Source organism: Microcoleus sp. MON1_C5, assembly GCF_036701875.1.
Classification (GTDB): Bacteria; Cyanobacteriota; Cyanobacteriia; order Cyanobacteriales; family Microcoleaceae; genus Microcoleus.
Genome location: NZ_JAUBRN010000012.1, coordinates 1 through 115,343 on the forward strand (window position 1 = coordinate 1; position 115,343 = coordinate 115,343).

The window sequence follows — 115,343 nt, forward strand, 5'->3', positions numbered from 1 at the left end:
AAGTCTCTCTTGATGTTGACCATATCAATTCGATTAGTCATTTATTACTTAAAGCATAAAACTGTGCCTATTACTAGCTGAAATATGTTTGTTCCTTGCAGGCGTGCTATCGATAGCATACCACAACTGTGCAATGCCAAAATTTTCCCAGCCGTTGATTGAAGGTTCTCCGAGACGATCGACTCATTTGACATCTAAATTATCAGCGATCGTCTGAAAACAGGATGATCGGCAGCAACTGAGCTAAAACATCTAGCGCTAAACTGCTAGAGAACTGACAAGCTTACCCCGCACGAGTTCAAGTGGATTTGATTGTGGTCAACCGTCTTGCTCAATCCCAAAGCCTTTACCTGCGAAAACACGCCGAAAATCCGATCGACTGGTGGGCCTGGTGCGACGAAGCCTGATAAAGGGCTCGGAGGGAAAATAAAGCGATTTTTCTGTCAATTACTCTAGCTGCGACTGGTGTAGGGTGATGGAAGGTGAAGCATTTTGCGATCGGGCGATCGCAAGCTGTAAAATACCTTGAGCATCCTCTGAACCGTAAACTTGACTGATTTGAGCTTCATGAGTTGCCATAACGAGTTTCCGATAATTTCCGAAATTATTTCTCTCATACATATAACCGCAGTTAAACCGCAGGTAGGAATAGGTCGCGGATTTCAACACCCTTTTAAGAACAGGCAAGATGCCTGTTCCACAACAGAGTCTACTTATTGTGGAACAGGCATCTTGCCTGTTCCCGATAGAGGTACAAAATACCAATAACTAACCCAAAGTATACATCCAGCCATCCCTCGCGCAAATCCTCACAATTCCGTCCCAAACTACAGGCGTCGCCTCAAATGACAAACCCGGCTTAAATCTCCCCGATTCTATTACTTTCAAACGGTAAAACTCGCCTTTAGCATTTCTCAAAGCATTCTCATCCCCAGACTTCGCTCGTTCCCAATTCAAATTGAACAAATAAACACCGTTGTATCCGGCACTTATCAGCTTATTGCCATCGGTAAAAATCGGAGTCGAAATTGAAGAGCCAATTGCTTTTTTAAATACTATTACCGGAGTATCGTAAGACTGGTTTCGCCAAGGCACAGAAGTTTTTTTACCTGTAATCATATCTTGGGAACCGATGTACAAATTGCCGTCGATCGCGTTGGTGGCAAACAGCGCCGGAAACTCCCCTGAATTGTACTCGTCATTCAAAGCCACCGAGCCAATTATCCCCCCTTCCCAGCTAGAAAGGCGGCGATTTCCCGTCGGCAAAAACCATTCGACACTGGCATTCGGTTCTTTGTTGGGATTTAGCTTCAGCACGCCGCCGTTGCCCTGAATGTATTGTTTTTCAATGGCACAAAACACTTTTTCCGATTTAGAAATTACAGCACTTCCGTCCAAATCTGAACCTGTATAGAAATCCCAGACTATCTTTTTAGTTTCAATGCTAATACCGTAAATATGACCGGAACCAGCAGCTATAAATATTCGATCTTTGAGCCTTGATGGTGATGATTCCGCGACCAGGTTTCCCCTGTGCTTGCTGATATCTCCTGCTGCATAAAGCTGTACTTCCGACAAGATATTTGGCTGCTTGATTCCTTGTTTAATTTTGGCTTGGCTTGTGGAACTATCGAGAAAATAGCCGATCGCATTTTCCCCCGCATTGAACAAAACGCCACCGCCGAGGTCCAAAGCGCTACTGTCATTATCCCGGCTGTAGCTGGGCGTTTTCCTGATGTCCAATTTCCAAAGTTCCTTGCCAGTTCTAAAAGATATTGCCCTAAAACTCGGCACTACTTTTTTGCCACCCCCGCCACTGCGGCTGCCTTGCAAAATCACAATTCTGTTTTCAGCGCTCGCTTTTTCATCGATATAAATCGTTGATGAACCTTTGATTATATCATCAAATTTATAGCGCCAAACTTCTTTATTAGTAGCAATATCTATTTTCCGCAAATTGTGGTCATAAGCACCTATAATTAAATAAGTTTTTCCCCCGTCTCTGGTAATTGTCGGCTGTCCAGTCCAACCGGCACCGCTCCAAACTACAGACCGCCTTCCCAGAAAAGTCCGTCCGCTACCGAGTTGAAATTTGTCGATTAATTTCAAGCTTTTCGGAACACCTCGACCGTAGAAGCGGCGCTTGTCGTTACCTAAAAAGGTCGGGACTAATAATTCTATTTCTGGGTCTGCTTTCGCCAGAAAATTGTTAAGATTCGTTTCTAATAAAGCTTGGTCCGAATATTCAGTTTGGTACAGTTGGGAAACAGTAGGAGGAACTGCCGCGCTCAGCAAAAATTGTCCGAGCCGTTGATTGAAGGTTCTCCGAGATGATAAACTCATGTTAGATCGAGATACTCAGCCATAATATTAAAACATGATTATCGGCAACAACTCAACTAAAACATCTCACGCTACACTACGAGAGAAATAACAAGCTTACTGAGTACGAGTTAAAGTATATTTGATTATGGTCAACCGTCTTGCTCAATCCCAAAGCCTTTACCTGCGGAAACACGCCGAAAATCCGATCGACTGGTGGCCCTGGTGCGACGAAGCCTTAGAAGCGGCCCGGAGCGAAAATAAACCGATTTTCCTGTCAATTGGCTACTCTAGCTGCCACTGGTGTACGGTGATGGAAGGAGAAGCATTTTCCGATCGCGCGATCGCCGAATACATGAATTCGCACTTTATACCCGTAAAAGTCGATCGCGAAGAACGCCCGGATATCGACAGCATTTATATGCAAACCTTGCAAATGATGACCGGTCAAGGCGGTTGGCCGCTCAACGTTTTTCTCACTCCCGACGAGCGAGTTCCCTTCTACGGAGGCACTTATTTCCCTGTAGAACCGCGCTACGGGCGGCCGGGGTTTTTAGAAGTTTTGCAAGCAATTCGCCGCTTTTACGACACAGAAAAAGGCAAAGTAGAATCCTTCAAAGCAGAGATTTTAGGCAACCTCCAACAAACGGCAGCGCTGTCAGGAGTAACGGCCGAATTAAATCGCGAAATCTTTCAAAAAGGCTTAGAAATCAACACCGGAATTGTTGCCGGCCACAACCCAGGCCCCAGTTTTCCGATGATACCTTATGCTGAGCTAGCACTGCGGGGAACCCGATTTAATTTTGAATCAAAATACGACAGCAAACAAGTCTGCACTCAGCGCGGATTAGACTTAGCATTGGGCGGCATTTACGACCACGTAGCAGGCGGATTTCACCGCTACACGGTTGATGCGACTTGGACTGTGCCACACTTTGAAAAAATGCTTTACGACAACGGTCAAATTGTTGAGTATTTAGCGAATTTGTGGAGTGCGGGAATACAAGAGCCTGCTTTTGAAACTGCGATCGCGGGGACAGTAGAATGGTTGAAGCGGGAAATGACCGCGCCAACAGGCTATTTTTATGCCGCACAGGATGCTGACAGCTTTAACACTTCTGAAGAACTTGAACCGGAAGAGGGAGCATTTTATGTCTGGACTTATGCCGAACTGGAAGAACTGTTAACTGCTGAGGAATTAACGGAAATTAAAGCACAGTTTACTGTTAGTCGCAACGGCAATTTTGAAGGTCAAAATGTATTGCAGCGCCGCCATCCGGGAAAACTGAGCGACACGGTAGAAACGGCTTTGGCTAAACTATTTGCTGTTCGCTACGGTGGCAATCCCGAGACTGTAAAAACCTTTCCGCCAGCCCGCAACAATCAAGAAGCTAAAAACGACACTTGGCCGGGTAGAATTCCCGCAGTTACGGACACGAAAATGATTGCTGCTTGGAATAGCTTAATGATTTCGGGTTTAGCCCGCGCTGCGGCTGTTTTTGGAAATTTGGAATATTTGGAATTAGCTGTGAAAGCTGCTAATTTTATTTTAGAAAATCAGTGGACGGATGGCCGATTTCAACGGTTGAATTATGACGGACACTCTGCTGTAACCGCGCAGTCGGAAGATTATGCTTTGTTTGTGAAAGCTTTGTTGGATTTGCATCAAGCGAGTTTGACTTTAGGAAACGGCGAAGAAGCAAAACAGTTGCCGAACTCTCAGTTTTGGTTGGAGAAAGCTGTGCAGGTGCAAGAAGAGTTTGATGAGTTTTTGTGGAGCGTGGAATTGGGAGGGTATTACAATACTGCTAAGGATGCTAGCGGAGATTTGTTGGTGCGGGAACGCAGCTATATAGACAATGCAACTCCGGCGGCGAATGGAATTGCGATCGCCTCTTTGGTTCGTCTCGCACTGCTGGGCCCGAATTTAGAATATCTCGATCGCGCCCAACAAGGTTTGCAAGCTTTCAGCAGTATTGTACAAGATGCTCCGCAAGCTTGTCCGAGTCTACTTTCGGCGATCGACTGGTATCAGCATTCTACGCTGATTCGCACGTCACCAGACCAGATTTCCGGGTTGATTTCGCAGTATTATCCGACTGCTGTCTGTCAGATTGAGGCTGATTTGCCTGAAGGTGTTATCGGGTTAGTCTGCGAGTGTTTAACTTGCAAAGAACCGGCGAAAACTCAAGAGCGGCTGTCGGAGGAAATTTTGCAAAGTCAAACGCGAGTTTAGCACCAATACTGTCTATATTATTGAACCGCGAAGACACCAAGGACGCGAAGGAAGAAGGAGGAAGCAGAAGGAAGAAGTAGATTATCTTTTACCGGGAAGGAATCGCATCTTCAGTCTGCCCCTTAATCTTCCAAAATCTCAACCAAATCTTCCATCGTCACGTCGAAGGCGCGGGCGATTTTGTAGACAGCAGAAATATCGGCCGTGTTCAAAGCATCGCGCTGAACGTAGCTTCTAACAGTGTTGTAATTCACTCCCGATAGATCGACCACTTCTTTAAACGTCCAACCCTTTTGCTCAGCTAGTTCTCGAATCCGCAGTCTAACGTAGCCCATTAGTGCGATCGCCCCTACTATTCCAAAAACTCGACCAAATCTTCAATCATTACGTCAAAAGCAAGGGCGATCTTCTGAACGGCGCTAAGGTCAACCGTATTCATGCCGTCATCCCGTCTAGCATAACCCTTAACCGTGTTGTAATTAACCCCAGAGCGATCGGCGACATCTTGCAGCGTCCAGCCCTTTTCTTCTGCCAATTCTCGAATCTTTAGTCTAACTCGCCCCATTTTGCCCTTGACAACAGGTTAGTATTAACCTTAAATATCAGAATAACTCAAAACGATCGCCCTCCTAGCCTGGAAAACTTAAGGGCGATCGCCTTTTCTACCACACCCCACGAACGTGGGGAAGGATTACCCTATGATACCAACATCAAAGCCCAAATTAAACACTCATCCCTGGTGTATCGTGCGGCAATTGCCAAATATGCAGCGATTGGTTGTGGCTAGGTTGCACCGCCGGGGCGATGCTGAGGGATATATGCAAATTTTACGGCGGTTGTTGCCGGCGGCCAAACACGCGATCGTATTTGATACGACTGGGGCGGAGAAATTGCCAGAAGTTCGATCGGCTAATTGCGAGCGAATGCTGTAATCGATGGGAGCGAGATCCTTTTTTGTTTTAACTGGAAAACCGATAAATAGAAAAGAGCGATCGCTCTTTCCTGACAAAAAGTAAGTAGGTCGCTCTCATTAAAAGTAAAACGTTCTTCTGTCAGATACCCCACTTCTTTAAGAAGTCGGGTATCTAAGTATTTTATTTTTTTAGGTTGCCTTTTTTAGCTTTAAATTATTAAGAATCTCCATGCAGCTAACACTTAGCGATTAGCAAATTACAATATAAGCAGTTTTTATATTGACTCTGTAATATTTATTAACTATAATTACCAGATCAGAAATAATAAAATTGTTACGCCTAACAGTTTTCCCCAAATAACAGCTAAACTATTCTAACGTTTGCGCGTCCCCAGCGTCGCAGGCTCAACCTATAGCTGTTAAGGATTCGTCCTGATTCACAGGAGCAAGATTTTAAAATATGCATCTCAGCGAACTGACTCACCCAAACCAATTACACGGCCTCTCGATTCATCAACTCGAACAAATTGCCCGACAAATTCGAGAAAAGCATTTAGAAACTGTAGCCGCTAGCGGCGGCCACCTCGGCCCAGGATTGGGTGTAGTCGAACTGACCTTAGCACTCTACCAAACACTCGACCTCGATCGCGACAAAGTTACCTGGGATGTCGGCCACCAAGCTTATCCTCACAAATTAATCACCGGCCGCTACAACCAATTCCACACCCTGCGCCAAAAAGACGGCGTTGCAGGCTATCTCAAGCGCTGCGAGAGCAAATTCGATCATTTTGGTGCCGGTCACGCTTCTACAAGCATTTCCGCAGCATTAGGAATGGCGATGGCGCGCGACCTCAAGGGCGAAAACTTTAAAACTGTAGCAGTCATCGGCGACGGCGCATTGACTGGCGGCATGGCACTCGAAGCGATCAACCACGCGGGGCATATGCCGAAAACCAATTTGTTAGTTGTGCTCAACGACAACGAGATGTCAATCTCGCCCAACGTCGGCGCAATTACCCGCTATTTGAACAAGATGCGACTCTCGCCGCCGGTGCAGTTTCTCAAAGATAACTTAGAGGAACAATTCAAACACATTCCTTTTGTCGGCGAAACTTTTACTCCTGAAATGGAACGCCTCAAAGAAGGGATGAAACGCTTGGCAGTCTCGAAAGTTGGAGCAGTAATTGAAGAATTAGGCTTTACTTACATGGGCCCGGTAGATGGACACAATTTGGAAGAGTTAATTGCCACTTTCAAACAAGCTCATACCATTCAAGGGCCGGTGTTGGTTCACGTGGTGACGGTGAAGGGCAAAGGATATGCGATCGCCGAAAAAGACCAAGTAGGATATCACGCCCAAAATCCCTTTAACTTAGCCACCGGCAAAGGCATTCCCTCCACTAAACCCAAGCCTCCAGCTTACTCGAAAGTCTTTGCCCACGCCCTGGTAAAGCTAGCAGAAGATAATCCCAAAATTGTCGGCATTACCGCTGCAATGGCAACCGGAACAGGTCTGGATAAACTGCATGAAAAACTGCCGAAACAGTACATTGATGTCGGGATTGCCGAACAGCACGCCGTGACTTTATCCGCTGGTTTAGCCTGCGAAGGAATGCGCCCGGTTGTGGCAATTTACTCGACCTTTGTGCAGCGGGGATATGACCAAATAATTCACGATGTTTGCATCCAAAACTTGCCAGTTTTCTTCTGTTTGGATCGCGCCGGCATTGTCGGTGCTGACGGCCCCACTCACCAAGGAATGTACGACATTTCTTTCTTGCGGTGTCTGCCAAATATGACAATTATGGCGCCAAAAGATGAGGCAGAATTGCAGCGGATGATAGTCACCGGAATCAACCACACCAGCGGCCCGATCACCATGCGTTACCCGCGCGGCAACGGTTACGGCGTGCCTCTGATGGAAGAAGGTTGGGAAGAGTTGCCGATCGGCAAAGCCGAAATTCTCCGCAACGGCGACGATTTGCTGATATTGGGTTACGGTTCAATGGTTTATCCGGCAATGCAAACCGCCGAGATTCTGAGCGAGCACGGCATTGAAGCAACTGTGATCAATGCGCGTTTTGTCAAGCCTTTGGACACCGAATTAATCTTGCCTTTAGCACAGCGAATCGGCAAAGTTGTCACAATGGAAGAAGGCTGTTTGATGGGAGGCTTTGGTTCAGCAGTAGCCGAAGCTTTGTTGGACAATAATGTTGTTGTTCCAGTGATGCGGTTGGGTGTACCCGATACATTGGTAGATCATGCAACGCCTGAACAATCATTTGCCAGTTTGGGATTAAATCCGTCGCAAATGTGCGATCGCATCTTAGCAACCTTCAGCCGCAAACAGTCTCCTGTTAGCGTGTAAATAGCTAGAAGGGTAGGGTGCGCTAGGCGCACCTTACCATTCGAGACTAATCCTAAGAAATACCCGATCTATGACAGTGTAATAAAACGATCCCGCAAGTCCGATGGTGTCACATTCAGAACTCTACCTAAAATTTGACCGCTTGAAGCTATTTGAATCGTAGTAGCGTCATAACTACCATTTCGATCTAGATCATAGTCGGCTACAGAAATTTTGCCTTCTTGAGGAAATCTCCCCGAAACAAAGCTAATATTTCGCAATGGCATTGAATAGGTGGTTAGTCTGAGACTGGCCTCAGTTATACCGTTAGTCAGACCAATTTTATCAAGAGACTTTTCAAAGTCTAGAATGGTATCCCACGCCTGTACACTACTGTTAGGGTTACGTTTTGGATCTCCTAAAACAATATCCGTTCTTAGGACGAACACATCACTACCCGTTCCCCCTTTATAAAGAGTGTAACCCAAGTCGCCGCTCAGAGTATCGCTACCTGCACCTCCATCTAATAAATCATCACCTCGACCGCCATTCAAAATGTCGTCTCCGTCACCACCCACGATATAATCATCACCAAGACCGCCAATGAGAGAATCTCGACCAACTTCGCCGTATAAATCGTCTTCGTCTCTACCGCCTTGCAAGTTGTCATTGCCATCACTACCGAATAAAATATCTTTACCAGCATTTCCGTTGATGATTTCACTCTCAAACGAGCCTCTGATTGTATCATTGCCATCTAAGGCCAGAACACCTCCAGGGAACTGAACCATCAAACCAGGAAGGACTGTAAAATTATCAGGATTAGGAGTCAAGTTGAAAGTATTTGCCATAATTGATTTCAGAAAGATTCAATTAAACCAATAAATATAGTACCATCTGACACAAGGGAGAAAAAACAATGACTAACGTGAAACCGAATCACACTGTGCGGCGGGGAAGATTGTTCCCAGAAATTCAGTGGTCCGAAGAAAAAAAAGCCCAGTGGCGGGCTGAAAGAGCGGCATTTCGCAAGCGTTGCAAAGTAATTTTCGATCGCCTTAAACCAGAATTTATTGACACTCACTACAACTGGTACATGGCGGTTGAACCCGATAGCGGGGAATATTTTATCGACAAGGATGATATGGCGGCTACCAAAATGTGTCGCCAGAAACACCCAAACGCTATCCCCTACCTTTTCCGCATCAACAATACAGGGGCGTGCGGCTCAATATGATTGAAGGAAGATTTGGTGATGAGGAGGAGCTATTTTTTGAAGTTGAATTGATTGCTAATAACGGCTTAGAATTACCTGTTGATGCTCTGCTAGATACAGGTTTTTCTGGCTGGTTAGCAATGGACGATCAAGATTTCGAGGGACTTGATTGGATTTATATTAGGCGACAAGAAATGCGGACAGCAAAGGGAGAATTTGATTTCGATCTTTATGCAGGAAAAGTACGCATAGATGAGCAAGAGTTTGACATTCCCGTTCATGTTGGTGACGGAGTACCGGAAATTTTAATCGGCCGCCAGTGGCTGAAAACTCGGCGGTTAGTAGTTGATATGTCTGCGGGTATTTTGACATTGGAAGCGAGTTAAAAGCAAAATGAATTTAAAAAGTTTTGACATAGTAATAGTAGGAGCCGGCCCAGCAGGCGGTCACTGCGCGACAATCCTAGCCAAATCCGGCCACAAAGTCTTGCTGGCGGAGCAAAACGACAATTTTAATAAAAATGACTTTTCTAGCGCCGCCACGCCTCTAGAAACCCTCTCTAAATTCAATTTACCCGAATCGGTTATCGGCAGTTTTTGGCATAAACTTACTATTGAAACTAGCAAAGTCAGTCAAAGTTGGGAGTCTCCCGAAAGCTTGGGAGTTGTTCTCAACTTTGCTAAATTTAGAGCATTTTTGGCCAGCGAAGTTGAGGAATTTGGCGGTGAAGTTTGGCTGGGTTATCGCTACACCGGACATTCACAAACCAAGGGGGAAACTACAGTAGAATTTAAACAGTTATCCAGCGGTCAAATTATCACAGTTAGCACGAAAGTATTGGTGGATGCTACTGGCTTTGCTAGGGCGGTTATGTACGAAAAAGAGAAGGATAAGCCAGCTTTTTTGTCGGGAACCGGAATCGAATATTTAATTGAAGTAGAGCCAGAAGTTTACAATAAATACAGCGGTGATTTAATCTTCTTTTTGGGCGATAAATGGATGCCAAAGGGTTATTCCTGGATATTCCCAATGGAACAGAACAGGCTGAAAGTTGGTGCGGGGCGCATTTTTTTAGATCCGAAAACGGTGAGGCATTTGTCACCGCTGAAAAAATATATTGATTTACTGATTGATGAATATCTGAAGTCTAAAAATTATAAAATTATTGACAAACACGGTTCCACGCTGAAGTACAGCCCTGGTTTGAAGGATATTTATTGCAAGGAAAATAATATAATTGCGATCGGCGATAGTGTCTCGACAGTAAATTTTTTGGGTGGCGAAGGAATTAGACACGGGATGGATGGTGCGGAAATCGCCGGGAAATATATTCAAAGGTATTTGGAGGGGAAAATCTCAGATTTTCGGGATTATGAGACGGAAATGCACCGCAAGTTTGATCGGAAATGGAATATTTCGGAAAGGTTGGCGGTGAGAAAGTATATCGATGATGTTAATGATAAACTGACAGATAAAATGATTTCTTATTTAAAGTATATGAAAACAGAAGATGTTATGGAGATTTTATTTGATTATAAATTTGAGAAAATTTCCCGAGGGTTAGGCGGTTATTTGCAGCGAAAAATCAAGGAATTGATTAATAAATTTCACTTGTAAGGTGGAGCCGTTGATAGATTGTTAATTGAGAAAAAAATCTCGCTGATTGACGCACCTTACTAAGCTAAATTAAGCTAATTTTAAGGCATTTTCGGCGGTGACTTGAATGCGCGGCAGCGACAATAAAGAATCGTCAAAACTGCTAAAATTTAATTGATATGATACACCAAAAGTATATCCACTCGCTCCAATTAAATGCGCTACAATGGGATCGAAATCCCCGTAAGGATAGGCAAAGCATTTAACAGATTTCTCTAATCCCCGTTCCAAGATAGCACGGGATTTGACCGCCTCCCGCACAATTTCTGTCGGCGACAATGCAGTAAGAGGTTGATGAGTAGCAGACATAGAACCGAATTCAATCCCTGCATCCCGCAGTTGCAAAATTTCCGGCCATCCCATTAACGGCACTTCTTCAAATTCGGCTTTTTCCCAACTATTTGTCTTGCCTATTGACTCCGCTACAAGAAAAACAGTTCCTGTAAAATCAAAGCGTTTTAGCACAGGCCAAGCATATTGGAAAAAGTCGAGATAGCCACCATCAAAAGTCATCAATACAGCTTTACCGGGTAAAGGAGTTTTAGCCAGTTTCGCGCTTCGCCAATTTTCCCAACTCGCACTGTAATAACCATGATCTTTGAGATTGTGTAACTGTTGTTCAAAAATCTGGGGCGTAACTGCGTCTAAACCGTCAGGAGAAATGCGGCGGTACGAGAGAATCGGGAGTTTTTGTGTAAGGCTATGATTGTCAAAAACTTGAGGTTTCACCGAGTGAGAAACTTCCCGATAAGAAGATTTTGAGCCAATGATTTCCGGTGCGTAAAATACTTGCTTTGGAAACTCGTTTTCTGGGGGAATTTGCCTTGTCGGTTCCCCAACGTAAAATACTTGCTTTGGAAACTCGTTTTCTGGGGGAATTTGCCTTGTCGGTTCCCCAGCGATTGCTGCGGCTGACTCGATTTCCTGCAGCGCCGCCGCCGGGAGTGAGGCGCGACGGCTGACACTCGTCCCGATCGCACCCGATCGCCTGCCGAATATCACCGCATTTTGGGGATAAATGCCCCCAGCACCCGGTGCATTCAACCAGTCGGGCAAATTAGACCTTTGTTGAGCACAAGAGGCTAAGCGCGATCGTAGCCATTGCTTGCCGTTGAGTCGTTTTCCCAGCAAAGCTTCTCGCACGGCGGCGACGCACAACTCAAAACCCATATTTCGAGTAATTGTCGATCGCAATTTTTGAGCTGAAACAAAATTATTTTCCACCGCAACAGTTACAATACCGACACCCACGCCGCCTACTTTCACCAGCACGTCTATTTCAGAAAGCTCAACTTTTATATTAGCAAATCCCTCGCTAATTTCTAAGACTATCAATTTTTTTCCGAGGGTAATTGTTGAGACTTCCTCAGCTATTTCAGGCTTGTAGAAATCCTCCAAATGCCAATGCGGACGCCCCCATAATTCTTGCAGAAATAGCGTCCAGTCATGTTTAGGGTGCAATGGTTCCAGCAAAGTTTCCCACAATTTATTGCCTTTTTCACAGCGATTGCGTTGAAAGAAGCGATCGAGAATTTGCCAAGCAAACTGGGCTGCGATCGCATCCGCCAAAACCGCAGCCGCAACCATGCAGTCGCAAATCGGCAATTCAATAATACCGAGTTTAATTCCTTCTAGTTGGATCGTACAGCACAGGCGATCGCATATTTGCCAAGCGTAAATATCCGAAATTGGTTCGGTCACTTCCACCGTAACTTTCCAGGCCATTTCCTCCTTGACTCGCTGAATTTTATCTAAAATATATCTGATTTCATTGCGAGTGAAAATTTTATGATATTTGTGAACGTTACTACTTTTGACATCTCTCTCAATTCCTTTGTGCCAAGGTAGATTTAAACTGAGCTTCGCGGCTTTTTCTTGATAGTTAACGAGCATTGTACTGTCATATTCAATGCCCATGAAATTACAAATTTCTCCTAAAATTTGTGTTTTGTTATCTACAAGATCCTCATACTTAACTAATATATGATGGGATTTATTAATATATTTGTGGCTAGTTAACATCGCGTGTTCCCACCGATCGATACAGTGGTTTAAATCCCAACCAACGCCCCACAATTCGTTAAAACTCCTAGTAGCCTCATACATAGAAGCTATTGTATCCATACCGTTTCGCAAAATATGTATGAATTTCGCATCCGGCAAAAAGCGCTGTATGTCATCAATAAAATATATGTGTTCCGGCGTTTTTTCCAACCAAATGCTTTTTTTTTGTTCAGCAGCCAAACCATCCAAAACTCTCACAAACCAACTAGCTTTAGCTTCCACAGTTTGGCTGTCATCAAAATCTTTCAAAAGTTCAGGACGTTTAATCTCATCCTTAAAAAAAGCTTCCATTCTACCTGGCAACTTTCCCGCAAACTGATCGTACAGCAAATAGTGAAAAAACTTAGATTCCGGAAAAGAAATAACTTCTGGATGAGCCGCTAACAAGCTTTGAAGAATTGTTGTGCCACTGCGAGGCGAGCCTACGAGAAATATGCGTTTCATAACATTTTGCCATTAATTATAATTAACCGTAGATTTTGAGGTGGGTTGGGTTTCGTTCTCAGAACCCAACCTGCCAATTCTAACTCCAAGTAAAATCCTGTTTTAACAAATCAGAAAGTTCCTGATTGTAAGGTTGGAAATAATCTGTCAATTGTTGTTCGATTGCTGCTGGTATTTTGCTGTATTCCTCGATCGTATTCATCTCATATTCTTTACTGGCGATCGCACTAATATCCAAGAAATCTAATACTTCCGAAAAAACTTTGTCTGCATTTGCTTCAAAATCTTCGCTCTTGAGAATTAGCAACTGTTCCCTCGGAAAATAATCTAACCAATTCCTGATTTGTTCAACATAAACTCCTCGCGACAAATAAGAATAATGTTGGTGGTTGAAACTGTAATAACTTTGATCGGCTTTGATCTTTTCAATTTCACCTTTTAGGCGATCGGGTTCGGAAGCGATCGCCTTTTGAAAATCCAGCTTTTCGCACCCGATCGCCACTTCTAAATGATAGTGCAGCCAAGCTCGCTTGACCGGGTTTCGCAGCATTACAATCAGCTTAACATCTGGGAAACACTTGTAAACCCGCTCGGCCACCAACGGATGATAAATATAGTAAGGAGTCATTTCCCACAGCAACACCTTCTCATCCGCCACACTGCGCGTCAACTGCTTGCTGTACCAATCAACGCCACGCTCAAAATTCAAATCAAAAAAGTGAATGTTGCGGGAACCCTCTTTGATAATTTGCAAGTGGTTTGCGAGATAGCCGGATAGAGGTTCCGTGCCGCACTTTTGAGCGCCAATAATTAAAAAGTCTGGTTCCTGCTTATTTTTTAACTGAGTCGAAATCTGGGCATAGGCGGGATTCTCCTTATTTAATGCGTGAACTTTATAGGCTGGTTCTGGTAAATCCGCAACCTGCATTGTGCCATCAAATTCCCAGCGGTAGGGCGGACAAAGAATCGTTTTTTGGTTGACAGTCGATCGCACGTACAGCGGATAAGTGTGCCAATGATAATCGTAGGCGTAAGCCAAACTCTTCTCGTAAACCCCAGGATTCACGTAATACTGACCGTTTCCTAAATCCAGCCTGTCTACGTGCAGGCGGATTGTGCCTTTACCTTCCGCCAGCGGCAGCAATCTGCCCATTTGATTAGTATTAGTCTCAAAACAACTTTGACCGTCTTCCCGGCTGATTGTCACGCCAAAAATAGCAGCCGAAATTGGCTTCGGTACAGAATAATGAATTTCCACAGTAATAGGATCGCCACTGTTTATCTCATCATCCGGCAACACTTTAACATCCGTAATTTCTACTTCCAAAGAACCGAAGCGATTGTCATTGATTCGCAGTTGCGAACCTGTACTCGTCACTTCAGGGGGAAGCATGGGAGTGCGTTTTTCGGTTGGTGGGCGCATTTCCGACAAATACTGACCGACTACCACTTCTGGTTCCCCGTAAGCCACGATTTCACCTGATTTCAGCCACAAAGCCCGATCGCACAGTTTATGAATTTGCGTCGCGTTGTGAGAAATCAAAACAATCGCACATCCTTGAGCCTTAAACTCCGAGATTCTGTTCAAACATTTAGTTTGAAAAGCCACATCACCAACCGACAAATGTTCATCAACTAACAGCACTTCTGGATCAGTGTGCACCGCCACCGAAAAAGCCAGCCGCATTTGCATCCCGGTACTGTAAGTCCGCATCGGACTATCAATAAACTGTTGCAATTCCGCAAATTCAACAATATCATCAAACCGGCGCGCCGCTTCCCGACGAGTCAAACCGGCCACCACCGCACCCACAAACACATTTTCTCTGCCCGTTAAATCAGAGTGAAAACCCGCACCCAAATCCAACAAACCGCCAATTCTGCCATTAACTTCAATAGTTCCTTCTTGAGCGTGGCCGATACCGCCGATAATTTGCAGCAGCGTCGATTTTCCTGCGCCATTCTTGCCGAGAATTCCCAGCATTTCCCCGGGAGAAACCGTGAAATTGATATCCCGCAGCGCCCAAAAACGCGCCTGCGGTTTCATCTGCCGAAAACCCGCCAAAGCTGCCTGCATAATCGTATAAGGTCGATCGGCAGAGTAGCGGTTGAAACGTTTCCCCAAACCCTTGACCACAATAGCTTGACGCATTTACAATTCCTCCACAAAAGTATTGCTTTGCCGTCTAAAAATTCCCAGTCCGATCGGCAAAAGAGCAGCCACAACCAAGCTAACAATTAACAGTGCCAGCCAATCCGGCTGCGTACCCTTGAGCAGTATGGTGCGGTAGGCTTCAAGCAGTGGCACCATGGGATTTAACTGATAAAAAGGCTGAAATTCTTTCGGGACGCTGTTGAGGTCGTAGAAAATCGGAGTCAGGTAAAACAGCATCTGCAAAACTACGCCCAAAGTGTGCTGAGTATCGCGAAAAGTGACATTCAAAGCGGCGAGGGGATAAGCCAAACTGACTGTCAAAATAAACTGAATAACCATCAGCAGCGGCAACACAAACAGCACTGAACTCGGCTGAACGCCATCAATTGCCAGAAAGATAATTAACACCGGCAAAGCTAACAGAAAGTGAATTAGCCCCGTCATAGTCGTAACTACCGGCAAAATTGCCGTGGGAAAATTAGGCTGTCTGATTAGCGCTTTATTGTTGGTAATTAATCCCGTTGCTTGAAATAATGCGGTTTGAGACCAACTCCAGATTAACAAACCGCTGAAAGCAAAGGAAGAAAATTGCGGAATGTTAATCGGTATAACAGAGCGAAACACAAAGGAAAATACAGCTAACTGCAACAGCGGATTGATTAAAGTCCAAGCAATCCCCAAAGCCGATCGCTTGTAAAGTAATTTCATATCGCGATCGACCAACACCCGCAGCAAATCGAAAAAATGAGCGATTTTGCGCCTGTCAATCAGCTTTGGAACACTTCTCATCGCACACCTCCGGCAACTTCCTGCGGTTCAGACTCTAGCTGCTCTTCCGGCTCTATCTCAGCTAACTGCTGCGCCTGCAACTGCGCTTTTCTGTAAGCAAAAGGACTGTCGAGAGCTCCTAGCAACTCGCTGACTACCAACTTGCGCGGCAGCAAACCCGGATCCCCCAAGCGGCGCACCAGCCACCAACCCAACCAATTAAACATAGCAAATTTCAAAATTTCCCAGCGCGGCACAGTGCGGTTGCGATCGCACGTCAGTAAATAAGCCCCAAAACCGCGCCCGTTATCCTGCAACTGCCGGCTCAAAGCCTCGGCGCTGCGCCGGTGCAGGTGCCACACAAAAGCTCTCGGCTCATAAAAAGTCGAGTATCCCTTCGCCAAAATCCGATGAAACATCTCGATATCCCCACCCCCCCGAGTCGGAGTCCCCACATCCAAAGCAGGGTCAAAATTACCAACTTCCGCGAACACTTGCCGCCGGAAAGCCATATTCGCCCCCACACCGTAGTCGCTCGCCCACAGCAACTGCTGCACAGAAATCTCGCTACCGTTGGTTTTGCGGCGGTCCAGGTGTTGCAGCATTCCGCCGTATATCAGTTCAAATTGCTGTTGCGCCAAAGTTTCCAGTTCGGCGGCCGCCACTAAACCGCTCACGGCCATAATTTCTGGGTCAGCAAAAGCCGAAGCGATCGCCCGCAGCCAACCGCGATCGGGCCGCGCGTCGTCGTCAGTAAAAGCAATAATCTCGTGTCGCGCTTCAGCGATCCCGCGATTGCGCGCCCAGTCTAATCCTGGCCGTTCTTCTTTGACGTAGCGTACCGGCAATCGCGCGACGAATTCAGCGGTGCTGCTGTTTGTAGGAGCGTTGTCTATAACGATTATTTCGCGGTGGGGATAGTCGAGTGCGAGGAGAGCTTCCAGAGCGCCTTTGAGCAAATCTGTGCGATCGCGCGTGCAGATGACAACGCTAATTGACGGCAGGTGGCGATCCGCCACTGCTTCAGAAACAGCGCCGAACTGCTCTCGTAAAGTCGATCGCACTAACTCTTTGCCAAACTGCTCCACAATTGTTTGTCGCACTCGAGCGGCCGAAATTGTTTGTTCCCAGGGATTGTTACTAACATAAGCCCAGCCCAGAGGCCGTCCCCGGTAGCGAACTAAAATGCGAACTCCTTCGTATTGTTCGAGTTGCCGAATCGGATTAATCTGTTCGGCAAACTCAATTTCCATCACTTTTATTGCCATAACTTGCTCCTGAAAATTTTGCAGCGGGCACTCGATAGAAAAGTTTTGAGTTTTGACTTTTAAGTTGGGGGTTGCAATTTCCCAATTTTCCAACTTTTGAGGTTTGAGTTTTTGGTTGAAATTCCCCGAATTAAGTAGATAGGCACGAAAAAACAATATCTTTTAGGGGCGGACTTAGCTAAGGATCGTGAGATATAAGCGAGAAGATGAATGCACTCACCCGTCTGACCCATGTAATGTTTATTTACACCTACCTACTTAGTTATTAATTGCTAACTCGTAACTTTCAAAAGGAACTAAAGGCTTTTCTTCGATCGTTTCAGCAGTGCGGGGCATACCGTTAACCCCGATCGCCCGAGCCAGGGGTTCGGCCAAGTGAAGCGCCAGAATCGAGCGCAAGTGAGCGCCCCGTAGTGGTTCCGCGCCCGCTTGCGGAAAAATGTGGCCGACTGTCAGTTGGTCGTAATACAGGTAAACCCCAGCCGGTCGTTCCGCGTCCAGCAGGCTTTCTGCTGCTTCCCAACCTTGCTGCAAATCGATGTTAATTTCATGTCCCCCCAAATCAGCACGGGCCGGGCCTCCTTGCATAAAACTAGAAATTGCCGATCGACTTTTTAGCTCATCAATCACACCCCGCAAATACCAATAACCGCGCAATTTTGCCCGCAACCACCGCCAAGTTCCCCGCATCCCCAAACTTTCGAGCAAATCCAGAGATTTCCTGACTCCCAGGGCCAGCCAATCCATAACCGCCGGCCACAAAAACGCGATCGCCACCAAAATCTTGTCTACCACAGAATAAGGAGTTTCGTAGTCTTTTATGTGCAGCGTCGGTCTGAGTTCCGGGTGTCGCTGACCAATCAAAACATCCGATCGCCCTTCCTGACGAGATCGGCGGAAAGAGCGATCGAGATTGTTAGTTTCGTGTTCGTAATGATAGCCCACAGCATCCTTTGCTAAAGCAAAAGGTACACCAGCTTTCAGCAAACGCAGCCCAAACTCGTAATCTTCCCCGCCGCAGTTCCCGAAAGCCGAATCAAAGCCATCGAGACGAGCAAACAGTTCTGCATCCAAAGAAAGGTTGCCGCTGAGCAAATCTTGATAAGTAAATCGGTGACCCGGCTGGCTCATCTGATAAAACTTCTCTTCCCACCACGAGCGCACTTCCACGTCAAAAAATCTAGTTCCTCCGTGCAACTTAGGCGGATAGGGGCCCATGACAGCCGATCCCGGACGCTCTCGGTGTACCCGCGCGTGGCTTTCCACCAAAGGCGGCAGCGCTTCGATATCGTCGTCGAGAAACAGCAGCAATTTCCCCGTAGCCGAAGCCGCTCCCGTATTGCGGGCGATCGAAGCACTTCGGCAATTTACCTCAAGCGCCTGCAGTTTAAACGGAGCTTTGTAGTCTTGTAGCATTGCCAAAGTATCGTCAATGCAGCTATCGGCCACTACAATAACCTCGATCAGGTCGATCGGATAAGTCTGCGAGTGCAAAGCATCAAGAGCGCGCCGCAGCGAAGAACTTCGATTGTGGCTGGGAATAATTACGCTAACAGTTGGATTTTCCCTGTTCATATTAGATTAGTATTTGGTATTTGGTAATTGGTATTTGGTATTTGGTATTTGGGAATTTATAAGTGGTGATTAATATTTAAAATCCTCTTACTTCTTCCCTGTCCCCTCAATATCCATTAAATCCCTTACATCCCTTACATAATTCGTTGCCGAACTTCCCTCTTTCTTCTGACTACTGACTAATGACTGCTGACTAATCAAAAAAAGTTCTACCTTAGTTTAATTTTCCCGATTCATCTGTCGAGTCCATCTCAAATCTCAAATCTCAAATTGATTGACTTCCCCTTTAACTTCCTGCAACCGCTTGCGAGAAGAAAAATAAGCCATCGGCCCGCTGATGCACCCCCGCAGTTGAGCCAGAAGTAAATCACTAGGAATACAGCCCGGTTGCTTTCGCAAAGAAGCCAATAATTCAGGAATTTGCTTGTAAAGCAGCCATTCCCAAGCTAATAGAGGCACACTAAATTCTCTGTTGACCACAAATATCCGCGTCCAGAAAGCATAAACTCCGAGTCCGTAGCCTTGGAGCAAGTTGCGCAGTTCTTCCCAAGTGCGCCGATGGCGGTGCCAACTCAAGGCCCTCGGTTCGTAGACGATGCGGTAGCCCGAGCGCAAAATGCGGGCAAACAGTTCGCAGTCTGAACCGCACTTAGCGGGCGTGCCCACGCCCAAAGCTTCGTCAAACAAGCCGATACAGTCGATCAAAGTTTTCCGCAAAGCCATGCTCGCCGAAACCCCCACAGGAGCTACAATCAGCGGATTGCAGTGCGCCCCGTCAAAAACTCGGCGCTCGAAGCCCTGGCCGTATGGGCTGTAGCGCTCGAACCATTCTTGCGCTTCCGTTTCCAGTTCCAAGGGCATCACCAGCCCCGTAACGCACATAACTCGCGAATCTCTGAAATTTCGCAACAGCGAGCGCAGCCAGTTCCGATCCGGGGCCGCATCGTCATCTGTAAAGGCTACGAATTCGTGTTTAGCTTCGCGTAAAGCTCGGTTGCGGGCGGCGCTCTCGCCCGCTACATCTTCGCGCACATAGCGGACTTTTGGGTAATTTTTGACCAATTCACTGCTGGCGTCGGTAGCCGGACAATTGTCAATTACCAGGTATTCCTGACCGTCATCTGGCAGCAGCATCAGCGCGTCGAGACAGCGCCGCAAATCTTCCGGTCGATCGCGGGTGCAAACTGCTACTGTGGCGAGTGGCATAGCCTCCATCGGCCCCCGCTCATCCCATTCTAGAGTGTCGTAGAGCCAGTTTTTCCACAAGTTGTCACCAGCAGCATTCATCAGTGTTTCCCGTAATTCGTCACCGCCCATGCGACCTCCGACTACGGGCAAAAGAGCTTGACCGATCGGTTTTCCGCCCAGTCGAATTAAAATCAAGGCTTTGCGGTAACGCTCCTCAACCGTTATTTCTGGCGGGAGTTTGGATATTTCCAGGTCAAGAATAGCTGTTGCCATTTGAGATTTTAGATTTTAGATTTTAGATTTGAGATTGCGAAAAAATCCTAGATACTCCCTATATTACCGGATGTATTTTAGCCGAAATTGTTTTAGGGGATAGCAACTTCTCAATGTCATACTTGCCGAGCGCCGAGCGCGAATCAAATATCAAGCCTCATTTTTGTTATTGGTTTTATTTATTTTTACTTTCAATGACCCGCTGATGTCAAGTTTTTTCCCAACTGAATTTTTACCCCTGACAACGAGCTATCGTCGAGGCTTGTGTCAATTGCAGGTGTTATTGGCATTAATGGCGCTCTCCCAAGTCTCGCCATTAATGCCACATCTAAAAACCCGATTTTTTCATTAAACCCGGTTTGTGCGATCGCTCCTCATTCCAGCTTTAATTGCGATCGGGTACTATTTTTGACAACATACCAAATAATTAAACACTCTCCCAATTCAAACTTTCGCCAGTAGTAGTTCTCTATCAATCCCAAGCCACTTCTGAGAATATAAAGGCATCTCATAAAATACTCTTTTTTGATAATCAAGCCAAATGCTAAGTAGAACGGCACAAAAAACAATAATATCTTGTCGGGTCTGGTAGGGCGGGTTTAGCTAACCATCACTTCTATACAAGCCACTTTATGAGCGATCTCACCCGCCCTCCCCACATTTTCGCGCCCCAATCAGCACGGGCCGGGCCTCCTTGCATAAAACTAGAAATTGCCGATTGACTTTTTAGCTCATCCACACCCCGCCAATACCCATAACCGCGCAATTTTGCCCGCAACAACCGCCAAGTTTCCTGCATCCCCAAGCTTTCGAGCAAATCCAGAGATTTCCTGACTCCCAGGGCCAGCCAATCCACAACCGCTAAGTCTGCGAGTGCAAAGCATCAAGAGCGCGCCGCAGCGAATAACTTCGATTGTGGCTGGGTATAATTACGCTAACAGTTGGATTTTCCCTGTTCATATTAGATTGGGAATTGGTAATTGGGATGTGGTATTTGGGAATTTATAAGTGGTGATTAATATTTAAAACCCTCTTACTTCTTCCCTGTCCCCTCAATATCCATTAAATCCCTTACATCCCTTACACAATCCGTTGCCTAAGTTCGCTCTTCCTCCTGATTACTAACTAATGACTAATCAAAAAAACTTAGACCTTAGTTTAATTTCCCCGATTCATCTGTCGAGTCCATCTCAAATCTCAAATCTCAAATCGATTGACTTCTCCTTTAACTTCCTGCAACCACTTGCGAGAAGAAAAATAAGCCATCGGCCCGCTAATGCACCCCCGCAGTTGAGCCAAAAGTAAATCACTAGGAATACAGCCTGGTTGCTTTCGCCAAGAAGCCAATAATTCAGGAATTTGCTTATACCGCAGCCATCCCCAAGCTAATAGAGGCACACTGAATTCTCTGTTGACCACAAACAGCCGCGTCCAGAAAGCATAGACTCCGATTCCGTAGCCTTGGAGCGTTTTTCGCAATTCTTCCCAAGTGCGGCGATGGCGGTGCCAGCTCAATGCTCTCGGCTCGTAGACAATGCAGTAGCCCGCGCGCAAAATGCGGGCAAACAGTTCGCAGTCTTCGCCACCGACAGTGGGCGTTCCCGCCCCCAAAGCCTCGTCAAACAAGCCGATACAGTCGAGCGAACTTTTGCGCAAAGCCATGCTCGCCGAAACCCCCACAGGAGAGACTATCAGCGGGTTGCAGTGCGCCCCGTCAAAAACTCGGCGCTCGAAGCCCCGCCCGTGGGGGCTGTAGCACTCGAACCATTCTTGCGCTTCCGTTTCCAGTTCCAAGGGCATCACCAGCCCCGTAACGCACATAACTCGCGGATCTCTGAAATTTTGCAACAGCGAGCGCAGCCAGTTCTGATCCGGGGCCGCATCGTCATCTGTAAAGGCTACGAATTCGTGTTTAGCTTCGCGTAAAGCTCGGTTGCGGGCAGCGCTCGATCCCGGTACGTCTTCGCGCACATAGCGGACTTTTGGGTAATTTTTGATTAGTTCCTTGGTAGCGTCCGTGGCGGGACAATTGTCAATTACTAAGTATTCCTGACCGTCGTCGGGCAGCCGCATAAACCCTTCTAGACAGCGCCGCAAATCTTCCGGTCGATCGCGCGTACAAACCGCTACTGTGGCGAGTGGCATAGCCTCCACCGGCCCCCGCTCATCCCATTCTAGAGTGTCGTAGAGCCAGTTTTTCCACAAGTTGTCACCAGCAGCATTCCTCAGTGTTTCCCGTAATTCGTCACCGCCCATGCGACCTCCGGCTACCGAAAGTAGAGCTTGGCCGATCGGTTTTCCGTGCAGTCTAATTAAAACCAAGGCTTTGCTGTAACGCTCCTCAACCGTAATTTCTGGCGGGAGTTTGGACATTTCCAGGTCAAGAATAGCTGTTGCCATTTTAGGTTTTAGATTTTAGATTTTTGAGTGCAAAAAATTCATAAATACTCCGTGTTTTACCGGATGTATTTTAGCCGCCATTGTTTTAAGCGATAGCCACTTATTAATTTTATACTTGCCTAGCCTCGATCGCGAATCAAACATAAAGCCTTATTTTTGTTATGGCTATTATTTATTTTTACTTTCGATGACCCGCTGATGTCAAGTTTTTTTCTTACACAATATTTGTCGTCGAACACCTTCGCTCGTCGTGGCTTGTGTCAATTGCAGGTGTTATTGGCATTAATGGCGCTCTCCCCAGTCTCGCCATAAATGCCACATCTAAAAACCCGCTTTTTTGATAAAACCGGGTTTGTGCGATCGCGCCTCATTCCAGCTTTAATTGCGATCGGGTACTATTCTCTAAAACATACCAAACAATTAAACCCTCTCGCGATTAAAACTTTCGCAAGTAGTGTAATTATTCTCTAACAATCCCAACCCCCTTGTTAGAATATAGAGGCAGCCCCTTAACAAATATTAAAAAAAACTAAAACACTAGGTAAAACTGCGCCAAAACCAATACTTTCTACGTCTTCTAGGGGTCGTTTGAGCTAAAAAATCATCCTATAAAAAACTCTTTCTGATTTCAACAGTCGACCTACATTAGCTATATTTTTACGTACTTATTTAACCGACCTACATGAGTTAATAGAGGTCAATCCATACCACGTGAATTTAAGCAAAATTAACTTAAAATCTTTACTAAAGGCTATAAGTCCCGAGATTCAGCAGGTTAAATAAGTCAGTTCCGGCTTCATTGGTTAATAAACTCAACTGTATAAACTACTCGTATCTCTAGGTTAAAATTGGCAGAACGACGAGGCTCAGTCAGTTATCTAGAATCTGTGCAAAGCGCAGCAGTCATTTGCTGACGGCAGTCAAAAAACTGGAATCTAGCACAACTCCAACGATACTATTCGAGAACTACGATGTGAGGTTTGACTTAAAACCAAGCTATTACACTCTATTTAAGCCGCCACGGGTTAGCTGACAAACAACTCAAAAACCCCACTCCAAAGAATATCTAAATGATAAAAAACCGAATGTTACAGACTGGTTGGAGACTCATAGACCTGAGATTCTTCCTGGCAAGTTAGTGGGATTTGTACAGGATAAATATCCTCCATTGTCGGGGGATTGAGCTGGCTATGTTTGGGGTAAAACAAAAAAACACATCGTTTTGTCCCCTAGTCAAAGAGCGGAGTAAACAAACCTATTATGGGGCAGTCAGCCGATTTTAGATTTGAGTTTTGAGACTTCGGCGAGACGTTGGGCGAGCCGTCGAGTCCCGCTCAGTCGAGTCGCGCTCAGTCGAACGATTTGAGATTTACTTCACAGATGAATCTGGAGCTTGAACAGGAGTCTAAAACTTTGGGCTGCTGGCGATTCCTGTCGGAAACTTATATCCGTTTTTGGGCAGGGTCAAAAAGCCATTTAAACTCTCTCCTGTATAGCCACAAGGTTTGCTTAGAAGAATGTATCAAACTTTTACAAAGAAACCGAGCAAACTCATAAAGCCTCTGTCTGCCCGGACAAAAGCAGTTAGCTAGCCCCATGCTGGTTCTCCGTTTTTCAGATTGGACAATACACGGCCCTCAACCTCCTAAAAATGAAGAATTGTAAAGTTTTATCAAGATCTTTGGACATCTGAATTAAAATCTTCTCATAAAAAAGACTAGCTTTTAGCAGGCGCAAATTGTGGAAAAAAGTTTAAAACTCAGAATATGAGATCGAGTTCGCTACTCTTACATGGTGCAATAAAATGTAACTTTTGATGCCAGAACCAGTAGCATGAACTTTGTGGAAGGCCGAATGCCCGTCAGGCAAATGCCTTCGGAAAATCGCCTTCTTGGCGCTGCATCAAATCTTAAGTGCAATTACTTCCCTTTGACGGGAAGCGGAGCCTTCGAGCAAACATTTAGCCCCAGGGCTTACGCACCAGAACTTTGATAAACCGGGTTTTTTAACCGGGAGCGAGGGCGGCAACAAAGTGTTTTCGTTCATCAAACCCGATTTCAGCGTCCCAGACTGAACTTGATCGAATGAATGCAGTCGCAACCAATCTTTAAATGTCGCGATACTGCAAGTTGCGTGCAAAGCAGGGAGCTAACCGCAGTGATGGATCTCGATTGTTTACCTTACGGCGCAGGCCACGCCCAAGAAGGTGTCTGTCTCCTAGTGCGAATGGGGCCGCACCGCATTTTACTCGACTGCGGTGTAGAGGATATTGCACCGCTGTCAGCGACACTAAATCGATCGCTGCCAGCCGATTTTGTGGTGTGTACCCACGCCCACTCTGACCATGCCAGAGGTTTGCTAGCACTCCATCAATCTTTCCCCCACTTGCCAATTTACGCCAGCGAAGTGACAGCGCGACTGCTACCGCTCAACTGGCCAGAACTGGCTCAGCAGCCAGAGTCCAGGTTCTGTCAGGGACTGCCCTGGCAGTCGCCGCTCGAAGTGCGCCCCGGACTGAGCGTGCAGTTGTTCCCGTCGGGTCATTTGCCCGGAGCGGCGACTGTGCTGCTGACTTATGCCGCACCGCACCGCACCTACACCGTGGTTTACACCGGCGACTTTTTCCTCTCCAATTCTCGTTTGGTGGAAGGTTTGCCCCTGGGAGAACTCAGGGGCATGAAGCCGGATGTGTTAATTTTGGAAGGCAGTTACGGCACGGCGCGCCACCCTCACCGCCGACAACTGGAAAATCAGTTAGCCGATCGCATCCACCGCGCCATCGCCGACGGGTACTCGGTACTGCTGCCCGCGCCGGCCCTTGGTTTGGGTCAAGAAATGCTGATGCTGCTCCGCAGTCACCACTACTTTACTGGCCGCGACTTGGATATTTGGGTGGACGGCACTGTCGCCGACGGGTGCGACGCTTATCTGGAACTGCTACACCAATTTCCCACCGCCGTCCAAAATTTTGCTCTGCACCAACCTTTGTTTTGGGACGAAAGGGTGAAACCCCGCGTCCGTCGGCTGTCTCCCGAACAACGCCCCGGATTGGGAGCCACGCCCTGTATTGTGATTACTGACCAAATAGCTGATTTGCCTTTGTATGTTGCCGATGGCAAAAATCCTTGGATTTTGCTCGCGCCTCAAAAACCAGGATATCCCGTCAGCAACTGGCTACCCAACAGGCCCGAATCTGGTGGAATCAGAAGTGTCGAAACTTATCTCCTAGCCGAACACTGCGACGGACCGGGGACGACCCAACTCATCCACAATTTGCGTCCCCAGCACGTAATTTTACTCCACGGTTCCCCTGCATATTTGGCTGACTTGGCTAACTTGGACGAGCTGCGAAACCGCTACCAGTTGCACACTCCGGCGGCCGGAACACTGGTCGAATTGCCGATCGGGGAAATGTTTTTGCAGCCCGCTATCCCAGAAACTAACTATGAGGGAGAACTCAGCGAATTGGGGACAGAGGTAGCAATTAGCTTGCCGAGTCCGATTACAGCCGACCCTCGGTGGGCCAATTTTGCCGACACCGGCTTGGTAGAAGCGCGCTGGCAAGGCGAAGAGCTGGTACTGCGCGGCATCTCCCAGCGGGAACTCCTTTTTCAAGGCAGCGCCGTTCAGGCCAACCTCGAATGCTGCGGCAATTGCCAGCACTACCGCAGCCAGCGCTGTTGGAACCAGTCCAGTGCTTTGTTTGGCTTTAAAGTTACTCCCGACGGTTTCTGTCCCGTCTTTAAAGCGATACCGGAGTCCGAACTTTTCCTAGAAGATGGCGAAACAGACGGCGAATAAGCTGTCGGGCACATTGAAACCAGTCCCCAGGCAAAGAAAACAAAAGAACAGTCCTGGACGCACCCCGACAAAAAACCCGGTTTAAGCAGGGGTAAGCTGTCGCGTATTGAATTTTTAAACTACTGTGTACTTACGCTCTTGTGAGGTGAACGGGAGATTCCGCCATCAAGCTTAAATTTAAAGGCAAAATAGCTTATGCGGTCACAACCCAGAATATGTTTGGCCTAAACCGGGTTTTTTCCATAATTTCTCCACAAAAAAGGGAGAAAAGTCGTTTTCTTTTCCCCCAAGTTTTCCTTGTGCCTCAAGCGCGAGCTCAAAACTATTCCAAATTCGAGTCCGGGTAGTGATTGCGAATTTGTTCGGCTTCGGGACAATCGTCAGAAACTAGGGGTTCGCAGTTAGTTCGGGATACCGAAGCCAACTTCTGGGACACAGAGCCAATACTTTCGAGACGCACCATTTCTTCCCAGGAGCTGATTTCGTCTTCTTCGTCGGTTTCGTAGCGCAGCGTGACTAGATCCCCTTCAATATCTAGGATACGAGCGCGCTCTATCCAACGTTGCTGATCTCGAAGAAAAATAGAAACCTCACGACCATCACAACAGAGTTGATAGATTTTGCGCTGTAGCATTTGTCAGTTCTCCTGCGCAGTGTAACTTGCTTAAAATATGGTCTGTTTACCGTAACGTACTTTGGGTTTTACATCGGAAGGCACAGCCGTATGGACTGGCCAGTTTCACGTTTTCCGCAACTTTTGTACCGATGGGAGTTACCAAATTTGATTTTACCACCAAATCTATCTAGTACGCCATTTATCCAATTACAGGTTGTGCAGCCAGTGGCATCCCTCGTTAGAGGCATTTGCCAGCATAGATCGCAGCATTAGGACTTGACGACGGCACGCGATTAACAGCGACAATAACAACAGACTCTGCCTCAAAAATCTCGCTCTCTTTTGCCTCAAGTCCCCCAGAAAGCTATTGTTTCGACGTTTGTGCGATCGCCCGCTAACGCCTCTTGGCTCAATCTCAAATCTCAAATCTCAAAGCGAAAGCTTTAAAGCGACACTCAAACAGCGACAATAAAAACAGACTCTACCTCATAAATCTCGCTCTTTTCTACCTCAACTCCCCCAGAAACCTTTTGTTTCAACTTTTGTTCTGGCCCCGAGTACCCTCTGTGAACTCAATCTAAAATCTAAAATCTAAAATCTAAAATCGATTGACCGAAGTGTGATAAAAATCACTGACAGCAGGCAGCCCCTAAATGTAGAAAATGGTGGCGGCCAACAACAAGCTTCAAAACGGGCAGCGGAACCTGTGGCGGTTAAGCTAAAAGAATTGCGGTTCCGTTCAAAACAAATTGGAGTCATCGCTCGTGCGTATTAAGGAGGCTAATTGATGGTGTACGCAGAAAATTGGTCGCAGCCGTCTATTTTGGAGCTAGCGCGATCGGGCAACTTTCAAGCCCTAAATTATTGGATTGACAGCTTGCTGCGACCCGAAGGGATTTATGCCCGCGTCGAACAGGCTCAGGCAGGCTGCGTCCAAATCCTCGTAGAATTCCAGCGCGAATTGGCGCCAGATACTACATTACTCGGGAGCACTCTCCGGGAAGGCTTAGTCAAATTTATTTGCCACCAACTCTGGAGACTCAACTCGCCAGCAGTAGAAGGAGTGCGAATTCACGCGCGCTTGGCTGGGGATGCAGACATTCTCTGGAAACAGTCAGTGCGAATTGTAACTCCCGCCAACCGCCAGCGGCGGCGTTACCGTTCCCTACCGGCCGTCGATTGGGTTAAATTTAAAACGTATCGTTCTCTGCTGCTAGTGGGATCGGCACTTGCCTCATTTATTTTAGGGTGTTGGGTCAGCTACCACGAAGCTCTGACCCTGCGGTTAGTATCCCCAGTATCCGGCTACCAGCAAACAGGGGTAATGTCGGGGCCGCCTCCAAAACGTGCGGATACGGTGCAAGCGGCCTTAGAAGTGGTACCAGTAGTACAGCAAAAGCAAGTTGCTAATCCTTACGACCCAACAGTAACGCTGATGTTCGGAGGAAATGTGAATCTATCGGATGCACTCGGAGCATCTGCTGCCAACGATCACCAATGGGCTTTCGCCAATATGGACGAGTACCGGCAAGCAGATGTGGCGATGGTTAACTTAGAAAACTCCCTGACTCGCTCTACATTGGGGTCTGGCAAAAAACAATTAAATTTTAAAGCTGCTCCAGAATCGGTGAAAGTATTAACAGCCGGAGGAGTGGATATTGTCAATCTGGCAAATAGCCGCGCTATGGATTACGAGGAACCGGGGCTGGTGGAGACGATGAATACTCTAGATAATAGTGGGATTCAACACCTGGGAGCCGGCAGAGATATTAAAGAAGCGAGGCGTCCAGATATTATTGAAGTTAAGGGTCAGCGGATTGCCTACCTCGGTTATTACGATGCCGAGCTTCACGTCGCCGACCAAGGGAAAGCGGGCACTAACCCCCGCCGCAACAATCGCGTGGCCGAGGATATTCGAGCTCTTAGGGGTCAGGTAGACTGGATTATTGTTAATTACCACTGGGGAGTCGAATTGGCCGATTATCCGGGGGACTGGCAGATTGATTTGGCTCGGTTTACGATCGACCAAGGAGCTGATTTGGTAGTTGGACACCATCCCCAGGTATTGCAAGGTGCAGAACTTTACAAGGGCCGCCCGATAGTTTACTCGCTGGGTAATTTTATATTCGGCGGGAATGCTCGCAGGGATTACGATACCGCAGTCCTGAAAGTATCGCTCAAAGACCGGAATATGAAGGTAGAGTTTCTGCCTGTGGAGGTGAAAAAGTTTCAGCCGAAGGTGGTGAAGGGAGCTGCTGCCGATCGCATCCTCAAACGCGTCGAGCAAATTTCTAGTATTTTCGATCGACCGATGGGATCTTCTGTAGTTCTCGATGCCCTAGTCCAGCCAGGAGCCACACTAAAAACTCCAAATTCTCCATTGCCAGGATCGGCAAAGAGCGGTACATACCAGCCAGGGCGAAGTTCCGGGGGAACATCGGGTGAAAGCAATCTGCAAAGCCCCGGACAACCCAAACCTACTTTGATTTTGCCGACTTTGCCGGCTGCGCCCCAACAGCCCGACAACTCCTCATTTTTCCCGAACGGGACAGGGCCTGCAATTGAGTCAAACCCGCCTCCGAATCAAAATTTGCCGCCGCGCATCTACCCCACTCAACCTCAAAATCCCAGCCGGGAACCAGAGCCATTTACAAAAGAGCCATTCATCAAAGAACCGTTTATTTCGCCCGCATCTCCCAGTCAAGAAGCAGTGCCGAGTCCCCAAAGCTATCTTCCCCCCAGGGCTGTATCTTTTGAAGTCGCACTCAAACAGCAGCCCACCTCAGCGATGGTTCCAGGTACCAGCAGCAAACGCTCCAAGCACCGGATCGCCCTGCCTCCTATAGCTGGGAGCATTGGTTAGTCGATGGGGGTCGGAACAACGAGGAGCCCGGGGGAGGATAGGGGCGGTAATGGGTGAACATCAAGATACTAGCGACCAATTATTAACGACCGATTTACTGACAACCAATGATCAATGACCTACTACCGATGACAAATGTGTTTGCGATCGCGCTCAAGCAAAAGCAGTACAAAACCTATATCCTCTCCGACGAAACCGCTAACTCTACTCTAGAAGTTGTGCCGGAACGGGGCGGTATTGCCACTAGCTGGCTGGTTGAAGGCAAAGAAATCTTGTACTTGGACGCGGAACGGTTCGCCAATCCCGATCTGACTGTACGTGGCGGGATTCCTATCCTGTTTCCAATCTGCAGCAATCTCCCCGACAGTACTTACACGCACAAGGGAGTGCAGCGTCAGCTCAAACAGCACGGCTTTGCTCGAGACTTGCCTTGGACAGTAGGCGAACAAGTTACGGAGGGTTGCGCCGCTCTTACGCTAATTCTCGATAGCTGCGACAAGACGCTGGCTGTTTATCCCTTTGATTTCCAACTAGCCTTCACTTATCAGATTAAAGGCAATTCTTTGGAAATTTTTCAGCGATACACCAATCTGTCTGCCGAACCCATGCCGTTTTCTAGTGGTTTGCACCCCTACTTTTTGGCGACGGACAAATCAAAGCTCCGCTTTGAGATTCCGGGGATGCAGTACAGAGATCAGAACACCAATCAAAAGGGTTACTTCACTGGGGTTTTTGACCCGACGTTGGATGAAATTGATGTTTCCTTTGACGAACTCACTGGTCTTGCTGCTACTGTCACTGACGCGGCCCAAGGCTTGCGGCTCACCCTCAGTTACAACTCCAGCTATGGGAAGTTGGTTTTCTGGACGGTGAAGGGCAAGGATTTTTACTGTTTGGAACCTTGGACTGCTCCTCGAAATGCCCTCAACACTGGCGAACACATGATTTATTTGCAGCCGGGAGCGACTTGCCAGATGCTGGTTCGCATGACTGCAAATTTTATTTAAAAAAGACTTGCTATTTCAAATGAGGGGTGCTACTATTAGAAATTGTGTGCGGTAACAATGTTTTCGCGGGTCGCTAGCTCAGCGGTAGAGCATTCGGCTTTTAACCGACCGGTCTCGGGTTCAAATCCCGGGCGACCCATAAAAAATTTGTAAGTTGAGAATTTTGAGTTTTGAGTTGAATGCTCGGAACTCAAAATTTTGTTTTTTGAACTTTTAAGTAAATATGGAAAGATAGTGCGCGATCGGTGGCAAATTGTCTTAATATTATCGTAAGAATTGAGCTTGTCCAAAATTCACTGCCCAAAAATCACAAATAATTAGGAGGAATATCTATGGCGCTTGTACCTATGCGATTGCTGCTCGACCACGCGGCTGAAAATGGTTACGGCCTACCGGCTTACAACGTCAACAACATGGAGCAAATCCAAGCGATCATGCGCGCTGCTGACGAAACCAACAGCCCCGTGATTCTGCAAGCTTCTCGCGGCGCTCGCTCCTACGCTGGCGAAAATTTCCTGCGCCACTTGATTTTGGCAGCAGTTGAAACCTATCCTCACATTCCCATTTCCATGCACCAAGACCACGGCAATGCCCCCGGCACTTGCTATTCTGCCATGCGCCAAGGTTTCACCAGCGTGATGATGGACGGTTCTCTGGAAGCAGATGCTAAGACTCCCGCCAGCTACGAGTACAACGTTCAAGTTACTCGCGATGTGGTGAATGTTGCTCATTCGATCGGCGTTAGCGTTGAAGGCGAACTGGGTTGCTTGGGTTCTCTGGAAACAGGAATGGGCGAAGCAGAAGACGGCCACGGCTTTGAAGGTGCGCTTTCTCACGATCAGTTGCTGACAGATCCTGAACAAGCTGTGGATTTCGTCGAGCAAACCGGCGTTGATGCTCTAGCAGTTGCGATCGGCACTTCTCACGGCGCTTACAAGTTCACTCGCAAGCCGACTGGCGAAATTTTGGCAATCAGCCGCATTGAAGAAATTCACCGCCGCTTGCCGAATACTCACTTGGTGATGCACGGTTCTTCTTCTGTTCCCCAAGAATTGCTGGAAATTATCAACAGCAACGGCGGCAAAATCCGCGAAACCTACGGCGTACCTGTGGAAGAAATCCAAAAGGGCATCAAGTGCGGCGTTCGCAAGATCAATATCGATACTGACAACCGTTTGGCGATTACCGCTGCGGTGCGCGAAGCTTTGTTTGCCAAGCCGGATGAGTTTGACCCCCGCCACTTCTTGAAGCCGTCGATCAAGTATATGCAGAAGGTTTGTAGCGATCGTTATAACTCTTTCGGTTGCGCTGGTCACGGTACAAAGATTAAGCAAGTGTCTTTGGACGATTTTGCAGCTAAGTATGCTAAGGGCGAATTGAGCTCTTCTGCTAAGAAGACTGTCGCTGTTTAAGAATTTTAGGTTTTAGATTTTAGATTTGTCTGAAGTCTAAAGTTAGGATTGCCGGGTAACTGTGGAGTTGCCCGGTTTTTGTTTCTGGACACAAACCAATAGAAGTGATATTGAAAACTGCGAGCGCTATAGCAGTTTCCCTACTTTTGCTTACAATGAAACTAATTTTAGTGTGAAAAACCGTTTGAATCAAAGGTGAACAAATGGCAAAGGTTATTGCAGTTACAGAAGCTATTAAAAGCCTTGCTGAGGCTGAATCAAGGTTGAATTTGAGCCGAACTGAGGATGAGGCTTTTTTTACAGAGTGGCAAGCCCAATTGCCAAGTCCCAGCGATTCTGAACAGACTGCTTTGGATACGCTACGACGTAGATTGCTGTATCATAGAGCCGATGGAGAGTTGTTAGAAGGGGCAGTGACATTGCTGGTGGCATCACCTTTGTTAGAATTGGCGGGATTCTACGATCCACCGTTTAGGATGAAGGCTGAAGCTGCTATCGAAATTACGATCGATGATGGGGAAGAAACCCTGCGGGGACGAATTGATATCTTGATTTTGCAGAATCAGCTTTGGGTAATGGTTTTGGAGTGTAAGAAGACTACGATATCGACGCGATCGGCATTACCCCAAGCATTAGCATACATGATGGCAAATCCTGATTTGGATAAACCCAGATTTGGTATGTTGACGAATGGCGATGATGTGTTGTTTGTGAAACTCAGGGCTCAACCTACACCCGAATACGGGTTATCGCGGGCATTTTCGATTTATACTGTGCGAAGTGAATTGCGATCGGCTTTTCAAGTCTTGAAGCATTTAGGCCAAGGCATCACGGCCGTCTAAGTTACGGTCAAGGGCGCACAACACGAATCAGTTTACCTTCTAAAGGTTCTTCTGCTGTTATAGCCGCGTTGATTCGGTTAGCAAAAGCTAAAACATCCGGGTCAGGAATTTTCTGATTCGCTCTGGTTGCTTCTTGGACAGTCAAAACATCGTGTCCTAAAGCTCTCAGTAATTCTACAACAGGATAAGGGTATTGCTCATCGGCATAAAGACGTGCCATCGGCTACAAATTCTCGTCCATCACTTCATCGTTTTCCCGAATTTCTGTTTCAATTTCATCGGAGAAAGCTTCAGCATAGGCCCAAGTGTTAGCAATATCAGTAGCAGAGAGTAATCGATAGCTTGTGAGTAAGTCTGCTTCGCTATAACCCATACGACGAGCTTCTACAAGTCCCCAAACGGTGATGCGAGTTCCAGCAATGCAAGCACTCCCGCCACAGACATCAGGCGTTTTTTCAATACCGCGCCAAGGAGTGATATTGCCTTGAGTGAGAAGTTGAACGACTTGAGCTTTTTCGTCGTCAGAGAGTGCCAGGAGTTGAGGCTCTAATTCTTTCAGCGTCATGACAAACAATGGAATTGCGACTACCGATCATTCTATCGAACCGATCGCCCTATTTATCCGATCGCCCATTGCCACTTCTAGTAATTGGGGTGAAGCGCGACAATGTAAGCAATGGTTGTATAAATTACACTGTATGGGCGATCGCATATTGCCTCAGTACAGGTGAAATGGTGTAAAAATTTGCTTGTTGTTCTATCAAGCAGCGCCGCGATAGAGATTGCAGCGCATTTAGCAAATCTGAAGCCGGAATTCGGTCATTTTCTAGCAATTTTGCCCGGTTGATTGGCTGGCTTTCTTTCGCTAACAAGGAGATGACTTGTTTTTCCAGTTCCGATAGGCGATCGAACTGCTGCTGTAAAACATCTTTCAAATCTTCCGGCAACAATAGCGTATCATTTGGTAATAGCTCTGTCAAGCCTCCTCCCAAGTCTTGAATCAGAGTCGCCACGCTTTTTAACCATAGGGGGTTGCCTTGGTAGCGATGAATGAGTGCTTCACTGTTGTCGCTTTCTTCTAACCCATAATCTCTGAGTATTTCCCGTGCGGCGGCGATGTCTAAACCTTTGATTTGTAAGGTACGAAGGGCAGTATTTTGGCTTTTAACTTGAGTAACTTCTCTGGGTTGTTCCCAACCGATTAACATCAAGCAGCTTTGATGGGATAATTTTTCTATTTGTTTGAATAAAGAGCGATAGTCTTCGTATTCTGGTTTATATTTTCCTGCCAGTTCGCCGCTACAGAAAAGGTTGTGAACGTCATCTAAGATTATTAAACAGCGATGGTTTTGTAAATACTTAATCAGCGGTAAGCGTTTCTGGTTGGTTGGGGATGAATCTTGTTTTTCTGAATTTGAAAAAAGCTGTATTAGGTTAGATTGAAATTTTTCTATGGTGGGGAATTCGTCTAGTGTGTACCAAACTGCGTACTCAAACTCGTCTTTGATTTGTTGTACGAGTTGTACTGCTAGGGTGGTTTTGCCGATACCGCTAATGCCGGTGAGGGTATGGAGTTCGGGAGTGCGCGAGTAGAAATCGCCTAACTCCGGCATTTCGTTTAAATCTTGATATAGAGTTTTAGTTGGTTTTGAGTTAGATGTTTCTTGATTGGGTGGGTGTGAGTTTGGTCTATTTAGCGGGTGTCTAGCTTCTCCACAGATGTTGAAATTACCGATGGCTACAACATCTTGTGCAAAGTTTAAAGAATGAGAGACTTGGAACCTCTCCATTGTGGAGCGAAAATTTGTTTTACTGACATCTTCCCCTAACTCCTCTGAAAGTATCTGCCATAATTCCGAGCTGATTTCCCTGATGTGGCTTTCAGAACAGTCAAAGTCTGTCGCTATTTCTTTGTATGTCTCGCGTTGTAGAGTTCCCCGCAGTACCACTGCTTGTAAATCGTCAAGGTGCTGACCTGTTTTCTCGAAAACTATGCGCTCGGCCGGGGAGGGTTAACACTTCTTTAAGATTCCTCTGGCTAGCAAGATGTGAGAATTTTGTATATTCAAGCACTTTTTAACAAAATTGTACAACACTGTACAAAATAAATTTAAACCGAGTAAAAATTTTGCAAATTGTGAAGAAAATTGAACTTTTTTTTATAAAAACTATCCTGATTTCTAAGAACCATACGAGAAACATTAAAAAGTAAATTGAGGGATTAAACGCTTGTCGTTTACGTTTAACCCCTGTAATAGTGTATTAAGTCGCATATTGAGTATTAGGGCATGGTGTAAAGATATGAACGGGCTGATTAAGTTCTTAGATCATAATGGGATGCGTCCTATTATTGCTTTGGTTGTGATTATTGGTGCTCTTGCGATAACTCTCAAGAGTGATAAAATTTGTGTAGTGCAAGTAGAATACCCCCCAGCTACTTCAAGACCTGCTGGAACTCAACCCCAAATCATTTTTAGAGACAATCCTGTTTGCTCAAAGTATTTTGAAATAGCAGCATTGGTACTGGGTGGACTTCTGGGATTAACCGCATCAGGTAAATCGAGCATATATCAACCGGAAGATGAGGCAGCAAGAGAACAGCAAACAACATTGCCGAAGAACAAATCACCGAGGCAGGATTGATTTATGAGCTGGTAGGTTGGGTTGATGCAATGAAACCCAACCTCTTTTTCCACTCAGAATCTTACCCATTTCTACCATTCCAATGCGATGATTGCCCTAATAGCGATCGCCCCATCACCCATAAAGAGCGATCGCCCCTCACACCCAATACCAAACAATCCGATGATTGTACGGATAGCGAGGCCTGAGTAAAAAAAGAGCGATCGCCCCTCGCACCCAATACCACATACGGCGATGATTCTACGGAGTGCGATCGCACATAATCATCATCCCTAATTTGCGATCGACCTCCCGCATCAATTCTCCACAAAGCATCCGGCTGAAATTCGTTATCTGCGTCCAAGCGCACAGTAGCATTCTCGCCCAATTCCACCCAGCCAACCTCTAATTTGATTGTGTGGTTCGCCGTGACTTCGGAATCTTACCGATAATGCCACATAAAATATTTTTCAATCTATTCAGTTAGCGATAAAAATTTAAGCAAACATAGCATCGCGGGGGCGAGTTTTGCCGCACTAAACTCGCTCCTAATATAAATATTTAACTCAATCCTTCCCTTAAACCTTCTGCTTCTTCCTTCGCGTCCTTCGCGTCTTCGCGGTTCGTTTCTAACGCAAATATTCAATCCAAGTCGGCAAAACCTCCGGCGAACCGTACCACTTCCCCGGAGAACGAGGCGAATGCCAAACCCCCTCCAACACCAGATTTTCGGCCCCGTCCAAAACAGCAGCTTCCACCGGCGTAATTCCATCTCCCCAAGTTTCACCTTTCCCCACAGTCAACTCGTAACTTTTATAAGCCAGCCAAGTCCCTAAACCGCGCTTGCCAAAAACAGCCTTCCCAGCAGCGCACACGTAGCGCACCTGCGGGTGAAAAGCTCCCGGATAGTGAATTTTGACAAAATCTAGATTTTTGCGCGTCCACCGCTCTTGAGAGACGTGCGGCGTGCCTAAAGTGATTAAAGTATTCACATAAGGGTGAGCTTCCCACAAACCCGCGTCCTCAAGCACGTCGCCGTGAATCGTGTAAGGCTTTTCGCCCAAATAGATGCGAGAAATCCAGCCGCCGGCGGAATGACCGACGAGATTGATCTGGGGAACGCCGTATTGCTGTAACATTTGTTTGACTGTGCGATCGAGCTGTCGCAAAATTGGCACCATCGACCGCCCGCCAAAAGTTGGCAACCAATCTCCCTTGCCCAGAGGAACTGTTACTGTTGGGAAACCTCGATCGACCAGAGACTTTTCTAATTCGCGATAGTCGGAAGCAGCAGCAAAATATCCTGGTAAAATCACGGTTGGTAATGGCATTGTCAATTTTAGATTTTAGATTTTAGATTTTAGATTTTGCGGCCGGAGTGCTACGATCTGTTTTTCAAGTTCAAAGACGCTTGCCGAAGCATCCTTTGGATTGCTAACATCTGCCGCTGGTTAAACCTTTTGCTTAGGGAATATCTACTTCTATGGCTCGCGAGCCGATTCAAACATGGTATTTTACCCTAGTTGTCGTTCACTTAGAAGACCGTTTTCTACTGGTACAAGAGCGCAAGTACGAGCAGCAGTGGTATCTCCCAGCAGGGCGAGTGGAAAAAGGGGAGACTTTGCTCGAAGCTGCTATGCGTAATACCCTTGAGGAAGCGGGCATTTCCATCATCATTGAGGGAATTCTCCGGGTAGAGCACACAGTGATGCCTAAGGGTAATGTGCGCCTCCGAGTCATTTTTGTGGCTCGTCCACAAGATAAGACGCCGCCCAAGAGTAAGCCGGATGAGCATACTTTGTGCGCGGGCTGGTATTCTCTCAAGGAATTAGACCAGTTGTCGTTGCGGGGAGAGGAAGTTCGAGAAATGTTTCAATATATGGCAAGCGGCGCTCCAATTTATCCCATCGACTTGCTCACCATCGAGGGAGCTCCTTTTAAAAATTACCGCTATCGCTGGTGAATCCATCGATTTTGGATTTTGGATTTTCGATTTTCGATTGAATAATTACTTCCACGGATGAATCCGGTTGTGTAACCGAATTGGAAACAGGGGTCGATCGAACGGATCGATCGTGTTTAATGAATTAGTGGCCCTCCAGATCCCGGAAAAAGACGGTATAGCAGCGGTGCAGTCTGTTTTTGAGATCGCGCCAGTCCTGCCCGCCTGACGCCCGCTGACGATTCTCAACAATACCTGAGAAACCGTGTATAGGATTTGGCCAAAGGCATTCGGCAAGAAAAACAATGGTTTGAGCAATTAACAACGTCCTCACCCTATTTGCGGTTGCTATACAAGCGTGGAAGCAGGCAAAAAACCGGGTTTCTACGCTTGAGTGCTTGATGTGAGGGTCGCGAAATCTTAATAAAAGTCGATCGGGCAATTTCGATACCGACCGTGCTAAAATTATACCTTTGAATTCTCCAACAGCAACTTTTAAAATCACTCAAAAAAAATATCAATTAATAACTATTAACTTCCAATTCCCAATTATCAATTCTCAATTACCAATTACCAATTCCCCATTCCCCATAGTCATGACTGACTCTTCCTCCCTAGCCAACACCCTTTCCGAACCGCTGCGCCAGCCTTATTGGTGGGCAGCCCTAGCTTCTGTCAGCCTTCACGGAGTGCTCGGAGTAAGTGCCCCGACGCTCTCAAGCGTACTTTATGGTGGAAATTCGTCAAAAAATATTCCCGGTTCTGTCGGCTTGGTAGAACTAACTCCCGCAGAAGCCGGTCGCCTGCCACAAACCATACCACCGCGCGCGTCTAATAATACGCGATTTACGCCATTTTCGATCGCACCCGTTCCCCTTCGACCCGCGCCAAAGTTAGCCCCGCCCTTGCCCCCCCCACCTGATACCATCAACTTGCCCGCCATGCCGCCGGGAATGCCCCCTCCTGGATTCTTTTCCCCTCTGCCTTATCCCTCTCTCCCGCCGTTAACGGCCGCAACAGCCCCGCCACCTCCCCAAACTCCATCATCCCCAACAGTCAGAACCCCCCCCCAGCCAACAACACCGACTATCATCCCACCCGTACCTCCCAGCGGTTTTCTTTTCCCGCCCTTACCGGGTAATTTCGATCGCAATATCCCGCCGCCACCATCGCTGAGTGAAGCGCCCCAGCTTCCCGCCGCCCCCTCGGAAGACGAAGCAGAGACGCTCAAAAGGATTATAGCCAGTAGAGGCGGACTCCCACTATTTCCAGACGGAGCTCCAGTCTTTACCCCGGAATTCCCAATTGGCAGGAATGTGGGACCCGATGGAGTACCAAAATTGACTCAAAAAGATCCCAATAAAAGGAATCTCATCGCAGAAACTCCCGAAGAAAGAATCAGGAGGGCACAATTTGACCAGGGACAGCAACAGCTAGAACAGCAGGGAGTTCCCGGTGCAAACTTACCCACCGACAGAGAGACACTGCTTGCGGCTGCAAATACCTATGTTGCTTTGTTTGAGAAATTCAAAAAGGCTTATCCTGACTTGGAAATGACAGGCCCGACTCCTGTGCCTGTCCCTTATCCCGTAACAGCTTGCTCGGAAAAACTCCAAGGAAGAGCTGTTTTTGGAGCAGTTGTCAGCCCTCAAGGCTTGCTCAAGGCCGAGCCTCAGCCGATCGTCCCCACAGGTTACGGTATTCTCGATAATGCGGCTAAAATTGCGATTATTAGCCCTTCTCTAACATTTGAAGCAGCCAGCACGCACAAGCTTTACCAACTGGCTGTCGAGTTTAAGTACGACGAAAAAGTTTGCAGTGGCATTCCTCTCACCCCAACCAGGCCCAACCCACCAGGCCAGCAGCCAGCGCCCACCCCAACAGTGCCCAGCAGACCAACCGGCCAGCCGCCCTCCCCAGCGCCTATTGAAGTGAAACCGCAGTTTGAGAAGCCACCGGCCCCGGCCACCAAACCGCAGCCAGGGGCCAAACCGTCGTCGCCCGCACCCAAGCCTGCGGCTCAACCGTCACCCTCGCCTGAACCGAAACCAGCAGCGGAACAGTCGCCTTCTCCTCAACGGCAACCCGCCGAAGAGTCCCCGCAGCCGGAAGCTGCGCCTTCTCCTGCCGCCGAAGAGTCTCCGCAGCCCGAAGCTGCGCCATCTCCTGCCGCCGAAGAGTCCCCGCAGCCCCAAGCTGCACCATCTCCTGCCCCGGAAGTGTCGCCCTCGCCGGAAGCTGCGCCATCTCCTGCCGCCGAAGTGTCGCCATCTCCTACCCCGGAAGTGTCGCCATCTCCTGCCCCGGAAGTGTCGCCGTCGCCTGAAGCAGCGCCATCTCCTGCGGCTACCGAAAATTAATTGGGCATCGGTAATTGGCAATCCGGTAGGGGAATGGGTAATATCCAATCTGCTTGCTTGACTCTTGTGAGTTAGTAGTTAGTAGGGTGCGTCAGCTTGAATATTTGTTGCTTCTCAAACTAATTTCTACTTGCTGACGCACCCTACTTTATCCACTAAGAATGAAGTTGTTTTTCGTCCCCCCGACCAGGCTTTGGACGATTGAAGTTTTGACTGCAAAGCTAATTACCTATTCCCATTAACCTCTCAATTGTATTGAACTTTATACATTTGAAATAAGTCGCCGCTTTGCTTTTTTACTACCTTAGCGCCCGCAGCTTTAATCATTTTTTCCCAATCTTCAATTGTCTCTAAAAATACTTCGCCGGCTCGATAAGTTTCCAAAATTGCCCAATCTTCTGCTAGAGGAGCATCGGGGTTGAGGACATCAAAAACAAAATGACCGCCCGGTTTTAGTACCCGCTTTACTTCTCCCATGACAATACTCCAATAGTCTATGGGATAGTAACAGCTAAAGCCTGTAGCGAGGCATAAATCGAACTGAGCCTCCTCGTAATTTAACTGGTGAGCGGGAGCCCATTCTACGCCTTTGAACAGCTTAGAATTGAGCTGAGGGCCGCGAGCGTTTAAGGCGTCTCGCGCTGCGCTGCTGATTTCTTGACCGTAAAAATATGCCTCCCAATCCCGCCAAGGGTAGATGAGAAAGCTGACTCCGCAGCCAATGTCTAAACAGCGCTGATTTTTTTGAGGTTTGGCAATTTTCCAGAAGGGAGAAACTGTTTTTGCTTGGAGAGTTCCTGCAACTGATTCTAGGAAAATCGGCATTGCTTCGACTTCTTCGGGTAAAGCGAAAGCTTCTCCCCGGTATTCGCGATCGAATCGAGAAGCGACTTGCGACAGTAAAACTTGCCAGCTATCTGATTTTCCTTTAGCAAACCAAGTCTGCTCCTGACCAGCTACTGGGCGATCGGACTTTTTAGACATTCTTGAATTACCTTTTAGAGGCTTTGAGAGCTTTTGTAAAGTTTTGGCGGTAAGGCTTATTAAAAATTAACGCGGGCCAGAGCAGCGAGAGCTTCAGGCGATTTGTAAAACTTCTGTCGAAGTTAGTGCGATTGAAACCATTCCAAAATTTCCAAATACCGCCACCGTAAGCGATCAGCAATGCCAAGCTAATTAACGTACTCATTTAAAAAACCCCTAAGCAATGGATAGGATTTTGGGTCAGCTAGTCAAAGCGCTACCATTAATCTATCATTTATCAGACGCCAAGGCGCACCGATAGCCGTAGTAATTCCACCTTCAGAAAGAGACTTCAAAATCCCCGCTGGCGACAAACTTAAAAATAACACCCCCGAAATAGCTTTCACCGAGCAAGCAAGAAGGGACTTCTGCCAAAAGTCGAGGATTCTGAGGACTTATACGATTGAAGAATTGAAGAATTAAAGAATTCGGAATGACTCATGACAGAAGGGTTTCGAGCACGGGCCTACAGTTGCATTCTTTTTTTTAACTGGTATTACCCAACATCCCCTACAAATCCGAGCTCGACCGGGGGATGGGTGCGATGCCGCCAGTTCTAATTCGGTTGAAATCGGTTGCTGTTGGGGGACGGCCTGACCGAACGGGATTTCCCAGACGTGTCACTACTCGAAGATATTTAAGTAAGAACTGATTGCTGGTGGCCGACGAATTCCAGCAGGCAAACTTTTTCTAGCGGACAATGGCGGTAGAGAGCTTTCTAAGCAAGGAGGATTTTATGCGTGCAGTGCTAATGGCTGGTGGGTCGGGAACGAGGCTCAGACCCCTGACGTGCGATTTGCCCAAACCGATGGTGCCAATTCTCAATCGCCCGATCGCAGAACACATTATTAATTTGCTAAAAAGGCATCAGATCACGGAAATTATTGCGACGCTGCACTACCTTCCCGATGTCATGCGCGAATATTTTACTGACGGGGCAGAGTTTGGCGTTCAAATAACTTACGCTGTGGAGGAAGACCAACCGCTGGGTACGGCTGGTTGCGTCAAAAATATTGCTGAACTGCTCGATCGAACTTTTCTGGTCATCAGCGGCGACAGCATCACAGACTTCGACTTAACGGCAGCGATCGAATTTCACCGCAGCAAGCAATCCAAAGCCACGTTAATTTTAACTCGCGTTCCCAACCCGATGGAATTCGGGGTCGTGATTACCGAGGAAAATTACCGCATCAGTCGCTTTCTGGAAAAGCCTTCTAGCAGCGAAATTTTCTCCGATACCGTCAATACCGGTACCTACATTTTAGAACCCGAGGTCTTGGATTACCTGCCGGCAAATCAGGAGTGCGACTTCTCGAAAGACTTGTTTCCCATGCTACTGGAAAAAAACGAGCCGATGTACGGCTACATCGCCGAGGGTTACTGGTGTGATGTCGGCCAGCTAGATGTTTACCGCGAATCTCAGTACGACGCGCTGCGGGGAAAGGTCAAACTGGATTTGAGCTACTACAACGAAGTTCGATCGGGACTTTGGGTAGGTCAGAATACTTTTATTGACGATAGCGCGATCGTCGAAGTACCGGCCATGGTCGGCAACAATTGCCGGATTGGAGCCCGAGTTAAAATCGATGCCGGCACAGTGATCGGAGATAACGTGACAGTAGGGGCGGACGCCAACCTCAAGCGTCCCATCGTCTGGAACGGAGCAATTGTCGGTGAAGACGCTCATCTTAGGGCCTGCGTGATTTGCCGGAGCACCCGCGTAGACAGGCGCGCTCACGTCCTCGAAGGTGCTGTCGTCGGTTCAATGTCTATCGTGGGAGAAGAAGGACAAGTGGGGCCAAGCGTGCGCGTCTGGCCGAGCAAAAATATTGAATCCGGCGCTCTGTTAAATCAAAATTTAATTTGGGGAGAACAAGCTAAGCGGAATTTGTTCGGTCAACGTGGCGTTCAGGGACTGGCAAATGTGGATATTACTCCGGAATTTGCGGTGAAATTGGGCGCGGCTTACGGCTCGACTTTGAAACCCGGGACTGCGGTATCAGTTTCTCGCGACCAGCGGAGCATTTCGCGGATGGTTTCGAGGTCTTTGATTGCGGGTTTGATGTCGGTGGGAATAAATGTGATCAATTTGGAATCGACGGCAATTCCGATCGCGCGCACGGTTTCGTCTACGATATCAATTGCCGGCGGCATTCACGTTCGCATTTCTCCCGATCGCTCCGACCACATTTTAATTGAATTCTTCGATATCAAAGGCATCAATATTACTAAAGGAGCTGAGAAAAAAATTGAGGGGGCTTATTTTAAGGAAGATTTGCGGCGAGCTCTAATTCCCGAAATTGGAGAGATGACGTACTTTAACCAAGCTCTCGATGTTTACAACCGCATTTTTGAGCGGCAGATGAATGTTGAGGCAATACGCTACAGCAATACTAAGGTGGTAATCGATTACGTTTACGCGGTTTCTGGAGCAATTTTGCCCCAAATGCTTGCCAAGTTCGGCTGCGATGCGGTGGTTCTCAATGCCAGTCTCAAGCAGACTTCTCTAAGCAACGGGGAACGGGAATATTTGCTCGACCAACTCGGCCGGGTGGTGAAAGCACTCAGCGCTAATTTTGGAGTGCAGGTATCGGCTAACGGCGAACAGCTCATTTTGGTAGATGAGTCTGGGATAGCAATTCGCGGGGAAATGCTGACGGCGCTGATGGTAAATTTGATGCTGACTTCTCATCCCACAGGTACAGTAGTAGTGCCGGTTCATGCGTCTTCTGCGGTGGAGGCGATCGCCCGACGCTATCAAAGCAAGGTAATCCGCACGAAGGCGAACCCAACTGCTTTGATGGAAGCCGCTAACAGGAACCCGAATGTAGTTTTGGGCGGCAGCGGCCTTATGGGTTTTATTTTCCCGCAGTTGCATCCCGGATTTGACGGAATGTTCTGCATTGCTAAAGTGATAGAAATGATGACGATTCAGGAGCGATCGCTCGGACAGATCAAGGCGGAACTTCCCCGCATCACCCACCGCAGTTACAGCGTCCGCTGTCCTTGGACTATCAAGGGTTCGCTGATGCGACATTTAGTAGAAACTCATTCGCCCGATCGTTTAGAATTATTAGATGGAGTGAAGATTTTTAACTACAGCGACGACAATTGGGTATTAGTTTTACCCGATGCTAGTGAACCGACGGTTCATATCTTCGCCAACAGTGAGGATCGAGATTGGGTATCTGAAACGTTGAAGGAGTACCGCACCCTCGTTCACGATTTTGTCAGTCAAGCCGAGGCGGCGGTTCTCCAAGATAAATTTGGTAACAACGTGTAATCCCTAATCGGGCATTGGCAAAACAGGGCATTGGGCATTGGCAATGGGGAATTGGTAATGCAAAAGTAAAAAAATAAAATGCGTTATTTTAAGTTTTACCTTTTTACTTGAAAGTTCATGCCCAATTCCCAATCCCGAATTCCCTGTTTTGCCAATTCCCAATTCCCGATGCCCAATTCGCAATTCCCAATTCCCAATTACGCACAGATAACAGATGAATAGCTGCATTTTGATGGCGGAAATAATTCAACAACCGCAACTCCGTTATACTCCTGACAATCAACTTCAAATCGCTGAGATGTTGGTGCAGTTTCCCGGCCCAAAACCCGAAGATCCGCCCGAACATTTGAAAGTGATAGGATGGGGAAATTTTGCTCAAGAAATTCACGAGAAATATCACGAGGGCGATCGCGTGATTATTGAGGGACGGCTGAGCATGAATACGATCGAAAGAGATGGTATTAAAGAAAAGCGCGCTGAGCTGACAGCTCAAAGGATTTACAGTGTCGGGGCTGATGCAATGAGTTCGGCTCCCCCTACTAGAACCGCCCCGGAACCGGCTCAAATTCGCGACAGCGCGCCGGCTAATGTGCCGAGCAATGTGGTTCCCATGAGTTCGCGAGGCCGCAGTTCTAACAGCGCTCCAGGTGGCGCTAACCGCACGTCTAGTTCGGATTGGAACTCGCATCAGTCTTCAAATTCTGAGTCCGATCGATCTTCGAGTTCGCCTAACGAGCCGGAAAATCCCGATTACGATCCGATTCCGTTTTAAAAAGTAGAGTGCGTCACTTTACGAGCGATCGCAAAACTTCGCCCTTCGATCGCAAGTGACGCACCTTAATTTAAGGGCGATCGCACTTCAGGAAAAAAAGGGCGATCCTCTTCGAGGGCTGCGCTAACGAATTTGGCTGAACTACGAGCTAAATTGCAAATTTTACAGCTTGATCGTCACAACTTTTTTCTTGCTTTTTTCGTCGCGCAGCACGACGGTATTGTAGGGTGATGTATCCGTCCCCAGCGGAATTGGCAGCTTAAAGCTGCTGCTCTTATGCTTAACTTCGCCTAAATCAATGCTTTTCGTTATATTGCCATCTGTTGCCAGATAAGCGGTAAGTTCGCCTTTATAATCTTCAATCACAAAGTCTCTGAAGAAAAGGACTTCCCCAGCACCCTCGACATCGATACCAAGGATGACCGTACCGCTAAACGTTGCGCCTTTTTCTTGTTCATCAACCGTCGCCATTTTAATTTCCGAGGGGTCTTGACCGGACATATCTGCCATAAATTTTTTCTCCTGAGCGGAGCGCAATAATTAACAAGAATCTTACCTGACGCTAGGGGCGATTGCAAAACTCTTAGGACGTATTTCTGCATCGGTCTTGCTTCTCTCTGAGGTTAGAGAAGCCCGCGATCGCGAATTATACCACCAATTCTCTCAATTCTTGAGTCAGTAAGTACAGACCGTTAAAGTTATCTCTATAATACCCCCAAGTCTCGCAAACACCGCCGCGTTAATTCGATTCGATATTTAGCATCCTTAGTCTGGAGTTTTTAAGTGATTGGGTGGAGAATTAAGCCTGATATTTTTGATAATTTAAGAGCGATCGCACTTGGCTCAATAAAGGGCGATCGCCATTAAAGATTATTCTTTCCAGTAACGGGTGAAAATCCGCCTTACTTCTGGGAGCAATTGTTGTAACCGTTCATATTCCAGACCAATTAATCGCTGTGTTTCTTTCTGATTCTTTTCAATATGATTCAGGATGTCGCTCATGTTTATGTGTAAAAAAATGTCTCTTATGTTCTTTGACTACATAATGTTACTATTTTGGAGATGTCTATTGAATCTACAACAGAGGCTCGCGAGATACTGCCTCAGCTATTGCTTATAAATGGGTACAAATTTTTAGCTCAACAGTTGTATTTTTTGTGGAGTAAAAGTTTGAGGACTGTTAGTACATTTGTAGGGGGGAAGTCCAGGTTAAAGAACCCCCGTGCGTTTACGCCATCGAGTGTCAATTGTTATGGGAAGCATTGATCGAGAGAGGACTTGCATTCCTGGGTACAAACTTGACATCGTATTAGTTCGGGGGCCGGGGGAGGCGAAAACTCAGGGGACTGAGGATTTGATTGAGAGTTCGCAGTTGTTCCGCAGTACCCAAACAAATCAGCATATCTCCTCCTTCGATCGCAGTTTCTCCAGTAGGCCCGACAATCAAAGTCCCGCCAGCGCGCCGCACCGCTAAAACCAAGGCCCCCGATTGCGATCGCAACTTGGCATTTCTCAAAGTTTGCCCGACGTAGACACAACTATTGGGATCGACCAGAAATTCTTCCATGTAAAAAGAACTATCAGTCCCGGTCAAAACACCGTCTAAAAAATCCATAACTTGAGGCCGCAAAGCCGCCGCCGCCATGCGCTTTCCCCCGGTAATGTAGGGGGATACGACGGCATCGGCGCCGCCCCGCTGCAACTTCTTTACGGCTTCTTCTGTGGTGGCGCGGGCGATCGCCCGTACCTTCGGATTCAGAGTTTTCGCTGACATGACAGTATATAAATTCTCGGCATCCGAAGGCAAAGCTGCTACTATGCAAATTGCGCGATCGATCCCCACATTCACCAAAGTTTCGTCCAGAGTCGCGTCTCCTTGGACAGCCGTGTACCCCAGCGCCAAAGCAGCCTCAACCGAATGTACCGCCGAATCTATCACCACAAAAGAGATATATTCGGCCTGAAATTCCAAGGCAATTTGGCGGCCAGTGCGCCCAAAACCGCAGAGAATGTAATGCCCGCTCAAAGAATCTACCAATCGTCGCTGCTGCCTAATTCTTGCTCCTTCTTGAAAATATCCTTCAATCAGCGCTTCTGTAAAGCGGTTGACGATGAAACCTATCACAATCACGCCCATCAAAATCAGGCCTATGGTAAACATTCGCCCGCGTTTGCCGAGGGGGTGAAGTTCACCGTAACCGACAGTTGCTAGGGTAAATACTGTCATGTAAACGGCATCTAGCAAAGACCATTTTTCCACCAGGCAATACCAGAGAGTACCCGTGCATACAATGCCCCCAAGGGCGATGACTCCGTTTCTTAAGTCTTTTTGCAGGCGCTGGTACTTTTGTTCTAGAGTTGAATACACCGATCTCGCTGACCTATTACCTATTAGCTGCTACCAATTTTAACCATATCAGCCCTAGACGCAGGGGCGGTCAATCGATTTTAGATTTTAGATTTTAGATTTTAGATTGACCCCACGGATAAATGCGGGGGCTTGAGGATTTTCGATTTTCGATTTTCGATTGATTCCACGGATAAATCCGGGGGCTTGTACCATCAAGAAATTCTTGGTCAAAAAGCCAGTTTCTGCCTAGATAGTTTGCGGCCAAACTCAACATTTTGACTCTTAACCCGGTTTTTTTTGCGTGAGTTCCGACTTAGTTCCAATCCCGTCGCAGAGGTGGCGATTGTTGTGATTTGCGATCGGATTTGTCTGAAAATAATTGCGGGCTCCATCGCAACCCTGCAGCAACAAATCGTCAAGATTAAAATTCCACAGCATCACCGTACCGTCAGCGCTAGCACTAGCGATCGCTTTGCCGTCTGGACTAAAACTCGCACTCCAAACAGCATCTTTGTTACCTTTTAAGGTTTGGAGCAACCTACCGTCAATATTCCACAGCCTCACCATTTTGTCTGTGCTTGCAGATAGCAACATTTGACTGTCGGGACTAAAGCTGATATTTGTCACTCCACTTGTATGCTTTAAAATACTTAGCGGTGTGCCGTCTTTGCTCCAAATTCTCGCCGTTCCCCCAGCACTTGCAGCCGCCAGCATTGCTCCGTCTGGACTGAAAGTTACACTCATAATTTTTTCACTTTCCATCTGTAAAGTTCGGAGCAATTTGATATCGGTGCTGGCTTCGATTGACTGCTGTTTTTGCATTTTTTCCGCAACCTTTCTCAAACTCCAAAGTTTAACAGTGCCATCAGTGGCAGCCGCAGCAATTATCTGACCGTCTGGGCTAAAACTGGCGCTGGTTATCCAACCTCGCTCCACTTTTAAACTTGACAATTCTTCCCCGTTTATTTTCCATAGTTTAACTGTTCCATTGGTACTTGCTGAAGCAATAATTTGGCCATCTGGACTAAAAGAGACGCTTGTTATTTTACCGCTGTGTCCTTTTAAATCATAAAGCAATTCGCCATTTTTTTGCCAAATTTTGACAGTTTGGTCGTCGCTTGCCGAGACAAGCATCTGACCGCTAGGACTGAAAATTGCCATCCTAATTTTATCAGTATGCCCTGTTAATGTTGCTTGCAAATTTCCATTATTTTGCCAAAGTTTGATATAATTATCATCGGTAGCAGTCACAATTGTTTGACTGTCGGGACTGAAACTCGCGAAAGCAAGGGTACTGGCTTGAGTCTGCAAGCGGCGGCGTTCCCGAAAGTTGTAAACTGCCTGTTCGAGGGCGATCGCCACTCGCATCTGAATATCTGAACTCACTCCGAGCGATCGTTTCATTTCTGTAACAGCTCTGATGCTTTCTAGCAAAGCTTCTTCTTTTTTATCTGCGGCAAATAGCGTTTCTGATAGCAAACTGAGAGTGAGAATTTTGTTGTTTCTTTCTTCGATTGACGGTTTTACCCAAAAAGCTACTATCAGGATTGATATTAATATGACTGCGGCTCCTGTAACTGTTTGCACTCTCAGTTGTTGCTCGCGCCAAAGTTTAATTGCAATCGCTTTTTTCTGCTTTTGTGCTTCGCTTAGTTCCTCTAGTAACTTTTTTTCGCGGCGCAGTTGTTCAATTTCAGTTTGAGTTTGTTTTTCGCGATCGCGCAATTTGGTAAATTCCGCTTCTTGACTCGCACCTAAAAATTGATAATCTTGGGTGCTCAAGCTTTTATTGGCCGCCCACTGTCGGGCATCTTCCAGTGCTTGACCGCGCAACAAGCGAGATTCGTCTTGACAATTTGTAGCTATCCATGCTGTTAGGGATTCAGCATAGGGGCGCAAGTCGCCGAGCGCTTTTTCTACCCAGTCATGGCTGAATATAGCTGCGTAAATGCGGTTGGATACGGTTAATTTTCCGGCTCGTTTTACTACTAATCCGCTCAGCCGCAATTCTGTTTGTTCGGGAGTATCATCCGCCCAGATTCCCCCACCCCCCTTTAACAAGGGTAATGCTGGCATTTTCTCGCCCCTGATTAAGGGGGGTGGGGGGGGATCGCAGGGTGGCAATATTTTTTGATATAGTCCTAATAACCTACTGGCGTGGTGGTGACTTCTGAGAAGGCGATCGCGAATTGTTTTGATGTGTACCGGTTCATCGGACGATTCCCAATTATCAATAATATGAGATTGCACTATCTCGCTAATTAATAATGGATTTGTAGTAAAAATTTCAGTTTGGCTTTCATCCGTTGAGTCTGATATAAGAGAAGCCGAAGCTAAGCTTTTTACATGGTGCAGAATCAGCTTGCAAAGCTTTTGAGTCAGAAAGGGCTGCCCTCCAGTCCAGTCCAAAATCTCTTTTAAAACCTCTTTAGGATTGTCTACTTTTCCCTCAAACCCCTTGGCTAAAGGCAGAGCTTCCTGTAATGTAAAACCGTGCAATTCAATTGCTAAACCGATATTAAAGGGCGTGCGAGTTGCATCGCTAATTAAATCCGATGGCGTAGCTACTCCCAGCAAAGCAAATGTAATGCGCTGGTATTCTGAATTGTGAGCGCGTTTATTGTAGCAACATCTAATTAATGCAAAGAAATCGTCTAGCGGTTCTTGGAAACTCAGAACGCTATCAATTTCATCAATAAAAATGACCAGGTTTTGAGAAATTTTGACCAGCAGCAACTCTTCAATTAACTCTCCTAAGCGCTGCACCGGCGGCATCAACTCTCTCTCCCGCCACCAAGTCATAAACTCGACTGGGTTAAACAGGTTGAAACTGCACAATAGCTTGTAAGCGACGCCGCCGTACCACTTATCTAGAGAGACTTGCTGGTTGCCAATGTCCGAAAGGTCGATCGTAGCACAGGCAATGCCATCAGCCGAGAGTTTTTGTACAGTTCGCACTAGCAAACTGGATTTGCCCATTTGTCGGGAATTGAGCACGTAACAAAACTCTCCGGCTTTGAGGGCTTGATAAAGTTCAGAGTCAGCTTGTCGCACTACATAAGTAGGTGCATTTTGCGGGAGACTGCCGCCGATTTGATATTGGTAATCGACTGTCATTATATTGCCTCTATTGATAACTTTGTCTCAGTTCTATGGTGCCTGTAGCACAAGCAATTTTACCATTTTGATAAGTTGGTTCTGGTGGTTTAATTGTACCAGGAGAATCAGCTCCGCACAATATAGATGTGGTCGTTAGTTTATTTTTAGAAGCATTTGACTCAACTTTTGGAGCAGGAATTACAAAAACCCCACCGACAAAGCTTTTAAGATCTTTATGCTTTGAGACTCCATAATTAAATGTTGCTTTTTTTGTTGTATGGTGGGAATATTTGTAATTTTCTGTCTCGGTTTTAATAACGCGAATTCCTAAAGCCTTAACAGAAGTGCTAAAAACACTTTTTTCGGCAAAATAGGCTTGCTGGCGTTTGTTGATTAAGCTAATATAATCTCTGGGTTCCCATTGCTTGTTGATCCTAACCCTCATCTGAAAGGGTGGCACAGCTACCGAAGCCAATACTCCCATTACCATTAAAAACACTAAGTATCCACCAACATTCGATGCAAGGCTAGCTGATTTATAATTTTGTTGACTCATTGTTTTGTATCCTCTCTATTTGTTGTAAAAACTTTAGTCCGGTCAATCTCAATTGAAGGCCAATTTGATATTGTAATCGACGGTCATTATATTGCGTATAGGTAGATTATTGGGGCAATTGTGTTGTGCCTTTCCCACAAGCAATTTTACCATTTTCATAGGTGGGTTCCGCTGGTTGAATTGTACCGGGAGAATCAGCTTCGCACAATATGGACGTTGTAGTTATGTCCTCTTTAGCAGCCTTTGGAGCAAACTTTTTAGCAGGTACCATAAAAACCCCACCGACATAACTTTTGAAGTCGTTTTCCTTTGCTACTGCATAAGAAAATGCTGCTTTCTTAGTGACCCGCCTTGAATACTTGAAAGGTGTTGTCTCTGTTTCAATGCCAATTCCCACAGCCTTAACAGAAGTGGAAAAAGCTTTTTTTTCTGCAAAATAGGCTTGCTGACCTCGGTTCACTGAGCTAACATACTGTTGCACTTGAAATGTCATATACGATTTCATATACTTATCATGCGCGCTATCACCTAGAAATGATGGCAGAGCGATCGCACCAATTGCTCCAATGCCCATTAAAAGCAGTAAGCATCCGCAACCATTAGGTGAAATGCTAGCTGATTTAGAATCTTGTTGACTCATAGTTTTGTATCCTCCCTGTTTGTAGTAAAGACTTTAGTCCGGTAAATCTCAATTGAAGGCCAATTTGATATTAGTAATCGACTGTCATTATATTGCGTATAGTTAGATTATTTAGACCGTTTTGTTGTGCCTTTCCCACAAGCAATCTTACCATTTTCATAGGTGGGTTCCGCTGGTTTAATTGTACCGAGAGAATCAGCTTCGCACAATATGGACGTTGTAGTTCTTTCCTCTTTAGCAGCATTTGGCTCAAAGTTTTTAGCAGGAACTATAAAGACACCGCCGACATAACTTTTTAAGTCTTTTTCCTTTGAAACGCCATAATTAAATGCTGCTTTCTTAGTGGCACGAATTGAATACTTGAAATTTGTTGTCTCTGTAATGCTGCCAATTCCTAAAGCATCAAAAGAAGTAGAAAAAGCACTTGTTTCTATAAATACGGCTTGCTGGGCTTTGTTCATTGCGCTAACATACTGTTTGTTTTCGGATTGCGGTGTCCTCCCACCCTGACTCAGAAATGATGGCAGAGCGATCGCGCCAATTACTCCAATGCCCATTAACAGCAATAAGCATCCGCAACCGCCATAAGCTGCATTGCTAATACTTGATTCTTGATATTTAGTCATGTTTTGTCTCCTTAAAGGGTATATACAATGCGAATTAAATTCAGTGAGGCAGAGCCTCGGGATCTGCGTTACCAGGAAGAGCCTGGTAACGAGGAAAACGAGGGAATACTAATCCCTAAGCTCGCAGCTTTTGTACTTCTTTGCGATCGACGGATGTTGGCTGAATCACTTTACTGCCGATCGCAAAATCGCGCAATTCCACTCTTGTAAACTTCACACCCCAAGGATCTGTCGCTGTATCCAACTCCTCTACTAAAGCATTATTGATTTCATGGCGAGCCGTGTAAAGTTCCTCCATAGATAATGTCGCAATGTGAGTCCGAATTGAAAGAATCAGCATATTTAACATCGCTTCCTTGAGATTCTGCACCTTGTAGGAAGCTTTTTCTAAGTCAATAATTCGCCAGTAAACAATAAACTCAACGGTGATGGCAAGGCGATCGCGCGTCATGCATGGTTGCGGTGGCAAGTTTAAAATTTGCTCGCGCAGAGTTTGTTTATAGGCGACTGTTTCGACAAAGGGAATCAGAAAGGTCAAACCAGGTTCGAGTTTTTTGCGATCGTACTTTCCGAAAATTTCAACTAAAGCCTCATCTCCTTGACGGACAATTTTTACGCTGCTGGCTAAGGATACTCCGGTAATTGCAAACAACACCATCAAAAAATACTGATACATAATGAAGCTCCTGGTAAATAGTTGACAGTTGACAGTTGATAGTGATTTCTGAGTCTCTTAGAGAGGGACTTTGTTTGGCAAGAAGCGATTTCAATCGCCGAGTCATAAAAGAGCCAACTCAGATTTAGCCGTTGATGTGAATTAATCTGTGAGGTACAACAATCAGCGTGTTTCCTTCGCGGCGCAAAACGTAAACTTTTTGTCGGGGTGCGATCGCCCCTTGGGAATCGTCATTGCGAGCTTTCCACGAAGCCCCTTCATAAATCACCATTCCGGTTTCTCCGGGGAATATCTCGGAGATTGTTGTCGCTTCGGTTGCTTCGGGAATGACAAACTTTTTGCGAACAATGAAAATCGGTCGAATCCAGATGCTCAGCGCGAGGGCTATCCCCATCCAGTAGAAGATTTGCCAGTCAAAATCTTCATACATTATGTTCGCCCAACTAAACTGAAATGCTACAGATCCTCTCCACAAAATAAATGATTCAATTAAAGCCGAAGCTCCCATCATTAGCAGGTAAAATCTGTATTTTTGGGGCTGAGTTTTGATGATTAATAGCTCCATCGCACTAAGCACAACTCCGAGCAGCAGCCAGAATAGGGGCGGGGTGAAGGCGAAACCTGGTTGATTAGTGGCTGAGGCCAGCGACCAAATTAGGAGAGAATACACAATGCTTTTACCTCGTTTTGATGGGATTCAACCTTGTTATTTCTAATCTAATCAGGCGGCTATTTGAGTTGGCGACTGAGTTATTTGAAAAATCATCGACTTTTCATCGACTTTTCATCGACTTTAGGGGCGGTTGGCATTTATGATGGTTTCAGTGTCTCGATTGTGATAAGCAATGCCACGATCGCTAAGGGTGCGCGAAGAGTGCATTCGCGCAGTTAAATCCTGTCTCCTGAGAAATGGCTTTCCCAGTCAGAAAATCCTGGCTGAGGATTTAGGGATGGCGCAATCTACTGTCAGCCATTTTCTGAATGGCAAACCTGTGGATTATGCCAATTTCATCGAAATTTGTCGCGGATTGGGCCAGGAATGGCGCGATATAGCGGATTTTGAGGCTAATTCAGAGCCAGAGGAGGTAGTGCTGGTGAGGGCAAAAGTGGCGATCGTCTTCGAGGGCTTTCCTTCGGATCGCTTCGCTAACGCCAACGCCCGTTGGCGAAGCCCTCGAAGAGGATCGACCTCAAACACTACCCTTTCTCAGCAGTTACACCAAGCTTTGACTGCGGGAGGGCACGAAGTCTTTTTTATTAACAACAGCAGCGACTCAGCCTCATATTTAAAACGTTGCGATTATTTGGTGTTGCTGATTTCCCAAGAATCGGCCGCTAGCGAAATGATATTGGAACAAGTGCAGCTAGCCAAAGAATTGCACAATTTAACTGCTCATAAACCCGCAATTTTACCGATTTTACTTGAATTTAATACACCGCTTTCTTTTGATTTACTGAGCTATTTAGCAGGAATTCAGCCCTGGCTGTGGCGCGGTGTTGGCGACTCATTTAAGTTATTATCACAAATTTTAACCATTATCAAAGAAGGTCGCACATCGTTAACGGCCGACCATGAATTGGCTGTAGAATGGAAAGTAATTACTAGCACCAAACAGTCAATAATTCAACCCCTGCCAGCAGCGCCGCCAGAATTGCCGGGAGGACAAGTTGAAATAGCTTCTCGTTTTTATATCGATCGCCCTCCGATCGAATCCCGCTGTTACGAGACGATCGCCCAACCGGGAGCGCTGATCCGCATAAAAGCACCCAGACAAATGGGCAAAACTTCCTTGATGGCGAGGATTTTGCATCATGCAGAACAGCAAGGTTCTCGCACGGTAGCGCTGAGTTTTCAGCTAGCCAATAGGAAAATCTTCACTAATTCAGATACATTTTTGCAGTGGTTTTGTGCGAGCATCGGTCAAGAGTTAGGAATGCTGGAGCAGTTGCCCAAGTGTTGGGAATTAGCAGATTTGATTGGCAGCAATCAGTGCTGCAAGGCTTATTTTGAACAGTATTTGCTTTCAGAATCCTCAAAACCCCTGACGTTAGGCTTGGATGAGAGCGATCGCCTGTTTGAATCGCCGGAAATTGCCGACGACTTCTTTGGGTTATTGCGCGCTTTGCATGAAGAAGCAAAACGGCGAGATATTTGGAAAAAATTTCGCTTGATTGTGGTGCATTCGACGGAAGTTTATATCCCGCTGGATGTGAATAAATCGCCGTTTAATGTGGGATTGCCGATTGAATTGCCGGAGTTTAATTCGCAGCAAGTGCAAGATTTGGCTAAACGGCACGGATTGAATTGGAGTGATGGCGAAGTTGTAGAATTGATGGGTTTAGTGGAAGGTCATCCTTATTTGGTACGGCTGGCAATTTATCACATTTCGCGTCAAGATGTGAGTTTAAATCAGTTGGTAAAATATGCAGGAACTGAAGCGGCAATTTACAGCGACCATTTGCGGCGGCATTTATGGAATTTAGAGAAATATTCGGAATTAATGGAGGCGATGAAAGAGGTTGTGAGTGTTTCCCAGCCAGTTAGATTGAGGGCAGAATGGGGGTTTAAGTTAAATAGTATGGGATTGGTTAAATTAGAGGGAAATAATTACATTCCGAGATGTCGATTGTATGAGGAATATTTTCGCGACCGGCTAAATGGCAAATAATATCGAATTATTGAACCGCGAAGATGCTAAGGACACGAAGGAAGAACCCCCCACCCCCCAGGCCAGTTTCATTATCAGAAAAACCAGGATTTTGTAGGGGTAGTGCCAAGAGTGCCTACCCCTCCCCAGCGACGCGATTCATGGGCATTGCAGCCATAGGGCACGGACACGGAGGCACCGCCCCTAGGAAAAATGAAACCGCCCTGCCCCCTTGGAGGGAATGGGGGAGAGAAGAAGTAGATCGTGTTCTGGGGGGAAGGGAGTAATGAAAAGTTGATGAGAAGTCGATGAGAACTCACTCAAGTTCTCAAATAGCCACGTGATTTAATAAAAATAGAGTAGAAGCAAGGCGCAGTAGGCGAGGTTTGCAAACCCCACCGCACTCAATGGACTGGGTGAAAACGACGCTAACAATAACTTGCTTGTTTTTCTTAACCTCGACTGTTAGATTAGGCGATGTTAGACAAACTACGCGTAGACTCGCTGTTTGACTCTAGAATCCCCATGTGTTTACGCCGGGGAGTATGTCAATCACTTGAAAACTACTCTGCTAACACATTTGGACAACAACCATGCAGCTTAAAAAAAATCCTCAACTCGATGCACTCAACAAACAAGCAGTATCGAGAACAACCAAGCAGCTTAAGACAAACCTTCAACTCGATGCACTTAACAAACAAGCGCCATCTTCAGAAAAAAACATTCCCCCTAACAAAAAAAGTAAATCTTGTGTAGGAACTTTACTGAGGATCACTTTTATTTATGTTCCTGTGGTCCTGATATTTGCTGCGAACACCCTCCTTCTTTCTAGCGGTTGTGGTGGCAAGACGAAGCGATCAGAAGCTAAGCAATATGTTAGCTCAATGAACAAAGGTCAACAAGCAATATACGTCGAGGAGGGCGCATTTTCCAATTCCGTTAATGCTCTGCGCCTCGGCATTAAAACTCAGACAACCAACTATAACTATTCAACCATATCTACCAAAAATGCTGCGTTTAGTTATGGTGTAGCCCGCAGCAATAATCTTACTAGCTATGTCGGGGCTGTATTTTTAGTACCTGTTTCCAAAGCAGCTAACAAAGAGCTGACTACTGTATCCATTCTGTGTGCAGCAAATTCTCCTGGAAATACCCAACCGTCTGCTCCTATCCTTCAGAATGGTAATCCTGTCTGCGCTGCTGGTAGTAGCGACGTATTTAAGTAAATATCGACATTAATCAGAATCTCATGTTACCTGAAATTGTCAAAGGCTTCATCGTCTTAGCGGCCATCTTCATTCCCCTCGAAAGAATCTTATCCTTGCACAAGCAAAAGATATTCCGTCTCGGATGGGCAACCGATGCCACTTATTTTTTTACAGGTCACTTTATTGGCAGATCCGGGGCTATTGTGGTGACTGTAATTTTGTCGCTGATAACTAATTTACTCAACCCGGAATTGCAAAGCAAAGTAGCCTCTCAACCTGTCTGGTTGCAGTTGGCAGAAGCAGTTATCGTTTCCGATATGGCATATTATTTCGCTCACAGACTACTGCATGAAGTACCCTGGCTTTGGCAATTTCATGCAGTCCATCACAGCATTGAACACATGGACTGGTTAGCAGCAGTACGGGTGCATCCCTGCGAGCAACTCTTTACTCAGGTTTGCAAAATTATGCCTCTTTACTGGTTGGGATTTACTAAGGAGAGTTTGGTAGTTTATGCTCTTTATTCGGCCGCGATCGCTTTCTTAATTCATTCTAATATTAAATTAAAATTTGGCATCCTAAAATGGTTTGTAGCAACCCCACAATTTCATCACTGGCATCACAGTAAAATTCCCGGAATCAACACCAAAAACTTTGCTGTTCAGTTGCCACTGTTAGATTTGCTATTTGGCACTATGTATATGCCAGCGAAAAAAATGCCTCATAAATATGGAATCTCTGATTCTCTACCTGCTGGATATGTCGGACAAATATTCTTTCCATTTTTAAGGATGATGAAAAATGCTAGATGAAAATGCAAAACCAGGTATTAATCGCTATTCTCGCCTTTTGCGAGTAATTATGGGTTTTGGCTTGACGAGTGTTGCTTCTCTGAGTGCAGTTGCCCTATTTCATCACATGGATATCCTAACTTTTATCGCCAGTTTAAATACGAAACAAGTAACTGTCGATCAATTGCAGCAGGGTGAGTTGAAACCAGTGATTTTGATTGATGTGCGATCGCCCGAAGAATACGCGGAAGATCGCATCGGTGAAAGTCCCCTTGTTCCCATAATTGATATTGAGATGGGGTTCGGTGTCAAGCAGATTCAATCCATTGTAAAAGCTAGGGTCAAATCCGAGCGAACTCAGCCAGTAATTGTACTTTATTGTGCCAGAGGAGGGCGATCGGTTAAAGCATACAAACAGTTGGAAAAATTCGCTTTGGATTCCCAAGAATCAGGAGGAAATGAGACTAATAAGATTAAGGATATTAGCCTGAATGTTGTTGTCCTTTCAGGCGGTATCAAAGCGTGGCGGCAAGCAGTGCCGGCTGCAAAAGATGCCCAGATATTAGCCCCAATTACTTTGCACACCTTCATAAAGTCTCCCTCAGTCACCCTGCTTTCGGAATGAATCGGGGCAGTTGTGACCAAATTGATTTCTGTCAAATCTCTATCAATAGAAAGGTGTATCGTGCTGACAGATTAGCTATCTTCAAGAAAAGTAGCCATTATCCTCAGCAATCTGCAACGGTTGGCTGTTTGGGCAGGCAGCACAATAATTAGAGTTAGCATAACTTTATTCCATGCAAAACACCCTAGAGATACTTCCTTCTTCCGACTCGCCGAGTCTTCCCAAAAAGCAACCCGCACCCCCAAATTACGAAGCAGCCGATCGGCAATTTGTCAATTTGCTAGAAGTCGAGGATTTAGACAAGACGGTGGCGGCAAAACCGTTACTTGTCAGCGATTTTGAAAGCGCGATCGCCTATGCAATTCAAGCAGCTTACCAACAGGAACCGGGCGATGAGGCCGCTCACCGCTTCTTGCAGCGCGTGCTTTACCGTATCAACCGCCTCAACTTGTTTTGGTACGACGATTTGCGCCGCTACAATAACGAGCGATCGCACTATTTGCGTTCTGTGCGCGATCGCATTGAGGAACCTTGGCAGCAGTGGGAACTGGCGCAAATCGACGTTGCAGCGCTGCAAAAATTGCCGGATGTCAAGCAAGCCCTGCGCGATCGCGCCGCCGCCGATGTCGATCCTCCGTTAACTGAGCTCGATCGCTACCAGCGGGAACAGATGACTGAAGAGGGATACAAACACCTACTGGCGATCGCCTCTTTCGACGGTTTAGTGGAAGCCAGCCGCCTTTCTCGCATCCTCGGCGGTGCCGGCAACGAAATTCAGTGTACCCTTACCCGAGTGCTGATGGAAGAATACGGCGGCGGTCGCCTCCCCCGCAAGCACTCGACCTTTTTTGCTCAAATGCTGGCTGAATTCGATATGAGTACAGAACCAGAAGCGTACTTCGATTTAGTGCCTTGGGAAGTGCTCGCAAGCATTAATCACAACTTTCTGCTGACGGAACGCAAGCGCCATTTTCTGCGCTACAACGGCGGACTCACTTATTTTGAGGTGGCGGGACCCGTCGCTTACCGCAATTATCTAGCCGCAGCCCAGCGTTTGGGCCTCTCGCAGGCTGCGATGGGTTATTGGGAACTGCACATCAAAGAAGACGAGCGTCACGGCCGCTGGATGTTGGATGAAGTGGCGATCCCGTTGGTTGATAGATACCCGCAGGAGGCTTGGGAGCTGGTGTTGGGGTACGATCAGGAGAAGTCGATCGGCGATCGGGCTGCGGCTGCTGTGGTGCGATCGATCCAAGCCACAGAGCACAATTAACAGCTATATCGTAGGGTGGGTCAGAGACGGATGCACCCTACGATATAGCACCGTTCTCAATAAGCCTTTGAGAAACAGGCAAGATGCCTGTTCCACAAAGAGTGTATTTCTTGTGGAACAGGCATCTTGCCTGTTGCTGACAATGTTGCAACATCTCAGGGGCACCCTACCAGCGCTGTATTTTAAAATGCTGTCATTAACTGAATTAGCTCGATCGACAAATCTCTTTGCGACTTTTCTTGCTTCTTAAACAAAACTCCAGCCAGCAGATAGATGTTTTCCGAATAAAAAGCCATTCCCTGTTCTCGGAGAGTGGCGATCGCGCTTTTCACCTTTGGTTCCGAGCTATAATAGCCAAAATTTAAAGGTGCAATCTCAAAATTCGCAACCGAGTAGCCTCGCTCCAAGGCATAATCGATCAAACCCACAGGATTAGAATAGCTAGAAACCATCAGCAAAACTTCATCACTGCCCAGAGATAAAAGTTTTTTAGCAATTGTACAACCATCACTCCCGCCGTGCAACAGCGGCTGGTAAATCTGATCATCCACCGCCGGCAAGTAAGGCGGATTTGAGATGACACAATCCGCCGACTCGTATAAAGGCGAATCAAAAAAAGAGCAATTGTTGACGGTGTATTTTTCGCTCAGTTGATATTCCTTAATTTGAGACTGAGCAATTTTCCAAGCTACATTATTTAGCTCAAATCCCTGTATTGTCCCATCAAAATCACTTCTCAGCAAAGACTTAATAACTGGACTTCCCTCTCCTGAACCAAACTCTACGATAAGTCGAGAATTGTCACTAGCATTTAACACTAAACTTTCCAAGCAGTGCGCGTAAAAATCAGATTCTTCCGGGCAGTGGAATACCTGTTTCAGAGGATGGGATGAAGTGAGCATAAATTCTGTAACAAAGTTGACTATTTTAAAAGTATCGAATAACTAATATCCCAGCCATCTGTCGCAAGAGCTATTTTATCAACTTGTGCAATCTCTCTCTTCCTGTTTTATCGGGTGCGACCGAATAACTATTACTGCCGACAGATTATCAAATTAACTAGATTAATCCGATTGACAGATTGCCATTATATAGCGATTGCTGGTGAGATAGTACCTAAGCAAATAATTGTAAATTTTAATAGTGTCAGATATGACCTTTTTTAATTATTCAGTTCCGCCTCTGCGCCGGAAACAGCTTAACATCGAGGTTCAAGATTTAGAAGGGCTATGGCAGGTTCAGTTTCCCCTTGGCAAAGATCGATTTTATTCACAATTTTATACTTGTCTCGATCGAACTTGCTTGCTTTGGAGCTTGCTGTTAATACCCATCTTCGGCACACCACAATTTTTTTCTGTGAGTTGGATGCTGCAAGCAGGTTTGTGGTCAGCGCTCAGCCTCGTAGGTACAGCAGCAATGGTAAGCATGACATACTCTTGGGTCAAAATAGAACGCCTGGCTTGGGTGCTTTACGGTTGGGTAATACTAATGTTATTAGGATTGCTGCTGACCGATTTAGCAATTTTTCTGCGTTGGGGAAAAGTGTTGGCGAATCTCTGTCCCCTGTGGTTGGGAATGAGCGGAATAGGGTATTTGGGGACTGGATTTGCAGTGCGATCGCGCGCGCTTTTAGCAGCAAGTTTATTTCATCTCTTGGGGATTTTGATTTTGCCTTACACGGGCGGTTGGTCTTTCCTATTTACGGGAACCGTAATGGTATTTAGCTTGCTGGTTTTAGCCGAATTGCAATGGGATATGCACCAGCCGATTAACAAACTGCATTAACTTCTGTAGCACCGCGATTCCAACAGGTTTCAACGTAAAGCATTAACCACAAGTGATGAGTACAGTGCTAATGACTGATTAGCTCATGCCCGCTAGAATAACGTCGCTGCAATGGGTTGGTAGTGAGGATTCTTCGTTCTAATCAAAATTTGAGGAATGAAGCCCTCACTAAACAACGGATAGGGGTTATGTTAGCGGACACGATATTACTGATGGCTGATAACTAATTGCCACCAGACTGTACAGATTTGCGGGTTTGGTTAGTATCGTCGCCCTTGTGATGCCACGTGCCACCTTCGCCTTGAACGTATTCAGATTTTACGCTGTTCCAAGCAACGCTAGTAGCACCATCGGCGCTCATTCCATCTTCACTAGCGCTCTTAAAAGCCGCCTGAAAAATTTGTTTCGCCCCTTGGGGGAGTTCTTGTGCTTCCGAAGGTAAGGTGTCAAATTGTTGTTCTGGCATAATGACCTCTAATTATTAAACATAATTTTAATCTTATATACAAGAAGCAACTACTTTCCTCTCTCTAAAAGCAAGTCTTAAACCGCACTTTTCTCATTCCCAAGACAGATGTAATATTAGATTTCTTCTGAATGGCGAAGGGAATTGACTTGCCGTTGCTGGTTGCCCCGGATTTGGGTAATTTCTTTTCTGAAACAGTCATTAATCTGATTTCGGCTTTTTCACTTGCGAATTTAGAAAAAGCGATGAACATTAGATAGCCAATTCTGGCAATCATTCGATACAGCATACTTGATGTCTGCTTGTGAAATGTGTTAGAGAATAAGCGCTATCTGGCATAGTTTTGGGTTTACTATATCAGAGTTTAGCCGATCGCACTCACAAGCAATTCTGACGACTGCGCCACCGTTGGTTAATTTCATGTCGCGCGGGCACGACTCGGATAGCCCTCAGTTGGCCTTCGTGTTTGAGGCAACTCAAATCCCAGTCAAAAGCCTTGCTGTTGGGGGAGTGCAGGTGTTCTGGCGACTCAGAGCGAGCCATCGGGCGTTTTGAGATAATTTAGTTTCCTGAGAAAGTTTGAGCGGTGTGCTACGAGGGGCAAAATTGCCAGCAGCAAGTTAAGGAAAAATAGCGCTCAATAAAATTTAAAACTAACTCCTCTGGCATAGGACTAACCCAAGATTGACGGTGATAAAATCAATAATTTCTGGCTCAAAGCACCTGCTGCCGGGGAAAATTTATAGGAAGAGCCACGCGCTTGTCTCAGAAACCCGGTTGATTCGTATATGTCTCGTTACTCAACCAAAATTTTTCATATCAGCCCGGTTTCTATCCCCCGTACACAAATTTTGATTGAGCTAGTCGGCCGCTCAATCAAATTTCATCCACCACCTGAAATAAAAAGCCATTTTGTCAAATATTCCTAAAGATGAATGGCGAACTTGAAGCATACGTAATAGCTTATAAACTGTTAACGCGACGGTGTAATTAATCAGGGAAAAATTATCGAGGGAACGGGACTAAATTTGCTCCCTTACCTTCATTATTCCGCAGCGAAGGTTAGAAAATTTACACGTTACGCTGTCAATTTGACCCTGCGGTTTTGGCATCACAAGCGATCGCAAGACTCTACGTAAAAGCAAGCATTACCATGAAATCTTCTAAATTGTTGAAAGCTGTTTTAGCAAGCGCTTGTACTTTAGGTTTAGCAACGGTTTCCTTCGCAGTGCCTGCTTCTGCCCAGTCGGGCGGTGCAGGTGGCGGTGCAGGCGGCGGTGCAGGCGGTAGCGTCGGCAGTGGCACAAGCGGTACGACTGGCACAAGCGGTACGACTGGCACGGGCGGTACGACTGGCACAAGCGGTACGACTGATACCACAGGCACCGGTACAAGCGGTACGACTGGTACCGGCACAAGCGGTACAAGCGGTACAAGCGGTACGACTGGCACTGGTACAAGCGGTACAAGCGGTACGACTGGCACTGGTACAAGCGGTACAAGCGGTACGAGTGACACTGGTACAAGCGGTACAAGCGGTACGAGTGACACTGGTACAAGCGGTACGAGTGACACTGGTACAAGCGGTACGACTGGCACTGGCACAAGCGGTACAAGCGGTACGAGTGACACTGGTACAAGCGGTACAAGCGGTACGACTGGCACTGGCACAAGCGGTACAAGCGGTACGACTGGCACTGGCACAAGCGGTACAAGCGGTACGACTGGCACCGGTACAAGCGGTATCACTGGCACGGGTACAACGGGTACAACCGATACGACAGGCACGGGTACAACGGGTACAACCGGCACAACGGGTACAACCGGCAGCGGCACAACGGGTACAACCGGCACCGGCACAACGGGTACAACGGGTACAACCGGTACCACATCGACGCCGGCTGATACTAATTCTGGAGTTTTGAGTGCTCGGCGCGATAGCCCCAACAATTTAGGGTGGCTGGGTGCCTTGGGCGCCTTTGGTTTGATCAACTTGTTTCGGAAAGGCAATACACCCTCCCATCGGTAGTTTCGGGCGATTCCCTACGGGATAGCTTCGCTTGACGTACTTTTGAAAACAACTTAGAGGCTTAGAAATTCATGACTTCACTCAATCGCAAAAGTTTGTTCAAAAAATTGGTAACAGTTGCCGGAATTGCCGGCGTTAGTTCCTTGGTAGCTGTGCCGGGATTCGCAGAATTAAACCGCCACACTAACGGCTTCAACCAGTCGGGCGATCGGGTTCTTGAGCTTGCTGATAACCAAGCCGACGATGCTACTCTTCCTAAATCTCCAAATAGCCCCGCCAACAACACTCCCGGCCGTTCTCCCGACAGTCCAAATACCCCCACCAACAACACTCCCGGCCGTTCTCCCAACTCTCCAAATACCCCCACCAACAACACTCCCGGCCGTTCTCCAAATAGCCCCATCAACAACACTCCCAGCCGTTCTCCCAACACTCCAACAGGTGGCGAAACTTCGCCTAATTCTCTCAGCAGCCAAGACAGAAACTTTGTCATGCAAGCAGGTCAACTTGGTATGCTGGAAGTGGAGCTCGGCAGATTGGCAGTGCAGCGCGGTTCTAGTGCTGGTGTGAAACAATACGGGCAAGAAATGGTTAAGGAACACACCCAGGCTAATGAAGAACTGATGCAGGTAGCAATGCAAAAAGGCGTAAAACTGCCAACCGAAATGAGCAGCCAGAACACAGCTTTGATGGAGCGACTTTCGGGACTCTCCGGTACAAGTTTTGACACCGCTTACAAGCAGGCTATGATCGAGAGCCACAATCAGGCTATTGCTCTGTTTCAGGCTCAATCTCAAAAGGGACAAGATCCCGACTTGAAGGCTTGGGCCACCCAGAAGCTGCCGAACCTTCAGGCGCACTTGCAAATGGTTAACCAAATGTTGGCAGATACCAGCCAGCCCAAATAGGAGGTAGAGGAGGTAGAGTACGATCGCCTAAAAGCCAATCGCACTCTACCTTTGCCAATCCGAGAGGAAACAGCAATAGATTCTTTTAAACCCTATAATTTTTGAGAACAATGGAAGATTTTCTCCGCAGCTTGTTGGGCAGCAATATTACAGCGACGTGGCTGTTATTAATCGTAGGGTTTTGCTGGATTGCTTACATACCCGGCCGCCTGAGAAATTAAAAATTATCCATTAAAACTTCAAAATTAACTAGGTAGGCGCAAATAAACCTTACCGTTGAACAGACTCAGTTATAGCGTGCCTCAGAGGCTCAGATTTTCTACGATATTTCATGCCCTATCTCCGGGGCACCCTACAACTTAGCCTAAATTAATCATTTTTTAACAGACAGGCGTACGATCGCCCGATCGCCCAAACAAGCAAATGCGATCGGGCGATCGTATTTCACCGCAGATTTATTCAAACAACACAAAATTAATTAGTCCTCAGTTTCCACAAAAACACTCACAGCCGCCACAGCGATTAGCATTTCATCATTTTTATCATTCAGAGAGGCGATCGCCCTTCCTGCCACAATCATGCCTCCTTGCTCCACAATCAGAGTTTTGCTGCCAAAAGGCAGCACCGCCAACACCTCCTGTTCCCGCACTTGTTCCGGGTAAGGAACCGCCACCTTAACCTCAACAATCATCTGATTGGGGTCAGTCAAACCCGCCACTTCCCAGACGCCCAGCAAAGCATTGTGGGCGATCGCATTCCGTACAGCCCTTGCACAGGCTACAGTCGGTTCCTGCCCGTGCTGGTCTACCCCCATCCCCATTTCGATGATGAAACATTTACGTGCCATAGTTGCCCCTTGGTTGATTTTTGTTTGTAGTCGTTAGCGAAGCCCTCGAAGAGGATCGCACTCTTTCCCCAAACAATTATCAACCTAATAGACGGCTTTTGATATTATTTTATCAATCGCTCTAACAACAAAAGAATAATACCAGTCTAAAAAAAATCCAACTGTAAGCAAGCTTCAAACCCTTATCAAATCAGCCATTCTCAATCTCAAATCTCAAATGGTATAACTTATGGTAATATAACCAAATTCAGCTTTCCTAGCGGACTGCCCAACTCATCGCCAGCTTGAATCATGGATAGTTTTCTACCAATTGCCTACTTTCAAAACCAATTTCTCCCCTTTACCGACGCCAAAATTTCCATAGCCACCCACGCACTGCACTACGGAACCGGAGTCTTAGGCGGGTTGCGGGGAATTCCCGACCCCCAAAATGCCGATCGAATATTGCTATTTAGATTAGACCGCCACTGTCAAAGATTAAGTCAAAGTGCCAGCTTCCTTCACTGCGATTTACCCGCCAGCAAAATCCAACAAATAATCATTGATTTTGTCCAGAAAAACCAACCAACAAAATCATTTTATATTCGCCCTTTTATCTACACATCAAGTTTAGGAATTGCCCCGCGACTGCACAACGTAGAAACAGACTTTTTTGTCTACGGATTAGAACTTTCAGACTATTTACCCAAAGAAGGAGTCAACTGTAGAATTAGCTCTTGGTACCGCCAAGAAGACCGCAGTTTGCCCTTAAGAGGTAAAATTAGCGGCGCTTACATCACCTCAGCTTTAGCTAAAACAGAAGCAGTACAATCCGGCTTCGACGAAGCTATTATGATGAATTCTCAGGGAAAAGTCAGCGAAGCTTCAGGGATGAACATATTTGTCGCCAGAAACGGTAAATTAGTTACTCCAGGTTTCGAGCAAGATATTCTCGAAGGAATTACCAGAGACAGCGTTATAACTATCGCTAGAGACTTAGGAATTGAAATCACAGAAAGACCAGTTGATAAATCAGAATTGTTGATTGCAGACGAGATTTTCCTGTGCGGAACCGCCGCCAAAATTACGCCAATTAACCGAGTAGAAAACTATCAATTGCCCCAACATAGACCCATCACCGAAAAGATTTTGGACAAACTAACCGGGATTATCGAAAATCGCGACAGCAAGTACAAAGACTGGGTATTTCCGATTAATCTTAATTAACCGAAAATACCTGTGCTACTAGAAGCAAGTTCACTCGTTACCAGGCTCTACCTGGTAACGCAAATCGGGAGGCTCTGCCTCGACATTTGATGGCAACCATGCGAGGCAGAGCCTCTGGATATCGGTTCCCAGGCAGAGCCTAAGAACCAGTTGTTGTGGAGCAGGCATCGTGCCTGCTTCCTGCTAGGAACTACCCGCACAAAACAGCCGCGTGATGGCGAATGTGCTCCTCCATAAAAGTAGCTATAAAATAATAGCTATGATCGTAACCTTCCTGCATCCTTAAACTTAGTGGCTGTCCCGCTGTTGCACAAGCCTCGGCGAACACTTCCGGCAACAACTGCCCGTCAGCCAGATACGAATCAGCAGTGCCGCAGTCAATCAGAATCGGGCGGTTGTATTGCGCCTCAAGTACCAATTCGCTAGCATCCCAAGCCCTCCAAAGCTGTTGGTCGCTGCCGAGGTAGTTTGCAAAAGCTTTTTGTCCCCAATGGCAGCGCATTGGGGCGGAAATAGGCGCAAAAGCGGAAACTGAAAGATAGCGAGATCCATTTTTCAAAGCGCAAATTAAAGCCCCGTGTCCGCCCATCGAATGACCGAAAATTCCCTGTTTTTCCGGTATTGCTGGAAAATTTTCGGCGATTAAATTGGGCAATTCATCAACCACATAACTGTACATCCGATAGTGAGAATTCCAAGGTGCGGCTGTCGCATCAACATAAAAACCCGCACCACTTCCTAAATCCCAATCTTCATCTTCGCCAGGAATGCCAGTATTGCGCGGGCTAGTGTCGGGCGCAACCAGCATTAACCCGTATTTTGCCGCAAATTGTTGCGCCCCCGCTTTTGCCATAAAGTTTTCTTCCGTGGAGGTTAAACCTGATAGAAAATACAAAACTGGTACGGGTTGAGATAAAGCTTGCGGGGGCTGGTAAACAGCGAATTTCATCTCGCTGTTGCAAGCAGAGGATTGATGGCTATAAAAGCCGAGTTTGCCACCGAAACTTTTCTGTTCTTTGTGCAGTTTTAGGGATTCTGATATCATATTAATTCTATTTCTTTTGTGAATTAGATTTTTTTATTAACCGCAGAGGGCGCAGAGGACGCAGAGGCAGAGAGAAAAGAGAAGTTATGTAGGGTGCAGCCGTGTACCTTATGGCTATAGATAGCGCGTAAAACCACTTTTTCCGTAAGTCCTGTCTTCCTTCTTCCGTCTTCTCTCTTCCTTCTTCGTTCAAAAACTCAAAATGTCAACACTGTGCGAATTACTTCGCCTTTGTGCATTAAATCAAAAGCTTCGTTAATTTGGTCGATCGGCATTACCCGAGATACCAAACTATCAATATCAATTTTACCGTCCATGTACCAATCAACAATCTTAGGAACATCAGTTCTGCCTTTTGCCCCGCCAAAAGCCGTGCCTTTCCAAACGCGGCCAGTTACTAGCTGAAACGGGCGGGTACTAATTTCTTGACCGGCTGCCGCTACCCCGACAATTACGCTCACGCCCCAACCTTTGTGGCAGCATTCTAAAGCTTGGCGCATCACATTAATGTTGCCGATACATTCAAAACTGTAATCAGCTCCACCTTTGGTTAAATCTACCAAATAAGGGACTAAATCGCCTTCCACTTCGCGGGGATTGACAAAGTGAGTCATGCCGAATTTTTCCGCCATCTCTCGCTTGTCGGGATTCAAGTCTACGCCGACAATCATGTTAGCTCCCACCAGGCGAGCCGCTTGAATTACATTCAAACCCACGCCGCCCAAACCGAAAACTACCACATTAGAACCAGGCTCTACTTTCGCAGTATTTATGACAGCGCCGATGCCAGTTGTTACGCCGCAGCCGATCAAACAAACTTTATCAAAAGGAGCATCTTCGCGAATTTTTGCTACTGCAATTTCCGGCAATACTGTATAATTAGCAAAGGTAGAAGTTCCCATGTAATGGTAAAGTTTCTGCCCATCTATAGAAAACCTACTCGTGCCGTCGGGCATCACTCCCTGGCCTTGAGTCACGCGAATTGCTTGACAGAGATTAGTTTTGCGGCTCAAACAATATTCGCAGTTGCGGCATTCGGGAATGTAGAGAGGAATTACCCGATCGCCCACTTTGACACTCGTGACTCCCGCCCCAACTTCTGCGACAATCCCGGCTCCCTCGTGGCCTAAGATAGCAGGAAACAAGCCTTCAGGATCGGCACCGGAAAGAGTGTAAGCGTCAGTGTGACAAACACCCGTGGCTTTAATTTCCACCAACACCTCTCCAGCCCTGGGCCCATCTAGATCAACCGTTTCAATGCTCAAAGGTTTGCCGGCACTGCGAGCAACGGCTGCTTTAACTTTCATGCTTTTCCCCTGCGATCGATTTGTCAATTCACCAGTCAATATGTATTCTATTACTTAATGTCAAACTTGGAGCAACTCTATGACAAAATTAATTGTAATTACCGGAGCTAGTCGCGGTCTCGGTCTTGCCATGACCGAAAAGTTTATTGAATTGGGACATACAGTTGTGGGATGCGCCCGTTCTTCAGAAGCGGTGGAAAAACTCAACAAAAAATATAGTGCGCCCCATCATTTTACTTGTTTGGATGTCACCAGCGACGAGCAAGTAAAAGCTTGGGCAACAGAAAGTTTTGCAAAAAATGAGCCACCAGATTTGCTAATTAATAATGCAGGTGTAGCTAATCATCTCGCCCCTCTTTGGAATGTCAGTAACGAAGAATTTTCCCAGGTAATTGATGTTAATATAAAAGGTACGGCTAATGTAATTCGTCACTTTGTCCCGGCCATGATTGCTCGGAAAAGCGGGATAATTGTCAACTTTAGTTCGGGTTGGGGAAGGTCAACTTCGCCGGAAGTCGCGCCCTATTGCGCTTCCAAGTGGGCAATAGAAGGACTTACGCGATCGCTCGCTCAAGAATTGCCTGCAGGTATGGCAGCAGTTCCTTTGAATCCGGGGATAATTCACACGGATATGCTCGAAATTTGTTTCGGAGAAGATGCGGCAAGTTACACATCAGTCAAAGCATGGGTGCAAAAAGCAGTTCCTTTTTTACTCAAGTTAAAACCTTCCGATAACGGAATGCCGCTGACTGTTCCTGGATAATACAGCAACCCTGGCAGGATTTACGCACCTCTCTATTTTCTTCTCCTCTGCGCCCTCTGCGCTCTCTGCGGTTCATTAAAAAATTCAAAAATGAAATAAAATTGCTATATTCCCAAATCACAACTCTTTCGCCAAATAGCCATTGTGAACTTGCCGCTAACCTCCCCCTCGCAAACCGAAACCCGCAAAGCAGACCACCTGCGGATTTGCCTCGAAGAAGACGTACAATTTCGCGAAACTACCAGCGGCCTCGAACGCTACCGTTTTGAGCACTGCTGTTTGCCAGAACTCGATCGCACTGAAATTGATTTAACCTCCACATTTCTCGGCAAAAAACTAGCCGTTCCCCTGCTAATTTCCTCGATGACCGGCGGCACACAATTAGCCCAGACAATCAATTATCGCCTCGCCGATGTCGCTCAAGAATACAAACTAGCAATGGGAGTCGGTTCCCAGCGAATCGTCGTAGAAAATCCTCAACTAGCTCCTACATTTGCCGTCCGTCGCCGCGCTCCAGATATTCTGCTATTTGCCAATATCGGAGCAGTTCAATTAAACTACAATTACGGTTTGGAAGAGTGCCAAAAAATTGTTGATACTTTAGAAGCAGACGCACTAATTTTGCATCTCAATCCGCTGCAAGAGTGCGTTCAAACAGAAGGCGATACTAACTTTAAAGGACTGCTAGATAAAATTGCCAAATTGTGCGCTAAATTACCCGTACCAGTTATTGCTAAAGAAGTCGGCAACGGTATTTCAGGAAAGATGGCAAAGAAATTGCTCGCCGCTGGGGTAAGTGCGATCGACATTGCCGGGGCCGGAGGCACTTCTTGGGCGAAAATAGAAGGAGAGCGAGCTAAAGATGGCAAGCAGCGCAGGTTGGGCGCAACCTTTGCCGACTGGGGAATACCGACAGCCGAGTGCATTGTCAGCACCCGCGCCGTAGCGCCGGATGTTCCTCTGATTGCCTCTGGAGGCTTGCAGAATGGATTGGATGCAGCGAAGGCTATCGCTCTTGGCGCGGATATTGCGGGACTGGCGCGGCCGTTTCTGCAAGCTGCAGCGGAATCGGAATCAGCCGCAGCCCTCCTAGCTGAGGTTTTAATTGCAGAAATCGCTACCGTGATGTTCTGTACGGGCTGCGCTAATTTGGATGAGCTAAAACATTCTGGGGTTTTGGAAAGGTTAAGATAAAAGTGAGTCAGCAGTCAAAAGTCATTAGTCAGCAGTCAAAAGTCATTAGCTAATAACTAACGACAGCGGATAATTGCTAAATCCTAGTTGCAGGAATTACCAATAAAATCGTTTTCGCGCTTCATCGGAATAATATTTTTCCGAGTGCAGTGCGAGCATCCCGCTCACACGCTCGGTATCATTCCGCTTTAACCAGATTTGCTCTCACTAATGACTAATAACTAATCACTAATTACCAATTATCTAATGAAAGATTTCCTAAAATATACCTGTGCAAGTTTACTGGGAACCTTCCTAGGACTGCTGCTGCTGGGCAGCATCGGATTGGGAGGACTGGTAGTGCTAATTGCTATGGCGGCATCCTCGTCCAAAGATTCGGGCCCGCAAGTTAAAGATAAGTCGGTATTGGTATTAGACCTTTCTTTAAATATCACCGACAGCAAACCGAGCCGTAGCACTGGCGCGGCGATTGAAGAAGTGCTTTCGGACGATTCCGGCGATACAGTGACGCTGCGGACTGTTTTAGACACCATCGAATCGGCTAAAAAAGACCCGAAAATAGTTGGCCTTTATCTCCAAGGTAGCTCAAATTCGAGCAGCAGCGGGTTTGCCAATCTCAAAGAAGTTCGATCGGCCTTGCAGCGTTTTCGAGATGCCAAAAAACCCATTTTTGCTTACCAGATGGACTGGAATGAGCGAGATTATTACCTCGGTTCCGTTGCTAATACAATAGCAGTCAATCCTTACGGCGCTTTGGAAATCAACGGTTTTAGCAGTCAGGCAATGTTTTTCACCGGTGCTTTGGAAAAATACGGCGTGGGAGTGCAAGTGACTCGCGTCGGGAAATACAAGTCAGCCGTTGAGCCGTTTTTGCTCACAAAAATGAGTCCCGAAAATCGCCAGCAAACTCAAAAGTTGCTCGGAGATATGTGGGGAGAATACCTGCAAACTGTCGCCCCGAGTCGCAAAGTGACTGTTCCGCAACTGCAAGCGCTTGCAGATAATGGCGGAACTTTGATGGCTGACGAAGCTCTAAAAAGCAAGTTAGTTGATAAAGTTGTATACTTTGACGAAATATCGACTGAACTTAAAAAACTCACAGGAATCGATGGCGAAAACAAATCTTTCAAACAAATTAGTTTGAAAAATTACGCAAGAGTTGCTGAGAATAAAAACTCAACTCGCGCTAACAATAAAAACCAAATTGCTATACTTTACGCCGAGGGAGAGATTGTAGACGGCGAAGGGGGCCCGACTCAAGTAGGAGGCGATCGCATCGCTCAAGAAATGCGGAAAATTAGAGAAGATAACGACGTAAAAGCAGTGGTTTTGCGCGTCAACAGTCCTGGAGGCAGCGCGACGGCGGCCGAAGTCATTGGGCGCGAAGTTATGCTGACGGGCAAAAAGAAACCCGTTATCGTTTCGATGGGCAATTTAGCAGCTTCCGGCGGCTATTGGATTTCGATGGGTTCCAGCCGCATTTTTGCCGAACCCAATACGATTACCGGTTCGATCGGCGTTTTTGGAATGCTGTTTAACGCCGAAAAGTTGGCTGCTAACAACGGCCTGACTTGGGACGTTGTGAAAACCGCCCGGTTTGCGGATACTAACACGGTTTCCCGTCCCAAAAATCCTCAAGAATTGGCGAATATTCAGAGGATAGTCGATCGCATTTACGATCGATTTATTACTAAAGTCGCCGACTCCCGCAAACTGCCGAAAAACAAGGTACAAGAAATTGCTCAAGGCAGGGTGTGGTCTGGTACGGCCGCGAAACAGTTGGGTTTAGTCGATGAAATTGGCGGGCTTGAAGATGCTGTCAGAGAGGCGGCGAAGCAAGCTAAACTCGGCGACGATTGGAAGTTAGAAGAATATCCCAAACGCCGCAGTTTGGAGGAGCGAATTTTGGAAAGAATTTCAGGCGTTCACGTTTTGAAACCAGCCGCCAAACTCGACCCGCTAACGGCCGAATTTAAGAAAATGCAAGATGAATTGGCTGTGATCAAGTCGATGAACGACCCGCAGGGGGTTTATGTTCGCTTGCCTTTCAATTTGCGGATTGATTAATTAATACCAACTCCGGGATTTTTACCCCTTTATTCTTCAGTCCCCTTTGTTAGGACGAAAGTTTTGCTCTTGAACCGTTGCAAGCGCTGAGTCTGATCGGGGTTTTTAACGCGGATTTGGTAAAAGTAGGGTGACGCATCCTACCAACAACTGAAAAACCCGGTTTCTTGAAGAAACCGGGTTTATGAATACCCTAAAAGTCGATCGACTCCGAATTGGCAATATTTGTTATGCAGCACGCTGAGTTAACAATCCCCAGATGAAAAGTACCACGAGCGCACCTACGACGGCTAAAGCTATGCTCCATAAACTAAATCCTCCTGCGGCGGTAGCTCCCCCTATCCGCAAGACTTGAGCTAGATAACCTCCCACTACGGCGCCCAAAATTCCTAAGCCTGTTGTGGCCAGAAAACCGCCACCTTGAGTTCCCGGATAAATGGCTTTGGCGATCGCACCGGCAATCAGTCCTAAAACGATCCAAGCAATAATTTCGCCCATGTCTTTTTCTCCTGAATACTTAACTTTCTTAGTGCCTTGTCTTATGTTCTTAGAATAACAACCCCGAGCCGGCCCTTACCTCTACCGTAGGGAGGAACCGAAAGTGGTAGGATTTCTCATGAATCGTCCGAGTTTGAGGCTTTTTAATATCTCAAAAGAGTTAACCCACTTTTTCTAGGGAATAAAGGTACTTATGCTCAAACCAAAAGGGAAATAGGAGAATCTTTTCTGGGACTTTTTGTGTTTTGGTGGTTAAAAAAATTACAATATTTCTGTGAAATGAGGAAAGTTTGCGCCCGATGGATCTGACTCTGTGCATGATTGTGAAGAATGAAGAGGCAACACTGTCGCGGACTTTGGACAGCGTTAAGGGTGTTGTTGACGAAATGGTGGTAGTGGATACGGGATCGGGCGATCGCACCCGTGAAATTGCCCGAGAATTCGGGGCGAGGGTTTATGACTTTGAATGGTGCGACGACTTCGCAGTGGCGCGCAATGAGTGTCTGAAGCACGCCCAGGGCGACTGGATTTTGGTATTAGATGCCGATGAGGTTTTGGTATCGGAGATTCAACCTCAAATAAAGCAGGCAATTGCGAGCGATCGGCTGCTGCTAATCAATCTCATCCGCCAAGAAATCGGTGCCTCTCAATCTCCCTATTCCCTAGTGTCGCGCTTGTTTCGCAATCGCCTCGATATCCGCTTTTCTCGCCCTTACCACGCCATGGTAGACGACAGCGTGGCTGAGATTTTGCAGAGGGAACCAAAATGGAAAATAGCTTCTCTCCCCGATGTGGCGATTTGGCACTCTGGTTATCAAAAAGATGCGATCGCCGCAAAAAGTAAATTCCAAAAAGCTCAAGCAGCAATGGAACGCTATATAGCTTATTATCCAAACGATGCTTATGCTTGTAGCAAATTAGGCGCTTTGTATGTAGAAACCGGGCAAATTGGACGCGGAATTAATCTATTAACCAGGGGCTTGGCTGCGGCGGCAATTGATGATTCTATTCTTTACGAACTCAACTATCATTTGGGAATTGCTTATCGCCAGCAGCAGCAGTTTGCCAAAGCAAAAGAACACTATCAAGCCGCAATTAATACAAATGTGTTCCCGCCCCTCAAGTTGGGTGCTTACAATAATTTGGGCAATTTGCTCAAAGAGGAAGGAGATTTGAAATCTGCTGAAAAAGCTTACAAAGCAGCTTTAAAAATTGACCCCAATTTTGCAGCAGGTCACTACAATTTAGGACTGACGCTGAAGGCAGCCGGAAATTTAGCCCATGCGATCGCCTATTACCGACAAGCGATAAAACTCGATCCCGAACACGCGGAAGCTCATCAAAACTTGGCAGTAGCCTTGCTGAAAATTGGCAAAATGCCAGAGAGTTTAGCAGAATTCAAAAGAGCGATCGCCCTTCACGAACAGCGCCGCCCTTTTGAAGCAGAACGCCTGCGCCGGGGACTACAAGAAATGGGTTTAATGTAACTGAAATTATGGCTTTTATGGGCGGGCAGGATGCCCACCCTACAATCAAATTCTCGGATTGTGGAACAGGCATCTTGCCTGTTCATTAAAAATATTCCAAGATATGAGATGCAACCAGCAAAATCAAGCAATTATCTCTACTTTGCCGCTATCCAAATCGTAGCGGCCCCCAACAACTTTAAGCTTGCCAGCTTTGAGTGCTTCCGCTAAAATAGGCGACGAGGATTGTAACTTATTTACATTCATTTTCACATTAGCTCTGACTGCGTTATCCCACGCATCGCCTGTTTGACCCTTGGTGGAATCAACTGCCGGTTTAATCGCCGCTACCAGAGTGCTAATGTGACCCGGCACAGCTTTGCCATCTAAAGCTGCTTTGACAGCACCGCAGCGTTCGTGACCCAGAATTACTAATAGTGGTACGCCTAATTCTAAGGCCGCATATTCTATATTTCCGAGAACCACATCGTCGAGAAAATTGCCAGCTACTCGGATATCAAATAAATCCCCCAATCCTTGGTCGAAAATAATTTCGGGAGCAACGCGCGAATCAGAACAAGCGAGGATGGTTGCAAACGGATGTTGACCCTGTGCTACTTCTACAATTCGCGATCGAGCTTGGTCGGGAAATGTCCGTTTTTGCTCAATGTAGCGTTGATTCCCCTCCATCAATTTCTGAAGAGCACTGTTAGGAGTAAGCTCAGAGATTGCCTCGGCCTTTGCTGCTTCGGCTTGTAAAAACGCAGGTGCCAAGCTTGCCGCCAGCATCCCTGCACCAGCCTTCAACATTAAATTACGTCTCGAAATCATGCCTCTACTTCCGATTTCAGTCATTGCTTATAACTCGGTTCAATTGTTTAATTTTTTCTATTTTATAGCATAATATCTACCACAAGCTTAGCCCGACTTATTTGATTTTTCTTTACACGCCGCTCCGACCAAATGTAAACTTCAAAAAAGTGACCAATTTTTTTTCATTGATATTTTATTTCACCCTGTTAACTGCGGTCATCCTTCTGTCGGCAGGGGATGCTAGAATGTATCTAAAACGACAATTATTTATCAATGGCTCGAAATGTCCTACGTCGCCAGCATTCATATCTATCCGGTCAAGTCCCTTGACGGCATAGCAGTCAGTCAAGCAACTATTCTAGCCAGCGGAGCTCTAGAAGGCGATCGCTCTTTTGCAATCTGCGATGCAGCAGGAGAATTTGTTAACACTAAGCGCAACAGCGGAGTCTGTTTTCTACGCTTATCCTTTGACATCAAAAAGAGAATTGCCGGCCTGAAAATACAAGACACCGAACAAGAATTTTTTTTTCATGTAGATAGAGAACGCCCGGGAATAGAATCTTGGTTGAGCAACTACTTCGGTTTCCCCGTCAAGTTAATTGAAAACTTGCTGACAGGTTTTCCCGACAATACCGCTGCACCAGGGCCAAGCATTATCAGTACCGAAACAATTGCCGAAGTTGCATCTTGGTTTCCGAGAGTTTGCGTTAACGAGATGCGCCATCGCTTGCGAGCTAATATTGAAATAGGAGATGTCCCGGCTTTTTGGGAAGACCAACTTTTCTCACAAGCCGATGAAATTGTTAGGTTTAAAATAGGGACAGTAATATTTGAAGCTATTAATCCGGGTCAGCCATATATCCTATCTACGCGAAATTATGGGGCGAAACCAGGCGATCCCAATTTTAAAAATATACTAACAGCCAAGCAGAAGGAAATCATGCCTGACTTGGTAAAAAAAGGCCATTTAAATCACTTTAGTCGGCTGATAGTTAACACACGAGTCGCACCTCACGCAGCAGAAAAAATATTACACATAGGAGACGAAGTTCACATTCTCAGCGCCCGCAACTCTCTATTGAATACCGTTTCTGATTAGTTGTAGGGTACGAATCCGATCAAGCCGGGGGCAACTCCAAAGTAAGTTGACCCAAAACACCAGTTCTAAAATCGTTTAACATCTGCCGCGCCGTTCGTTCGACATCTCCTTTATACCTGTCTTTTGCTACCTCGTGCAAATAATCTTCACCATTACTAGAAGCTGGATCTAATTTATACCTGGATTTGAAACCAGATATTGATATCAAAGTCTCATCCGCCGCTTGCAGCCCTCGGAGCAAATCTACCATCGCTGCTGCTACTACCTGATTGTCGTAAGCTGCTTCACCAATATCTTCGCAAATAGCTAATTTTATGGCATTTTCTTGATTGTTAATTCGGGTTGGGATCACTCCGGGGGCGTCTAATAATTCAATTTCGTCAGAAATGCGAATCCATCGGAGCGATTTAGTTACTCCAGCTCTGCGAGCACTATCTACCACTCTCCGCCCTAACAGCCGATTAATTAAAGCAGATTTTCCGACATTGGGAAATCCCATTACCACTGCGCGGACTGGACGGGGCAGCATACCTCGATCGAACCTTCTTTTATTTAGCTGCACCCCAGCATTCTGCACTGCATCGGCCACAGCGTCTACTCCGTGACCGTGCTCGGCATTGGTAAAATACGCAGTTTCCCCCTGGGCCTCAAACCATGTTTCCCACGCCTCGCGCGATCGAGGCGTAATCATATCCATGCGGTTGATGACCAAGACTCGCGCCTTGCCGCCCACCCAGCTCGGCATTTGGGGGTGAAAAGTAGCCAAGGGAATGCGGGCATCTCGGACTTCGAGCACCACATCTACCCGCTTTAGCTGTTCTTTTAATGCCCGTTCCGCTTTGGCAATGTGACCGGGATACCAGTGAATTTTCATAATATGAAGGAAGAAGGAAGAAGGAAGAAGGAAGAAGAATGAGTGTAAGGAAAGAGAGAATCACAAAGGAAGGAACTAGGGAGGCAATCAGGAAGTAAGGAATCAAGAAGTAAGGAGGGAAGAGGGAAGAGGCAAGAGGGAAGAGGGAAAAGAAAAAATGAAAAAGGGAAAATGAAAAAGTAAGCTGTTAGGTATCTAACTTACACTGCTGAAATTAAGTAAAAAGAAAGAGTTTTCTTTCTGGCTTCTTCCTTATTCCGTCTTCCTTCTTCCCTCTTCCTTCTTCCTTCTTCCTTCTTCCTTCTTCCTTCTTCCTTCTTCCTTCTTCCTTCTTCCTTCCTTAAGGCACAATCAAAACTGCACAAGGAGACAGATTGATCACCCGATTGGTAACGCTGTCAAACGCCCCCTCATCGGTTAAACCCATCCCCCGACAGCCCATCACAATCAAATCGGCCCCAATTTCGTCAGCCACATCGCAAATCGTGAAAGCAGGTTTGCCTTCCCGTTCGATGATTTCAGCTTCAATTCCCTGCTGGGAAAACATCGATTGGGCCTCAGAAAGAAGTTTGGCGACGGCTTCGGGGGAAGTCATCACCTCTCGCGCCGGGGCGCCGGCCTCCTCGGCTGGGGGCTCGACTACCGAGAGAATAACTAAGCGAGAGGCGTAGGTTTTCACGATATTGACCACCTTTTCGGCAGCTTCGCGGGCTTCTCGGCTTTGATCTACAGGAAATAAGACAGTCTTGAACATACTGCGCATCTCCGGGACGCGGACTCCGATAAAATGTTTACGTTGAGCCAATCAGTGCCGTTTGTTTCATCTTCCGTTTTTTGTACGGACGCGGTTGAATGCGTCCGAGGCCCAAGTGCAAGTGACCAGTGCCGCCATTTCAACGGAATTCCACAAAAACACACATATTAGGAGGTTAATCCTGTGACAAAAAAAACTGTAGCAAATTTATCGGCATCGGACTTATCGGGCAAACGGGTACTGGTGCGGGCGGACTTTAACGTGCCGCTCGACAACGGCAATATCACCGATGATACTCGCATCCGGGCGGCTCTGCCGACAATTCAAGATTTAGCGTCCAAGGGTGCTAAGGTCATTTTGTGCAGCCACTTCGGCCGTCCCAAGGGTGTGACGGAGAAGTTGCGCTTGACACCGGTTGCTAAACGGCTGTCGGAATTGTTGGGTAAAGAAGTCAAAAAGACTGATGACTGCATCGGCGATGAAGTCGCTGCTACAGTCGCCGCGATGCAAGATGGCGATGTGGTTTTGCTAGAAAATGTGCGCTTCTACCCAGAGGAGGAGGCAAACGACCCGGAATTTGCTAAGAATTTAGCTTCTGTGGCCGATTTGTATGTCAACGATGCTTTTGGTACGGCTCACCGGGCTCACGCTTCTACAGAGGGCGTTACTAAGTATCTGAGTCCTTCTGTGGCTGGGTTTTTGATGGAGAAGGAACTGCAATATCTCGGCAGTGCGATCGACAATCCTCAGCGTCCTTTAGCGGCTATTATCGGCGGTTCTAAGGTTTCCAGCAAGATTGGAGTCATTGAAAAACTGTTGGAAAAGTGCGACAAACTGCTGTTGGGCGGTGGCATGGTTTTCACGTTCTACAAAGCTCGCGGTTTGAGCGTTGGCAAGTCTTTGGTGGAAGAGGACAAGCTGGAATTGGCTAAGTCTTTGGAAGCTAAGGCGAAGGAACGGGGAGTTACTTTTCTGTTACCTACTGATGTGGTAGTTGCTGACAAGTTTGCTGCTGATGCTAACACTCAAACTGTCTCTGTTGAAAGCATCCCCGACGGTTGGATGGGTTTGGATATTGGCCCCGATTCTGTGAAAACTTTCCAAGATGCTTTGGCCGATTGCAAAACTGTAATCTGGAACGGGCCGATGGGCGTGTTTGAGATGGAGAAGTTTGCTGTGGGAACTGAAGGAATCGCTCATTCTTTGGCTGGACTTACTAAAACTGGTACTACCACAATTATCGGTGGTGGTGACTCGGTGGCGGCTGTGGAGCAGTTGAATTTAGGTGAACAAATGAGCCACATTTCTACTGGTGGCGGTGCTAGTTTGGAGCTGCTCGAAGGTAAGGAATTGCCTGGTGTTGCTGCTTTAGATGAAGCTTAATTAAGTTAAGTAGGGCGGGCAAAGCCCGCCTTGCTGGAAGCAGGTATAAATCCTTGGCTGCGAATCATGTTTTTGAAGATTTACCGCAGAGGGCGCAGAGAATGCAGAGCAAGAGAAAAGAGAGAAGGATAAAGGAGAGCGGTTTAAAGTCTACAGTTTGCTAGTATAATTTGTTTGAAGTAGCAGTGAGGTTTGTTTGTGAAACTTAAACTCTTGGCAACTGTAACGGCCTGTTTAGCTTTGTTTGGGCTGCCAGCTCCCGTTAAAGCTCAAAATCCAGATCATGTTAGGCAATTGCTGGAAAGTAAAGAGTGCGAGGGCTGTGACTTGAGAAATGCTGATTTGTTCAAGGCTAGCTTGTACAGAGCTAATTTAAGAGGAGCGGATTTAAGCGGAGCAAATCTCTATGAAGCTAATTTGCTAGAAGCGGATTTAAGTGATGCTAATTTGGCAAATGCTAACTTAGTTAATGCCGAGATGTACGGTGCTGAATTGAATGGGGCTAATCTGCGAAATGCGGATTTGTCTAATGCTTTTTTGGGGCGAGCGAATCTGACGAGTGCGGATTTGGGCGGTGCTAAACTTTTTAATGCGAATCTGGGGGAAGCTTATCTGCTGCAAGCTAATTTGTCGAATGCCGATTTGAGGCGATCGCTGTTGTTTAGAGTTAATTTGCATCGTGCAAATTTAAGCGGAGCGGATATGTCTTTCGCCGATGTGCGCGATACTAATTTGCAGAATGCTATTTTGTCAAATACTAGACTTCCTGGGGCTCAATTGACCGGGACAAATATTGATGCGGCGAATAACGTGCGGCAGGCTGATTTGCAACGTGCCAACTTGCGAGGTACGAATTTGGGGTCAGGGGTTTGCGTGATAACTAATTTTCCTTATTGTGTTTTCAATGTGGAATAATCTGCTTGCTGAGTGCGTCAGCCTCCATTTTTTTTGCCGCTACGGGGCTTTTTGATGCCGCCCAAAAACGGATAGAAGCCCCCGACTTTAGCCGTGGAAAGATCAAAATTTTAGACTAAAGTTCCAGCTCCCAGATGAATCTCTAGAGTAAATCTAAAATCTAAAATCTAAAATCTAAAATCTAAAATCCACTGACTGGCTGGCGCACCCTATGTTGAGCTCCGAGCTAAGTTTGAGGTGGTTTGTATCCTCTTTCTAGGGCAAATCTCACAAGCTGGGCACGATTTTCTAACTGTAATTTACTGAAAATACTGCCTAAATGAGCTTGCACAGTCCGAGGGCTAATAAACAGCCGATCGCTAATTTGTTTGTTAGTATAACCCTGGATTACTTCCCAAAAAACTCTTTCCTCGGCTGGTGTTAAAGGCAAAGGTGCAGGTGCTGGCAATACTGCCACCACTTGTGGTTCCACCGCCCTGCTAGAAGTTTGAAGCAGTCGGACAATCTCGGCGTGAATGCGGTGAGAGCGCTCTAACTGCGCTTTTACCTTAGCTAAGATTTCTTCAGACTGAAAAGGTTTTACCAAATAATCGTCAGCTCCGATCGAATGACCTTCAACTTTTGACTCCAACTCGCCTTGACCCGACAAAAATATAAAGGGGACTAACTGTCCCAAACGGGTAGTTCGCAAACGGCGACAAAACTCAAACCCGTCCATTTCCGGCATCATGACATCTGAAATTACCAAATCTGGGGGGGCATTTTCAAAAATCGAGAGCGCCTCAACCCCTGAATTAGCGCATTCCACCCGATATCCTTGACTTTCCAAGTACATTGCTAAGACTGTTTGACAGTCTGCTTCGTCGTCAACCACTAATATTCTTTCCATGACAGGCTTGCACCAATTCCAGTTGGACAGTTCTTGAAACTGCCAGTCCCAAAGTAGGAACTTAAATGAGTTTACCTGCTGCCACTTAATAAAGGCTCGCAATTTCAAGACGCCACAATTTCTCAAATAGTCCAATTAGGGGCGCCGATCGCATAAAAGGGGAAGCAGTAGAGGAATATAGGGAACAATCTCCTTCTTTGATTCGCCGATCATCAAAAGCTACAACTTTTTATGAGGTAGCGTCAACTTTTATGCAGAAAATAGAAGGTAAAAGAAAGAATTTTATCCTATTATACAGAAATCTTGGTGACACTTACACTATTCCTAGACCCGACATTGAAAGGTTTTTAGATTTTTCGGGTTCGGACACAGGTACAAAAGGGACAACGCCAGCAGGTCCTGCTGCTGGGGACGGCGCGAACAAACTCGGGCCGGCAACCAACATACTTTCAATTATCGCTGCTGGTTCGGGGCGGCTGAACAGATAGCCCTGCATGATATCACACTGATGTTGTTTCAAAAAATCTAGTTCTGCTTCTGTTTCCACTCCCTCAGCAATTACAGTCATATTCAAACTGTGACCCAGTAAAATTACTGCTGTAGTAATAGCAGCATTTTGAGTATCTTCGTTGGCATTACGGACGAAAATTCGATCGATCTTTAAACTGTCAAAAGCAAATTGCTTGAGATATCCTAAAGTAGCGTAACCGGTGCCGAAGTCGTCAATAGCAATCCGAATTCCTAGAGCTTTAAGTTCGTTTAAAGTAGCGCCTGCTACTGTCGCATTTTCCACCAAAGCGCTTTCGGTCATTTCTAATTCTAAATTAGCAGGATCTAAACCTGTAGTTTCCAATATTTGCACGATTCGCGCCTTGAGTTCCGGGTCAGACAACTGTCGCGCAGACAAATTTACTGATATTGTAAAGGGCGAAAACCCTGCAGCCACCCAACTAGCGGCTTGAGCGCAAGCTGAAAGCAGTACCCACTCCCCAATCTGAATAATTAAACCTGTTTCTTCTGCTAAGGGAATAAATTCGACGGGAGAAATTATACCTCGATCGGGATTTTGCCAGCGCACTAAAGCTTCAGCGCCGATAACTTGGCCGGTAGCAATATTCACTTGTGGCTGATAGTATACCTGAAACTCACCTTGTGCCAAAGCGTGGCGCAGCAAAGCTTCGAGAGCAAACTTTTCAGGAGAGAGAGTCGTAACCTTGGTGGAGTCGTTAACTAAATCTTTGAGTCTGGCTTCTGCTTGGTGAAGGGCGACTGTCAGCGGTTGAGTAATAGTTTGCCGTTTCAAGACGCGAGAAGCAATGGCTCCCAGCAATTCAGCCTTGGTAAACGGTTTTGTCAGGTAATCGTCTGCCCCCAAATCCATCCCCCGACGAAAATCGGTTTTATCACTTTGAGCCGTGAGGAAAATAAATGGAATTGTTGCAGCTAGCGAGTTTTGCCGCAGAGTCCGCAACACGTCATAACCGTCGAGTTCCGGCATCTGCACATCGCACAAAATTAAATCGGGTATCTCCGAAAGTGCCATCTGCACCCCAGCTCGACCGTTTTCAGCCGCAATGACCCGGTAGCTGTGAGATTCCAGGAGTTGCAGAAGAGTTTCCCGGATTAATTCGTCGTCTTCAATCACCAAAATTTTGAGCATGATACTTAGATAACAGATGGCACTATATATCTGAACCTGACTAACTCTAGCATACTCAAACTAGCAAATTAATACTTCAGCTAATTAGCCAATAAATGATAAGCCAAATGGCTGAATATTTCTCCTCGGTTCTTAAGTCACAATCAAATAACTGCCCAAATAGGGAAGATTTCGATCTTTTTCAAGATCAGAAAACTGTTGCGCCCGAATCGTTGAATAAACTTTTATTACAAAATAGCCGAGATTTCTCATAAAAAAAATTTCAGCTAACAGTTTAAGTGCGCGGATGCCGGAAATTAATCCGGCAATCACTTATATGATTTCCGGTTAATTGTTCATAATTAGTCTGTATTTGTACTGACAACTATAGTCTTATCTCAATGGATGAATCAGGAGGCAGAGTCCTGAGCGCGCCCAAAAAAGGATACTTGCTTTCAGACAACAGTCGTGGAGAGATAAAAATTTTAGATTAAGGTTCAACCTGCCAGATTCATCTGTGAAGTGAATCTAAAATCTCAACTCTCAAATCGACTAACGGAGAACTTAATTATGCTTCTCTAACCGGAAATCATATTATCCACGACCTTAATTCACAGGCTTAGTGGAATTCGCGCAAAACTTTTCATCTACAATTGCAGAATTGATAGTGACAGCGTGCATGGATGATGACGGAATTATCCGGTCTTGCGGAACTACCACGGTCTTTTTACAAACCAGCTCGCTACTGCCTACAGAGGCAAAGTTCCAAGCATAAAATTCGGGAGTGCTGACTGTCGCATTGGCCGGATGTAAACCTAGTGCAGTCACTAATACTAACCCAAAAGTCACTAAAGCTACGATCGCGAATCTCAGCATATTCTTTGTTTGAACCCGACAACTTGTCTGATTGGTATTACCTTATTATTGCCTGGGTGGATAGAGAGCGTCAATAGCAGTTATTCCGCCGTCAGGTTCAACTCGTAAGCGATCGGCTCAGATGCTTGAGAAACTACCACGAATTCATAATAACCAGCATCATCCAGCAATCCAGACCAACTAAGCCCCTCTGCATCTTCCAGCAAAGCTCGCGCGCCCTTTGTCCGCCCCGGAGTATAAATTGACAGTAGGGTAGATTTGCGCGGTGCTTGCAAATTCACGCGCAAAGTTTGATTTTGAGCGAACCTGGCAATGTAAGCTTTCCCTTCTCCGGGTTTGAGATTGCCTGTGAGGCGTTTGCTGTTCGATAGGCGGTCAAATTCAACGCTTTCGATAGTTGCTCCAGCTTGTAAGGCTTCGAGTTCGTCGGCGGTAATGGCTTGCCAAATTTGTCCGATCGGCAAATCAATGAGATTGCGATCGCGCGGCTGTTGTGGAAACCAATAAAAGAACCTAGCATCAGCCAAATCGTAGAGAGCCCGACTGCTCAAATTCAGGTTGTTAACCTCAGTTTTCCAGCGATCGATATCTGTGGTGTCATAAGTGCCCAACCGCGCTCTAGCGTCGCTGCTGAGATTTTCCAGCTTGTCGAGCAACTCGTCGCCGATTTTCTGCCACCTTTCGCGCCACTGGCGATCTTCCTCGCCTTCTTTTAACAATCGTCCCCCCAATTCCGGGTATTTGGCATAGAAAGTCTCGTCCACAAGGTTGACGTAACCGTTATAGAATCGATCGTCAATTTTGAGCTTTACAAAGCGATCTTGCAAAGCATCTTCTTGCTGCTGCTTCGGGTTTGGAGGCTGGGGAACTTTCTGTACTTTTGATTGTAGATTTAACAAAGAATTGCCCGCCAACCAGCCAACCCCCCCCATACTTGAGAGCACCGCCACCACGAACAAAACCATTTTCCAAGCAGGCATTTTTTGCTGATTGCCAATAGCAGCAACTCGCACCGGAGTTCCCGGCAGTTTTGGCGTGGGGGCGGGCACGGGTATAGGCGAGAGATCCGGCGGCTGCGTGATCCCAAAATCCGGGGCTGGTGGCAAAGGTGGCTGTAAAGGCGGATTGCCGGAGAGAGCAAGCATTACCTCGCGAGCTGAGGAGTAACGCTGGCTCGGCTGTTGAGCAAGCATTTTATCGAGCACCAGGGACAAATTCGGAGACAGAGAACATTCCGCCCGCCAGTTCCAATTCAGCGTTTGGCTGTCGAGCAACTGATGCGGTTCCTTCCCCGTCAGCAACACCAAAACCGTGGCCGCCAGAGCGTACAAATCGCTGTGGGGAGAGACAATGCCCATCTGCATCTGTTCGACGGGAGCGTAGCCGAGCTTGCCGATGCGAGTCGCGGGGCCGGGAGCGCCGTTAGCCTCAGCGAAAAGAGACTCTACGGTGGCGGCGACTTGTTTTACTCCGCCGAAGTCGATGAGCACTGGCATTCCGTCAGAACTCCGCAGAATCAGGTTGTCGGGGGAGATGTCGCGGTGAAGCACTCCCAAAGAGTGAATGTATTCGAGCACTGGCAAAATCTGGAGCAGCAGTTGATTGATTTCTGCTTCTATGAACCGCAAACCCTGACGCTTGCGGGCGTCGAGCAGAAAGCGGTAGGTTTGGCCGGGCACGTAGTCTTGGACGAGAAATAGGTAGCCTCGATCGCTGATACTGACGCGGAAGAGTTCGCGGAAGCGGGGGATTTGATTGTGTTGCAGCTTGTAGAGCACTCCCGCTTCCCGCTCGAACAGTTCCTCTGATTTTTGTAAAGCGTAACTTCCATGTACTTGGGGCGCAAATTCTTTTAAAACGCAGGGTTCGTTAAATCGGTGGGCATCTTCAGCGAGGTAGGTGCGCCCGAAGCCTCCGTGTCCCAATTCGCGGACGATGCGGTAGTGGTTGTTGAGAGTTATGCCGGGGTAGATGGGATTGTTCATTGGAACTTGCTGCGTCGGATTTTCACGCTTGACTGAGACTAGGAGTTTTGGGCGATCGCTGAATTAATCTTGACATAGTGTGTCAGTGTTTATTAGTCGATCGGCAGCTTGGCTATCCCCTGTGGTTATTGTGAAAACAGCGGTTTCGTGCTATTGAAGTTTATCCACTGCGCCATATTTTCGATGGATCTCAAAATGTGTTCAAATTTTTAGTGTCCAGCCCAAGGTGCGATCGGGCGTTAGCGCTACTAATTGAATCTTGAGCGATCGCGGTGCAAAATACGCATTTTAAGGAGCAAATCATGCAGCCAGAACAGCGTCAGCGAGCAATTGGGGCGTTTGAAGAGTTTTTGAGGGCGCCGCTTGAGGAACGATTGCAACACCAGCAGAATCGAGTTGCCGAATCCGGGGCGATCGCGCTTTTTCAAAAAGTCGCGGCCACAGTACCAGCTTACCAGACTTTCCTAGCTGCACTTAACATCAATCCCGCCTCAATTCAAACCTTTGAAGACTTTCAAAAATTGCCGCTAATTACCAAAGAGAATTATTTACGCTGTCACCCGCTACCTCAGTTGTGCTACCAGGGGAAATTAGAAACTTGCGATTTCATTGCTGGTTCATCTGGTTCGACAGGAAACCCGACATTTTGGCCGCGTTTTCTCAGTGACGAGTTGCAAATAGCTGCTCGTTTTGAACAAATATTTCACGACAGTTTTTACGCGGACAATCGCTCAACTTTAGCTGTGATTTGCTTTGCGTTGGGAACTTGGGTAGGCGGAATGTACACGGCAAATTGCTGCCGCTATCTAGCGAGTAAGGGTTATCCGGTTACAGTTGTGACGCCTGGGAATAATAAGACTGAAATATTCCGAGTTGTGCAGGAACTTGGGGAGCATTTCGAGCAAGTAGTTTTGTTGGGATATCCGCCATTTATCAAGGATGTGATTGATAGCGGAATTGCTGGGGGTGTGGAGTGGCAAAAATACCGAATTAAGATGGTGTTTGCGGGAGAAGTGTTTAGCGAAGAATGGCGGAGTTTGGTGAGCGAGCGCACTAATTCTGACAATCTATATTACAACTCTGCGAGCCTTTACGGTACGGCCGATGCGGGCGTTTTGGGCAACGAGACACCGCTGAGCATTTGCATCCGTCGCTTTTTAGCAAAGAAGCCGGAAGCAGCACGCAATTTATTCGGGGAATCGCGGTTGCCAACGCTGGTGCAGTACGATCCGAAAAGTCGCTTTTTTGAAGTGAATAATGACGGCACGCTGTTATTTTCGGGCGACAATGGCATCCCGCTAATACGCTATCACATCTCGGATAACGGCGGTTTAATTTGTTACGAAGCAATGCTCAATTTTTTGGCTGAATGGGGATTTAACCCTGTGGCACGTTTGCAGCAAGCAGCAGGTATGAAAGTTTCTGATTTCCCCAGAGGAATTCGCTGCTTGCCCTTTGTCTATGTATTCGGGCGATCGCACTTTACCGTTTCCTACTTCGGTGCCAACATTTACCCGGAAAATGTCACCGTAGGTTTAGAAGTTCCCACCATTCGGGAATGGGTGACTGGAAAATTTGTGCTGCAAGTCAAGGAAAATGCCGATCAAAATCGGTTTTTATCGGTGGTTGTGGAATTAGCAGCGGGGGTGGATGGCGACGAGGAGATGAAGCAGGCGATCGCATCTTCAATTCTCGCGCAATTGCGGCGGCTAAACAGCGAATTTGCTAATTATGTGCCGCCAGAATATCAGTTACCTGTAGTGACATTAACGGAGATGGGCGATGCGGAGTATTTTCCGATTGGGGTGAAGCACAGATACACGCGGCAGTAAGTAGTTTGAATTGATGAGCTATCAGTTTTCCAAAGTCTTATGTTATTCTATAATTAGGGTGAGATTTGATGGTTCAGCTTAAAATATGCCAGCAAAAGACATCTACCACAATACTGTCAGAACAGCTCTAGAAAAAGACGGGTGGACGATAACAAACGATCCGCTACCCTTAAAAATTGGCAAACGTACTCTCAACGTCGATTTGGGTGCAGAAAAACTATTTGCTGCCGAAAAGCAAGGTCGCAAAATTGCTGTAGAAGTAAAAAGTTTCGTAAGTGCTTCACCCGTTCATGACTTAGAAGAAGCTGTTGGACAGTATATTGTCTATGAAGATATTCTAGAGCGCTCGGAACCTGAACGGATAATATATCGGGCAATCCGTGCAGAAGTTTATGCACAAATTTTTTCGGAACCTATCGGGCAGGTTTTGTTAGAAAAAAAGAGATTTAAATTAATAGTTTTTGATTCATTAAAGGAGACAGTTGTCAGATGGATAGACTAGATGAATATCGCGGATTTATTCAGAAAATCTTAGATAGTTATGCCCAGATTCCCTACCAATACGGAGAAATTAAAAGCAGCGTTATTGTTGACCGCGAACAAAACAATTTTTTACTGATGCACGAAGGCTGGCAAGGGCCTCAAAGAATTCACGATTGTATCGTTCATGTGGAAATTATCGACGGCAAAATCTGGATTCAACAAGATGGTGTAGAAACGGGAATTACCGCAGAACTTGTAGAATTAGGAGTGCCTAAAGACCAGATAGTTTTAGGGTTTCATCCGTATCATGTTCGGCAACATACGGGATATGCGATCGCCTAAACGCGCTTACAATACAGAAACTTAGAATAAAAAGGACGATCGCTAAATTGTATCGGGATCAATATTTAATTCTCGCAGTTTCGCGGCCAGGCGATCGGCTCGTTGAGCTTCTTGTCCGGCTCGTTGAGCCTCTTCGTCGGCTCGTTCAGTCTCCCTTTCTGCAACCTCTTCAGGAGTAGGGACAAGCTCTCCTTCTGCGGTAAAGAAACGCAATTTTCCGCCACAAATTCCGAGACTCAAATCGAGCTGCTGACTCCGCAGATGTCCGAATTCGTTCGGTGCAATTGGTTCATATTCCCCGTCAACTAAATGAAACCCAGCTAATTCTAAAGTTTCTGGGTCAAACCAAAAGTAGTCGTGAGTGCGAAAAGTATCTTGATAGAGTTGTCTTTTAAAGTTTTTGTCTATATCCGCTGTTTTGGGAGACAGGATTTCAACGATAATATTGGGGTACTTTCCCTCTTCTTCCCAAACTACCCAGCTTTTCCGAGTTTTTCGTTCAGTTCCGAGTACCACAAAAAAGTCTGGGCCTCGGAAGTCTTTCGATTTGAGTTGCTTGGGACTGTAATAAATGGTGAGGTTTCCAGCAGCATAAAAATTGTTTCTATCTCGCCACAGCCATTCTAGACAGTTGAGGAGTAGGATTATTTGTCGGAGATGCAGTTCTGTTTCCACGGGAGATTCGTCACTGTATAAATCGCCTGAAGGAAAGATAACATTTTCTGGTATCTCTTGTTCTAGTATCTCTTGGGTAGTAGCTAATTCTGCGGTTGCGGACATGGCTGCTTGGTGAGGAGTAAGAGGTTTTGTGTCTATTTTAGCAAGCTTTTCATATCTCTGCCGAGGACGATTCTGAAAGCCCGATCGCGCTTTTTGCTCAAAAACGCGATCGGACAGCCAATAATTAGTTTTTAACTATTAGCAACTACCCTTTTATCTGCCGTCAGCTTGTCTGAGAGCCGCCAGAATTTCCGGTCGTTTCATGCGCGCGTAGCCCCGCACTTTCCTGTCTTTGCCGATCGCCTTCAACCGTCTCAGCGAAAGACTTTCGTAGTCTTCTTCTGGGGAGGGGGACGGAAACGGCAACTCTAACTGCAACTGCGGTAACTGAGGTTTCTGCTGTGCTTTCGACTGCTTCTTCGACTGTGTTTTTGACTGCTTCTTCGGCTGTACCTCGCGCTGTCTTTCTGAGTTAGTCGCTGCGGCTCCCAGTTGGCCGCGGAGCGTTTCAATTTGATTTTTTAGGTCATTTTCTACGTCTTCAATGGCCTCGGAAACAAACTGATTAATTGTTTGGACTGTGCGTTCTAATTTTATTGACAGCAGTCTTTCCAGTTCATCCAACTGTCTCAAAGCACCTTCAATATTTACCTCAGAAATAACAGCCGATGTTGGCGGAAGGTTGCTGCTCGATTGTTCAATTTTTTTAGCCATTTTATCTACCTTTTCATGAAATGCTTTTTCCACTTGTTCGAGCAAATGCTTAATCTGTTCTATTTGGTTACGCTCAAAATTCTGCTCAGTTAGAGCTTTTACGTGCTTTTTTAGCAGGTCTTCATTTTTTTTTACAGATTGTTCTATTTGTTTTGTTAGACTATCTACCTTTTTTTGAAATGATAGCTCAAATTGTTGCAGTAGAGTCTCAATTTGTGCTGTTTTATGAGTCGGTTGCGGAGCTAAATGTTCCATTTCTGCTTGAGCAACAGCTACCTCCTCGTCGGTCATTTCAAATACCCACGCCCACATTTGCTCGATGCCGAGTTCTTTAGCAACAATACACCAATCTGAGCCGCAAACAACTTCATATTCTTCTTCGTTGCTGTAAGCTTCTGTTCGACGTACAATTAAAGGAATCAAGTTGCTTCCTTGCTCGATCAGACTTCTCCTGAGAGCTTCGCGGCGTTCGCGAGGAATTTCGCCCTTCTGGAGCTCTGGTACTGCAATTTGGGAAGTGTAAATCTGACTGTGACTAATTGGCTTAATCCGCAAATATTCAACTATTCGGTTTTGATCGGACGATCGATCCATCTTGTTACAAGTCCCCTTTTGTCATTAAAATCTGGTGTGTAGGTATTTATGGATGTTCGCACTTTACAGCCTGCGTTTTAAGGGATGCAGGACTAACCCAAGGACTCTAATTGTAAGGTGCGAGACAAACACCTTACCCAGACCGTGGTAAGTTAAAGGGTTTCTTGGGCTGAGTCTTCCCAGTCTGCGATCGAACTCGGTTATCTGGGGGAGATATGGCGTTGCTGCTGTAACTGTGCGGCTGGCTGTGCGGTGACAGCCCGGGCGATGGCGTCCCGCCCCGCAAGCTACGGCAAAAGTTACTGCAATTCCTAAAAAAAGCTACTGTGATGAGTTTAACTGGCTGTGGGACACCAAGGATACAGTGCTTTACTCATCTTTACTTTTTTTGGCGTCAGGGCGCTCGGGCTGGCGTTGCGAGTGGCCGCAGGAGTTGCGAGTTATGAGTATTTTTGCCACTTATCAATTATTTTAATCATTGTTTTGTCACCTAACTTATCAACACGTTCCACCACATTTGCAAATGATGTAAACTGTCGCACACCTCGCTGTTGGATGATTGTTTTGATTACTGGAAGCTTTAATCCAGCATCTTTAAAATTCGCGAACAGTGCAGATTGATCTAGACTATTTAGTGCTTCCAACGCCGACATTGATTCGGAAGCTACGTTTTCTACTTGTGGTATCCTCTCTACCAACACTTGTTTTTCGGTTGGCGACTCTGAGTTTAACTCATTAATTCTGTTTGCTAAACCAGCTTCAACTAACAGAGATACTTGTTGTAATATTCGGTTTTCAACTTCTTGTATACTCTGTGCTAATACCTGTTTTTCACGGGCATACTCGGCTTTTAATTCATTAATTTGGTTTTCAAACTGAGCTTCAAGATTGGTTAGCCGCTGTTCTAAACTGGATGATGATTGAGGAGTTTCATTCTCACAGGATTTAGGGACTTCGACCAAAGAAACCGGGTTTTTGATTGAATCTGCGGACTGTGACGAAGTATTTTCCTCAAAAAACCCGGTTTCTGGGAGCTCAACTAAATTTTCAGTTTTTGCTGATTTCCTCAGCGCTTGAACTTGCTCTAAAAGCAGTCCTTCATTTTCTGGTTCAAGAATAAATGCTCCGATTGTCTCGCCTTTCATAGGGTTGATTTCCCTGGCTTTCGCCGCAGCGTAGTATTCAAAGTCTCCCTCTACTATCTCGTAGGAATCCATACCGTTGCGGCGGAGAATTATGGGGTTGATTAATCCTCCTAATTCTAAAATCAGTTGCGCCAGTTTCTCCAAATCGCGCTCGGCAAAATTGGAACGGGGAACTGTGGATGTAATCTTTTTAACTAGAACCAACGACACCAATAATTTTTTCATTATTTACCACCTATCTTTTCCAAGACTTCCATTGCTAATACTTCAAATTCTTGAGATGCGGTAGAATCTGGATTAAAGTCTAGCACGGAAATCGGATCGGCAATTTCCAGATCTCCCACCATCTGAGTTTGTTCTGCACACTTAGCCAAATCATCTCTTTCGTAAATGGCGCTTTCCATAATTTCCAGGCCGTAGCGTTTGGGAATTGTCGCCCTCCGTTTGGGCAAACTGTACTGTATAAATTTAGTGTTAGTTGATATTTTACAAGGAAGTACGCCTAAAATTTCTAGAGAATTTCTGCCAATTAGTTTCTTGAATCCATTGATTTTTCCGATAAAATCTTTGACATGAATTAGTCCTTGATTGGCAAAAGGCTTTAAGTCAGAAGGAATAATTAAATAATCAGCAGCAATCAAAGCAACTCTAGCATATAAATTCAAAGATGGCGGCGTATCAATCAGTACAATATCGTATTTTTCTTGTACTTCGGCTAGTTTTTGAATCAGAATTATTTTACTGTAATCCAGTGAGTTTAGTTCATGTTCATATTGCATTAAATCAATATGAGAAGGAATCACATCTATTGCTGGAGTGCAAAAATTAGATTTTCTCGCGACTTCTGATATTGAGTAAAAATCTGCTGACTGCAAAACGTGAAGAATATTGTTGTTTTTCAAATCATCTTGTTCTTCATCCTCAAATTTTACTAAACCTGTCGCAAATGTTGTATTCGCTTGACTATCTAAGTCTATTACCAGGACTCTTTTACCTTGCTTGCTCAGCGCTGCGGCTAAATTGACTACGGTTGTAGTTTTGCCAACGCCGCCTTTATTGTGGTAAACTGCAATGATTTTCATAGTATTTTGCCTTTTTTGGGGAACGGTTACATCGGATTTAACTTGAGGCTTAACTGGATAATTTTCAGGTATTTGTTCCGGTTCTGAGATTTGACTTGGCTCAGGTTCTGCGGTGGCGGGATTGTTGGGCTGTACTGGGACTTCGCTAATTAACTCAGGACTAACCAAATTAATTTTACTATCTTCCAGTTCGAGATTATCGGGATTTTTTATAAATTTTAAACTCTCTCTGCCAATTAAAGCGATAATTTCATCAATTCGAGTTTCTACGTCTTGTCCAGCACACTTAAAGACTAGCTGAATCTCATCGGCGATTCTGGCATAAATTCTAATTTCTTTACCGTTAGTTATGAGGCCGTAGCGGATGCTCAAACTTGTTAAATAGCGATGGAGTTTTCGCAGGTGGCGGTCTAAATTTTCCTTCGGATGTTTAGCCTCCATAACTACACTCATTGGCGAGTCTGCATCGACAACTATGGGGATAACTTGGGTGGCAAATGAGAGGAAGTCTAGACGAATATTCCCAAAGGCGATTTCTTGGTGCCAAGTGTCGGGCGTATAGCCTAACTTTGGTAGCAGATAGCTGACAATGAGTTTGCTTTCTACTTCGCTTTCGTTGCGACAGTTATTGGGATTGAAAGTCATTCGATTTTAGATTTTAGATTTTAGATTTTAGATTGGGAATGACTGACTTAATAATGGTACGGATTTTGATATTGACAGTAGGGCGCGCATTCCGCCCCTTACAAAGGCTATGGGTTGTAATATCGAAAAACCCGGTTGTGTTTGACAAACCGGGTTTTTCGGGGAGTGATCGCGCTTAAAAACTACTTGTTTTGAGCGTTAAATTCCTGCAATGTCTGATAGCCGCCAGCCGGATCGTATAGGTGACAGTTTTCGGCAATCCGCTTCATTAAAGACCAAGAAAATTCTGTTTCGTAGAGATGATCTTGCCAATTTTCCTTTAAGCTGCTGTGGGCGAGGCGCAAATTGTACCAGGGAATAGCAGTTGAAAGGTGGTGGGGAACGTGCACGTTAATGTCGTGGCACAGAAACTCTACCCAGCGGGGATAATCGCAGTGAACTGTTCCCGATAGTTGCGCTTGGGCTTCGTCCCATTCTTCCGGTTCTTTAAAGGAAATATCTGGTGCTGTGTGGTGAACGATCGTAAAAGTGCTCATCCAGAAATGGTAAACCAGCCAGGGCATCAACCAAAATTTGACAAATCCCCAAATGCCTGTGGTTGCAATTAAAATCGGGAATCCGATCGCAGCACCGATTAAAACGACAAAAACTGAAAACCGCACTTGTTCTTGTTGCTGTTTGCCTTTGAAGCGCCACCACATAAAGTGCACTTTTGCCCAGTGGGCGATCGAGCCGATCCACCACATCCGACCGAATATTAAACTATAAGCTATTTGTAATGCCTTGGGAGCAGCAGCGTAGTCTTCTGCTGTCATCGGTTGCCAAGCATTATCCTCGCCAAGTTTGTTGGTGTGTTTGTGGTGGTAATTGTGGCCGTGCCGCCATGCGTGAAACGGATAAATCAACGGCAGAAATGCAATATGTCCGACTAAATCGTTTACCCAGCGGCGGTTAGCAAATGACCGGTGCCCGCAGTCGTGGCCGATCACAAAAAAACCGGTTAATCCGGTGCCTGTGAAAATCCACATTAGGGGTAGTAGAAACCAAGGAGAGACTGCTATGCCCCAGTAACCGACCGCAACTAAAAGAACGTTGACGATTACTTTTGTCCAAGCTTTGCGGGGGTTTTTGACGAATACTTCCCGCGGCAGGGTTTTGAGAATATCTTTCAGGCGCAGGTTGGAAGTGTCACTTGCGGATGTCAAATTTAGTGGTTTTTCGATCGATGCTGTCATAAATTGATTTCGATTCTCCGTATGCCATGACGATGGCTTAACAAATTAGCGCAATAAAAAAGCGCCGTAAAATGTCAGCTCGTTGCCAGCAAGCAGCAGACGAGTTGAGCTGTAGGCAAGCGCGTTTTAGCAAAAGCTAGCGATCGCTATCCGCAGTTAGGAATTTCTAGCACTTTTGGCAAAAAACACTGCGGGTAGCAAAACATTCGTTTTTATAACACAGGGGCAGGACAATTAGCATTAGCGACTGTTGTCTGCTAATTGCTGTTGCTGCCCGAAATGGGGTCGATCTCCCGCAAGCCAGCCATCGAGCGTTGCTGTTTGAGGCTTTGCACTTCCAGCAGCAAGGATTCGATTTCCGCTTGCAAGTGCAGGAACTTAACTTGCTGATCGGCTTGGTAGGGGCACTTCACCGAATTTACTTTGCGCGCAAAACTGGTCGATAGCGTAGAAGAACTAGCCATTTCGGGATTGCTCGCGGTGACTTGAGGCCGGGAAAGAGTCGATGAATTATTTGACATCAGTAATTGAGTAGACATATCTACACATTCACACCATTAAGTTACTTTAACCTGAACCGATCGTATTAAACATCAAATTAACCGATCGAGCTAAAATTAGTGTAAATTCCTTAGCCATTGCCTAAAACCATTGACACCGTGACCCTGATTCTACCTGCTACTGACTCTGCTGCTAACTCTGCTGCCCGCGCCGCCTCGCCCAAGCGCTACGGCTGGCCCGGCTTGATCGAAGCTTATCGCCCCTACCTGCCGGTGACAGAAACCACGCCGGTAGTGACCCTCCAAGAGGGCAATACTCCCCTGATTCCAGCACCGGCGATCGCCTCTCTCATTGGTCGAGACGTGCGCGTCCTGGTGAAATACGACGGCCTCAACCCCACTGGTAGTTTCAAAGACCGGGGGATGACAATGGCGATTTCCAAGGCGAAGGAAGCTGGTGCCGAGGCAGTAATTTGCGCCAGTACCGGCAATACTTCGGCCGCCGCCGCCGCCTACGCCCGACGCGGGGGGATGCGAGCTTTCGTGTTGATTCCCGAGGGTTACGTGGCTTTGGGCAAGTTGGCGCAAGCTTTGCTTTACGGTGCGGAAGTCATTTCGATTGGCGGAAATTTCGATCGCGCCTTAGAAATTGTCCGCGAAATGGCTGTTAACTACCCTGTGACCTTGGTAAATTCGGTGAATCCTTACCGATTGGAAGGTCAGAAAACCGGAGCTTTTGAAGTGGTGGACGCTTTAGGCGACGCCCCAGACTGGCTGTGCATTCCCGTAGGAAATGCGGGGAACATCACAGCATACTGGATGGGTTTTTGTCAATACCACCAAGCCAAAAAATGTTCGCGCCTGCCGCAGATGATGGGATTTCAAGCCGCCGGGGCTGCACCGTTGGTGACGGGAGAACCGGTGGCGCACCCGGACACCCTGGCGACGGCAATTCGGATTGGGAATCCGGCTAGCTGGAAACAGGCGATCGCAGCTTCCGAAGCCAGCCGCGGCGGTTTTGCCGCAGTCACCGACGCCGAAATTCTCGACGCTTACCGCTTGTTAGCATCGCAGGAAGGGATTTTCTGCGAACCGGCGAGTGCAGCTTCTGTGGCCGGTTTGCTGAAGGTGAAAGACCAAGTTCCGACTGGGGCGACGGTGGTTTGCGTGTTGACTGGTAACGGTTTGAAAGACCCGGATACCGCAATTAATCACAGCAACAATCTGTTTAAAAGCGGTATTGCTCCGACTTTGGATGCGGTAGCTGGGGCGATGGGATTTTAAGAAGAAGGAAGAGGGAACAGGGAAATATGAAAACTCTTTGTCATCTTCTCTCTCTTCTCTTCCTCTGCGTCCTCTGCGTCCTCTGCGGTTCGTTAAAAAAATTCTTAATTCATCACCAGGAGCAAACAGAATGGTTCAATCACCTGCCAAACTTCTAAGTGTTGATGAATTTATTGCCCACTTTGGCGACAGCGATCCTTACGAACTAATCGATGGTGAATTAACCGAAATCGAACCAACGGGGCCGCACGAACAAGTATCCGCCTTCCTCGGGCGAAAACTCAATGTAGAAATCGATCGTGTGGATCTACCCTACTTTATTCCCCCTCGCTGTCTCATCAAACTATTAGGAACAGCAACAGCGTTTCGCCCCGACGTACTTGTAGTAGATCGAACTCAACTAATTAATGAACCTTTGTGGCAACAAGAACCTGTAATTACATCGGGAAACTCAATTAAACTAATCGCTGAAGTCGTCAGCACCAATTGGCAGAACGACTACGCCCGCAAAGTTGAAGATTACGCACTGCTGGGAGTGCCTGAGTATTGGATTGTGGATTATCTGGGCATTGGCGGCCGAGAATATATTGGCAAACCCAAACAGCCGACAATTACGATTTGTATGCTGCTAGAAGATGAGTATCAAAAACAGTTGTTTCAAAAGAGCGATCGACTGATTTCTTCGCTCTTTCCAGACTTGCAGTTAACCGCACAACAAATCTTAGCAGCAAGCAGTATTTTAAATTCCTGATTACCAAACGGCGGTAGTTCGAGTAACAGTAAGCTGCGTAGCGTACACCCTACAGAATAACTTCAAAGAGCTTGTATGGTGCGGAGCGTCAATAAAACTTTAGCGATTATACAATGACTAGCCCTACTGCAACTCTGTTAATTGCCTGTCCCGATCGCAAAGGACTCGTCGCCTTACTTGCCAATTTTATCGCATCCCACAACGGCAATATTATCCACGCGGATCACCATACAGATTTTACCGCCGGATTATTTCTGAGCAGGCTAGAATGGCAATTAGATGATTTTGACTTAACCACCGAACAAATAACACCTGCTTTTAGTGAAATAGCCAAGGACTTACAAGCCAACTGGCAATTGCATTTCTCCCATCAAATTCGGCGGATCGCGGTTTTTGTAAGCCGTCAAGATCATTGTTTATTAGACTTGATTTGGCGACAGCGAGCGCAAGAAATCAGAGGTGAAATTCCGCTGATAATCAGCAACCATCAAAATTTAAAGCCTGTTGCCGCACAATACGGTATCGACTTTGAGTATATTCCCATTACTAAAGACAATAAAGCTATTCAAGAAGCACAACAGTTAGAAATTATTAAAAACTATAATATTGATTTAGTAGTTTTGGCTAAATATATGCAAATTTTGAGTCAAGACTTTATCAGAAAATTTCCCAATGTGATTAATATTCACCATTCATTTTTACCCGCGTTTGTGGGTGCAAACCCCTACGGAAGGGCTTATGAAAGAGGGGTAAAAATTATCGGTGCAACAGCTCACTACGTTACACCAGATTTAGATGCTGGCCCGATTATCGAACAAGATGTTGTGCGCGTCAGTCACCGCGATGAAGTGTCTGATTTGGTTCGCAAAGGTAAAGATTTAGAAAGAGTTGTGTTAGCAAGAGCCGTGCGATATCATTTACAAAATCGTGTTTTAGTTTATGGCAATCGGACTGTGGTTTTTGCTTAAAAATTAGGCATGAGATCAATCGGGTTTGTTACTCCTTCGATCGCTCGGTGATTAATATAAATTCCAGTTGCACGAGCCAAGTGCAGCGAATTCCAAAGTTTGCTCCACTTGACATTATTCATGACTTGTGACGCGGTTAAGATTTTCCGTTGCCGTCTTGTTGCGATCGCCCTTGGGTCAGTTTTCGCACAGAGCCACTAATACGACGAGGTTTCGGAACTTTACGTTTGTCTGCGGGCCATCCTTCACGCTGCTGGGAGCGATCGCCATCGGTTTCTTCGGTTCGATCGTGGAACAAGATGTTCCGCGTGGGATAAGGCAAATCGATGCCGTTTTCCACATATAGCTTTTTTTTAATAGCACAAATTACCTTGTCGCGCGATCGCAGATCGTCAATTCGGCGCGGCGGAGCAATCCACCACCGAACGCGGAGATTGACCGTACTTTCTGCTAGATCCATCGCCAGTACATCGGGTGCAGGAGCTTTTAAAACCTCCTTCAGGCTGTACAGTGCTTCCAGGATTAACTGCTTGGCGTGGTCAATATCGTCGCCGTAACCAATACTAATATCGTATTCCATGCGGCGTTGATCGAAAGCGGTATTCACTGTCACCGTATTCGTAAACAATTCGGCATTAGGAATGACAATCCGCCGACCATCATAAGTTTGGATTGTTGTAGCGCGGGTCTCAATATTTTCTACCGTTCCCTCAAAGTTTTTAAACACAATTTGGTCATCGATTCGGAACGGTTCCGTCAACAGAATTAGGATACCGGCTAAGAAGTTTTGCAATATCTCGCGAAATGCAAAACCAATCGCCACCCCGCTAATTCCCAGCAGTTGCACCAAATCCCCAGCTTTCAATGTGGGAATTACAATCGAAAGAGCAATAAACAGACCCACTAGAACGATCGTACCCTGCGCCAACCGTCCTAACACCAGCCCCAAATTTCGAGCTTGGTGGTGGTTGCGGGTAACTCGCCTGACCACTCTCTTAATTTGCCTACCCACAAAGTAAAAAATTGCAAAGACAATTAATGCCAGCACAATATTGGGCAGCATGATCATAAAGCTGTCGATCATGCTCTGAATCTTTTTCCAGACTATGGATATCTCTGCCTTCATGAAGTTTCCTCGCGCATCAGCCGTTGTCGATAGTAGTAAAATTTAGCTCGATTAAGTTCTATCTAAAGGCTGTAGATTACTACGACGCGAGGCAGATTTTTTGGCAGTTTTCTAAATTTTGAATGCGGATTATAGGTTGGGATATAGTACAGTTACATCGATTAGTAAACTTCCTGTAGGTGCGGAATAATAAAGAAGCCGATGAATTAATGCCGCTTAATTGCAGGAAAAACAAAAACAAGGAATCGCTGACTAAATCCCACCTGCCGATGGTAATCGCCATGCCGACACTTCCTGAATTTTTAAGTCCTAATTCCCAAAGGGCGGTAAATCGAGTAACTGATTTTTAGAAGGTGGAAGCTGGGCGGGTTTTTTGCCTGGGGCGGAAGTTTGGCGGATTTCCAGAGCAGTTTCGCCAGGATTTGCAGTGCGAGTAGGTACTATCTCCAAAGAATATACTGTCTCGGTTTTTGCAGGAGCGGGATTTTGGGCTTTCGTGAGCAAGTCAACAGCATCTCCGAGGGCGCTAGTTAAATTTTTGCTAGTTTCGGCGTGGCGGGCTTCTTCTTGTTTGAGGGCTTGAGTGAGTTGTTTAACTTGTTCGATCGCCCGATCGCGCTCTTCGAGAACTTCTGCTAACTTAGCTTTAAGTTCGCCTACTGTTTGCAGTTGTGCGATTTCCTGCTGGCGAGCAACCCCAGCATCATCCTCTTCGGGCACAATGGGAGAAAAATTTTGTAACTGCTCTATTTGTGCTTCCAGAGAAGCGATGATTTGCTGAGTTAATTTAGCATCATTCCGCCGCTGTTCGGCTTCAGTATTGTAGAGTTGCCGCCACTGAGCCGCACTTTCACCGGCCTCATCGCGATCGCGCGAAACTTCTGTTAACTGCTGTTGCAGCCGCTTGATTTCATCTAACCACTGTCTGACATCCTGAGCCATATTGATTTTAGATTTTAGATTTTAGATTTTAGATTTTAGATTTTAGATTAGCAACGGCAAATTGGTAATGGCTTAATTAATTAACGCTCCTTATTTCCAGTTGCCCGATCGTCCTGCATCCATTTTCCCTTTTCTAGTTCCCCCTCTCCTGTGCGCTATGAACATTTCTTACTCGTTGCGCTACCTGATTTTAGCTTTGTTTAAGGCGCTTTTAAGCTTGCTTCGAGCTCTCAAACGCAAATTTGGGGGTTTTTGGCTGTTTTGTCGGTGTTTGACTTGGGGTACGCTCAAGGAAGTCGGGGCGAAGGCGGGAGAGCAGCGTTTGCCGGGGCTGTCTGCGGAAATGGCCTACAATTCTATGCTGGCGCTGTTTCCGGGGCTGTTGGCCATGTTATCTGCGATCGCTCTCTTTGAACCTTTGCAGTCAACACTTTATCAACTCGCCCGTCTTTTGGGCGAAGTTATACCCGATGACGTGCGGAATTTGATTGCTGGCTTAATCAAAGAAATTCTCTTAACTCGGAGTAAAGGGCTGTTTTCAGTGAGCTTTTTTGGGGCGATTTGGATATTTTCTGGAGTAATGAGCGCCGCGATGGCTGCACTCGATCGCATCCATGAAATCCCGAGCGATCGAACTAGACCATTTTGGAAAGCCAAACTTATTTCTCTGGGGCTGAGTATCGGTACAATAGTGCTGTTAATTCTAGCATCGGGAGTAGTATTTGTCAGCGACTTAATTGTACAAGCTATTGCCCGCCAGAGTTGCCTGCTGGAGTCGGTCGCCAATTGCGATTTAAAAGATGTCCAAAATTGCTTGCTCCTCGCCGGCAATTGCCCTTTAGAGTCGCAACTGTTAGGTGCTTGGCGGCTGTGGCGGTGGCCGATTTCTTTGGGAATTGTATCACTGGCTTTTGCTTTTGTTTACCGCTACGGGCCTAGCCGCCGTCAACCAGATATTCCTATTTTTTCGGGAGCTGTTTTGGCTGCTATTTTGTGGGCGCTATTTTCAGCTTTATTTCGGTTTTATGTTTTGCATTTGGGCAATTTCACCTGGACTTTCGGCACAATCGGCAGTTTTATTGTGTTGCTGCTGTGGCTGGAGATTTCTTCTTTGGTGATGCTGATAGGCGCTCAGTTGAATGTGACAGTGGGAAAGGCTATGAAACAATCAAAATTAAAATAATTTGTTAATTTTGAATTGTTAATTGTTATTTGCCGGATGCTGGCTTACCTACGGAGTAAAGTGCTGAGAATGCCCGCAACAAAAGAAAGAAAAATCAGTATCCAAATGACACCACCGGGAATGAATGTCAAGAGGCCAACACCTCTGAGAATCCAAACTAGGAGGGTGAGGCCCAGGATAGTCAAAAAGATGCGGGTAGATAGTCGCATTTGAAATCTAGGAGAATTAGTCATGTTGAATGTTAAAGTTTTGTCTGGATCAATGATAGCTGCTTTGCTGGCGATCGGCAGTTACCTCACCTTAATTTCCACTCCCGGTTCCACTGTTGCGCTGAGGGCTACAAATGTGCTAGGAGAAGCGGCAAATGCTGCTCAAAAAACACCTTCTGCAAATTTAACAATTTCCGATCGCACAATTGGAGCGGCGAAGGTGGGGATGACTTTCGGACAATTGAAAAAGACTTTGGGTTCCACAGCACAGTTTAAGGTACAGTCTCCTTTTATGGTAGACTTTGATGCTGTGGCTGTCAGTCAGTCGGGAAAAGTGCAATATCGGATTATCTATGCTGCGGGTACAAAGCTAAAAGATACCGATGTCATTGAACTTTTGATGACTGACAATTCTAGTTATAAAACAGGTCAGGGCGTCGGGCCGGGAATGACTTTGAAACAAGCTGAGGCAATTTACGGCAAGGCGACTTTATCTTATAACGTGGATAATGAAATGAGAGAAGGGGTTGTATTCGCAAAGCAACCCACTAGAAACATTATGTTTGTTCCCAAGGCTGAAGGGAAACAATTTGCGGGAGTTTATGGCGCTGGTCAAGGGGGGTTTTATCAGACTAATAAGTATCAGCCGAATGCTGTGATTAAGTCTGTTATGGTGCGGCAGTAAGTTATCAATCCTGGACGAAAAACCCCGGTTTCTTAACGTAAACGAAAAAGATACGGGTAGATAGTCGCATTTGAAATCGGGGAGAATTAGCCATGTTGAATGTTAAAGTTTTGTCTGCTGGATCAATGATAGCTGTTTTGCTGGCGATCGGCTCTTATCTGGGAGCAATATCGAGTCCCAGTTCCGCTGTTGCGGGTGTGGCTACAAATGCGCTGGGAGAAGCGGTAAAGGCTGCTCAAAAAACACCTGCTGCAAGTTTAACAATTTCCGAGCGCGGAATTGGCGAGGCAAAGGTGGGGATGACTTTCGGAGAATTGAAAAAGGCTCTGGGTTCTACGGCACAGTTTAAGGAATCTCGTTTTATTGATGGCCTTGATGCTGTGGCTGTCAGCCAGTCGGGAAAAGTGCAATATTGGATTATTTATCCTGGTCGTACAAAGCTGAAAGATACGGATGTCATTGAAGATTTAATGACTGACAATCCCAATTATAAAACAGTTGAGGGTGTGGGGCCGGGAATGACCTTAAAACAAGCAGAGGCAATTTACGGCAAGGCTACTTTAGGTTATAACACGGACTATGAATCAATAGAAGGGATTGTCTTTGCCAACCAACCTAATAAAAAAATTAGCTTTGCTCCCAAGGCTGAAGGGAGGCAATATGCGGGGATTTACGGGGCTAGTCAAGGCAGTTTACATCGGACGAATAAGTATCAGCCGAACGCTGTAATTCGCAATGTGATGGTGCGGAAGTAAGTTAGTAGAGACAGCCTAACAGATAACTCGGCGATTGAAATCGCTTCTACAGAAACTCTCGTCCCAGCAGAGGGGGACTCAAGGAAGGAAGGCCGATCGCACTTATCAAAAAAAGTGCGATCGCAAATGTTTAGTTAACTGAAATCGGCGCGAAAATTACCATTTATAACGCGCTGGTGACGGGATTGGAAGGGCTGCCCAACGCCGATAAACGGTGACTGTCCCCACTGGAATCGAACACAACCTCAAACTTGACGTGAGGTATAGTTTGTCGCAAAAACTGAAAATGCCCGTCTGCATCTGAACAACTGCGGAAGCGGGCAACAATAATCCATTGCTGAGTGGGTAACAGACGGGCGATCGCCCAACAACACAAGCGTTGTTTGTATGTCATCATAGAATTTGTCTCCATTGAATGTTGGAGCCAGAGCCAGCCCGGAACCTTCCACAGTAAGGGGCTGGCTTTTGACTTGTTAGGGCTTGAGCCTTATATACACTAATAGCATAAGTTGATGTCATTGACATCAAATGACACAAAAAGAGATCAAAGGGTGTTGGAGTGTAAGATTGAAGACAATTGAAGTAAAACCATGCCTGCCAATGCCTTCACGAATGCGAGTCACAGTTACACTGCCAGAAGACGTTCATCAAGCCTTGTCCGAATGGGCCGAAGAAGAAGATAGAACGCTCGCAAACCTGCTTTCCCATGTGGCAGCTAAAGCAGTCAGAGAACGCCAAGAGCAGAAAAAAGATAAATCAGAAGGCGATCGCCCTTAAGCGATGGCCCCGGCGTAAGATGGACTGTGTTGAAATGTTTTGCAGTACAACGAAATGGCTTCACGGGGACGAGTTACCGCATACCTACCAGAAGAGTTTCAAAAAGCTCTCGAAGAATGGGCAGAAGAAGACAGCAGATCCGTTAGCAGTTTGGCAACGTACCTGCTGACTAAATCTGTTCGAGAACGCCAAGAACAGAAAAAAGATAAATCAGAAAGCGATCGCCCTTAAGAACGATCGCCCGCAATCCCATCCGCCTCCATCCGCCTCCATCCGCCTACATCTGCGGTCAAAAAAAGAACCATCGCCCCTCAAAAAAATAAGGTGGGCCGCAGCCCACCCTACTCAAATTATTTCGCAGTTACCAACTGTGCCGGCAGCCGCTTAAACGCCAACCTTTCATTCTCGATATCCACAAAAATGGTATCGCCGTCAGCAAAATCTCCCCGCAAAATACCCTTCGCCATTTGCGTTTCCAACTCGCGTTGAATTCCCCGCTTCAAAGGCCGCGCACCGTAAACCGGATCGTAACCAATTTCTGCTAAGAAGTCGATCGCAGATTCCGACAGCTTCAGAGACATCTTGCGATCGGCTAACCGTTTTTCCAAGCGCTTAACTTGCAACTGCACAATCTGCCGCAGTTCGGCCTTACTCAAACCGTGGAAGATAATCATCTCATCAATCCGGTTCAAGAATTCCGGCCGGAAAGTTCCCCGCATGGCTTCCATCACCCGACTCCGCATTTGTTCGTTATCTCCGGCCACATCTAAGATGTATTGAGAGCCAACATTCGATGTCATAATAATCACAGAATTCTTAAAGTCTACCGTGTGACCTTGAGCATCGGTAACGCGGCCGTCATCCAGAATTTGCAGCATGATGTTGAAAACATCCGGGTGCGCTTTCTCGATTTCATCGAATAGAATCACTGAGTAAGGACGGCGGCGCACAGCCTCAGTTAATTGTCCGCCTTCGTCGTAGCCAACGTATCCCGGAGGCGCACCAATTAACCGCGAAACCGCGTGTTTCTCCATGTATTCCGACATATCAATTCGCACGATCGCTTCTTCCGTGTCGAACAGATAAGAAGCTAATGCTTTGGCTAATTCGGTTTTGCCAACACCCGTGGGGCCGAGGAAGATAAAACTTGCAACCGGACGATTTGGATCGGCTAAACCTGCGCGCGATCGCTGAATTGCATCTGCAACCGCCGTCACCGCTTCATCCTGTCCGATTACCCGCTTGTGCAGTTCATCTTCCAAGTGCAGAAGTTTCTGCATTTCCGATTCAACCAACTTGCTGATCGGAATTCCCGTCCACTTAGAAATAATCTCGGCAATGTCGGATTCGGTGACTTCTTCCCGCAGTAGAGTTTGACCTGTGGTTTGAGTTGCTGTCAGTTGAGTTTCTGCTTCTTGCAGTTGTTTTTGCAACTGAGTTAACGTGCCGTATTTCAACTCAGCAGCGCGGTTCAGGTCATATTTTAATTCAGCTTGCTGAATTTCAATATTCACCTTATCAATCTGTTCTTTAATCTTTTGAATGCTGCCGATGACACCTTTTTCCGATTGCCACTGGGCATTCAAAGCGTTTTGCTGTTCCTTGAAGTTGGCTAAGTCTTTTTCCAGTCTTTCCAAGCGTTCTATCGAAGCAGAGTTACTTTCTTTTTGCAGGGACAGTCTTTCCATTTCTAGCTGCAAAATCCTGCGGTCGATTTCGTCTAGTTCTTCCGGCTTGGAGGTAATCTCCATTTTGAGTTTAGCGGCTGCTTCGTCCACCAAGTCAATGGCTTTGTCTGGCAGAAAGCGATCGCTAATATATCGAGTAGACAAAGTAGCCGCCGCCACTAGGGCGCTGTCAGAAATTTTCACGCCGTGGTGAACTTCGTAGCGTTCTTTCAAGCCCCGCAAAATCGAGACAGTATCTTCAACTGTCGGCTGGTCAACATAAACTTGTTGAAAACGGCGTTCTAGTGCCGCATCTTTTTCGAGGTACTTGCGGTATTCGTCGAGAGTTGTAGCGCCGATACAGCGCAATTCTCCCCTCGCTAACATGGGTTTAAGTAAGTTACCGGCATCCATCGAGCCTTGAGTTGCGCCGGCACCGACAACGGTGTGAATTTCATCAATAAATAAGATGACTTTGCCGTTACTATCCATCACTTCTTTGAGCACCGCTTTCAAGCGTTCTTCAAATTCTCCCCGGAATTTTGCGCCGGCAATTAACGCGCCCATATCTAAGCTAATTAATTGTCTGTCTTTGAGAGATTGCGGCACATCTCCGGTGATAATTCGCTGGGCGAGTCCTTCGGCGATCGCAGTTTTGCCGACTCCCGGTTCCCCAATCAATACCGGGTTATTCTTGGTGCGACGGCTCAAAATTTGAATCGTGCGGCGGATTTCGTCATCCCGTCCGATTACCGGATCGAGTTTGCCTTGACGCGCGGCTTCAGTCAAATCTCGGCCGTATTTTTCCAGCGCTTCGTATTTGCCTTCTGGATTTTGATCGGTCACTTTGTTCTTCCCCCGGACTTGGGTAATGATATCTTTGAGCTTGGCTTCATCTAGTTTAAATTCTTGTAGTAGGTTTTTGCCAAAACGATCGTCCTTAACGTAACCTAGTATCAAATGCTCGATCGAAATAAATTCATCGCCGTACTCTTTTCGGTAAGTTTCGGCGCGATCGAGCAAAGTGTCGAGAGAACGACCTAGATAAACGTTGCCGCCGCTTCCTGAGATTTTCGGCTGGCGGCTGATAAACTCATCAGTGCGATCGCGCAATTTTGCTACAGAAACTCCCGCTTTGTTAAATAAGCTGCTAGCGAGCCCCGATTCTTGTTCCAGCAAAGCTTTCATCAAATGTTCGCTTTCTAGCTGCTGCTGCTGACCTGCTTTGACGATTTCGGGGGTGCGGGCGAGGGCTTCCCAGGCTTTTTCTGTAAATTGGTTTGGATTATTCGGTTGCATAAATTTTAATTCCCTGAATAGAAAATGATGGCTGCTGTAGGGGCAATTGCTCGATCGCCCGTACAATTGTCATTTTAGGGAGTTGCGGAGGGGGGGCGGATCGGTGTTCCCCTATCTGTAGATAGGTATTTCCGTCCTTTGTCGCAGTCTCTGGCAGCCAAAAGCAAACTCTCGCCCCTAAAAGTTGCACTCTTGGATAAAAGCAACTCTCACATTAAAAATGCTTTCTAGTGCCACTTGAAAAAACTGCACATTCTTAAACAGTCTCTTGCGGAAAATGGAGAAATACTCATGTAAATAGGAGAGAGGACTTGAGAATCGTCACAGTCCTATAGCTAAACCCAAAGCGTTATTGTTTTACGCATCAATAACAGCCGCTATAACTCTCAGAACAGGACTATATAGCTATGAAAATTTTACCTTTAATTTCGTTAGGTATTATAGCAAGTGCCGCGATCGCAGTCGCCCCTGAAGCTTTGGCAAGTACCTGGCGTGCCGCACACCGGATGTCTGGTTTTTCCGCCGACAGCAATTACTACTTGTATCTAGAAAGTTCCAGAGATACAGGAGCGGGAATTCCCAAAGCAAAATTGCAAATTGTCCAAGTTGCTGCAAATTCCTGCATCAAAAATGGGTGTATCCAAACTCAATATGGCGAGCCAGACTCGAATAAAAGCACTAAAATGGCAGAAGATGACTTGCTTAAAAAAAGTTGGAATAGTAGGGAAAGTTTGAAGTTAACTCCTCCTCAAGGTGGAACTAAACTGAACATTATTTCTCGTACTCCCGGAGCCAATGGAAGCGAGACAGTCGCCGTCAAAGTCAATACAGCAAAGCCTTTACAAATTCGTCTGGAACAGCGGCAAAAAACGGCTTCTCCTGGCAAAGAAAGCGCGGCAATGCGTCTTGTAATTAATCATAACGGTCGGCAGCGTGTCCTCGGATCGCTGAACAATTTTCAAGATTGGGTGTTCTCTTATTCAATCCGAGAAGTTCGTTTGTCTCCGAACGGGCGCAATGTCGTTGTCCTGGTGGACAAGACAGAACGCACTTTTGAAGGAGTCTTGAAAACTACTGTTGTACAAGGCTTTGTTCTTTAGGCTTGCTATATTCCCAGGTCAAAACCTGGGAATTCTCAAAACTTACCCAGAACCCCTATATGTAAGGTACACGCGGCGCACCTACAGATAGAGTCTGTGCGTCACTCCCGATCGGGTTGTTAATTATTCTTTATTTTGATAATTAATATATCAATACATTTTAAAATTTCCCTCTTCCTTCCTCGCTCTTTCTTTTTCCTTGAATATCTGTCTCCTGACTATTGACGAATGCTCAATCATTAATCCGTGTATCCCTGTCAAAATCCCTATCTTGCCTGACTTTATGCCTGCATTACCACCCGTTCCGGGAGACTGACAATAAAAGTTGAACCTTTACCGTCTTCGCTTTCGACGCTAATTTCGCCGCCGAGAATTTGACACAAACGCTGGCTAATTGTCAATCCCAAACCCGTGCCTCCATACTTGCGGGTAGTCGAGGCATCAGCTTGAATAAAAGGTTTAAATATCTGCTCTAATTGCTCGTTTGTCATCCCAATGCCGGTGTCGCTGACTCTAAAAATTAACACTTGAGAACTGTAGTTTGAACCCGAGTAAAAATCATTATTTTTATTTTGTTTCGCCGGCCTTGATTTTTCAATTATAATTCTTTCGACGCCGATAGTAATGACGCCTTTTTCGGTAAATTTGGCAGCATTGCTGAGCAAATTGAGAAGAATTTGCCGCACTTTCGGTTGGTCGGCGTACATTGTGCCGAGTTCGCCTTTGGTTTTCAGTGCTAAAGCATTGCCTTTTTTCTCTACTAGCGGTTGAGCCGTAGTCATCACTTCTTCAATCATCGTCGCCACGTCGAAGTTTTCCAAATAAAGGGTGACGTGACCGGCTTCTATTTTGGAAATGTCGAGGATGTCGCTGATCATGTCGAGCAGGTGTTTGCCTGCGGTTTGAATTTTTTCTAAGTCGGGGAGAAAATCTTCGGAACCGGAATCTTGAGCATCTTCTTGCAGCATTTCGCTGTAGTTGATGATGGCATTGAGGGGGGTGCGGAGTTCGTGGCTCATGTTGGCGAGAAATGCACTTTTGGAGCGGTTGGCAGCTTCGGCGGCTACTTTTGCTTCGTGCAATTCTTCTGTGTATTCCGCTACTCTTTGGATCAGTTCGTTGAGGGAAATTGCTAGCATTCCCACTTCGTCGGAAGTAGTGACGGGTACTTGCAAATCAAAGTTCGATTCTTCTGTGACTCGCTGAGCGATGAGGGTGGTGGCTTCTAGGGAGCGAGCGATCGCCCCGCTGGTGTATGCTGCTAGAATTGCTGCGATCGCACCTGATATCAAGAGAGAGCCAACGAGAATGAGAGTTCCGAGTTTTTCGGCATTTTCGTAGGTTCTAAATGCCTCGTCTGCTTTCTCGCGAAATTGGCCGGCCAGTAGGGCTGAATCCTCGGAAAACTCTTTGAGTTTCAAAGCAGTTTCGCCCGCCACAAAATTGTTCAAATTCTGCCCCAATGCCTGCTGCTGCTTCGGATTCAAAGCAGATAATTTCGCAGTAGCCAACATTTTTTGTACTTGTTGAAAGTATGATTCTACGGTTTTGCCGTTGACTTGAGCGAACTGTTGAAGCTGTTGGTAGTCTTTGGCAATCTCGGGATTCTTCGTCTGCGACGGGGCTTGCAGTTGTTCGAGGATGCCGCTCATCTGAGCAACGCGAGTCAGGAATTCCGAGCGTTGGCGATCGAAAATTTGCGGTTTGGCCGTCAGACTCGCCAGCTCTTGCTGCTGAATTCTGACTTCCTGCACCGTGTTATTGAGGTTTGTCAGGATTTCCGCTTTCTCTCGGTCGATCGCTAGTTTTTCTCTAACTTGCTGTTTGTGATAGGATTCTACTCCCCGTCCCGCCACAGCACCTAAAACGGCAATACCAAGGACCAAGGCGTATCCGCAGCCGATTTTCTGCCTGATACCTAAGCGGCCCAACAGACTTTTCACGCCTATTTGAGGAGGGTTCTGCAGTTGATTTTTCAAAGCTAAGGTTAAAGACATGGGCAATGTACTCGTCACCTTTGAGAGGCACCATCTATATTCTAATTGATGCCTGCCTGAGGGTAAATAAAGTTCTGGCTTCAAGTCAGGTTTCGGCAGTTGTGGGGTCTTTGCAGGGTTCCACAGCTCGATCGGCTTGACACTTTGGAGGAGTTATGCGTAACAAGTTATAGCAGAAGGAATAAGGCTCTTCGGCTGCCTTCGGCTCCCTTTCCTTCGGCGATACGAGCGGGCAAGTCGCTCAGATTAAAAAAAGCAAGAAGGAAGAAGCAGTCAAAGACATGGTATCAGTCATTAAGAACGTACTCACCGTCGGGCGTGGTTGCGATATAAGTCGCGAGTTATAAGTTGCAAGTTATGAGTTAAATTTCTGATTGAAAACTCTACTCTACTCGCAACCCACAACTCTCTCGCTGTTCCCCTACTGGCAAAGTCGAAATTGTGCTATCTCAGCAGGAATTCTTGAAGCATTAGGTACGTTTGCAGAGGCAGGAACGAAGATTCCCAGGCCGTAACTGCAACCCTCTGCAGTCGTGCATTCGCCAGGTTTAGCACTGATTTGATATTCGCCTTGGGATGGGGGAGTAAAAGAGATTGACGCCAGTTCGCCTGTTTTTTGACTGACAGCGACTTCCTGACCGCTTGCATCCTTGAGAGCTAGGTTTAAATCCTGGCAATTTCCGTCGCAAGTGGCAACAAAAACATACTCCACATTAGGATGCAACGTCGCTCTAAAAGGAGATGAAACTTGCTTGCGAACCTGGCCCAGCAACGGCACAAATACTAATTTTTGACCGTTGCCTTTCCGCTGGTCAACTTCTGTTTTCAAGCGACAAATAACCGTTTTTTGGTTGTCGGTCAGTTCTTGAGCAATCGCATTTCCTACAATTGCAGTACCGAGGATCAGCGCAAGACCGGAAATAACCAGATGTTTGAAATTCATTGATGTCCCTTAAAGTTAATTTTGGGTGATTGCAATAGACCGCTTTTGTCAGCAGTCTATTAGTTTATCTGGAGCCTATCACATTTGTTGACTTTTCCGAAAAAACAGGTCGGAGAAAAGTGCGATCGAACTCAAGTCTGGTTTTAGATGAATCTGGCGTCAGCTATCGCCGAAACTCCACAGATTGCAGACCGTAGGAGCAGAACCTCGTCCTGATTGTATTGTACTAAATTAGGACGATCGCCCTCAGTATCTAGAAACCCGGTTTCTGGGCGGATGCCTCGCAGCTCAACCTACGATTTATAGTAGAGACCGGGTTTAACAAGACCTGAATCTGTCCAAGACTGTAAATCTCTGATACAGGTTCCCAGATTCCCTGTCAACAACATAATACAAATTTAAAAAAGTCTTGCTACCATCCTCAATCTTATACCAATTATTAAAATTCAAAGCGAACCGTAAGGACACGGCAATGCCGTGTCCCTACTCAAGATCCCTCCGTTAAATCCGTTAAATCCCTTCTACAATCCATTGCCTAACTTCCTTCTTCCGATCATTTATCACTGTTCCGAAATTTCCACGCAGGAACAAACTTAGAATCTCCCCAAACGCCGCGACGCTTTTTCTTAGCTTCGGCTTCCGCTTGTTCCAGAATACTTGCACTCGGACAGTTTTTCAAGTAAGGACGGTAAACCATTGCTAATCCTTCGCGGATCAAAACTTCTTGGGCAAATGTGCCGTTTGGCAAACGAACTTCGCTAACTTTGCGGCCGTAGCGGTCAGTATCGGTGACGGTCAAGACAACGCGACCCCCCCCTTTTTTGACGAGCTGCTGCATTCTTTGGTGCGCTAGATTTCCCCACTTAAATTGATTTTTTTTTGCTGCTGCTTTGCTATTTTTCTCAGCATTTGTGTGCGCGACTTCCGGTGCATCTACACAGGCAAAACGCACTTTTATATCTTTCCCGGCGCTATCGCTGGCGACAAGGGTGTCGCCGTCGCTGACTCGCTTGACAGCATAGTTGTTGGGCGCTAACTTTTGTGGACACCCGAATAGTAGCAATAGCAGAGCAACTGCACTTAAGGTTTTTATTGTTGGGAAAAGGGGGATTTTTGTTGGGTTCATATTTCTGTGTTTTATTTAGTTTCCATCCAATTTTGCCCAGCGTGGATGTCAACTATCAGCGGTACGCTAAGTGGCAGAGCATTTTCCATCGCAGTTCTAATTTTCGGTTGCAATTCTTCCCATTCATCGGGAGGTACTTCAAAGATTAATTCATCGTGAACTTGCAGCAGCAGCCGCGCCTGATAGTTTTGCAAAATTTTGTGTACTTCAATCATGGCAAGTTTAATGATATCAGCACTAGAGCCTTGAATGGGAGCGTTGGCTGCGGCCCGCAAAGATTGGGCGTCATCTCTGCTGACAGATTTAAGTCTATCCGAGTGAATGTCTTGGGGATTGCGGCCTTTTAAGTCGAGGAGGCTTTCGCTCTCGAATTTTAAATAGCGGCGGCGGCCTAGAATTGTGGTAACGTATCCGAGGGCGATCGCCTCTTTTTTTACTTTCTCCAAAAATTCAAAAACCTTAATGTAACGCTCGTTAAATCGCTTAATAAACTCTTTGCCGTCTGCTGAAGTTTTGCCCATCGAGCGCCCAAACTTAATCGCCCCCATACCGTAAATTACCCCAAAATTAATCGTTTTGCCAAACCGTCTTTCGTCTGGCGTTACTTCCTCTTTTTCAAACAGCAGTTGAGCTGTTACGGTATGCACATCTCGGTTATTTTGGTAAGCTTCAATTAACACAGGTTCTTGACTCAAGTGAGCCAAAATTCGCAGTTCAATTTGAGAATAGTCAGCCGACACCATCAGCCAACCTTCTTCCGGTAAAAAAGCCTTGCGAATTTGTCGCGAAAACTCGGTGCGGATGGGAATATTTTGTAAATTTGGATTGGAAGAAGAAAGCCTTCCCGTACCAGTTGCAGTTTGGTTGAAATCTGTATGCACTCGCCCGGTTTCTGCACGCACTAACTGTGGCAAAGCATCGACATAAGTTGATTTCAACTTGGATAATGTTCGGTGTTCTAATAAATCGTCTACAATCGGGTGGTCTCCTTGCAATTTATCCAAAACAGCGGCGTCTGTAGAGTATCCAGTCTTCGTTTTGCGAGACTTTTTCTGAAACTCATCCGGGATTTTTTCTAACAAGATTTCGCTGAGTTGTTTCGGGGAACCTAAATTAAACTTTCTCCCCGCTGCTTGATAAGTCTTTTCTTCTATTTCTTTTAAGCTCTTTTCTAGCTGTTGCGAGAGTTCTTGCAGGTAAGCTGAATCAATGCGAATTCCGCAGAATTCCATTTCTGCTAAAACTGGTTCTAGGGGCTGTTCTACTTCCAGCAGCAACTTGTGCAAAGACTTATCGGGAAAGTTATGTTCGTCAGCTTTATCTAATTCAGTTCTCAGTTTACCTACTAACTGAAATGTGGTGTGAACATCCATGCCGCAGTAGTCGGCTACTTCTCGAATGCTAATGTCAGCAATTGTTTTGTTTTTCGGCACTAATTCATTGTAAGTTTTGGCAACAATTTTTAAGTAGTGCCTTGACAATTCGCTGAGGCTGTGGCTGGTTTCGGGATTGAGTACGTAACTGGCTAGCATGGTGTCGAAGACGACTCCGGCTAGTTTGATTCCCTGACAGCGCAGGATCGATCGATCGAACTTAGCATTTTGCAGCGCCTTCGGATAATTCTCGCTTTCCAAAATCGGACGCAAAGCATTTAAAACGGTGGCTTTGTCCAAGTTTTTGCCCGTTTTATGTCCCGTGGGAATGTAAGCAACATCCTCTTCGCCTGTTCCCCAACAGCAGCCAATTCCGACTAATTCGGCGTCTCGCGGTTCGATGGCGGTGGTTTCGGTATCCCACGCCACGGGTGAGGCTTTGTCGGTGTAGGTTTGCAGCAGTTGGACTAATTCGTTTAACTGTTCGGTTGTTTGAATTATTCGGGGTTTAATTGGCAGTTTGTTTTCCTGCTGGGCGGCTAGGGTTTCTGCGGGACTAAAAAACCACAACGCATCGTCTTCTGAACTTTCAGAAGTTGCAGGTGACTTATCTATTGTGGGGTGGGCATCGGGTTCGCCCTTTTCTACTGTGGCTTCTACACTCTTTTCTACTGTGTCTTCTACGCCCTTTTCTACTACGGTTTCTTCAACACCGCCGAACCTTTTTTGAATTTGTTTAACTTTGCTTAAAAATGTCTTAAATTCTAATTTTTCCAGCATCGGGATCAAGGCTGCTTCATCAAAACCTTTGAGCTGGCAATTTTCTAAGTCTACTTCCAAGGGCACGTCTTGGACAATTGTCGCCATGCGTTGAGAATGATAAGCAGCTTCTTTGCCTTCTTCTAGCTTTTTCTTAGTTGCTCCTTTAATTTCGTCGATGGCTGCATAAATGCCGTCGAGGGAATTGTAAGCTTCCAGCAATTGCAGGGCGGTTTTGTCGCCGATGCCTTTAACTCCGGGGATGTTGTCGGATTTGTCGCCGCAGAGGGCTTTGTAATCTACTACTTGTTCTGGCAAAATGCCGAGTTTTTCTTTGACTGCTTCCGGGCCGTATTCTTGGGATTTGCCTTTGCCCGATCGCCTGAGTTCATCGGTACTCAAATACAATACCCCGATTTGTTTTTCGGTGTCTACTAAT

General features: G+C 46.3%; 105 protein-coding genes and 1 tRNA gene (1 of these 106 running past the window's edge). 47 read left to right on the forward strand and 59 right to left on the reverse strand.

The genetic code is table 11. The features are described from left to right. Positions 1–302 precede the first annotated feature (302 nt). Positions 303–407, forward strand: a complete 105-nt coding sequence (locus tag QUA71_RS08295; protein ID WP_333283953.1) for a DUF255 domain-containing protein — start codon at positions 303–305, stop codon at positions 405–407. A gap of 40 nt (positions 408–447) precedes the next feature. On the opposite strand, the gene QUA71_RS08300 is transcribed toward QUA71_RS08295, so the two are convergent. Together QUA71_RS08300 and QUA71_RS08305 are read right to left on the reverse strand one after the other, a co-directional pair. Next, positions 448–579, reverse strand: a complete 132-nt coding sequence (locus QUA71_RS08300) for a hypothetical protein (RefSeq protein WP_333283954.1) — start codon at positions 577–579, stop codon at positions 448–450. Between the two features lie 189 nt (positions 580–768). Further along, positions 769–2,343: an outer membrane protein assembly factor BamB family protein gene (locus tag QUA71_RS08305; protein WP_333283956.1), complete on the reverse strand. Its 1,575-nt coding sequence runs from the start codon at positions 2,341–2,343 to the stop codon at positions 769–771. Between the two features lie 127 nt (positions 2,344–2,470). Between QUA71_RS08305 and QUA71_RS08310 the strand changes: the two genes are divergently transcribed. Further along, positions 2,471–4,558 (forward strand): thioredoxin domain-containing protein, encoded by a 2,088-nt coding sequence (locus QUA71_RS08310; protein ID WP_333283958.1) that lies wholly within the window; start codon positions 2,471–2,473, stop codon positions 4,556–4,558. A gap of 122 nt (positions 4,559–4,680) precedes the next feature. Here the strand turns inward: QUA71_RS08310 and QUA71_RS08315 are convergent, their stop codons facing one another. Further along, complete coding sequence (locus tag QUA71_RS08315) at positions 4,681–4,893, reverse strand: helix-turn-helix transcriptional regulator (RefSeq protein WP_333283960.1); 213 nt, start codon at positions 4,891–4,893, stop codon at positions 4,681–4,683. 17 nt (positions 4,894–4,910) lie between these two features. Next, the gene (locus QUA71_RS08320; protein WP_190734143.1) at positions 4,911–5,123 is read right to left on the reverse strand and encodes a helix-turn-helix domain-containing protein; all 213 of its coding nucleotides are present in this window, start codon (positions 5,121–5,123) and stop codon (positions 4,911–4,913) included. 133 nt (positions 5,124–5,256) lie between these two features. Here QUA71_RS08320 and QUA71_RS08325 point away from each other — a divergent pair, with 133 nt between their 5' ends. Both QUA71_RS08325 and dxs read left to right on the forward strand, forming a co-directional pair. Beyond that, complete coding sequence (locus QUA71_RS08325; RefSeq protein WP_333283962.1) at positions 5,257–5,490, forward strand: hypothetical protein; 234 nt, start codon at positions 5,257–5,259, stop codon at positions 5,488–5,490. Positions 5,491–5,931: 441 nt separating this feature from the next. After that, positions 5,932–7,839 carry a 1-deoxy-D-xylulose-5-phosphate synthase gene (gene dxs, locus QUA71_RS08330; RefSeq protein WP_333283964.1) on the forward strand — a complete coding sequence of 636 codons (1,908 nt, stop codon included), beginning with the start codon at positions 5,932–5,934 and terminating at the stop codon, positions 7,837–7,839. Positions 7,840–7,907: 68 nt separating this feature from the next. Here the strand turns inward: dxs and QUA71_RS08335 are convergent, their stop codons facing one another. Further along, on the reverse strand, positions 7,908–8,669 hold the full coding sequence (locus QUA71_RS08335; RefSeq protein ID WP_333283966.1) for a M10 family metallopeptidase C-terminal domain-containing protein: 762 nt from the start codon (positions 8,667–8,669) through the stop codon (positions 7,908–7,910). Between the two features lie 68 nt (positions 8,670–8,737). Here QUA71_RS08335 and QUA71_RS08340 point away from each other — a divergent pair, with 68 nt between their 5' ends. Genes QUA71_RS08340 through QUA71_RS08350 form a run of 3 tightly spaced genes read left to right on the forward strand, consistent with a single transcriptional unit; the run spans position 8,738 to position 10,651 of the window. Beyond that, entirely contained in the window at positions 8,738–9,055 is a 318-nt protein-coding gene (locus QUA71_RS08340; protein ID WP_333283968.1) for a hypothetical protein, read from the forward strand. After that, positions 9,052–9,420 (forward strand): aspartyl protease, encoded by a 369-nt coding sequence (locus tag QUA71_RS08345; RefSeq protein ID WP_333283970.1) that lies wholly within the window; start codon positions 9,052–9,054, stop codon positions 9,418–9,420. The genes QUA71_RS08340 and QUA71_RS08345 overlap by 4 nt, the downstream gene beginning before the upstream one ends. A gap of 7 nt (positions 9,421–9,427) precedes the next feature. Next, on the forward strand, positions 9,428–10,651 hold the full coding sequence (locus QUA71_RS08350; RefSeq protein WP_333283972.1) for an NAD(P)/FAD-dependent oxidoreductase: 1,224 nt from the start codon (positions 9,428–9,430) through the stop codon (positions 10,649–10,651). A gap of 69 nt (positions 10,652–10,720) precedes the next feature. Here QUA71_RS08350 and QUA71_RS08355 read toward each other — a convergent pair whose 3' ends face one another. From QUA71_RS08355 to QUA71_RS08390, 8 genes are all read right to left on the reverse strand, one after another. Then, the gene (locus QUA71_RS08355; RefSeq protein WP_333283974.1) at positions 10,721–13,198 is read right to left on the reverse strand and encodes a sulfotransferase; all 2,478 of its coding nucleotides are present in this window, start codon (positions 13,196–13,198) and stop codon (positions 10,721–10,723) included. A 79-nt stretch (positions 13,199–13,277) separates the two neighbouring features. Next, the gene (locus QUA71_RS08360) at positions 13,278–15,350 is read right to left on the reverse strand and encodes an ATP-binding cassette domain-containing protein (protein ID WP_333283976.1); all 2,073 of its coding nucleotides are present in this window, start codon (positions 15,348–15,350) and stop codon (positions 13,278–13,280) included. Beyond that, positions 15,351–16,142: an ABC transporter permease gene (locus QUA71_RS08365; RefSeq protein WP_190734126.1), complete on the reverse strand. Its 792-nt coding sequence runs from the start codon at positions 16,140–16,142 to the stop codon at positions 15,351–15,353. Next, a complete protein-coding gene (locus QUA71_RS08370) occupies positions 16,139–17,389 on the reverse strand; it encodes a glycosyltransferase (RefSeq protein WP_333283979.1) in 1,251 nt (416 codons plus the stop codon). The genes QUA71_RS08365 and QUA71_RS08370 overlap by 4 nt, the downstream gene beginning before the upstream one ends. A gap of 258 nt (positions 17,390–17,647) precedes the next feature. Further along, positions 17,648–18,964 carry a glycosyltransferase gene (locus tag QUA71_RS08375; RefSeq protein WP_333283980.1) on the reverse strand — a complete coding sequence of 439 codons (1,317 nt, stop codon included), beginning with the start codon at positions 18,962–18,964 and terminating at the stop codon, positions 17,648–17,650. A gap of 258 nt (positions 18,965–19,222) precedes the next feature. Next, positions 19,223–20,425, reverse strand: coding sequence for a glycosyltransferase (locus tag QUA71_RS08380; RefSeq protein ID WP_333283982.1), 1,203 nt, complete (start codon positions 20,423–20,425; stop codon positions 19,223–19,225). A gap of 616 nt (positions 20,426–21,041) precedes the next feature. Then, complete coding sequence (locus QUA71_RS08385; protein ID WP_333283984.1) at positions 21,042–21,281, reverse strand: hypothetical protein; 240 nt, start codon at positions 21,279–21,281, stop codon at positions 21,042–21,044. 341 nt (positions 21,282–21,622) lie between these two features. After that, entirely contained in the window at positions 21,623–22,825 is a 1,203-nt protein-coding gene (locus QUA71_RS08390; protein ID WP_333283986.1) for a glycosyltransferase, read from the reverse strand. A gap of 2,160 nt (positions 22,826–24,985) precedes the next feature. Here QUA71_RS08390 and QUA71_RS08395 point away from each other — a divergent pair. Beyond that, positions 24,986–26,626, forward strand: a complete 1,641-nt coding sequence (locus QUA71_RS08395) for an MBL fold metallo-hydrolase (RefSeq protein ID WP_333284141.1) — start codon at positions 24,986–24,988, stop codon at positions 26,624–26,626. Positions 26,627–26,948: 322 nt separating this feature from the next. Here the strand turns inward: QUA71_RS08395 and QUA71_RS08400 are convergent, their stop codons facing one another. After that, the gene (locus QUA71_RS08400; RefSeq protein WP_015177146.1) at positions 26,949–27,260 is read right to left on the reverse strand and encodes a DUF6679 family protein; all 312 of its coding nucleotides are present in this window, start codon (positions 27,258–27,260) and stop codon (positions 26,949–26,951) included. Between the two features lie 601 nt (positions 27,261–27,861). Here QUA71_RS08400 and QUA71_RS08405 point away from each other — a divergent pair. From QUA71_RS08405 to QUA71_RS08430, 6 genes are all read left to right on the forward strand, one after another. Beyond that, positions 27,862–28,017 (forward strand): hypothetical protein, encoded by a 156-nt coding sequence (locus QUA71_RS08405; protein ID WP_190663334.1) that lies wholly within the window; start codon positions 27,862–27,864, stop codon positions 28,015–28,017. Between the two features lie 12 nt (positions 28,018–28,029). Beyond that, on the forward strand, positions 28,030–30,105 hold the full coding sequence (locus tag QUA71_RS08410; RefSeq protein WP_333283988.1) for a CapA family protein: 2,076 nt from the start codon (positions 28,030–28,032) through the stop codon (positions 30,103–30,105). 137 nt (positions 30,106–30,242) lie between these two features. Continuing rightward, the gene (locus QUA71_RS08415; RefSeq protein WP_445243764.1) at positions 30,243–31,112 is read left to right on the forward strand and encodes an aldose epimerase family protein; all 870 of its coding nucleotides are present in this window, start codon (positions 30,243–30,245) and stop codon (positions 31,110–31,112) included. A 67-nt stretch (positions 31,113–31,179) separates the two neighbouring features. Continuing rightward, positions 31,180–31,251 (forward strand) — tRNA-Lys (locus QUA71_RS08420). A 193-nt stretch (positions 31,252–31,444) separates the two neighbouring features. After that, positions 31,445–32,524 carry a class II fructose-bisphosphate aldolase gene (fba, locus tag QUA71_RS08425; protein WP_006633469.1) on the forward strand — a complete coding sequence of 360 codons (1,080 nt, stop codon included), beginning with the start codon at positions 31,445–31,447 and terminating at the stop codon, positions 32,522–32,524. 203 nt (positions 32,525–32,727) lie between these two features. Further along, positions 32,728–33,366 carry a type I restriction enzyme HsdR N-terminal domain-containing protein gene (locus QUA71_RS08430; RefSeq protein WP_333283992.1) on the forward strand — a complete coding sequence of 213 codons (639 nt, stop codon included), beginning with the start codon at positions 32,728–32,730 and terminating at the stop codon, positions 33,364–33,366. A gap of 7 nt (positions 33,367–33,373) precedes the next feature. Here QUA71_RS08430 and QUA71_RS08435 read toward each other — a convergent pair whose 3' ends face one another. From QUA71_RS08435 to QUA71_RS08445, 3 genes are all read right to left on the reverse strand, one after another. Beyond that, a complete protein-coding gene (locus QUA71_RS08435) occupies positions 33,374–33,586 on the reverse strand; it encodes a DUF5615 family PIN-like protein (RefSeq protein WP_333283994.1) in 213 nt (70 codons plus the stop codon). A 3-nt stretch (positions 33,587–33,589) separates the two neighbouring features. Further along, on the reverse strand, positions 33,590–33,931 hold the full coding sequence (locus tag QUA71_RS08440; RefSeq protein ID WP_333283996.1) for a DUF433 domain-containing protein: 342 nt from the start codon (positions 33,929–33,931) through the stop codon (positions 33,590–33,592). A gap of 124 nt (positions 33,932–34,055) precedes the next feature. After that, the gene (locus tag QUA71_RS08445; protein WP_333283998.1) at positions 34,056–35,315 is read right to left on the reverse strand and encodes an NB-ARC domain-containing protein; all 1,260 of its coding nucleotides are present in this window, start codon (positions 35,313–35,315) and stop codon (positions 34,056–34,058) included. 352 nt (positions 35,316–35,667) lie between these two features. On the opposite strand from QUA71_RS08445, the gene QUA71_RS08450 reads away from it, so the two are divergent. Continuing rightward, the gene (locus tag QUA71_RS08450) at positions 35,668–36,009 is read left to right on the forward strand and encodes a hypothetical protein (RefSeq protein WP_333284000.1); all 342 of its coding nucleotides are present in this window, start codon (positions 35,668–35,670) and stop codon (positions 36,007–36,009) included. 61 nt (positions 36,010–36,070) lie between these two features. Here QUA71_RS08450 and QUA71_RS08455 read toward each other — a convergent pair whose 3' ends face one another. Next, on the reverse strand, positions 36,071–36,382 hold the full coding sequence (locus tag QUA71_RS08455; RefSeq protein WP_333284002.1) for a hypothetical protein: 312 nt from the start codon (positions 36,380–36,382) through the stop codon (positions 36,071–36,073). Positions 36,383–36,617: 235 nt separating this feature from the next. Then, positions 36,618–37,319 carry an alpha/beta fold hydrolase gene (locus QUA71_RS08460; RefSeq protein ID WP_333284003.1) on the reverse strand — a complete coding sequence of 234 codons (702 nt, stop codon included), beginning with the start codon at positions 37,317–37,319 and terminating at the stop codon, positions 36,618–36,620. A gap of 152 nt (positions 37,320–37,471) precedes the next feature. On the opposite strand from QUA71_RS08460, the gene QUA71_RS08465 reads away from it, so the two are divergent. Both QUA71_RS08465 and QUA71_RS08470 read left to right on the forward strand, forming a co-directional pair. Continuing rightward, positions 37,472–37,951, forward strand: coding sequence for an NUDIX domain-containing protein (locus QUA71_RS08465; protein ID WP_190662957.1), 480 nt, complete (start codon positions 37,472–37,474; stop codon positions 37,949–37,951). A 575-nt stretch (positions 37,952–38,526) separates the two neighbouring features. Then, a complete protein-coding gene (locus QUA71_RS08470; RefSeq protein ID WP_333284005.1) occupies positions 38,527–40,290 on the forward strand; it encodes a hypothetical protein in 1,764 nt (587 codons plus the stop codon). A 246-nt stretch (positions 40,291–40,536) separates the two neighbouring features. Here QUA71_RS08470 and QUA71_RS08475 read toward each other — a convergent pair whose 3' ends face one another. Both QUA71_RS08475 and QUA71_RS08480 read right to left on the reverse strand, forming a co-directional pair. After that, a complete protein-coding gene (locus QUA71_RS08475; protein ID WP_006633480.1) occupies positions 40,537–41,274 on the reverse strand; it encodes a class I SAM-dependent methyltransferase in 738 nt (245 codons plus the stop codon). Positions 41,275–41,281: 7 nt separating this feature from the next. Continuing rightward, complete coding sequence (locus QUA71_RS08480) at positions 41,282–41,479, reverse strand: hypothetical protein (protein WP_333143062.1); 198 nt, start codon at positions 41,477–41,479, stop codon at positions 41,282–41,284. Between the two features lie 570 nt (positions 41,480–42,049). Between QUA71_RS08480 and QUA71_RS08485 the strand changes: the two genes are divergently transcribed. Both QUA71_RS08485 and QUA71_RS08490 read left to right on the forward strand, forming a co-directional pair. Beyond that, the gene (locus QUA71_RS08485) at positions 42,050–44,596 is read left to right on the forward strand and encodes a mannose-1-phosphate guanyltransferase (RefSeq protein ID WP_333284008.1); all 2,547 of its coding nucleotides are present in this window, start codon (positions 42,050–42,052) and stop codon (positions 44,594–44,596) included. Between the two features lie 214 nt (positions 44,597–44,810). Next, positions 44,811–45,368 (forward strand): single-stranded DNA-binding protein, encoded by a 558-nt coding sequence (locus tag QUA71_RS08490; RefSeq protein ID WP_333284010.1) that lies wholly within the window; start codon positions 44,811–44,813, stop codon positions 45,366–45,368. A 162-nt stretch (positions 45,369–45,530) separates the two neighbouring features. Here QUA71_RS08490 and QUA71_RS08495 read toward each other — a convergent pair whose 3' ends face one another. The 8 genes from QUA71_RS08495 to QUA71_RS08530 all read right to left on the reverse strand — a co-directional run bounded on the left by QUA71_RS08495 (position 45,531) and on the right by QUA71_RS08530 (position 53,985). Continuing rightward, a complete protein-coding gene (locus QUA71_RS08495) occupies positions 45,531–45,878 on the reverse strand; it encodes a hypothetical protein (protein ID WP_333284011.1) in 348 nt (115 codons plus the stop codon). Between the two features lie 799 nt (positions 45,879–46,677). Next, positions 46,678–47,736, reverse strand: coding sequence for a potassium channel protein (locus QUA71_RS08500; protein WP_333284012.1), 1,059 nt, complete (start codon positions 47,734–47,736; stop codon positions 46,678–46,680). Positions 47,737–48,000: 264 nt separating this feature from the next. Next, positions 48,001–50,835: an LpqB family beta-propeller domain-containing protein gene (locus tag QUA71_RS08505; RefSeq protein WP_333284014.1), complete on the reverse strand. Its 2,835-nt coding sequence runs from the start codon at positions 50,833–50,835 to the stop codon at positions 48,001–48,003. A gap of 10 nt (positions 50,836–50,845) precedes the next feature. Continuing rightward, positions 50,846–51,373, reverse strand: a complete 528-nt coding sequence (locus QUA71_RS08510; RefSeq protein ID WP_333284015.1) for a type IV pilin-like G/H family protein — start codon at positions 51,371–51,373, stop codon at positions 50,846–50,848. Between the two features lie 106 nt (positions 51,374–51,479). Beyond that, positions 51,480–52,013 (reverse strand): type IV pilin-like G/H family protein, encoded by a 534-nt coding sequence (locus QUA71_RS08515; RefSeq protein WP_333284017.1) that lies wholly within the window; start codon positions 52,011–52,013, stop codon positions 51,480–51,482. 107 nt (positions 52,014–52,120) lie between these two features. After that, complete coding sequence (locus tag QUA71_RS08520) at positions 52,121–52,639, reverse strand: type IV pilin-like G/H family protein (protein ID WP_333284019.1); 519 nt, start codon at positions 52,637–52,639, stop codon at positions 52,121–52,123. 115 nt (positions 52,640–52,754) lie between these two features. Then, positions 52,755–53,315 (reverse strand): SPFH domain-containing protein, encoded by a 561-nt coding sequence (locus QUA71_RS08525; protein ID WP_333284021.1) that lies wholly within the window; start codon positions 53,313–53,315, stop codon positions 52,755–52,757. A 124-nt stretch (positions 53,316–53,439) separates the two neighbouring features. Beyond that, positions 53,440–53,985 (reverse strand): NfeD family protein, encoded by a 546-nt coding sequence (locus QUA71_RS08530; RefSeq protein ID WP_333284023.1) that lies wholly within the window; start codon positions 53,983–53,985, stop codon positions 53,440–53,442. Positions 53,986–54,160: 175 nt separating this feature from the next. Here QUA71_RS08530 and QUA71_RS08535 point away from each other — a divergent pair, with 175 nt between their 5' ends. From QUA71_RS08535 to QUA71_RS08555, 5 genes are all read left to right on the forward strand, one after another. After that, a complete protein-coding gene (locus QUA71_RS08535; protein WP_333284025.1) occupies positions 54,161–55,984 on the forward strand; it encodes an AAA-like domain-containing protein in 1,824 nt (607 codons plus the stop codon). A gap of 572 nt (positions 55,985–56,556) precedes the next feature. Then, a complete protein-coding gene (locus QUA71_RS08540; protein ID WP_333284027.1) occupies positions 56,557–57,189 on the forward strand; it encodes a type IV pilin-like G/H family protein in 633 nt (210 codons plus the stop codon). Positions 57,190–57,212: 23 nt separating this feature from the next. Next, a complete protein-coding gene (locus QUA71_RS08545) occupies positions 57,213–57,983 on the forward strand; it encodes a sterol desaturase family protein (RefSeq protein WP_333284029.1) in 771 nt (256 codons plus the stop codon). After that, positions 57,973–58,587, forward strand: coding sequence for a rhodanese-like domain-containing protein (locus QUA71_RS08550; protein ID WP_333284031.1), 615 nt, complete (start codon positions 57,973–57,975; stop codon positions 58,585–58,587). The genes QUA71_RS08545 and QUA71_RS08550 overlap by 11 nt, the downstream gene beginning before the upstream one ends. Positions 58,588–58,759: 172 nt before the next feature. Further along, positions 58,760–59,860 carry an iron-containing redox enzyme family protein gene (locus tag QUA71_RS08555; RefSeq protein ID WP_333284033.1) on the forward strand — a complete coding sequence of 367 codons (1,101 nt, stop codon included), beginning with the start codon at positions 58,760–58,762 and terminating at the stop codon, positions 59,858–59,860. Between the two features lie 182 nt (positions 59,861–60,042). Here QUA71_RS08555 and QUA71_RS08560 read toward each other — a convergent pair whose 3' ends face one another. After that, positions 60,043–60,762, reverse strand: coding sequence for an SAM-dependent methyltransferase (locus QUA71_RS08560; RefSeq protein ID WP_333284035.1), 720 nt, complete (start codon positions 60,760–60,762; stop codon positions 60,043–60,045). A 250-nt stretch (positions 60,763–61,012) separates the two neighbouring features. Between QUA71_RS08560 and QUA71_RS08565 the strand changes: the two genes are divergently transcribed. Further along, complete coding sequence (locus QUA71_RS08565; protein ID WP_333284037.1) at positions 61,013–61,645, forward strand: hypothetical protein; 633 nt, start codon at positions 61,013–61,015, stop codon at positions 61,643–61,645. A gap of 223 nt (positions 61,646–61,868) precedes the next feature. On the opposite strand, the gene QUA71_RS08570 is transcribed toward QUA71_RS08565, so the two are convergent. The 3 genes from QUA71_RS08570 to QUA71_RS08580 all read right to left on the reverse strand — a co-directional run bounded on the left by QUA71_RS08570 (position 61,869) and on the right by QUA71_RS08580 (position 62,654). Then, on the reverse strand, positions 61,869–62,111 hold the full coding sequence (locus QUA71_RS08570) for a ChaB family protein (RefSeq protein ID WP_190662935.1): 243 nt from the start codon (positions 62,109–62,111) through the stop codon (positions 61,869–61,871). Between the two features lie 64 nt (positions 62,112–62,175). Further along, entirely contained in the window at positions 62,176–62,313 is a 138-nt protein-coding gene (locus QUA71_RS08575) for a hypothetical protein (protein WP_333284039.1), read from the reverse strand. A 176-nt stretch (positions 62,314–62,489) separates the two neighbouring features. Beyond that, the gene (locus tag QUA71_RS08580; protein WP_333284041.1) at positions 62,490–62,654 is read right to left on the reverse strand and encodes a hypothetical protein; all 165 of its coding nucleotides are present in this window, start codon (positions 62,652–62,654) and stop codon (positions 62,490–62,492) included. Between the two features lie 610 nt (positions 62,655–63,264). On the opposite strand from QUA71_RS08580, the gene QUA71_RS08585 reads away from it, so the two are divergent. Both QUA71_RS08585 and QUA71_RS08590 read left to right on the forward strand, forming a co-directional pair. Further along, the gene (locus QUA71_RS08585; RefSeq protein ID WP_333284043.1) at positions 63,265–64,140 is read left to right on the forward strand and encodes a hypothetical protein; all 876 of its coding nucleotides are present in this window, start codon (positions 63,265–63,267) and stop codon (positions 64,138–64,140) included. Positions 64,141–64,211: 71 nt separating this feature from the next. Continuing rightward, on the forward strand, positions 64,212–65,048 hold the full coding sequence (locus tag QUA71_RS08590) for a DUF4142 domain-containing protein (RefSeq protein WP_333284045.1): 837 nt from the start codon (positions 64,212–64,214) through the stop codon (positions 65,046–65,048). A 478-nt stretch (positions 65,049–65,526) separates the two neighbouring features. Here QUA71_RS08590 and QUA71_RS08595 read toward each other — a convergent pair whose 3' ends face one another. Further along, a complete protein-coding gene (locus QUA71_RS08595; protein ID WP_190662931.1) occupies positions 65,527–65,895 on the reverse strand; it encodes a Lin0512 family protein in 369 nt (122 codons plus the stop codon). Positions 65,896–66,186: 291 nt separating this feature from the next. On the opposite strand from QUA71_RS08595, the gene QUA71_RS08600 reads away from it, so the two are divergent. Then, positions 66,187–67,101, forward strand: coding sequence for a branched-chain amino acid transaminase (locus QUA71_RS08600; protein ID WP_333284047.1), 915 nt, complete (start codon positions 66,187–66,189; stop codon positions 67,099–67,101). 190 nt (positions 67,102–67,291) lie between these two features. On the opposite strand, the gene fghA is transcribed toward QUA71_RS08600, so the two are convergent. Continuing rightward, positions 67,292–68,146 (reverse strand): S-formylglutathione hydrolase, encoded by an 855-nt coding sequence (fghA, locus tag QUA71_RS08605; RefSeq protein WP_333284049.1) that lies wholly within the window; start codon positions 68,144–68,146, stop codon positions 67,292–67,294. 197 nt (positions 68,147–68,343) lie between these two features. Then, on the reverse strand, positions 68,344–69,453 hold the full coding sequence (locus QUA71_RS08610; RefSeq protein ID WP_190662928.1) for an S-(hydroxymethyl)glutathione dehydrogenase/class III alcohol dehydrogenase: 1,110 nt from the start codon (positions 69,451–69,453) through the stop codon (positions 68,344–68,346). A gap of 79 nt (positions 69,454–69,532) precedes the next feature. Here QUA71_RS08610 and QUA71_RS08615 point away from each other — a divergent pair, with 79 nt between their 5' ends. From QUA71_RS08615 to sppA, 3 genes are all read left to right on the forward strand, one after another. Beyond that, positions 69,533–70,216, forward strand: coding sequence for an SDR family oxidoreductase (locus QUA71_RS08615; RefSeq protein WP_333284052.1), 684 nt, complete (start codon positions 69,533–69,535; stop codon positions 70,214–70,216). Positions 70,217–70,360: 144 nt separating this feature from the next. Continuing rightward, the gene (gene fni / locus QUA71_RS08620) at positions 70,361–71,410 is read left to right on the forward strand and encodes a type 2 isopentenyl-diphosphate Delta-isomerase (protein ID WP_333284054.1); all 1,050 of its coding nucleotides are present in this window, start codon (positions 70,361–70,363) and stop codon (positions 71,408–71,410) included. A 246-nt stretch (positions 71,411–71,656) separates the two neighbouring features. After that, positions 71,657–73,477: a signal peptide peptidase SppA gene (sppA, locus tag QUA71_RS08625; RefSeq protein ID WP_333284056.1), complete on the forward strand. Its 1,821-nt coding sequence runs from the start codon at positions 71,657–71,659 to the stop codon at positions 73,475–73,477. Positions 73,478–73,705: 228 nt separating this feature from the next. On the opposite strand, the gene QUA71_RS08630 is transcribed toward sppA, so the two are convergent. Continuing rightward, entirely contained in the window at positions 73,706–73,975 is a 270-nt protein-coding gene (locus QUA71_RS08630) for a GlsB/YeaQ/YmgE family stress response membrane protein (RefSeq protein ID WP_333284058.1), read from the reverse strand. Positions 73,976–74,274: 299 nt separating this feature from the next. Between QUA71_RS08630 and QUA71_RS08635 the strand changes: the two genes are divergently transcribed. Continuing rightward, a complete protein-coding gene (locus QUA71_RS08635) occupies positions 74,275–75,462 on the forward strand; it encodes a tetratricopeptide repeat protein (RefSeq protein ID WP_333284060.1) in 1,188 nt (395 codons plus the stop codon). A gap of 123 nt (positions 75,463–75,585) precedes the next feature. Here the strand turns inward: QUA71_RS08635 and QUA71_RS08640 are convergent, their stop codons facing one another. Next, positions 75,586–76,296, reverse strand: a complete 711-nt coding sequence (locus QUA71_RS08640; protein ID WP_333284062.1) for a carbonic anhydrase — start codon at positions 76,294–76,296, stop codon at positions 75,586–75,588. Between the two features lie 241 nt (positions 76,297–76,537). Between QUA71_RS08640 and QUA71_RS08645 the strand changes: the two genes are divergently transcribed. Continuing rightward, the gene (locus tag QUA71_RS08645) at positions 76,538–77,353 is read left to right on the forward strand and encodes an MOSC N-terminal beta barrel domain-containing protein (protein ID WP_333284064.1); all 816 of its coding nucleotides are present in this window, start codon (positions 76,538–76,540) and stop codon (positions 77,351–77,353) included. Positions 77,354–77,372: 19 nt separating this feature from the next. Here QUA71_RS08645 and ylqF read toward each other — a convergent pair whose 3' ends face one another. Together ylqF and QUA71_RS08655 are read right to left on the reverse strand one after the other, a co-directional pair. Next, complete coding sequence (ylqF, locus tag QUA71_RS08650; protein WP_333217956.1) at positions 77,373–78,227, reverse strand: ribosome biogenesis GTPase YlqF; 855 nt, start codon at positions 78,225–78,227, stop codon at positions 77,373–77,375. Between the two features lie 340 nt (positions 78,228–78,567). Then, positions 78,568–78,981, reverse strand: a complete 414-nt coding sequence (locus tag QUA71_RS08655) for a universal stress protein (RefSeq protein ID WP_333216596.1) — start codon at positions 78,979–78,981, stop codon at positions 78,568–78,570. Positions 78,982–79,164: 183 nt separating this feature from the next. Here QUA71_RS08655 and QUA71_RS08660 point away from each other — a divergent pair, with 183 nt between their 5' ends. Next, positions 79,165–80,364, forward strand: coding sequence for a phosphoglycerate kinase (locus QUA71_RS08660; protein WP_333216594.1), 1,200 nt, complete (start codon positions 79,165–79,167; stop codon positions 80,362–80,364). A gap of 198 nt (positions 80,365–80,562) precedes the next feature. After that, positions 80,563–81,279 (forward strand): pentapeptide repeat-containing protein, encoded by a 717-nt coding sequence (locus QUA71_RS08665; protein WP_333284066.1) that lies wholly within the window; start codon positions 80,563–80,565, stop codon positions 81,277–81,279. Positions 81,280–81,505: 226 nt separating this feature from the next. Here QUA71_RS08665 and QUA71_RS08670 read toward each other — a convergent pair whose 3' ends face one another. From QUA71_RS08670 to QUA71_RS08690, 5 genes are all read right to left on the reverse strand, one after another. Continuing rightward, entirely contained in the window at positions 81,506–82,168 is a 663-nt protein-coding gene (locus tag QUA71_RS08670) for a response regulator (RefSeq protein WP_333284143.1), read from the reverse strand. Between the two features lie 313 nt (positions 82,169–82,481). Further along, a complete protein-coding gene (locus QUA71_RS08675; RefSeq protein ID WP_333284068.1) occupies positions 82,482–83,828 on the reverse strand; it encodes an EAL domain-containing response regulator in 1,347 nt (448 codons plus the stop codon). A gap of 132 nt (positions 83,829–83,960) precedes the next feature. Beyond that, positions 83,961–84,140, reverse strand: a complete 180-nt coding sequence (locus QUA71_RS08680; protein ID WP_333284070.1) for a hypothetical protein — start codon at positions 84,138–84,140, stop codon at positions 83,961–83,963. A gap of 273 nt (positions 84,141–84,413) precedes the next feature. Continuing rightward, complete coding sequence (locus QUA71_RS08685) at positions 84,414–84,683, reverse strand: hypothetical protein (protein WP_333216588.1); 270 nt, start codon at positions 84,681–84,683, stop codon at positions 84,414–84,416. 80 nt (positions 84,684–84,763) lie between these two features. Beyond that, the gene (locus QUA71_RS08690) at positions 84,764–86,668 is read right to left on the reverse strand and encodes a serine/threonine-protein kinase (protein WP_333284072.1); all 1,905 of its coding nucleotides are present in this window, start codon (positions 86,666–86,668) and stop codon (positions 84,764–84,766) included. A gap of 302 nt (positions 86,669–86,970) precedes the next feature. Between QUA71_RS08690 and QUA71_RS08695 the strand changes: the two genes are divergently transcribed. The 3 genes from QUA71_RS08695 to QUA71_RS08705 all read left to right on the forward strand — a co-directional run bounded on the left by QUA71_RS08695 (position 86,971) and on the right by QUA71_RS08705 (position 89,325). Next, positions 86,971–88,500: a phenylacetate--CoA ligase family protein gene (locus tag QUA71_RS08695; protein WP_333284074.1), complete on the forward strand. Its 1,530-nt coding sequence runs from the start codon at positions 86,971–86,973 to the stop codon at positions 88,498–88,500. An 85-nt stretch (positions 88,501–88,585) separates the two neighbouring features. After that, a complete protein-coding gene (locus QUA71_RS08700; protein WP_333284077.1) occupies positions 88,586–89,002 on the forward strand; it encodes an element excision factor XisH family protein in 417 nt (138 codons plus the stop codon). Continuing rightward, positions 88,990–89,325: a XisI protein gene (locus tag QUA71_RS08705; protein WP_333284080.1), complete on the forward strand. Its 336-nt coding sequence runs from the start codon at positions 88,990–88,992 to the stop codon at positions 89,323–89,325. Before QUA71_RS08700 ends, QUA71_RS08705 begins: the two co-directional genes overlap by 13 nt. Positions 89,326–89,367: 42 nt before the next feature. On the opposite strand, the gene QUA71_RS08710 is transcribed toward QUA71_RS08705, so the two are convergent. From QUA71_RS08710 to QUA71_RS08735, 6 genes are all read right to left on the reverse strand, one after another. Further along, positions 89,368–90,105: a Uma2 family endonuclease gene (locus QUA71_RS08710; protein WP_333284082.1), complete on the reverse strand. Its 738-nt coding sequence runs from the start codon at positions 90,103–90,105 to the stop codon at positions 89,368–89,370. A 153-nt stretch (positions 90,106–90,258) separates the two neighbouring features. Continuing rightward, complete coding sequence (locus QUA71_RS08715; RefSeq protein WP_333284084.1) at positions 90,259–91,353, reverse strand: Rho termination factor (modular protein); 1,095 nt, start codon at positions 91,351–91,353, stop codon at positions 90,259–90,261. Between the two features lie 440 nt (positions 91,354–91,793). Continuing rightward, complete coding sequence (locus QUA71_RS08720) at positions 91,794–92,723, reverse strand: ParB N-terminal domain-containing protein (protein WP_445243763.1); 930 nt, start codon at positions 92,721–92,723, stop codon at positions 91,794–91,796. After that, positions 92,723–94,225, reverse strand: coding sequence for an AAA family ATPase (locus QUA71_RS08725; protein ID WP_333284088.1), 1,503 nt, complete (start codon positions 94,223–94,225; stop codon positions 92,723–92,725). The genes QUA71_RS08720 and QUA71_RS08725 overlap by 1 nt, the downstream gene beginning before the upstream one ends. Positions 94,226–94,407: 182 nt before the next feature. After that, the gene (locus QUA71_RS08730; protein WP_333284090.1) at positions 94,408–95,460 is read right to left on the reverse strand and encodes a fatty acid desaturase; all 1,053 of its coding nucleotides are present in this window, start codon (positions 95,458–95,460) and stop codon (positions 94,408–94,410) included. Between the two features lie 257 nt (positions 95,461–95,717). After that, positions 95,718–95,999 carry a hypothetical protein gene (locus QUA71_RS08735; RefSeq protein WP_333284092.1) on the reverse strand — a complete coding sequence of 94 codons (282 nt, stop codon included), beginning with the start codon at positions 95,997–95,999 and terminating at the stop codon, positions 95,718–95,720. Positions 96,000–96,119: 120 nt separating this feature from the next. Between QUA71_RS08735 and thrC the strand changes: the two genes are divergently transcribed. The 3 genes from thrC (at position 96,120) to purU (ending at position 98,963) form a co-directional block, all read left to right on the forward strand. After that, positions 96,120–97,244 carry a threonine synthase gene (thrC, locus tag QUA71_RS08740; protein WP_445243765.1) on the forward strand — a complete coding sequence of 375 codons (1,125 nt, stop codon included), beginning with the start codon at positions 96,120–96,122 and terminating at the stop codon, positions 97,242–97,244. Between the two features lie 130 nt (positions 97,245–97,374). Beyond that, a complete protein-coding gene (locus QUA71_RS08745; RefSeq protein WP_333284093.1) occupies positions 97,375–97,995 on the forward strand; it encodes a Uma2 family endonuclease in 621 nt (206 codons plus the stop codon). A 113-nt stretch (positions 97,996–98,108) separates the two neighbouring features. After that, the gene (purU, locus tag QUA71_RS08750; protein ID WP_333284095.1) at positions 98,109–98,963 is read left to right on the forward strand and encodes a formyltetrahydrofolate deformylase; all 855 of its coding nucleotides are present in this window, start codon (positions 98,109–98,111) and stop codon (positions 98,961–98,963) included. Positions 98,964–99,099: 136 nt separating this feature from the next. Here the strand turns inward: purU and QUA71_RS08755 are convergent, their stop codons facing one another. Further along, positions 99,100–100,089 carry a mechanosensitive ion channel family protein gene (locus tag QUA71_RS08755; RefSeq protein ID WP_333284097.1) on the reverse strand — a complete coding sequence of 330 codons (990 nt, stop codon included), beginning with the start codon at positions 100,087–100,089 and terminating at the stop codon, positions 99,100–99,102. 309 nt (positions 100,090–100,398) lie between these two features. Next, complete coding sequence (locus tag QUA71_RS08760) at positions 100,399–101,031, reverse strand: hypothetical protein (RefSeq protein ID WP_190662902.1); 633 nt, start codon at positions 101,029–101,031, stop codon at positions 100,399–100,401. Positions 101,032–101,188: 157 nt separating this feature from the next. Here QUA71_RS08760 and QUA71_RS08765 point away from each other — a divergent pair, with 157 nt between their 5' ends. The 3 genes from QUA71_RS08765 (at position 101,189) to QUA71_RS08775 (ending at position 103,863) form a co-directional block, all read left to right on the forward strand. Beyond that, the gene (locus tag QUA71_RS08765) at positions 101,189–102,214 is read left to right on the forward strand and encodes a YihY/virulence factor BrkB family protein (protein WP_333284099.1); all 1,026 of its coding nucleotides are present in this window, start codon (positions 101,189–101,191) and stop codon (positions 102,212–102,214) included. 231 nt (positions 102,215–102,445) lie between these two features. Beyond that, positions 102,446–103,108: a hypothetical protein gene (locus QUA71_RS08770; RefSeq protein ID WP_333284101.1), complete on the forward strand. Its 663-nt coding sequence runs from the start codon at positions 102,446–102,448 to the stop codon at positions 103,106–103,108. Between the two features lie 92 nt (positions 103,109–103,200). Further along, positions 103,201–103,863, forward strand: a complete 663-nt coding sequence (locus tag QUA71_RS08775) for a hypothetical protein (protein WP_333284103.1) — start codon at positions 103,201–103,203, stop codon at positions 103,861–103,863. A gap of 163 nt (positions 103,864–104,026) precedes the next feature. Here the strand turns inward: QUA71_RS08775 and QUA71_RS08780 are convergent, their stop codons facing one another. Next, positions 104,027–104,260 carry a hypothetical protein gene (locus QUA71_RS08780; RefSeq protein WP_333284105.1) on the reverse strand — a complete coding sequence of 78 codons (234 nt, stop codon included), beginning with the start codon at positions 104,258–104,260 and terminating at the stop codon, positions 104,027–104,029. Positions 104,261–104,391: 131 nt separating this feature from the next. Here QUA71_RS08780 and QUA71_RS08785 point away from each other — a divergent pair, with 131 nt between their 5' ends. Both QUA71_RS08785 and QUA71_RS08790 read left to right on the forward strand, forming a co-directional pair. Continuing rightward, the gene (locus QUA71_RS08785) at positions 104,392–104,640 is read left to right on the forward strand and encodes a ribbon-helix-helix domain-containing protein (RefSeq protein ID WP_333284107.1); all 249 of its coding nucleotides are present in this window, start codon (positions 104,392–104,394) and stop codon (positions 104,638–104,640) included. 39 nt (positions 104,641–104,679) lie between these two features. Next, positions 104,680–104,871, forward strand: coding sequence for a ribbon-helix-helix domain-containing protein (locus QUA71_RS08790; RefSeq protein ID WP_333284109.1), 192 nt, complete (start codon positions 104,680–104,682; stop codon positions 104,869–104,871). Between the two features lie 119 nt (positions 104,872–104,990). Here QUA71_RS08790 and clpB read toward each other — a convergent pair whose 3' ends face one another. Continuing rightward, on the reverse strand, positions 104,991–107,606 hold the full coding sequence (clpB, locus tag QUA71_RS08795) for an ATP-dependent chaperone ClpB (protein ID WP_333284111.1): 2,616 nt from the start codon (positions 107,604–107,606) through the stop codon (positions 104,991–104,993). A 407-nt stretch (positions 107,607–108,013) separates the two neighbouring features. Between clpB and QUA71_RS08800 the strand changes: the two genes are divergently transcribed. Continuing rightward, a complete protein-coding gene (locus QUA71_RS08800) occupies positions 108,014–108,706 on the forward strand; it encodes a DUF2259 domain-containing protein (protein ID WP_190662894.1) in 693 nt (230 codons plus the stop codon). Positions 108,707–108,987: 281 nt separating this feature from the next. Here QUA71_RS08800 and QUA71_RS08805 read toward each other — a convergent pair whose 3' ends face one another. From QUA71_RS08805 to polA, 4 genes are all read right to left on the reverse strand, one after another. Then, a complete protein-coding gene (locus tag QUA71_RS08805; protein WP_333284115.1) occupies positions 108,988–110,703 on the reverse strand; it encodes an ATP-binding protein in 1,716 nt (571 codons plus the stop codon). 421 nt (positions 110,704–111,124) lie between these two features. Continuing rightward, entirely contained in the window at positions 111,125–111,646 is a 522-nt protein-coding gene (locus tag QUA71_RS08810) for a hypothetical protein (RefSeq protein WP_190662892.1), read from the reverse strand. A 553-nt stretch (positions 111,647–112,199) separates the two neighbouring features. Further along, positions 112,200–112,772, reverse strand: coding sequence for a thermonuclease family protein (locus tag QUA71_RS08815; protein WP_333284117.1), 573 nt, complete (start codon positions 112,770–112,772; stop codon positions 112,200–112,202). Between the two features lie 11 nt (positions 112,773–112,783). Further along, positions 112,784–115,343, reverse strand: partial view of a DNA polymerase I gene (gene polA, locus QUA71_RS08820; protein WP_333284119.1) — the 3' portion only. It continues 464 nt past the right edge of the window; the window shows 2,560 of its 3,024 coding nt (coding positions 465–3,024); its start codon lies beyond the right edge, outside the window; the stop codon is at positions 112,784–112,786.

What these genes read in the sequence shown, in the direction of transcription:
- QUA71_RS08300 (WP_333283954.1), bottom strand. Translation starts at nt 579, where the DNA reads ATGGCAACTCATGAAGCTCAAATCAGTCAAGTTTACGGTTCAGAGGAT.
- QUA71_RS08305 (WP_333283956.1), bottom strand. Translation starts at nt 2,343, where the DNA reads ATGAGTTTATCATCTCGGAGAACCTTCAATCAACGGCTCGGACAATTT.
- QUA71_RS08310 (WP_333283958.1), top strand. Translation starts at nt 2,471, where the DNA reads ATGGTCAACCGTCTTGCTCAATCCCAAAGCCTTTACCTGCGGAAACAC.
- QUA71_RS08315 (WP_333283960.1), bottom strand. Translation starts at nt 4,893, where the DNA reads ATGGGCTACGTTAGACTGCGGATTCGAGAACTAGCTGAGCAAAAGGGT.
- QUA71_RS08320 (WP_190734143.1), bottom strand. Translation starts at nt 5,123, where the DNA reads ATGGGGCGAGTTAGACTAAAGATTCGAGAATTGGCAGAAGAAAAGGGC.
- QUA71_RS08325 (WP_333283962.1), top strand. Translation starts at nt 5,257, where the DNA reads ATGATACCAACATCAAAGCCCAAATTAAACACTCATCCCTGGTGTATC.
- dxs (WP_333283964.1), top strand. Translation starts at nt 5,932, where the DNA reads ATGCATCTCAGCGAACTGACTCACCCAAACCAATTACACGGCCTCTCG.
- QUA71_RS08335 (WP_333283966.1), bottom strand. Translation starts at nt 8,669, where the DNA reads ATGGCAAATACTTTCAACTTGACTCCTAATCCTGATAATTTTACAGTC.
- QUA71_RS08340 (WP_333283968.1), top strand. Translation starts at nt 8,738, where the DNA reads ATGACTAACGTGAAACCGAATCACACTGTGCGGCGGGGAAGATTGTTC.
- QUA71_RS08345 (WP_333283970.1), top strand. Translation starts at nt 9,052, where the DNA reads ATGATTGAAGGAAGATTTGGTGATGAGGAGGAGCTATTTTTTGAAGTT.
- QUA71_RS08350 (WP_333283972.1), top strand. Translation starts at nt 9,428, where the DNA reads ATGAATTTAAAAAGTTTTGACATAGTAATAGTAGGAGCCGGCCCAGCA.
- QUA71_RS08355 (WP_333283974.1), bottom strand. Translation starts at nt 13,198, where the DNA reads ATGAAACGCATATTTCTCGTAGGCTCGCCTCGCAGTGGCACAACAATT.
- QUA71_RS08360 (WP_333283976.1), bottom strand. Translation starts at nt 15,350, where the DNA reads ATGCGTCAAGCTATTGTGGTCAAGGGTTTGGGGAAACGTTTCAACCGC.
- QUA71_RS08365 (WP_190734126.1), bottom strand. Translation starts at nt 16,142, where the DNA reads ATGAGAAGTGTTCCAAAGCTGATTGACAGGCGCAAAATCGCTCATTTT.
- QUA71_RS08370 (WP_333283979.1), bottom strand. Translation starts at nt 17,389, where the DNA reads ATGGCAATAAAAGTGATGGAAATTGAGTTTGCCGAACAGATTAATCCG.
- QUA71_RS08375 (WP_333283980.1), bottom strand. Translation starts at nt 18,964, where the DNA reads ATGAACAGGGAAAATCCAACTGTTAGCGTAATTATTCCCAGCCACAAT.
- QUA71_RS08380 (WP_333283982.1), bottom strand. Translation starts at nt 20,425, where the DNA reads ATGGCAACAGCTATTCTTGACCTGGAAATATCCAAACTCCCGCCAGAA.
- QUA71_RS08390 (WP_333283986.1), bottom strand. Translation starts at nt 22,825, where the DNA reads ATGGCAACAGCTATTCTTGACCTGGAAATGTCCAAACTCCCGCCAGAA.
- QUA71_RS08395 (WP_333284141.1), top strand. Translation starts at nt 24,986, where the DNA reads ATGGATCTCGATTGTTTACCTTACGGCGCAGGCCACGCCCAAGAAGGT.
- QUA71_RS08400 (WP_015177146.1), bottom strand. Translation starts at nt 27,260, where the DNA reads ATGCTACAGCGCAAAATCTATCAACTCTGTTGTGATGGTCGTGAGGTT.
- QUA71_RS08410 (WP_333283988.1), top strand. Translation starts at nt 28,030, where the DNA reads ATGGTGTACGCAGAAAATTGGTCGCAGCCGTCTATTTTGGAGCTAGCG.
- fba (WP_006633469.1), top strand. Translation starts at nt 31,445, where the DNA reads ATGGCGCTTGTACCTATGCGATTGCTGCTCGACCACGCGGCTGAAAAT.
- QUA71_RS08430 (WP_333283992.1), top strand. Translation starts at nt 32,728, where the DNA reads ATGGCAAAGGTTATTGCAGTTACAGAAGCTATTAAAAGCCTTGCTGAG.
- QUA71_RS08435 (WP_333283994.1), bottom strand. Translation starts at nt 33,586, where the DNA reads ATGGCACGTCTTTATGCCGATGAGCAATACCCTTATCCTGTTGTAGAA.
- QUA71_RS08440 (WP_333283996.1), bottom strand. Translation starts at nt 33,931, where the DNA reads ATGACGCTGAAAGAATTAGAGCCTCAACTCCTGGCACTCTCTGACGAC.
- QUA71_RS08450 (WP_333284000.1), top strand. Translation starts at nt 35,668, where the DNA reads ATGAACGGGCTGATTAAGTTCTTAGATCATAATGGGATGCGTCCTATT.
- QUA71_RS08460 (WP_333284003.1), bottom strand. Translation starts at nt 37,319, where the DNA reads ATGCCATTACCAACCGTGATTTTACCAGGATATTTTGCTGCTGCTTCC.
- QUA71_RS08465 (WP_190662957.1), top strand. Translation starts at nt 37,472, where the DNA reads ATGGCTCGCGAGCCGATTCAAACATGGTATTTTACCCTAGTTGTCGTT.
- QUA71_RS08470 (WP_333284005.1), top strand. Translation starts at nt 38,527, where the DNA reads ATGACTGACTCTTCCTCCCTAGCCAACACCCTTTCCGAACCGCTGCGC.
- QUA71_RS08475 (WP_006633480.1), bottom strand. Translation starts at nt 41,274, where the DNA reads ATGTCTAAAAAGTCCGATCGCCCAGTAGCTGGTCAGGAGCAGACTTGG.
- QUA71_RS08480 (WP_333143062.1), bottom strand. Translation starts at nt 41,479, where the DNA reads ATGAGTACGTTAATTAGCTTGGCATTGCTGATCGCTTACGGTGGCGGT.
- QUA71_RS08485 (WP_333284008.1), top strand. Translation starts at nt 42,050, where the DNA reads ATGCGTGCAGTGCTAATGGCTGGTGGGTCGGGAACGAGGCTCAGACCC.
- QUA71_RS08490 (WP_333284010.1), top strand. Translation starts at nt 44,811, where the DNA reads ATGAATAGCTGCATTTTGATGGCGGAAATAATTCAACAACCGCAACTC.
- QUA71_RS08495 (WP_333284011.1), bottom strand. Translation starts at nt 45,878, where the DNA reads ATGGCAGATATGTCCGGTCAAGACCCCTCGGAAATTAAAATGGCGACG.
- QUA71_RS08505 (WP_333284014.1), bottom strand. Translation starts at nt 50,835, where the DNA reads ATGACAGTCGATTACCAATATCAAATCGGCGGCAGTCTCCCGCAAAAT.
- QUA71_RS08510 (WP_333284015.1), bottom strand. Translation starts at nt 51,373, where the DNA reads ATGAGTCAACAAAATTATAAATCAGCTAGCCTTGCATCGAATGTTGGT.
- QUA71_RS08515 (WP_333284017.1), bottom strand. Translation starts at nt 52,013, where the DNA reads ATGAGTCAACAAGATTCTAAATCAGCTAGCATTTCACCTAATGGTTGC.
- QUA71_RS08520 (WP_333284019.1), bottom strand. Translation starts at nt 52,639, where the DNA reads ATGACTAAATATCAAGAATCAAGTATTAGCAATGCAGCTTATGGCGGT.
- QUA71_RS08525 (WP_333284021.1), bottom strand. Translation starts at nt 53,315, where the DNA reads ATGTATCAGTATTTTTTGATGGTGTTGTTTGCAATTACCGGAGTATCC.
- QUA71_RS08535 (WP_333284025.1), top strand. Translation starts at nt 54,161, where the DNA reads ATGCCACGATCGCTAAGGGTGCGCGAAGAGTGCATTCGCGCAGTTAAA.
- QUA71_RS08540 (WP_333284027.1), top strand. Translation starts at nt 56,557, where the DNA reads ATGCAGCTTAAAAAAAATCCTCAACTCGATGCACTCAACAAACAAGCA.
- QUA71_RS08545 (WP_333284029.1), top strand. Translation starts at nt 57,213, where the DNA reads ATGTTACCTGAAATTGTCAAAGGCTTCATCGTCTTAGCGGCCATCTTC.
- QUA71_RS08550 (WP_333284031.1), top strand. Translation starts at nt 57,973, where the DNA reads ATGCTAGATGAAAATGCAAAACCAGGTATTAATCGCTATTCTCGCCTT.
- QUA71_RS08555 (WP_333284033.1), top strand. Translation starts at nt 58,760, where the DNA reads ATGCAAAACACCCTAGAGATACTTCCTTCTTCCGACTCGCCGAGTCTT.
- QUA71_RS08560 (WP_333284035.1), bottom strand. Translation starts at nt 60,762, where the DNA reads ATGCTCACTTCATCCCATCCTCTGAAACAGGTATTCCACTGCCCGGAA.
- QUA71_RS08565 (WP_333284037.1), top strand. Translation starts at nt 61,013, where the DNA reads ATGACCTTTTTTAATTATTCAGTTCCGCCTCTGCGCCGGAAACAGCTT.
- QUA71_RS08570 (WP_190662935.1), bottom strand. Translation starts at nt 62,111, where the DNA reads ATGCCAGAACAACAATTTGACACCTTACCTTCGGAAGCACAAGAACTC.
- QUA71_RS08575 (WP_333284039.1), bottom strand. Translation starts at nt 62,313, where the DNA reads ATGACTGTTTCAGAAAAGAAATTACCCAAATCCGGGGCAACCAGCAAC.
- QUA71_RS08580 (WP_333284041.1), bottom strand. Translation starts at nt 62,654, where the DNA reads ATGGCTCGCTCTGAGTCGCCAGAACACCTGCACTCCCCCAACAGCAAG.
- QUA71_RS08585 (WP_333284043.1), top strand. Translation starts at nt 63,265, where the DNA reads ATGAAATCTTCTAAATTGTTGAAAGCTGTTTTAGCAAGCGCTTGTACT.
- QUA71_RS08590 (WP_333284045.1), top strand. Translation starts at nt 64,212, where the DNA reads ATGACTTCACTCAATCGCAAAAGTTTGTTCAAAAAATTGGTAACAGTT.
- QUA71_RS08595 (WP_190662931.1), bottom strand. Translation starts at nt 65,895, where the DNA reads ATGGCACGTAAATGTTTCATCATCGAAATGGGGATGGGGGTAGACCAG.
- QUA71_RS08600 (WP_333284047.1), top strand. Translation starts at nt 66,187, where the DNA reads ATGGATAGTTTTCTACCAATTGCCTACTTTCAAAACCAATTTCTCCCC.
- fghA (WP_333284049.1), bottom strand. Translation starts at nt 68,146, where the DNA reads ATGATATCAGAATCCCTAAAACTGCACAAAGAACAGAAAAGTTTCGGT.
- QUA71_RS08610 (WP_190662928.1), bottom strand. Translation starts at nt 69,453, where the DNA reads ATGAAAGTTAAAGCAGCCGTTGCTCGCAGTGCCGGCAAACCTTTGAGC.
- QUA71_RS08615 (WP_333284052.1), top strand. Translation starts at nt 69,533, where the DNA reads ATGACAAAATTAATTGTAATTACCGGAGCTAGTCGCGGTCTCGGTCTT.
- sppA (WP_333284056.1), top strand. Translation starts at nt 71,657, where the DNA reads ATGAAAGATTTCCTAAAATATACCTGTGCAAGTTTACTGGGAACCTTC.
- QUA71_RS08630 (WP_333284058.1), bottom strand. Translation starts at nt 73,975, where the DNA reads ATGGGCGAAATTATTGCTTGGATCGTTTTAGGACTGATTGCCGGTGCG.
- QUA71_RS08635 (WP_333284060.1), top strand. Translation starts at nt 74,275, where the DNA reads ATGGATCTGACTCTGTGCATGATTGTGAAGAATGAAGAGGCAACACTG.
- QUA71_RS08640 (WP_333284062.1), bottom strand. Translation starts at nt 76,296, where the DNA reads ATGACTGAAATCGGAAGTAGAGGCATGATTTCGAGACGTAATTTAATG.
- QUA71_RS08645 (WP_333284064.1), top strand. Translation starts at nt 76,538, where the DNA reads ATGTCCTACGTCGCCAGCATTCATATCTATCCGGTCAAGTCCCTTGAC.
- ylqF (WP_333217956.1), bottom strand. Translation starts at nt 78,227, where the DNA reads ATGAAAATTCACTGGTATCCCGGTCACATTGCCAAAGCGGAACGGGCA.
- QUA71_RS08655 (WP_333216596.1), bottom strand. Translation starts at nt 78,981, where the DNA reads ATGTTCAAGACTGTCTTATTTCCTGTAGATCAAAGCCGAGAAGCCCGC.
- QUA71_RS08670 (WP_333284143.1), bottom strand. Translation starts at nt 82,168, where the DNA reads ATGGAAAGAATATTAGTGGTTGACGACGAAGCAGACTGTCAAACAGTC.
- QUA71_RS08675 (WP_333284068.1), bottom strand. Translation starts at nt 83,828, where the DNA reads ATGCTCAAAATTTTGGTGATTGAAGACGACGAATTAATCCGGGAAACT.
- QUA71_RS08685 (WP_333216588.1), bottom strand. Translation starts at nt 84,683, where the DNA reads ATGCTGAGATTCGCGATCGTAGCTTTAGTGACTTTTGGGTTAGTATTA.
- QUA71_RS08690 (WP_333284072.1), bottom strand. Translation starts at nt 86,668, where the DNA reads ATGAACAATCCCATCTACCCCGGCATAACTCTCAACAACCACTACCGC.
- QUA71_RS08695 (WP_333284074.1), top strand. Translation starts at nt 86,971, where the DNA reads ATGCAGCCAGAACAGCGTCAGCGAGCAATTGGGGCGTTTGAAGAGTTT.
- QUA71_RS08700 (WP_333284077.1), top strand. Translation starts at nt 88,586, where the DNA reads ATGCCAGCAAAAGACATCTACCACAATACTGTCAGAACAGCTCTAGAA.
- QUA71_RS08705 (WP_333284080.1), top strand. Translation starts at nt 88,990, where the DNA reads ATGGATAGACTAGATGAATATCGCGGATTTATTCAGAAAATCTTAGAT.
- QUA71_RS08710 (WP_333284082.1), bottom strand. Translation starts at nt 90,105, where the DNA reads ATGTCCGCAACCGCAGAATTAGCTACTACCCAAGAGATACTAGAACAA.
- QUA71_RS08715 (WP_333284084.1), bottom strand. Translation starts at nt 91,353, where the DNA reads ATGGATCGATCGTCCGATCAAAACCGAATAGTTGAATATTTGCGGATT.
- QUA71_RS08720 (WP_445243763.1), bottom strand. Translation starts at nt 92,723, where the DNA reads ATGAAAAAATTATTGGTGTCGTTGGTTCTAGTTAAAAAGATTACATCC.
- QUA71_RS08725 (WP_333284088.1), bottom strand. Translation starts at nt 94,225, where the DNA reads ATGACTTTCAATCCCAATAACTGTCGCAACGAAAGCGAAGTAGAAAGC.
- QUA71_RS08730 (WP_333284090.1), bottom strand. Translation starts at nt 95,460, where the DNA reads ATGACAGCATCGATCGAAAAACCACTAAATTTGACATCCGCAAGTGAC.
- QUA71_RS08735 (WP_333284092.1), bottom strand. Translation starts at nt 95,999, where the DNA reads ATGTCTACTCAATTACTGATGTCAAATAATTCATCGACTCTTTCCCGG.
- QUA71_RS08745 (WP_333284093.1), top strand. Translation starts at nt 97,375, where the DNA reads ATGGTTCAATCACCTGCCAAACTTCTAAGTGTTGATGAATTTATTGCC.
- purU (WP_333284095.1), top strand. Translation starts at nt 98,109, where the DNA reads ATGACTAGCCCTACTGCAACTCTGTTAATTGCCTGTCCCGATCGCAAA.
- QUA71_RS08755 (WP_333284097.1), bottom strand. Translation starts at nt 100,089, where the DNA reads ATGAAGGCAGAGATATCCATAGTCTGGAAAAAGATTCAGAGCATGATC.
- QUA71_RS08760 (WP_190662902.1), bottom strand. Translation starts at nt 101,031, where the DNA reads ATGGCTCAGGATGTCAGACAGTGGTTAGATGAAATCAAGCGGCTGCAA.
- QUA71_RS08765 (WP_333284099.1), top strand. Translation starts at nt 101,189, where the DNA reads ATGAACATTTCTTACTCGTTGCGCTACCTGATTTTAGCTTTGTTTAAG.
- QUA71_RS08770 (WP_333284101.1), top strand. Translation starts at nt 102,446, where the DNA reads ATGTTGAATGTTAAAGTTTTGTCTGGATCAATGATAGCTGCTTTGCTG.
- QUA71_RS08775 (WP_333284103.1), top strand. Translation starts at nt 103,201, where the DNA reads ATGTTGAATGTTAAAGTTTTGTCTGCTGGATCAATGATAGCTGTTTTG.
- QUA71_RS08780 (WP_333284105.1), bottom strand. Translation starts at nt 104,260, where the DNA reads ATGATGACATACAAACAACGCTTGTGTTGTTGGGCGATCGCCCGTCTG.
- QUA71_RS08785 (WP_333284107.1), top strand. Translation starts at nt 104,392, where the DNA reads ATGACACAAAAAGAGATCAAAGGGTGTTGGAGTGTAAGATTGAAGACA.
- clpB (WP_333284111.1), bottom strand. Translation starts at nt 107,606, where the DNA reads ATGCAACCGAATAATCCAAACCAATTTACAGAAAAAGCCTGGGAAGCC.
- QUA71_RS08800 (WP_190662894.1), top strand. Translation starts at nt 108,014, where the DNA reads ATGAAAATTTTACCTTTAATTTCGTTAGGTATTATAGCAAGTGCCGCG.
- QUA71_RS08805 (WP_333284115.1), bottom strand. Translation starts at nt 110,703, where the DNA reads ATGTCTTTAACCTTAGCTTTGAAAAATCAACTGCAGAACCCTCCTCAA.
- QUA71_RS08810 (WP_190662892.1), bottom strand. Translation starts at nt 111,646, where the DNA reads ATGAATTTCAAACATCTGGTTATTTCCGGTCTTGCGCTGATCCTCGGT.
- QUA71_RS08815 (WP_333284117.1), bottom strand. Translation starts at nt 112,772, where the DNA reads ATGAACCCAACAAAAATCCCCCTTTTCCCAACAATAAAAACCTTAAGT.